The organism is Pedobacter sp. Leaf176 (assembly GCF_001424305.1).
Classification (GTDB): domain Bacteria; phylum Bacteroidota; class Bacteroidia; order Sphingobacteriales; family Sphingobacteriaceae; genus Pedobacter.
Map to the genome: position 1 here is coordinate 403,701 of NZ_LMPD01000001.1, position 115,343 is coordinate 519,043.

The 115,343-nt window shown below is 36.9% G+C and carries 100 protein-coding genes, 1 tRNA gene and 1 pseudogene (2 of these 102 cut by a window edge); 73 read left to right on the forward strand and 29 right to left on the reverse strand.

The features are described from left to right. Positions 1–298: the beginning of a glycosyltransferase gene (locus tag ASF92_RS01820; protein WP_056086964.1), read on the reverse strand. Its footprint begins 974 nt before the window's first position; only the first 298 of its 1,272 coding nucleotides appear in the window; its start codon is at positions 296–298; the stop codon falls past the left edge of the window. Between the two features lie 183 nt (positions 299–481). Between ASF92_RS01820 and ASF92_RS01825 the strand changes: the two genes are divergently transcribed. From ASF92_RS01825 to ASF92_RS01835, 3 genes are all read left to right on the forward strand, one after another. Next, on the forward strand, positions 482–3,667 hold the full coding sequence (locus tag ASF92_RS01825; RefSeq protein WP_056089073.1) for a S41 family peptidase: 3,186 nt from the start codon (positions 482–484) through the stop codon (positions 3,665–3,667). A gap of 253 nt (positions 3,668–3,920) precedes the next feature. Beyond that, positions 3,921–4,667, forward strand: a complete 747-nt coding sequence (locus tag ASF92_RS01830) for a methyltransferase domain-containing protein (protein WP_056086968.1) — start codon at positions 3,921–3,923, stop codon at positions 4,665–4,667. Positions 4,668–4,673: 6 nt separating this feature from the next. After that, on the forward strand, positions 4,674–6,194 hold the full coding sequence (locus ASF92_RS01835; RefSeq protein WP_056086971.1) for a rhomboid family intramembrane serine protease: 1,521 nt from the start codon (positions 4,674–4,676) through the stop codon (positions 6,192–6,194). Here ASF92_RS01835 and ASF92_RS01840 read toward each other — a convergent pair whose 3' ends face one another. The 10 genes from ASF92_RS01840 to ASF92_RS01885 form a co-directional block, all read right to left on the reverse strand. Then, positions 6,195–7,646: an alpha-L-fucosidase gene (locus ASF92_RS01840; RefSeq protein ID WP_056086972.1), complete on the reverse strand. Its 1,452-nt coding sequence runs from the start codon at positions 7,644–7,646 to the stop codon at positions 6,195–6,197. It abuts the gene before it with no gap. A 35-nt stretch (positions 7,647–7,681) separates the two neighbouring features. Beyond that, positions 7,682–8,584, reverse strand: a complete 903-nt coding sequence (locus tag ASF92_RS01845; protein WP_056086976.1) for a glycosyltransferase — start codon at positions 8,582–8,584, stop codon at positions 7,682–7,684. A 1-nt stretch (position 8,585) separates the two neighbouring features. Continuing rightward, a complete protein-coding gene (locus tag ASF92_RS01850; RefSeq protein WP_056086979.1) occupies positions 8,586–9,347 on the reverse strand; it encodes a class I SAM-dependent methyltransferase in 762 nt (253 codons plus the stop codon). A 17-nt stretch (positions 9,348–9,364) separates the two neighbouring features. Next, positions 9,365–10,012, reverse strand: a complete 648-nt coding sequence (locus tag ASF92_RS01855; protein ID WP_056086982.1) for an FkbM family methyltransferase — start codon at positions 10,010–10,012, stop codon at positions 9,365–9,367. Beyond that, positions 10,009–11,334, reverse strand: a complete 1,326-nt coding sequence (locus ASF92_RS01860; RefSeq protein ID WP_056086985.1) for a flippase — start codon at positions 11,332–11,334, stop codon at positions 10,009–10,011. Before ASF92_RS01860 ends, ASF92_RS01855 begins: the two co-directional genes overlap by 4 nt. A gap of 19 nt (positions 11,335–11,353) precedes the next feature. Next, positions 11,354–11,878: a DinB family protein gene (locus ASF92_RS01865; protein WP_056086988.1), complete on the reverse strand. Its 525-nt coding sequence runs from the start codon at positions 11,876–11,878 to the stop codon at positions 11,354–11,356. Positions 11,879–11,898: 20 nt separating this feature from the next. Continuing rightward, positions 11,899–12,594 (reverse strand): YjjG family noncanonical pyrimidine nucleotidase, encoded by a 696-nt coding sequence (locus ASF92_RS01870; protein WP_056086992.1) that lies wholly within the window; start codon positions 12,592–12,594, stop codon positions 11,899–11,901. Positions 12,595–12,730: 136 nt separating this feature from the next. Then, positions 12,731–13,375: a uracil phosphoribosyltransferase gene (gene upp, locus ASF92_RS01875; protein ID WP_056086995.1), complete on the reverse strand. Its 645-nt coding sequence runs from the start codon at positions 13,373–13,375 to the stop codon at positions 12,731–12,733. Positions 13,376–13,384: 9 nt separating this feature from the next. Continuing rightward, entirely contained in the window at positions 13,385–14,644 is a 1,260-nt protein-coding gene (locus tag ASF92_RS01880) for a hypothetical protein (RefSeq protein ID WP_056086998.1), read from the reverse strand. Positions 14,645–14,774: 130 nt separating this feature from the next. Next, positions 14,775–15,287 (reverse strand): DUF6702 family protein, encoded by a 513-nt coding sequence (locus ASF92_RS01885; RefSeq protein ID WP_056087001.1) that lies wholly within the window; start codon positions 15,285–15,287, stop codon positions 14,775–14,777. 90 nt (positions 15,288–15,377) lie between these two features. Here ASF92_RS01885 and ASF92_RS01890 point away from each other — a divergent pair, with 90 nt between their 5' ends. Both ASF92_RS01890 and ASF92_RS01895 read left to right on the forward strand, forming a co-directional pair. Then, on the forward strand, positions 15,378–15,962 hold the full coding sequence (locus ASF92_RS01890; protein WP_056087005.1) for a HupE/UreJ family protein: 585 nt from the start codon (positions 15,378–15,380) through the stop codon (positions 15,960–15,962). Between the two features lie 13 nt (positions 15,963–15,975). Then, a complete protein-coding gene (locus tag ASF92_RS01895; RefSeq protein ID WP_056087011.1) occupies positions 15,976–18,348 on the forward strand; it encodes a M1 family metallopeptidase in 2,373 nt (790 codons plus the stop codon). Positions 18,349–18,397: 49 nt separating this feature from the next. Here ASF92_RS01895 and ASF92_RS01900 read toward each other — a convergent pair whose 3' ends face one another. After that, a complete protein-coding gene (locus ASF92_RS01900; protein ID WP_082489459.1) occupies positions 18,398–19,561 on the reverse strand; it encodes an ATP-binding protein in 1,164 nt (387 codons plus the stop codon). 254 nt (positions 19,562–19,815) lie between these two features. On the opposite strand from ASF92_RS01900, the gene uvrB reads away from it, so the two are divergent. The 3 genes from uvrB to ASF92_RS01915 all read left to right on the forward strand — a co-directional run bounded on the left by uvrB (position 19,816) and on the right by ASF92_RS01915 (position 22,419). Then, the gene (gene uvrB, locus ASF92_RS01905) at positions 19,816–21,858 is read left to right on the forward strand and encodes an excinuclease ABC subunit UvrB (RefSeq protein WP_056087014.1); all 2,043 of its coding nucleotides are present in this window, start codon (positions 19,816–19,818) and stop codon (positions 21,856–21,858) included. A 25-nt stretch (positions 21,859–21,883) separates the two neighbouring features. Next, positions 21,884–22,081, forward strand: a complete 198-nt coding sequence (locus tag ASF92_RS01910; RefSeq protein ID WP_056087016.1) for a YwbE family protein — start codon at positions 21,884–21,886, stop codon at positions 22,079–22,081. 86 nt (positions 22,082–22,167) lie between these two features. After that, positions 22,168–22,419: a DUF4834 family protein gene (locus tag ASF92_RS01915; protein ID WP_056087019.1), complete on the forward strand. Its 252-nt coding sequence runs from the start codon at positions 22,168–22,170 to the stop codon at positions 22,417–22,419. Between the two features lie 296 nt (positions 22,420–22,715). Here the strand turns inward: ASF92_RS01915 and ASF92_RS01920 are convergent, their stop codons facing one another. Together ASF92_RS01920 and ASF92_RS01925 are read right to left on the reverse strand one after the other, a co-directional pair. Continuing rightward, on the reverse strand, positions 22,716–23,222 hold the full coding sequence (locus ASF92_RS01920) for a GbsR/MarR family transcriptional regulator (protein WP_056087022.1): 507 nt from the start codon (positions 23,220–23,222) through the stop codon (positions 22,716–22,718). A gap of 46 nt (positions 23,223–23,268) precedes the next feature. Next, complete coding sequence (locus tag ASF92_RS01925) at positions 23,269–24,351, reverse strand: alginate lyase family protein (RefSeq protein WP_082489422.1); 1,083 nt, start codon at positions 24,349–24,351, stop codon at positions 23,269–23,271. A gap of 131 nt (positions 24,352–24,482) precedes the next feature. On the opposite strand from ASF92_RS01925, the gene ASF92_RS01930 reads away from it, so the two are divergent. The 11 genes from ASF92_RS01930 (at position 24,483) to ASF92_RS01980 (ending at position 37,350) form a co-directional block, all read left to right on the forward strand. After that, entirely contained in the window at positions 24,483–26,981 is a 2,499-nt protein-coding gene (locus tag ASF92_RS01930) for a YfhO family protein (RefSeq protein ID WP_056087027.1), read from the forward strand. A gap of 336 nt (positions 26,982–27,317) precedes the next feature. Continuing rightward, positions 27,318–28,169, forward strand: coding sequence for a UDP-2,3-diacylglucosamine diphosphatase (locus tag ASF92_RS01935; protein ID WP_056087030.1), 852 nt, complete (start codon positions 27,318–27,320; stop codon positions 28,167–28,169). 27 nt (positions 28,170–28,196) lie between these two features. Further along, positions 28,197–29,186, forward strand: a complete 990-nt coding sequence (locus tag ASF92_RS01940) for a glycosyltransferase family protein (RefSeq protein ID WP_056087033.1) — start codon at positions 28,197–28,199, stop codon at positions 29,184–29,186. Between the two features lie 231 nt (positions 29,187–29,417). Next, entirely contained in the window at positions 29,418–30,398 is a 981-nt protein-coding gene (locus tag ASF92_RS01945; RefSeq protein ID WP_056087036.1) for a DUF6427 family protein, read from the forward strand. Between the two features lie 127 nt (positions 30,399–30,525). After that, entirely contained in the window at positions 30,526–31,260 is a 735-nt protein-coding gene (locus ASF92_RS01950; protein ID WP_056087039.1) for a type III pantothenate kinase, read from the forward strand. 1 nt (position 31,261) lies between these two features. Beyond that, positions 31,262–32,551, forward strand: a complete 1,290-nt coding sequence (locus ASF92_RS01955; RefSeq protein WP_056089079.1) for an OmpP1/FadL family transporter — start codon at positions 31,262–31,264, stop codon at positions 32,549–32,551. A 2-nt stretch (positions 32,552–32,553) separates the two neighbouring features. Further along, complete coding sequence (locus ASF92_RS01960; protein WP_082489424.1) at positions 32,554–33,129, forward strand: hypothetical protein; 576 nt, start codon at positions 32,554–32,556, stop codon at positions 33,127–33,129. A 130-nt stretch (positions 33,130–33,259) separates the two neighbouring features. Beyond that, positions 33,260–35,344, forward strand: a complete 2,085-nt coding sequence (locus ASF92_RS01965; RefSeq protein WP_056087045.1) for a peptidylprolyl isomerase — start codon at positions 33,260–33,262, stop codon at positions 35,342–35,344. Between the two features lie 65 nt (positions 35,345–35,409). Further along, positions 35,410–35,925, forward strand: a complete 516-nt coding sequence (locus ASF92_RS01970) for a DUF2480 family protein (RefSeq protein ID WP_056089082.1) — start codon at positions 35,410–35,412, stop codon at positions 35,923–35,925. 85 nt (positions 35,926–36,010) lie between these two features. Continuing rightward, positions 36,011–36,784, forward strand: a complete 774-nt coding sequence (locus tag ASF92_RS01975) for a DUF3108 domain-containing protein (protein ID WP_056087049.1) — start codon at positions 36,011–36,013, stop codon at positions 36,782–36,784. 2 nt (positions 36,785–36,786) lie between these two features. Beyond that, positions 36,787–37,350: a DUF3109 family protein gene (locus tag ASF92_RS01980; protein WP_056089084.1), complete on the forward strand. Its 564-nt coding sequence runs from the start codon at positions 36,787–36,789 to the stop codon at positions 37,348–37,350. Positions 37,351–37,411: 61 nt separating this feature from the next. Here ASF92_RS01980 and ASF92_RS01985 read toward each other — a convergent pair whose 3' ends face one another. Beyond that, entirely contained in the window at positions 37,412–38,059 is a 648-nt protein-coding gene (locus ASF92_RS01985; protein WP_056087052.1) for an XRE family transcriptional regulator, read from the reverse strand. Positions 38,060–38,233: 174 nt separating this feature from the next. Between ASF92_RS01985 and ASF92_RS01990 the strand changes: the two genes are divergently transcribed. From ASF92_RS01990 to ASF92_RS02105, 24 genes are all read left to right on the forward strand, one after another. Beyond that, complete coding sequence (locus tag ASF92_RS01990; RefSeq protein WP_157263680.1) at positions 38,234–39,304, forward strand: hypothetical protein; 1,071 nt, start codon at positions 38,234–38,236, stop codon at positions 39,302–39,304. Positions 39,305–39,518: 214 nt separating this feature from the next. Continuing rightward, positions 39,519–40,571, forward strand: coding sequence for a dTDP-glucose 4,6-dehydratase (gene rfbB, locus ASF92_RS01995; RefSeq protein WP_056087057.1), 1,053 nt, complete (start codon positions 39,519–39,521; stop codon positions 40,569–40,571). Continuing rightward, positions 40,571–41,113, forward strand: coding sequence for a dTDP-4-dehydrorhamnose 3,5-epimerase (gene rfbC / locus ASF92_RS02000; RefSeq protein WP_056087060.1), 543 nt, complete (start codon positions 40,571–40,573; stop codon positions 41,111–41,113). The genes rfbB and rfbC overlap by 1 nt, the downstream gene beginning before the upstream one ends. Before the next feature lies 1 nt (position 41,114). Beyond that, the gene (rfbD, locus tag ASF92_RS02005; protein ID WP_056087062.1) at positions 41,115–41,972 is read left to right on the forward strand and encodes a dTDP-4-dehydrorhamnose reductase; all 858 of its coding nucleotides are present in this window, start codon (positions 41,115–41,117) and stop codon (positions 41,970–41,972) included. Between the two features lie 145 nt (positions 41,973–42,117). Then, the gene (gene rfbA / locus ASF92_RS02010) at positions 42,118–42,978 is read left to right on the forward strand and encodes a glucose-1-phosphate thymidylyltransferase RfbA (protein WP_056087066.1); all 861 of its coding nucleotides are present in this window, start codon (positions 42,118–42,120) and stop codon (positions 42,976–42,978) included. A gap of 636 nt (positions 42,979–43,614) precedes the next feature. Continuing rightward, positions 43,615–44,250: a DUF6266 family protein gene (locus ASF92_RS02015; RefSeq protein WP_056087068.1), complete on the forward strand. Its 636-nt coding sequence runs from the start codon at positions 43,615–43,617 to the stop codon at positions 44,248–44,250. A 67-nt stretch (positions 44,251–44,317) separates the two neighbouring features. Beyond that, positions 44,318–45,586 (forward strand): nucleotide sugar dehydrogenase, encoded by a 1,269-nt coding sequence (locus ASF92_RS02020; protein WP_056087073.1) that lies wholly within the window; start codon positions 44,318–44,320, stop codon positions 45,584–45,586. An 87-nt stretch (positions 45,587–45,673) separates the two neighbouring features. Then, positions 45,674–46,825 (forward strand): GDP-mannose 4,6-dehydratase, encoded by a 1,152-nt coding sequence (gmd, locus tag ASF92_RS02025; protein ID WP_056087077.1) that lies wholly within the window; start codon positions 45,674–45,676, stop codon positions 46,823–46,825. Positions 46,826–47,063: 238 nt separating this feature from the next. Continuing rightward, positions 47,064–47,813, forward strand: a complete 750-nt coding sequence (locus ASF92_RS02030) for a tyrosine-protein phosphatase (protein WP_056087080.1) — start codon at positions 47,064–47,066, stop codon at positions 47,811–47,813. A gap of 182 nt (positions 47,814–47,995) precedes the next feature. Beyond that, positions 47,996–50,530, forward strand: coding sequence for an SLBB domain-containing protein (locus tag ASF92_RS02035; RefSeq protein WP_056087083.1), 2,535 nt, complete (start codon positions 47,996–47,998; stop codon positions 50,528–50,530). Positions 50,531–50,535: 5 nt separating this feature from the next. After that, complete coding sequence (locus ASF92_RS02040) at positions 50,536–51,600, forward strand: hypothetical protein (RefSeq protein WP_056087086.1); 1,065 nt, start codon at positions 50,536–50,538, stop codon at positions 51,598–51,600. Positions 51,601–51,605: 5 nt separating this feature from the next. Next, on the forward strand, positions 51,606–53,054 hold the full coding sequence (locus ASF92_RS02045; protein ID WP_056087088.1) for a flippase: 1,449 nt from the start codon (positions 51,606–51,608) through the stop codon (positions 53,052–53,054). Then, a complete protein-coding gene (locus ASF92_RS02050) occupies positions 53,051–53,878 on the forward strand; it encodes a DUF5672 family protein (RefSeq protein WP_056087091.1) in 828 nt (275 codons plus the stop codon). The genes ASF92_RS02045 and ASF92_RS02050 overlap by 4 nt, the downstream gene beginning before the upstream one ends. Positions 53,879–53,908: 30 nt before the next feature. Next, complete coding sequence (locus ASF92_RS02055; RefSeq protein ID WP_056087094.1) at positions 53,909–54,886, forward strand: glycosyltransferase; 978 nt, start codon at positions 53,909–53,911, stop codon at positions 54,884–54,886. Beyond that, positions 54,883–55,827, forward strand: a complete 945-nt coding sequence (locus ASF92_RS02060; protein WP_056087098.1) for a glycosyltransferase family A protein — start codon at positions 54,883–54,885, stop codon at positions 55,825–55,827. The genes ASF92_RS02055 and ASF92_RS02060 overlap by 4 nt, the downstream gene beginning before the upstream one ends. After that, positions 55,827–57,128, forward strand: coding sequence for an O-antigen polymerase (locus tag ASF92_RS02065; RefSeq protein ID WP_056087101.1), 1,302 nt, complete (start codon positions 55,827–55,829; stop codon positions 57,126–57,128). The genes ASF92_RS02060 and ASF92_RS02065 overlap by 1 nt, the downstream gene beginning before the upstream one ends. A gap of 1 nt (position 57,129) precedes the next feature. Next, positions 57,130–58,116 (forward strand): glycosyltransferase family 2 protein, encoded by a 987-nt coding sequence (locus ASF92_RS02070; protein ID WP_056087104.1) that lies wholly within the window; start codon positions 57,130–57,132, stop codon positions 58,114–58,116. Beyond that, a complete protein-coding gene (locus ASF92_RS02075; RefSeq protein ID WP_056087107.1) occupies positions 58,113–59,153 on the forward strand; it encodes a glycosyltransferase family 1 protein in 1,041 nt (346 codons plus the stop codon). Before ASF92_RS02070 ends, ASF92_RS02075 begins: the two co-directional genes overlap by 4 nt. Further along, positions 59,150–59,896 (forward strand): glycosyltransferase family 2 protein, encoded by a 747-nt coding sequence (locus tag ASF92_RS02080; RefSeq protein ID WP_056087108.1) that lies wholly within the window; start codon positions 59,150–59,152, stop codon positions 59,894–59,896. The genes ASF92_RS02075 and ASF92_RS02080 overlap by 4 nt, the downstream gene beginning before the upstream one ends. Beyond that, a complete protein-coding gene (locus ASF92_RS02085) occupies positions 59,893–60,780 on the forward strand; it encodes an NAD(P)-dependent oxidoreductase (RefSeq protein ID WP_056087111.1) in 888 nt (295 codons plus the stop codon). The genes ASF92_RS02080 and ASF92_RS02085 overlap by 4 nt, the downstream gene beginning before the upstream one ends. After that, on the forward strand, positions 60,777–61,751 hold the full coding sequence (locus ASF92_RS02090) for a glycosyltransferase family 4 protein (RefSeq protein ID WP_056087115.1): 975 nt from the start codon (positions 60,777–60,779) through the stop codon (positions 61,749–61,751). The genes ASF92_RS02085 and ASF92_RS02090 overlap by 4 nt, the downstream gene beginning before the upstream one ends. A 15-nt stretch (positions 61,752–61,766) precedes the next feature. Continuing rightward, positions 61,767–63,710 (forward strand): nucleoside-diphosphate sugar epimerase/dehydratase, encoded by a 1,944-nt coding sequence (locus tag ASF92_RS02095; protein ID WP_056087120.1) that lies wholly within the window; start codon positions 61,767–61,769, stop codon positions 63,708–63,710. Further along, positions 63,676–65,328, forward strand: coding sequence for a gliding motility protein RemB (locus ASF92_RS02100; RefSeq protein WP_231729722.1), 1,653 nt, complete (start codon positions 63,676–63,678; stop codon positions 65,326–65,328). The genes ASF92_RS02095 and ASF92_RS02100 overlap by 35 nt, the downstream gene beginning before the upstream one ends. 43 nt (positions 65,329–65,371) lie before the next feature. Then, a complete protein-coding gene (locus ASF92_RS02105) occupies positions 65,372–65,995 on the forward strand; it encodes a trans-aconitate 2-methyltransferase (protein ID WP_056087124.1) in 624 nt (207 codons plus the stop codon). Here the strand turns inward: ASF92_RS02105 and ASF92_RS02110 are convergent. Further along, on the reverse strand, positions 65,985–66,719 hold the full coding sequence (locus ASF92_RS02110) for a polysaccharide deacetylase family protein (protein ID WP_056087127.1): 735 nt from the start codon (positions 66,717–66,719) through the stop codon (positions 65,985–65,987). The two genes, ASF92_RS02105 and ASF92_RS02110, sit on opposite strands and share 11 nt — an antisense overlap. 266 nt (positions 66,720–66,985) lie before the next feature. On the opposite strand from ASF92_RS02110, the gene ASF92_RS02115 reads away from it, so the two are divergent. From ASF92_RS02115 to ASF92_RS02205, 19 genes and pseudogenes are all read left to right on the forward strand, one after another. After that, positions 66,986–68,710 carry a capsule assembly Wzi family protein gene (locus tag ASF92_RS02115; protein WP_056087130.1) on the forward strand — a complete coding sequence of 575 codons (1,725 nt, stop codon included), beginning with the start codon at positions 66,986–66,988 and terminating at the stop codon, positions 68,708–68,710. A gap of 146 nt (positions 68,711–68,856) precedes the next feature. Continuing rightward, a complete protein-coding gene (locus ASF92_RS02120) occupies positions 68,857–69,663 on the forward strand; it encodes a polysaccharide biosynthesis/export family protein (RefSeq protein WP_056087132.1) in 807 nt (268 codons plus the stop codon). 46 nt (positions 69,664–69,709) lie between these two features. Continuing rightward, entirely contained in the window at positions 69,710–72,043 is a 2,334-nt protein-coding gene (locus tag ASF92_RS02125; protein WP_056087135.1) for a tyrosine-protein kinase, read from the forward strand. A 1-nt stretch (position 72,044) separates the two neighbouring features. Continuing rightward, positions 72,045–73,337: a nucleotide sugar dehydrogenase gene (locus tag ASF92_RS02130; protein ID WP_369817082.1), complete on the forward strand. Its 1,293-nt coding sequence runs from the start codon at positions 72,045–72,047 to the stop codon at positions 73,335–73,337. Between the two features lie 7 nt (positions 73,338–73,344). After that, positions 73,345–74,349 (forward strand): N-acetylneuraminate synthase family protein, encoded by a 1,005-nt coding sequence (locus tag ASF92_RS02135; RefSeq protein WP_056087140.1) that lies wholly within the window; start codon positions 73,345–73,347, stop codon positions 74,347–74,349. Then, positions 74,336–75,493 carry a UDP-N-acetylglucosamine 2-epimerase gene (neuC, locus tag ASF92_RS02140; RefSeq protein WP_197413210.1) on the forward strand — a complete coding sequence of 386 codons (1,158 nt, stop codon included), beginning with the start codon at positions 74,336–74,338 and terminating at the stop codon, positions 75,491–75,493. Before ASF92_RS02135 ends, neuC begins: the two co-directional genes overlap by 14 nt. Continuing rightward, positions 75,493–76,446, forward strand: a complete 954-nt coding sequence (locus ASF92_RS02145) for a D-isomer specific 2-hydroxyacid dehydrogenase family protein (protein WP_056087145.1) — start codon at positions 75,493–75,495, stop codon at positions 76,444–76,446. Before neuC ends, ASF92_RS02145 begins: the two co-directional genes overlap by 1 nt. Then, on the forward strand, positions 76,446–77,129 hold the full coding sequence (locus ASF92_RS02150; protein ID WP_056087148.1) for a cytidylyltransferase domain-containing protein: 684 nt from the start codon (positions 76,446–76,448) through the stop codon (positions 77,127–77,129). Before ASF92_RS02145 ends, ASF92_RS02150 begins: the two co-directional genes overlap by 1 nt. A gap of 1 nt (position 77,130) precedes the next feature. Beyond that, positions 77,131–78,342 carry a hypothetical protein gene (locus tag ASF92_RS02155; RefSeq protein WP_056087149.1) on the forward strand — a complete coding sequence of 404 codons (1,212 nt, stop codon included), beginning with the start codon at positions 77,131–77,133 and terminating at the stop codon, positions 78,340–78,342. Then, positions 78,339–79,148: a glycosyltransferase family 2 protein gene (locus ASF92_RS02160; protein WP_056087152.1), complete on the forward strand. Its 810-nt coding sequence runs from the start codon at positions 78,339–78,341 to the stop codon at positions 79,146–79,148. Before ASF92_RS02155 ends, ASF92_RS02160 begins: the two co-directional genes overlap by 4 nt. A gap of 5 nt (positions 79,149–79,153) precedes the next feature. Next, entirely contained in the window at positions 79,154–80,125 is a 972-nt protein-coding gene (locus ASF92_RS02165) for an acyltransferase (protein WP_056087155.1), read from the forward strand. A gap of 389 nt (positions 80,126–80,514) precedes the next feature. After that, a pseudogene (locus ASF92_RS21325) lies at positions 80,515–80,727 on the forward strand (hypothetical protein); the annotation flags it as partial. Further along, a complete protein-coding gene (locus ASF92_RS02175; RefSeq protein ID WP_056087160.1) occupies positions 80,727–82,094 on the forward strand; it encodes a CDP-glycerol glycerophosphotransferase family protein in 1,368 nt (455 codons plus the stop codon). The pseudogene ASF92_RS21325 and the gene ASF92_RS02175, both read left to right, overlap by 1 nt. Before the next feature lie 5 nt (positions 82,095–82,099). After that, positions 82,100–83,182 (forward strand): glycosyltransferase family 1 protein, encoded by a 1,083-nt coding sequence (locus ASF92_RS02180; RefSeq protein ID WP_255353107.1) that lies wholly within the window; start codon positions 82,100–82,102, stop codon positions 83,180–83,182. A 232-nt stretch (positions 83,183–83,414) separates the two neighbouring features. Continuing rightward, positions 83,415–84,383, forward strand: a complete 969-nt coding sequence (locus ASF92_RS02185) for an O-antigen ligase (RefSeq protein ID WP_157263682.1) — start codon at positions 83,415–83,417, stop codon at positions 84,381–84,383. A gap of 219 nt (positions 84,384–84,602) precedes the next feature. Continuing rightward, on the forward strand, positions 84,603–85,760 hold the full coding sequence (locus tag ASF92_RS02190) for a glycosyltransferase (protein ID WP_056087168.1): 1,158 nt from the start codon (positions 84,603–84,605) through the stop codon (positions 85,758–85,760). A gap of 2 nt (positions 85,761–85,762) precedes the next feature. Beyond that, positions 85,763–86,599, forward strand: coding sequence for a 2OG-Fe(II) oxygenase (locus tag ASF92_RS02195; RefSeq protein WP_197413212.1), 837 nt, complete (start codon positions 85,763–85,765; stop codon positions 86,597–86,599). A 13-nt stretch (positions 86,600–86,612) separates the two neighbouring features. Beyond that, entirely contained in the window at positions 86,613–87,449 is an 837-nt protein-coding gene (locus tag ASF92_RS02200; RefSeq protein WP_056087171.1) for a glycosyltransferase, read from the forward strand. A 188-nt stretch (positions 87,450–87,637) separates the two neighbouring features. After that, a complete protein-coding gene (locus tag ASF92_RS02205; protein ID WP_056087178.1) occupies positions 87,638–89,029 on the forward strand; it encodes an undecaprenyl-phosphate glucose phosphotransferase in 1,392 nt (463 codons plus the stop codon). 536 nt (positions 89,030–89,565) lie between these two features. On the opposite strand, the gene dxs is transcribed toward ASF92_RS02205, so the two are convergent. Next, a complete protein-coding gene (dxs, locus tag ASF92_RS02210) occupies positions 89,566–91,494 on the reverse strand; it encodes a 1-deoxy-D-xylulose-5-phosphate synthase (RefSeq protein ID WP_056087180.1) in 1,929 nt (642 codons plus the stop codon). A gap of 188 nt (positions 91,495–91,682) precedes the next feature. Between dxs and ASF92_RS02215 the strand changes: the two genes are divergently transcribed. Then, a complete protein-coding gene (locus tag ASF92_RS02215) occupies positions 91,683–92,426 on the forward strand; it encodes a ScpA family protein (protein WP_056087183.1) in 744 nt (247 codons plus the stop codon). Positions 92,427–92,488: 62 nt separating this feature from the next. Beyond that, the gene (glyA, locus tag ASF92_RS02220) at positions 92,489–93,760 is read left to right on the forward strand and encodes a serine hydroxymethyltransferase (RefSeq protein ID WP_056087185.1); all 1,272 of its coding nucleotides are present in this window, start codon (positions 92,489–92,491) and stop codon (positions 93,758–93,760) included. 302 nt (positions 93,761–94,062) lie between these two features. Here glyA and ASF92_RS02225 read toward each other — a convergent pair whose 3' ends face one another. The 8 genes from ASF92_RS02225 to ASF92_RS02260 all read right to left on the reverse strand — a co-directional run bounded on the left by ASF92_RS02225 (position 94,063) and on the right by ASF92_RS02260 (position 100,683). Beyond that, positions 94,063–95,433, reverse strand: a complete 1,371-nt coding sequence (locus ASF92_RS02225; protein WP_056087189.1) for a hypothetical protein — start codon at positions 95,431–95,433, stop codon at positions 94,063–94,065. 18 nt (positions 95,434–95,451) lie between these two features. Continuing rightward, positions 95,452–96,171 (reverse strand): ComF family protein, encoded by a 720-nt coding sequence (locus tag ASF92_RS02230; RefSeq protein ID WP_056087191.1) that lies wholly within the window; start codon positions 96,169–96,171, stop codon positions 95,452–95,454. Between the two features lie 113 nt (positions 96,172–96,284). Then, positions 96,285–97,346, reverse strand: coding sequence for a 23S rRNA (adenine(2503)-C(2))-methyltransferase RlmN (gene rlmN / locus ASF92_RS02235; RefSeq protein ID WP_056087194.1), 1,062 nt, complete (start codon positions 97,344–97,346; stop codon positions 96,285–96,287). A gap of 1 nt (position 97,347) precedes the next feature. After that, on the reverse strand, positions 97,348–97,629 hold the full coding sequence (locus tag ASF92_RS02240; RefSeq protein WP_056087197.1) for a Txe/YoeB family addiction module toxin: 282 nt from the start codon (positions 97,627–97,629) through the stop codon (positions 97,348–97,350). Further along, positions 97,605–97,808 (reverse strand): DUF2683 family protein, encoded by a 204-nt coding sequence (locus ASF92_RS02245; RefSeq protein WP_056087199.1) that lies wholly within the window; start codon positions 97,806–97,808, stop codon positions 97,605–97,607. The genes ASF92_RS02240 and ASF92_RS02245 overlap by 25 nt, the downstream gene beginning before the upstream one ends. A gap of 114 nt (positions 97,809–97,922) precedes the next feature. Continuing rightward, a complete protein-coding gene (gene rluF / locus ASF92_RS02250) occupies positions 97,923–98,897 on the reverse strand; it encodes a 23S rRNA pseudouridine(2604) synthase RluF (RefSeq protein WP_056087202.1) in 975 nt (324 codons plus the stop codon). Between the two features lie 326 nt (positions 98,898–99,223). Then, positions 99,224–99,784, reverse strand: coding sequence for a DinB family protein (locus tag ASF92_RS02255; RefSeq protein WP_082489426.1), 561 nt, complete (start codon positions 99,782–99,784; stop codon positions 99,224–99,226). 209 nt (positions 99,785–99,993) lie between these two features. Continuing rightward, a complete protein-coding gene (locus ASF92_RS02260) occupies positions 99,994–100,683 on the reverse strand; it encodes a YafY family protein (RefSeq protein ID WP_056087205.1) in 690 nt (229 codons plus the stop codon). A gap of 247 nt (positions 100,684–100,930) precedes the next feature. On the opposite strand from ASF92_RS02260, the gene ASF92_RS02265 reads away from it, so the two are divergent. Then, positions 100,931–103,402: an ATP-binding protein gene (locus ASF92_RS02265; RefSeq protein ID WP_056087206.1), complete on the forward strand. Its 2,472-nt coding sequence runs from the start codon at positions 100,931–100,933 to the stop codon at positions 103,400–103,402. A 292-nt stretch (positions 103,403–103,694) separates the two neighbouring features. Here the strand turns inward: ASF92_RS02265 and ASF92_RS21555 are convergent, their stop codons facing one another. From ASF92_RS21555 to ASF92_RS02285, 4 genes are all read right to left on the reverse strand, one after another. Next, positions 103,695–104,753 carry an acyltransferase gene (locus ASF92_RS21555; protein ID WP_056087209.1) on the reverse strand — a complete coding sequence of 353 codons (1,059 nt, stop codon included), beginning with the start codon at positions 104,751–104,753 and terminating at the stop codon, positions 103,695–103,697. Positions 104,754–104,825: 72 nt separating this feature from the next. Further along, on the reverse strand, positions 104,826–106,157 hold the full coding sequence (locus ASF92_RS02275; protein ID WP_056087211.1) for a sigma-54 dependent transcriptional regulator: 1,332 nt from the start codon (positions 106,155–106,157) through the stop codon (positions 104,826–104,828). Positions 106,158–106,226: 69 nt separating this feature from the next. Beyond that, a complete protein-coding gene (locus ASF92_RS02280) occupies positions 106,227–106,541 on the reverse strand; it encodes a hypothetical protein (protein ID WP_056087213.1) in 315 nt (104 codons plus the stop codon). Between the two features lie 117 nt (positions 106,542–106,658). After that, positions 106,659–106,973, reverse strand: coding sequence for a hypothetical protein (locus ASF92_RS02285; protein ID WP_056087216.1), 315 nt, complete (start codon positions 106,971–106,973; stop codon positions 106,659–106,661). 912 nt (positions 106,974–107,885) lie between these two features. Between ASF92_RS02285 and ASF92_RS02295 the strand changes: the two genes are divergently transcribed. The 8 genes from ASF92_RS02295 to ASF92_RS02330 all read left to right on the forward strand — a co-directional run. Next, positions 107,886–107,958: transfer RNA gene (locus ASF92_RS02295), tRNA-Thr, on the forward strand. A gap of 136 nt (positions 107,959–108,094) precedes the next feature. Continuing rightward, positions 108,095–109,261 carry an amidohydrolase family protein gene (locus ASF92_RS02300; RefSeq protein WP_056087224.1) on the forward strand — a complete coding sequence of 389 codons (1,167 nt, stop codon included), beginning with the start codon at positions 108,095–108,097 and terminating at the stop codon, positions 109,259–109,261. A 138-nt stretch (positions 109,262–109,399) separates the two neighbouring features. Further along, a complete protein-coding gene (locus tag ASF92_RS02305) occupies positions 109,400–110,167 on the forward strand; it encodes an Abi family protein (RefSeq protein ID WP_197413213.1) in 768 nt (255 codons plus the stop codon). A gap of 127 nt (positions 110,168–110,294) precedes the next feature. Then, positions 110,295–111,257, forward strand: a complete 963-nt coding sequence (locus ASF92_RS02310) for a nitronate monooxygenase family protein (RefSeq protein ID WP_056087227.1) — start codon at positions 110,295–110,297, stop codon at positions 111,255–111,257. A gap of 63 nt (positions 111,258–111,320) precedes the next feature. Further along, positions 111,321–111,635, forward strand: coding sequence for an acylphosphatase (locus tag ASF92_RS02315; RefSeq protein WP_056087230.1), 315 nt, complete (start codon positions 111,321–111,323; stop codon positions 111,633–111,635). A gap of 74 nt (positions 111,636–111,709) precedes the next feature. Continuing rightward, positions 111,710–113,197: an oligosaccharide flippase family protein gene (locus tag ASF92_RS02320; protein ID WP_082489427.1), complete on the forward strand. Its 1,488-nt coding sequence runs from the start codon at positions 111,710–111,712 to the stop codon at positions 113,195–113,197. A 33-nt stretch (positions 113,198–113,230) separates the two neighbouring features. Next, positions 113,231–113,665, forward strand: coding sequence for a dUTP diphosphatase (dut, locus tag ASF92_RS02325; RefSeq protein WP_056087234.1), 435 nt, complete (start codon positions 113,231–113,233; stop codon positions 113,663–113,665). Between the two features lie 67 nt (positions 113,666–113,732). Continuing rightward, on the forward strand, positions 113,733–115,343 hold the 5' portion of the coding sequence (locus tag ASF92_RS02330; RefSeq protein ID WP_056087237.1) for a tetratricopeptide repeat protein. The gene runs 84 nt beyond the window's last position; only the first 1,611 of its 1,695 coding nucleotides appear in the window; the start codon lies at positions 113,733–113,735; its stop codon lies beyond the right edge, outside the window.

Below are 115,343 nucleotides of genomic sequence, written 5' to 3' on the forward strand. Positions count from 1 at the left end.
CATTTTTCACTTCTGGATGGTTTTTTATCGAACGGCCGAACCACTGTAAACTGAAAGGCGTTTTAACTGATTTGCTTAGCCATTTTGAATAATATCTTTCTGATAAAATATTGTAAACAGCTTTTGCTCTGTGAATAAGGGATTTGCTGAATGTGTCGATAGACGTATTTTGTCCGAATTTATAATATACCAATACTTTGGAATCGATGCCGCTGGCTTTTAAAGCATCGCTTAAGCGCAAACAAGCTCTTCCTGCTCCGCCGTTTCCATCATAGGTATTTAAGTGTATAACTTTCAAATCAATTCAAAAATACATTTAATTGTTTACGAATATAAAATCTGTTGTGTAAATTCATCCTAATATTTCATTGCTTTTTAATTGGAGGATGGAACCTTTGATGATTAAGATAAATCATTTAAAAAAATGGATGATTATTTTAATCAAGTTGGGTTTAACTTTCAAAGCCAAACAAACACAATCATGATCAAAACCATACTAAAATCGCTAGCAGCATTAGCATTTTTGTTGCCTTTCAACTCATTTTCTCAAGGCCAAACCTATTTTGCTTCCTATCCGGCACTAACGCCAGATGCACAAACCATTGTATTCAGTTATGATGGCGATATCTGGAAAGTACCGGTAAAAGGAGGGGTTGCGTCGCGGATTACGGCTATGCAGGGAGAAGAAATTAATCCAAAAGTTTCTCCTGATGGGAAGTGGGTGGCTTTTTCATCCAACCAATTTGGTAACCATGATATTTACCTGATGCCCATTAATGGTGGAGACATAAAACAACTCACTTTTAACGACGCCTCTGACGAGGTAGATAATTGGAGCTGGAACTCCAAAACAATTTACTTCACTTCAGGCAGATACAACTCTTTCTCAAGTTACAAAGTAGACATTACTGGTGGAACAGCAATTCGTTTGTTTGATAACTATTTCAATACCACACATCACATTGCCGAATCGCCGAGCGGAGAATTATTTTTTAACGATACCTGGGAAAGCTATCGTTTTAGTAATCGTAAACATTATAAAGGAGCATATAATCCCGATATCCAATCTTACAATCCCAAAACTAAAGCATATAAGCGTTACACCGACTACATCGGTAAAGATTTCTGGACAAGTGTTGACCAGAAAGGTAATGTGTTTTTTGTATCTGATGAGGGCAACGAGGAATACAACCTTTATACGTTTATTGGCGGTAAGAAAACAGGTTTGACCAATTTTGAAACTTCTATTAAGCGTCCATTTATAGCAGCAAATGGGACAAAGGTAGTTTTTGAAAAAGACTATCAATTATTTACTTACGATGTGGCATCGAAAAAGACGGAAAAAGTAAACATCAGCACATCAAGAAATCAGATATTGAGCAAAGAACAAGAATACGATGTTCGGGCCAATATTTCCGCTTTTGATGCTTCAACTGATGGCAAAAAAATGGCGTTTATTTCTAGGGGTGACGTTTTTGTAAGTGATGCTGATGGAAAGTTTATCCGCAAGATTACCAATAGTGGTGAGCGGGCAATGGAATGCAAATGGCTTGCCGATAACAAAACAATCCTTTTTAGTCAAACCTCCAACGGTTTTCAGAACTGGTTTACCATTACTGGCGATGGTAAGGGAACTATCAGGCAACTTACAAAAGATAAAGCCAATAACCGCGACATTACCTTAAATAAAACAAAGACGATGGCAGTTTATTTGAGTGGTAGAAATGAGTTGAAGCTGATGGACTTAAAAACCTTTGATAGCAAAACTCTGGTAACAGACGAGTTTTGGGCATTTCAAAATTCAGCGCCAAGTTTTTCTCCGAATGATGAATATGTTTTATTCACGGTTTATAAAAACTTTGAGCAAGACTTGGTTGTGCATAATATCAAAGGCAATAAAACGATTAATCTAACCAATACAGGCGTAACCGAAGCTGGCCCAGCCTGGTCGCCAGATGGCAAATACATTTTCTTTACAAGTGCCCGTACGAAACCATCTTACCCAACCGGAATGTCGAGTGCGCACATTTACCGCATGGCGCTAAACAATTACGATGAGCCTTACCGTTCTGATAAATTTGATGATTTATTTAAAGAAACCAAACCAGCCGAGGTTAAACCTGTAGTTGTTGAAACCAAAGCTAAAAAGGGAAAAGCCGATACGGCAAAAAAGGCTGAAGTAAAGCCGACGCCTAAACCAGCCGCTGTAATAACCATCAATACGCAGGATATCCTGGATAGAATTGAGTTGGTTGGACCAGCTTTTGGTGGCCAATTTGGAACGGATGTTTTTGCAAAGGGTGATAAAACATATGTTTTTTATTCATCGAACCATGAAGGTGGTGCACCAGGACTTTACCGCACTACGATTGAACCGTTTGAAGCAAACAAAACGGAGAAAGTTGCCGATGGGAGCGATTATTCGATCATCCAATCCGGCGATAAATTCTTTGTGTTATCCCGTGGCGTAATTAGTAAATACAATTTGGAGGGGAACAAGCTTGATAAAATTGATCATGCATATAAATTCACCAGAAACTTAAATGCAGAGTTCAATCAGATGTTTTACGAAACCTGGGTCGGTTTGGATGAAAACTTCTACGATGAAAAATTCCATGGCGTAGATTGGGATAAAATGAGAACGCGATATGCGGCTTATCTTCCCTATGTAAATAACCGCAGTGATCTAAGAATTTTATTAAACGATATGCTCGGAGAACTGAATTCATCGCATATGGGCTTTAATAGTGCTGGTGCAGAGGAAAGGAAAAACCTTACTTATACAACAAACGAAACCGGAATTGTTTTCGACAACGGAAACCCTTTAATGGTAGAGCGCATTGCGGCAAAAAGCAATGCTGCCCGTACCGGAACCAACATTTTGCCCGGCGATATTTTGACAGAAGTAAATGGAGTTAAGGTAGATGAAAAAATTGATCGGGATTATTATTTCAGCAAACCGTCGTTGGATAAGGAAATGACACTCACTTTTGACAGGAAAGGAAAGCAAGTGTTTGTCAATATTCACCCTGAAAGTTCAGGTGCTTTAAGAGGAAATCTATACGATGAATGGATTACCAACAACCGTAAAAATGTAGATAAACTGGGTAATAACCGCATCGCATACTCCTATATGAAAAATATGGGTGGTGGAGAATTAGAAACTTTCCTCTTAGACATGGTGGCTCAAGAAGAAAATAAAGATGCAATAATCTTAGATTTGCGTTACAACACGGGTGGAAATGTTCACGATGAGGTACTGAAATTTTTATCTCAACGACCGTATTTGCAGTGGAAATACCGTGGCGGGAAATTTGCGCCGCAAAGTAATTTCGGTCCTGCGGCTAAGCCTATTGTGCTGCTGATTAATGAGCAGTCATTAAGTGATGCCGAAATGACTGCCGCTGGTTTCAAGGAATTGAAATTAGGTAAAATCATCGGAACCGAAACTTACCGGTGGATTATTTTTACTTCAGCTAAGGGCTTGGTTGATGGCTCTTCATACCGCTTGCCATCATGGGGCTGTTATACGATGGATGGTAAAAACCTCGAAAGCGAAGGGGTTAAGCCTGATATTTTCGTGAAAAATACCTTTGAAGACAGACTTGCCGATAAAGACCCACAACTTGAAAAGGCAGTTGCTGAAATTTTGAAAGATTTAAAGTAAGGTTAGTCGGTTAATTGTTCGAATCGGTTAATCGTAAATGATGCAAAAGATTGTTTTATTTTAGGATTTTTATCTTTTAAACGTCCTGTCGATAGAACAACTTTTGTTTTCCAGCTATTAGCCATGCAATAAATAATTTAACCATCGATGAGCGAAACCTTCGACCTGTAGATCATTTCACAGTTGAACAGTTAACCAATTTAAATAAATAACCATTTTTTTCCGTTTCTTTGACGTTCGAAATTATTTGAAGATGGCAAATTTATTAACCGACAGGGCTTTTTGGGTAAATTATTGGGAAAGTAAAAAAGGGCTTGCAGTTCAGTTACCATCAAACTACTTATTTCATCGTCAGCTGGCTGATGTTATTGATAAAAACAAAGTAGAAACTGCAATTGAATTAGGCGGTTTCCCTGGTTATTATGCCGTTTTTTTAAAGAAGTATTTTAAGCTTGACGTTACACTTTTAGATTATTTCGTTCATCCTCCTGTTGTTAATGAGTTGTTGCAAAAGAATGAGTTAACAAGTAAAGACATCCATATCATTGAAACAGATTTGTTTAATTATGAACCTGAGCAGCAGTATGATTTAGTACTTAGCTGCGGTTTAATTGAGCACTTTAATGATACTGCAGATATCATCAATCGCCATATCGCCTTTGTGAAGCCTGGCGGAACGTTATTTATTACATTACCAAATTTTAAAGCTGTGAATGGCTGGTTTCAGAAAAATTTCGATAAAGAAAACTACGACAAACACAACATCGATAGTATGGATCCTGAATTATTGAAATCCATTTGTCAAAAGGCAGGTCTGAAAGAAGTAAATGTGAGTTATTTTGGAAAATTTAGTATTTGGTTAGAAAACGAATCCCAGAAATCAGTTGGTGTCCGCTTATTTAAAAAGCTGGCGTGGCTAACCGGAAAGGTATTAACAAAAATTATTCCTTTTGAGAGTAAAAATTTATCCCCATACCTTATATTAGTGGCAAAAAGATAGCGCTCTATGTCAGTAAGTTGGGGGTATTCGCCCAAATCCGAGAAATTTATCCCTTTGGGTAATTTTCCTGCAGATAAATATTTAATTGTAGCACAGCAAGCCATTGAGAATCTGGGATGGGAATTAAGTCATATCTCTAAAACAGGTTTAATTGCTTACACGCCTATTTCCCTTCAATCTTACAGTGAAGAAATCTCTATCCGTATACACGGTGGCTTCGCTGTTGTCAAAAGTGAATGCGTAGGAATACAAATGCTATTTAACGACTATGGTAAAAATGAGCTTAATTTTGAAAAGTTTTTTCATGAGTTTGAGTACGTTGAGTTCCATTTACAAGGTATTTGGGATGAACGTTTAGATAGATTCCATCGCCTGATTGCTGAGCAAGATGATACATATTTCGAAAAAGCGCCATTGGCGGTAAAAAACAAGATCAAGAACATTTTATATCTCTTCTTTCCGCAGAAAGGCTACAAAGCGACACCTTTATTGGTTTTAATAAATGTTACTTACTTCTTTTTAATTTGGCTTGTTACTGTTCTATATTTTCGGTACATACTAACAAACCAGGTACATGCTGATGCTGATATTTTCGTTCAAAAAGCGAAAAATTTTAGTTTAAACCTGGGTGTAAATCATCGTAACGCCGTTTTAGATGGTGCTTATTGGCGTTTAATTACCTATCAATTCGTGCATGGTTCTATCTCGCACATTTTTTTTAACATGTATGCGTTTATTTACCTTGGCCTGATGATCGAGAATAAACTAGGGTGGAAAAAATTCTTGTTTATATATATATTCAGCGGGGTTTGTGGTGGCTCGATGAGTTTAATATTCCATCAGGAAACTATCATGATGGGTGCCTCGGGTGCGATAATGGGTTTATACGGCGCTTTCATTGCTTTACTGCTTAACAAGACTTTTGAGCCAAAAGCCACACGCGCCTTGTTGATCAGTACGCTTATTGTATCTGCATTAATACTTATTAATGGAGCTTTCGGCAAAAAAGTAGACAACGCGGCACATATTGGCGGTTTTTTGTGCGGCTTTATACTCTGTTGCACGCTGGTATTTAATTTCAGAAACAAGGTCGAGATTAGACATTGGGTTAGGTATTCGGTATCAACCTTGTTGGTGCTGCTTTTCTCTGGGAGTATAGTGGGCTTTAGCTCAAAATATCAAACAGAAAAATTTAATGAGTTGAGTAAAGAATTCAACAGCAACCTAGAGTATTTAAAAACAATTACTCGTTTGGAAATTGATTTACCAAAAGATATCAAGCTTATATCGATAAAAGAAGATGGAATAAAACCAACGGAAAAAAATCTGAAGATTATTAAGCAAATGCAAGGTTTGAATCTCAATAGTGAAAATGCAAAGGAGCGGGATAGAAAAATCAGGCTTGGAAAAGCGTCTTACCAAGCGGTGATGTTAATGTATCGTGATATAAAAGGCGACAGTACCTTTAAATATAGTAAACAAACATCGAATGCCTTAGGTAAAATGTTCACGATTCTTTATGAATAATTAGTTTGTTTTTTTATAAATTCCAAATTCACTTAAAGTAACGCAAACTGGAGATTTGGTAATATTTAATTTCACTTTAGATGATGTAACTGGCGTTTCCAGTTTAATTAGTCTTTTAGCGCCAATACTTGTTCCATCATAAATTTTTTCCCATTTATTATTTCTATAAACTTCAATGGTATATTCCTCTATTCTTTGTCCCAACGGGATATATTCCTGTAAGCTGATAATGTCGAAAGTTTTTACAGATTTTAAGTCAATTTCCAAACTTGCGGTATGAGCGTTATCCTTAGTTGCCCAGTAGCTTTTCCTATTGCCATCTAAAAGTTTCCCTGGGTTGTAGCTGTTGCCACGAGTGTTGCTGGCGGTAATATTAGCGGCTTTTGCCAAATTGTTTGCAAAAGTATGTTTAACCATGTTGCCGAAGGTTTTCAGTACGGCCACATCGTCATCATGCAATTGTCCGCGGGTGTCGGGTGCCAGGCCTAAATCCAAACCTGCGCCCCGACCAACACTTTTCAGGTAAAGTTCAAAAAGCACTTCAGGTGTTTTCGGTTTTTCAGTTGGATGATAAAACCAGCCCTTTCTCAATGGAACATCGCATTCCGCGGGCATCCAGAACTTACCGTTTCTTACGCCCATCGGGCTTTGCGGATAATTTGCCTGACCAGGAACGGCGACATTTTTCCCCTCCGGAGGAAGCGGCGTGAAGGTTTCCCAGCTGGTTTCTGCAGCATTACCATCTTCGTTGCCAACCCAACGAATATCTAAACCAATATCACTAAAAATATTTGCCATTGGCTGCATCTTTCTGGTAATAGCCCAAGTGTTATTCCAATCATAGTAGGTTGTATTATCAATGGAGCGTTTTTCCTTTGCCCCACCATAATAGCCGTCGCCACCGTTGGCACCATCATGCCAGCTCATAAAAAGCGAGCCATAATTACTGTAAAGCTCTTTAAGTTGCGTCTGGTAGATGGCTAAATATTTGTCCGTTCCGTAGTTAGCATTATTTCTATCCCAAGGCGAACAATAAACTCCGAAACTTAATCCGTTTTTTCTGACTGCTTGCTCAATTTCCTTTACTAAATCTCCTTTTCCATCCCTAAAATTACTTTTAGTAATGTTATATGCCGTTGTTTTTGTAGGCCAAAGCGCGAAACCATCGTGGTGTTTGGCAACCAAAATAATGCCTTTAAGGCCTCCCGCTTTAGCGGCTTTTATAATTTGGTCGGCGTTGAAATCCGTGGGGTTAAAAGATTTCGGGTCGGCATCTCCAAACCCCCATTCTTTGTTTTCGAAAGTGGTTGGTGTGAAATGGATCAAACCATAAATTTCAATATCATGCCATGCAAGCTGCCTCTTGGAAGGCAATGCGCCGTATGGTTTTGGAGCATTTTGTGCATGAGCAAACGTCACAATTGAAAGAAGTAGTATGGTTAGCCATTTCATAATTTGGACTGTGTTAAAAGGATATTAAATTAAGTTTATTTCCTAACTTTCTCGTTGATAAAGCGCTTAATCCTTTCCCAAATGGTTCCTTTACGATTTGCCAGGAATTCTTTTATAGTATGGTAAGCTTTCGGATTTTCTTCCATAACCGATGGAAATTCAGTTACAGGTTTTGGGTTTATGATAACATTGTATATATCGTTTATACCAGAGTGAACGCCGGTTCCGTCGTGCCCGATGTTGTTTACTAAAGACTGCGACGGATTTAAAGTTAAGCCACCCTTTAAAAAAATCGAAGCATACCAGCGAATCGCCCAGCTGTTGTTTTTCCCTTTTTTAAATTCCAGCATCTGTTTCCAAAAGTTCATGCTGTTGTCGATAGCAAATTCTGATTTTTTTTTACCGTCGAATTGATTCAACAAAGTATCAATATTTGGCTCAAAATGTTTCCATGCTCTTCCCCAGGTTGCCCACCCCCAGCTAGTCGCTGCCCTGTAAAAGAATGACTGCGGAAGATTGTCTGCCCTCAAAGGGTACATGTATGCTCCGATATGCATTACTTTTTCTTCATATTGATAACGATTTAAGCCGTCGTTAAAGTAAGTAAGTGTATGTGGAGATGTAATCAGGTCATCCTCGAAAACGATGATTTTGCCATAGTCATTTATCAGTTGCGTAACGCCTGCTATTACTGAATTGGCTAAACCCACATTCGATTTCCGCTCGATAACTTTAACCGATTTAAAACCATCAACATTATTGATGATTGCCCTGACTTCAGCAATTTTTTCATCATCTTGCTGCGTTTTGGCACCATCAGAAAAAATATAAAGTCTGCTTTCTGCAGCAAGTTCGTTTTGTTGTAAAAATTTTAGGGTTCGCGAGGTGTGCTGCGGACGGTTGTAAACAAAGAGTGCTATCGGGGCAAGGTTTTGCATGTTAAAATATATGCAGATTAGAATCTGATTTTTTGGTTAAGACAGTATAAGCATTAGCAAACTGTTCCTGTTTTTTCCTGCCAAGAAAATTACCTAAAGTTTTTTTAATTCTATACTCCAGCTCAATTTTTAAGTTTTTAATGAACGTTTTTGGTGCTTTTCTGTTAATGAATTCATTAAACTTTACGGTTTCCGGCGCCGTCATTGAAACCTTATCTTCTAAAATCTCCAATCCCTCACTTTGCAATAAAAACCTCAAGGAAGTTGGTGTGTACATATTAATGTGGCCATAATCTAAAAAGTGCTTCATACGTGTATCTACACCGAAACGATAGTCTTTTGGCACTTCGACCACAATATATTTCGATACCCTTTTTAACTCTCGAAGTAAAACCCTTTCATGTTCAACGTGTTCTAAAACATGTGCCAGAATCACTAAATCAAATTCATCATCCCCATAAGGGATTTTATACCCATCAAAAGTTTGAGCAGCTTTCAGTAGGGAAAGCTTTCTATCCTGAATAATATCAACACCGCTTTGCGCAATCTCCAGGGCATATAGTTCAGGGGCGAAGTTCCATTCGTTTAGGAAATGAAGAATACTGCCATCACCTGCACCAACTTCAAGCACCTTTTTTGGTTTAATGTTCATGCAAACATCAACAATATTCTGGGCTTTATATTTTGCACCAAGCATGCGCCAGGCAACATCACTATTGGTGTAGAAATTATTGTAGGCCGTTTTTACTTCTTCGCTAATCATAGGTTTAAATCTGAAGATTAAATGCCCAAACAGTTATTGGCTTTATAAAATACGGACGTTGCCTTTTCGTAAAATAATCCTGGCGAAATACCGCTGAAGCTGATTTCTTTGAAACCCTGGGCTTTCAATAACACTCTAGCAGCATTATAAGCTGGGCGTTCACTATCATCTAAAACCAGAATGCCATTTTCCGATAAAGCATCTACACTGTATTTGCAGCAGTTTACGCGGTCGCGTCCGTCAACAATTATAATATCGAATTTTTTATCCAGTAAAGTTGCTTTCTTTGCATATTCGCCATCTCGTTCCAAATGGCAAAAAATCATTTCCGCATTTGCCGGGCTGCTGTTTTTCACATTGTCGAACCAGCCCTTATCATGCTCCACAGAGGTAACCGTACCGGCCCTTTCTGCATAGAAAATAGTCGAACTACCAGAACCATATTCAAAAATATGTTGTGTTTTGTCAATCCTTTCTTTAATGAAATCGATAAAGGAATATGTAACCCATGGAAGCGCTTTCCCTTTTCCGTCTACGGCATGTTTTTTGTCAAAAGCGGTGAACCAGCCAATGCTGTTTAAGTAGCCTTTATGGCCGTATGATAATAATGCCTTAAGCCGGTTTGGCTTCGCAATTAATGTAGCTAGTGCTTTTAGAGTACTCAACGTTTAAATATTTTTTGAAATGCAGTGACCAAAAATAAGGATTTTAACATCATTATACCTTGTTGACGAAGTTTGGGGATAAAAAGGATAAAAAATGCAGAAACAAAATATGCAATAACCGTTGCGATTGCTGTTCCCATCATACCCATTTTAGGAATTAACACAATATTAAGAGCAATATTTACTATAGCTCCTAACCCTGTTCTGATAAATGAAAGGCGGCCAAAATTTTCAGCAATTAAAAACTGGCCACTTGCAACTCCTAGAAATACAAAAGTAGATCCCCAGACATGCACCGATAAAACTGGTGCAGCTGCGATGTATTCCGGCTTATAAAGTTTATAAATTATTGGTGATGCAATTGTGATAAATATTGCGAAACTTAAGCTTAGCCAAACCATTAGATCATATAGGTTTTGAAGTCTTTTTTGATATCGCTCCTTGTCATCTCTTCTTGCGTTTAGTATTGCAGGAAAAAGAGATGAAACGATTGCGATGGGAACAAAATTTAATGCTTCGCTAAACATTACCACTGTGTTATAAGCGCCGGCCTCTGCAATGCCTTTCTCACCCAATATTTGTTTTAGCATAATTTGGTCAACACGCATATAAATGGAAACCATTATTCCTGAGATGATTAATGGCCAAGAAAGAGAAATTAATTTTTTTGCAAGTTTCGATTCATATTTCCAAGAAAAAATACTTCTTCCTTTTCTGTTATATGTAATGATATATCCAATTGATAATAAGATTGTGTCAAATAAATAAGCAAAGAAAAATAATGTAATGGATGAATGCGTGAGAATTAAGATAACCTTTATGGCTGCGGATATAAGGTTGCCGACTATCTGAACCTGCATTATATACTTTGATTTAACTTCCGATTGAAAAAAAGAATCAATTATGGTAAAGGATTGAAAAATCCCCATGAACGACAGTAGAAAGATATAAGCGAATTTGATTCCCTCTAACGGGTAAATTAACCAGGCGATATAAATTAACGGAATACATAGAACCCCGGCAACTGATTTCATAGCAAATGCAGTACCTAAAATACTATCTCTTTTTTCTCGAAATTGATGTAGTTCTTTCACAATAAACTGGTCTAGCCCTAATCCTGCTAGCGCCGCGAAAAGAAACACATAAGATACAGATGTAGTTAGGATCCCATTTCCATAGGAAAGAAGGTAATTCGCAACAGCAATGCTACTAAGCATTTTAATTGCTAAGCTGCCAACTTTACCAATCAAAAGCATTCCAGTGTTTTTGAAATACTTTTTTAGCGCTTCCTCATCAAAACCTTTTATAGCAGGTAATTTCATTGACGCAAAGATGTAAAATTTAAATGCTTTGCTGAAAACTCTTTTCTATCCTCACCAATTGCTTTAAATGATGTTTTAAGTGAATTTCGATAAAACGCAACCATTGTTCGGCATTTAGATAGCCTAGTCTTGGATGTTTGGTTTTGGAGTATTTGCTTGCATCAAAAATTAATGGATAAGCCACATTAAGTGCTCTTTCGAATTCGAGAATAAAATCCATTGCTTCAGTTTTACTGATTATTTTAATCCTTTCAGCTAATCTCTTCGGAACCTTATATTTCTTTGCAGGAGGTAAAGACCCGAAAAATAAAATCATTTGTACTGCAAAATGTGTCGGTTGATTCTCGCCCTTACCTTTAGCTGCATTTTCCAGCGCTATTAATGATAATAAGCTTGAATCGAAAATGTGCGCGAAAACCTCGCTGAAACTCCAGCCTTTAATTGGCGGCATGGTTTGGAAAATGCCGTCAGAGTAAGAGGAAAGTTTTGCTTTGTAGGCATCAACAATATTGTGCAAGGAAGTTTTAACTTTTCTCGTATTCATAAATAAAGTACTGGTTAAGCTTAAAATAAAGTCAGTAATTCTTCCAAATGAATGATTTCTTTTTTAACATCTTCGGGTTTTTGTTTTTGCATAGGATTAAAAAAAATGGCTTCTATCCCGAAATTTAAGGCGCCATAAACATCGGCTTCCAGGCTATCGCCAATCATTATGCTTTCTGTTTTTGCGGCTTTTGCCTTATTTAAAGCATATTCAAAAATTTCAGGGTTAGGCTTGTTAACACCAACATCTTCGGATATAATCACATTATCAAAATATGGATTCAAACCTGATAAATTCATTTTTGTTAAAGTGGTTTCTTTAAATCCATTTGAAATGATATGAAGTGTATATTTTTCTTTTAGATAAGACAAAACATTTTCAGCACCTTCAAACAGATTGGTTTTAGTTGGCGAAATAGTAACGTAATCATCTTCAAACTGATGTGGTACTGAATCAGGATGAATACCCAACTGAATAAATGTTTTACTAAAACGCTCTGCCCTCAAAAAATCTTTGGTGATTTTTCCTAAATGGTAATCAGCCCAAAGCTGGTGGTTGTTTTTTGTATAGATAGCGATAAAATCAGAACATGATTTTAATCCCAACTCATTCAATTTATAGGTGTTATAAAGCTCGTTTAACGTTTCTTCGGCATTGCGGTCAAAATCCCAGATGGTATGATCTAAATCGAAGAAGATGTGTTTTTTGTTTTCCAATTTAATAAATTGTTAATTGCTTAATTGTTTGAAGGCTAGATTGTTAAGTTGTTTGGGTATCGAAGATTTGAAATCTTATAAGCTAGACATATTTGAACGTAGAATCTTGAAAATCCTCAAATCCTGAAAATACGGTTCACATTTTTTCTCCATATGCCAAATCTCCGGCATCTCCTAACCCGGGCACGATGTAAGATTTACTGGTCATCTCTTCATCAATAGCACCCAACCAAAGTTTCGCTTTCGGTAAATTTGCTTTTACATGTGCAACCCCTTCAGTGCTTGCAATTGCCGCTACAATATGCAATTCGGAAACTTTATACCTGTTAATCAATTCTTTGCAACACATAACCATACTTCGTCCGGTTGCCAGCATAGGGTCGGCCATAATCAACACCCGACCTTCTAAATCGGGTGTTGATACGTAGTCCATCTGGATAATGAAATCACCATTCTTTTTAACTTTTCGATAAGCCGAAATAAAACAGCATTCTGATTTATCAAATATGTTAAGCAAACCCTGTTGTATTGGCAAACCGGCGCGCAATATGGTCGCTAAAACAGGTTGTGTTTCCAGGAAATCGCACTGCGAAGTTCCAAGTGGGGTAACAACTTCTCTTGATGTAAACTTTAATGTTTTACTAATCTCATATGCAAAAAACTCACCCAGGCGCTCCAGATTTTTTCGGAAACGCATGGCGTCTTTTTGGATATTCTCATCACGCAGTTCGGCGATGAAAGTGTTGGCAATAGATTTTGTTTTACTTAAGTCGAATGTCATAACTTCTATTTAGCCAGCGTATTTTATCATTTCGTTAAAAACAGCCTTCCATTTTTTAAATTTACTATTTTCCGATAAATTTTTTAGCTTCCAGCTGCTATAAAAATATCCATCTACAAGTTTTACGGCGTCAATAATGTCTTTTATGGTTTTTATTGCATCATCAACAGGCTGGTAATGGATTGCAGTATCGCTAATAGAATAAGATTTTACCTCAATTGGTGTCACTTTATTAAGTTGTAAGTCATACCAGTTGAAAGGCGTACAAGTCCCAGCTCTGAAGCCAACTTTATCTGAATAACCCATCGAATAATCGGATATAATGCCGGCCGAAAGTAAATGCAGGTAGCAGGTTGGTAGTTTAAGTAATTCTAATTGCTGAGTCCTGATATCAATAGCGCTGTCTTGTATCTTTCCAAGCTTCAATAGATCAGCTTTTAACATTGTCGATTGCTCTTTATTTATTGTATAGGGTCTTAGCAAACCGATTTGCTTCTCTTTTAAAAATAAAGCGCTATTTTTAAAATTCAGTCTGTTCTTATCATCCTGTGGGAAATTAATAAAATAAACAGGCTGGTTTTTTGGATTAGTTTCGCTTAACTCGTTTATCGTTCGCTCATGATTAACCGCAATCCCTGTAAACTCATCAAATACCGAGCTTAAAAATTGCTGTCGTTTGTCGAAAACTGAGCTGAAAATAAATTTTGTTTTTGGAAAAAAGCCACTAGGCACATCGGGCTTAAGCGTAAAGTTGATGGTAGATTGATGATGGAATGTTTTCTCTTGAAATTTGAATGATGGATATTTTTTCCTAATCATGTTCTTTAATAGCAACGCCCATTCGTCAATTATTGGCCGCTCTAAAATCTTCCATTTGTACTGCAGGCTATCTTTCGGAGTAAAAATGTCTTCCGATTTATTCTTGTGTAAATATTCCTCATATCGGCTCAAAATGAAAAAAGATGCTGCGAAAACATCAAAAGGAAGTAATGATCCGTCGACTGGGAAAGGCACATGATAATCTCCGAAAGGAACTGTTTTTAACTTAAGCTCTTCAACTTTGTTCGATAAAAGAAGCGCTGTGTTTTTAAAAAATAACTCATCACTTAAAGGTTTATCTGCATAGCTTACTCTTACCTTCTCGCTTTGTGAAAAATAGGTGCTGTTTACCGTAAATTCAACTTCTGCCTTTAAAATAGCGGACAAAATAAAGTTGAAAATATACTTTATTCTCGGTGTAAGAAGTGGCGAAAAGATTATTATTTGCATACTTATTTAACCGGTTTGAAAATTATACTAAAGTAACAAATAATTTGTCGTGCAATTATTCCTTCAACATAATATAAAGAAGGGACATCTTAAATTAAGACATTTTAAGCTGCATTACATAAAAATAAATTTAAAAGCGTGCAGTGAAACTTTTATCAGGATATAATATTTTGGTACTTTTTCTAGCCGAACCTTTTACTACATGAACGATACTCATCTGATCATCAAATAAATCGTATAAGACCGTACTGCTAACCTCAACCGTTTTTGGAGGCGTAACTTTTTCTGCTTCCAGATAAATGTTTGTGGCTTCGTGGTCCATTTCAAAACCAATATAATTTAGCGGAGTAACTTTTCCATTTGCTTTAACCTGCACATGAGTTAACAAATATTTCTTGACTAAAGCATCCATTTGGGTTTTCATTGCGGGGCTGCTCAAATCTGTTTTTTGTTTGTAAAGCTTTAGCAAAACGGCTTCAAAATCATCACTGAAAATCCTGGTACTTATTTCCAGTGTTTTGTCCTTTGCATTTATATTTACTTCTGTTGTACTTACATGAAGTGGGTGTTTCGTTTCTTTAGTCGTGCCACCAAGTGCAAAAACCAATAAGAAAGTAACAAATTTGGTGTTTAAGAAATGCATTTTAATGATTTTCCCGTTTTTATAATTAAAACTTTAATTTTAAGGCTTCAAAAATACTAAAGCTTCGCTCACAAAGCTAATTTATTATAAATGCTGCTACAAGATTTCATCTTTTATTTCAAACTGGGGTGGGAACATATTATAAGTGCCGACGCTTTGGATCATCAATTATTTATTTTAGCGCTTGTTGCCATTTATAGTTACAGGAATTTAAAACAAGTGTTAATTTTGGTAACCGCTTTTACAATCGGGCATTCGCTTACCTTATTTTTAAGTGTAAGCGATGTAATTCGTTTTGAAAGCAAATGGGTAGAGTTTTTGATTCCCTGTACCATAGTATTCACTTCAGTGAGTAATTTATTAAGGAAAAATTTTTCTTTGAAATCAGTTCGGGTAAATTATTACTTAGCCCTAATTTTTGGATTGATACATGGTATGGGCTTTGCAAATTCGATAAGGATTATGTTGGCGAAAGATCAAAACATAGGCTGGGGCCTTTTTGGATTTAATGTCGGCCTGGAAGCCGGGCAAATTTTTATGGTTATTGTTATATTAGCCGTTACCTTTACAGTTTTTAATTATAGTACTATAAAACGCCCGAGTTGGGTGTTGTTTGTATCAGCAGCCGTGTTTAGCCTGGCTTTAAAAATGGCTTTAGAGCGTATCCCTTTTTAACATAATATAAACAATGAATAAACTAATTACTTTAACCGGCCTGTTGCTTTTTTCAGGCAGTTTGGCAATGGCTCAAAATATTCAGAACAATCCTGGTAGCAACCATGGAAACAAGTTTGAACAATTAGGAACAATCTTACCAACGCCAAACGAACAGCGTACAGCAAGTGGTGCACCGGGTGTAAAATACTGGCAGCAGCGTGCAGATTACAACATTAAGTGTACGCTTGATGAAAAAAATCTGCTTTTAACAGGAAGTGAAACGGTAACTTATACCAATAATTCCCCGGATCCTTTGACCTACATCTGGTTGCAGCTCGATGAAAACGAACACAGCACAGACAAAAGCGCAAACTACCAGGATGCAACAAAAATGCCTGCAATTGGTACAATACAAAGCATTGATAATTTAAGTTCAAAAGCGAATAATGGTTTTGGTATCAATGTTTTAAAATTAACAGACGCATCCGGAAAAAAATTAAGCTACACGGTTAATAAAACGATGATGAGGATTGATTTACCTGTAGCATTAAAAACGGGGCAGAAATACATTTTTAACATCGATTGGAATTACAAAATAACCGATAGGATGACGGTTGGTGGTCGCGGTGGTTACGAATTTTTCCCTGCTGATGGGAACTATTTATTCACTATGGCTCAATGGTATCCTCGTTTATGTGTTTATAGCGATTTCCAAGGTTGGCAAAATCACCAGTTTACAGGAAGGGGAGAGTTTGCTTTAACTTTTGGCGATTTCAGAGTACAAATGACAGTTCCTGCAGATCATTTAGTGGGTTCGACAGGTGAGTGCATAAACTATAGTGCGGTTTTGAATCCTACCCAGTTAAGCCGTTATAATGCAGCGAAAACTGCAACTGCTCCTGTTGAAATTCAAACACTTGCAGAAGCTAAAACTGCTGAAGGCAAAAAAGCAGCGGGCAGTAAAACCTGGGTTTTTCAGGCCAATAACGTTCGAGATTTCGCATGGACATCTTCTCGTAAATTTATCTGGGATGCCATGCCGCAGAAAATTGCCGCTAACAACAATACGGTAATGTGCATGAGTTTCTACGGAAAAGAAGCTTACAACTTATACAGCAAGTTCTCTACCCGCGCTGTAGCGCATACCATTAAAACGTATTCTGATTTTACAATTCCTTATCCGTACCCCGTTGCGCAAAGTATCGAGGCTGCAAACGGTATGGAATACCCGATGATTTGTTTCAACTATGGCCGTACTGATGCTGACGGAACTTATAGCGAAAGCACTAAAAATGGGATGTTGGGTGTTATTATCCACGAGGTTGGGCACAACTTTTTCCCAATGATTGTAAACAGCGATGAGCGCCAGTGGACCTGGATGGATGAAGGTTTAAACTCTTTCGTTGAATATTTAACAGAAGAACTGTGGGATAACACCTTCCCAAGTAAAAAAGGGCCTGCTTATACTATTGTTGATTACATGAAGCTGCCTAAAGATGAGTTGGAGCCAATCATGACCAATTCGGAAAACATTACGCGTTTTGGACCTAATGCATATTCAAAACCTGCTACGGGCTTAAATATTCTTCGTGAAACCATTATGGGCAGGGAACTTTTTGATTATGCTTTTAAAGAGTATTCGAGAAGATGGGCTTTTAAACATCCACAACCGGCGGACCTTTTCCGCACGATGGAAGATGCGAGTGGTGAAGATTTAGATTGGTTTTGGAGAGGCTGGTTTTACGGAACTGAACCTTGCGACATTTCTTTAGACACTGTAAAGGTTGCTAAAGCAGATTTTCCAACAACCATTCCTGAAGCGAGAGCTAGAATGGTAAAAGTTGATAAACCGGCTGTAAATGCGTTTCAGGACATCTCTAAAATCAGAAACCGTGAGGATAAAAAAATCAGCTTTTATGTTGATAAAACCCCTGCAGCACAAGATTTCTATTATAAATATGATAGAGGTTTAGTTTCTGTTGATACAGCAACCGCGGTTAAAACTCAAGGAACCTTACCGCTGGAAGTTGTAGCCTCAGGCGATCAGCAGAAATACGAAAACAAGTTTTTCTATGAACTCGATTTCAGTAATAAAGGTGGTTTGGTGATGCCAATTATTGTTGAATTCACTTATAAAGATGGTTCAAAAGAGCTAGATAGAATTCCAGCTCAAATCTGGAGACACAATGAGTTGAAAACGTCAAAATTTTACATTAAAGATAAAGAAGTTTCATCAATTTCAATCGATCCTTTAAGAGAAACAGCGGATATCGATACTTCAAATAACACTTGGGGCGGGAATGCAAGAGAGAGCAAATTTAAAGTTTTCAAAGCGAAGGCTGCCTCATCAGTTCGTGGTCAATCTGTTGGTGTAAATCCAATGCAAAAGGCTGCGGGAAAATAATTCGGTTCAGTTAACGATAAGTAAAGGCTTTGCTAAATTAGCAAGGCCTTTACTGTTGTATTTCAGGCAAAATATTTGTTAGAAAATGTTTTAGGCTGGTTACGGTAATTTCATTTGATGATGGGTATGTTTCACTATTCGGCGTAATGATGTATTTGTATTTAGGTTTCAAATCCTGGGTACAATTTATAAAACCTTTAGAAACTGTAGGTGCGTTTGATAGTTTGATTTCGATACAAGCCATTGGCGTTATCCCTTGTACCAAAACCAAATCGCATTCTGCTCCGGTTTGGGTACGGTAGAAGAAAAGTTCAGTCTGCTTCGTTCTCAGTTGATAAATTTGCTCGATTACATAACCTTCCCAGGATGCACCTATAGCAGGATGGCCAAATAAATCGTTATATGCAGAAATATTTAGCAATCGATGTAGTATTCCGGTATCGCGAATGTAGATTTTGGGGGATTTGACAAGGCGTTTTTTTGCATTAACAAACCAGGGCTGTAGTCTCCTTATTAAATAACCACCTTCCAAGAAATCTAAATATCTGTTAACAGTCGGTGCACTTACACCGAGCGATCGTGCAAAAGATTCTGCATTAAACAAATTGCCATTTGTATGGGCAAGCATACTCCAGAAGTTTCTTAATAATGTTGCAGCTAAATCTACTCCAAACATTTTCGCTAAATCTCTTTCTACATAACTCACAATAAAATCATCGATCCAGTCTTTACTCAAATCATCAGTTTCTGATAAAAGTGATTCAGGAAAACCACCTCGAAACCAATGTTGTTCGTAGCTTATAGTATCAGGAAGTTCTGTTAATCCGATAGGACATAACTCATTGTATGAAATTCTGCCGGCTAATGTTTCAGATACTCCTTTCACCAATTCCGGCGAAGCAGAGCCTAAAAGTATAAATCTCCCCGGAGTTCTTTTTGCATCAATAAGTGGACGTAACAATGAAAATAATTCGGGAAATAATTGTACCTCATCAATAATTACCGTTTGATCTTGAAGATTCTCCAAAAAAGTATAAGCATCTTGTAGTTTGGCAATATCTCTCGGATTTTCCATATCCAAATACACGTAGCCGCTCTCAAGTCCTTTGGCTAAGGTCGTTTTGCCCACTTGTCTGGGTCCTAAAATGGCAATAGCCGGCGATTTTTTTAATCGGTCTTTTAGTTGCCTCGCTAATTTTCTAATAATATTCACAAACAAATATAAGCTTTAACCTAGTAAATCAAAAGTTAAACTTTTGATTTACTAGGTTAGTGTCGTTTTTAAGCCAATGGAAGTATATTTAGTTTTTAAACTCAGCTTAATCAGATTCAGGGAAGCATCAAATTAGCCGAATTTCATTATTGCATTTTATCATTCGATTATTCTCAAATAATCTTATTGAGGATAACATTCCTGACTTTCTACTGTTTAGTTCTTGTACGCAAAACCGTATATTTGATATACAGATGAAATTTAAAATTACCTCAGCATATAAGCCTACAGGGGACCAGCCCGGAGCCATAAAGCAACTTGTAGATGGTGTAAACGCAAATGAACATTACCAAACTTTATTGGGCGTTACCGGTTCTGGAAAAACATTTACGGTTGCAAATGTTATTGAACAAACCCAAAAGCCAACGCTTATTTTAAGTCACAACAAGACATTGGCGGCCCAGCTTTATGGTGAGTTTAAGAATTTCTTTCCCGAAAATTCGGTAAACTATTTTGTTTCCTACTATGATTATTATCAGCCGGAAGCCTTTATCGCCTCCAGCAATACATACATCGAGAAAGATTTAAGCATTAACGAAGAAATTGAAAAACTTCGTTTGCGAACCACCTCGTCTTTAATGAGCGGCCGTCGTGACATTATTGTTGTTTCATCAATATCATGCATTTACGGTATGGGAAATCCCGAGGATTTTTCCAGAATGGTATTCCGCTTTGGTGTTGGTTTAAGGATTTCCAGAAATGCTTTTTTGCATAGTTTAGTTGAAATTCTATATTCAAGAACAACTACAGAATTTAAGCGCGGAACTTTCCGTGTTAAGGGCGATACAGTTGATATATACCCGGCGTATTTGGATCATGCTTACCGGATTTCTTTCTTCGGAGATGATATTGAAGAGCTTTCTGCAATTGACCCGGTTTCAGGTAAAACGCTCGAGAAGCTTGAGGACATGGCAATATATCCTGCAAATCTCTTTGTTACTCCAAAGGATAGGTTTAATCAGTCCATCTGGGGAATCCAGGAAGAACTGGAAATACGAAAGAATCAACTTATCGCCGACAGGCACTTACTGGAAGCAAAGCGATTGGAAGAAAGAACAAACTTCGATATAGAAATGATGAAGGAGCTTGGCTATTGCTCCGGTATTGAAAATTATTCCCGTTTCTTTGATGGACGATCGCCCGGCATGCGTCCTTTCTGTTTATTGGATTATTTTCCTGATGATTATCTAATGGTAATTGATGAAAGTCATGTTACAGTTCCGCAAATCAGGGCAATGTATGGTGGTGACAGATCCCGTAAGCTATCGCTCGTAGAATATGGCTTCCGATTACCTGCTGCTTTAGATAACAGGCCTTTAAACTTTACCGAGTTTGAAGCTTTAGCACCACAAACGATTTATGTAAGTGCAACGCCAGCAGAATATGAATTGGAAAAATCGGAAGGTGTGGTTGTTGAACAGGTAATTCGCCCGACAGGTTTATTGGATCCTATTATCGAAATCAGGCCGGCAATTAACCAGGTTGATGATTTGCTAGATGAAATCGACATTACGATAAAGCAAGGCGGACGAATTCTCGTTACCACTTTAACCAAACGTATGGCCGAAGAGCTTACTAAATACCTGGACAGATTGAACATCAAAACCCGGTATATCCACTCGGAAATCAAGACTTTAGAACGTGTGGAAATATTAAGAGGCTTACGTTTAGGTGAGTTTGATGTTTTGGTTGGTATTAACTTGCTGCGAGAAGGATTAGATTTGCCCGAAGTAACATTAGTTGCCATTTTAGATGCCGATAAAGAAGGTTTCCTCCGTTCGGAAAAATCTTTGATTCAAACCATCGGTCGCGCAGCCAGAAACGACAAAGGCAGGGTAATTATGTATGCTGATGGCATAACAGAAAGTATGGAAAAAACCATTTCTGAAACAAACCGCCGTCGCGATATACAAATTGCCTATAACCTGGAACATGGAATTACGCCGTTAACAGTCGGCAAATCCCGAGAAGCGATTTTGGAGCAGACATCTGTTTTAGATTTCTCTCAGAAAGCAAGTGATAACAAAGCGAGAGCTTATGTGGAAAATGCAGAAATTAGCATTGCAGCTGATCCGATTGTGCAATACATGGGCAAAGCTGAACTGCAAAAAGCCATCGATAATACCCGTAAGGATATGCAGAAAGCGGCCAAAGAAATGGACTTTTTACAAGCGGCCAAGCTTCGGGATGAAATGTTTGCTTTAGAAAAAATGTATAATGAGAAGTTTGCGAAATAGGATTTACTCTTCGCCTTGAAATAGTATGGACGGACAAAATAGAAAAGATATTTACCCAGGTTTAGAGGTTGGGATAATCCTTAAAAAGGATCAACGAAGCGGAAATGTTACTTATGGAATTGTTAAAGATTTATTAACTTCATCTTCATTTCACTCAAGAGGTATAAAAGTTAGGCTTGATGATGGGCAGATTGGAAGGGTTTGTGAGATTGTCGAAGACTAAATTTTGTAATCAAAATGCAATTAATCCAGTTAGAAGTAACAAAATAAAATTAGCTACGTCTATATTTGTAACAAATAGTTAAAAGAATGCCATTAATTAAATTCCTTTTTATTGCAGTATTGGTGCTTTGGGTAATCAGAATTTTGATTCGCCTGATACTACCATTGCTTTTTAACAACCTTGCCAGTAAAATGCAGCAGCAGGCTACTGGGCAACAACCACAGCAACCTAAAAGAAAACCTGATGGAGCTATTTCCATAGATTACATGCCGCCAAAACCCAGTCAGGATAAAACGGATAAGCTCGGCGATTTTGTAGATTACGAAGAAGTTAAATAAATTGAAAATCCTGGAGTTAGTTCAGGACTTTTTTGTTTTAAGAAGTTATCATCATGAGACGAAGCAATCTTATTGCTTGGGGTTTGGAAAGCGACTACATTAGAAGTGCTCTGTGCCTCGCAATGTCGGTTTTAAATTTCTGAATCCTCAAACCTAAAAACTCATAAACCACTGTTATGGTTAAATAATGAAAGTTGTGAATATTTGTATTACTAGCTCGTTTATTAATAACAAAGAGCGTTACATTTGAAAAAATAAAGCCAGTCAGGCTTTTTAATATTTGAAGTTCTTGAAAGCTATTTAAACACCTTCAATATCGAACCCCAAAACCAGCTCTCCTCAGCTTTTAGCATCGCTTCAATAGTCTTATCTGCGTTTTTTGCCAGTTTATTTATATCTGTAACTGATTTCTGAAAGGTTTTGAATTCTATATCATTTTCATCGCCTGTAACTGAGGACAATTCCCCAAGAATTTTTAAAACAGGTTCCAGCTCACGTTTCTTACGTTCTTTAGCAACCTGACGGGCAATATTCCAAACGTCTTTATCGGCAAAAAAATACTCTTTTCTTTCTCCTGCTTTATGTCGTTTTTCGATCAATCCCCAGCCAATTAAATCGCGGAGGGTCATGTTTGCATTGCCTCTTGAAATGCTCAATTGCTCCATAATTTCTTCGGTTGTAAGTGCTTCAGAGGAGATTAGCAAAAGTGCATGAACCTGGGCCATGGTACGATTTATTCCCCATTCAGAACCCAATTTCCCCCAGGCCTCAATAAATTTTAATTTTCCTTCTGGTAATTCCATGAACAAATATAATTATATTTTGAAACTTTCAAAAATTATTGAAACTTTATTCATCTTGCCGTATCTCATCAATTAGCATTTGCCAATCTTTTCGATGTTTATTCAATGTTTTTAGCAAATCTAATTGCGTTGAATCAAAATAAACGGATAACTTTAGAACTGGTAGCGCCAATATTGGTTTAAACATGGTGCCGGGCGCAAAGCCGGGTTCATTGTTTTTTGCCCGATCTTTGTCGAATTTTACGGTTGTGTTTACATATTCCTCGTGCTGTTTTTCTCCTTTGATGTACGGTGTTAACCAATCAACAGATTTTTTTATCGATGAAGCTTTTGGAGATTGGTAAGTGTAAAAATTTTCACCCCCGGCTCTCTTAATTAATAAAGCCAGCCTGAGCATTGGCTCTAAATCATAAATATGGTAGTGCATGGCATCTCGTTCTTTAAAATCGAGACTGGTACCATCTTCGTTTAAATTTATCCCGATGTGTTTTTTAAATCTCTCGATTGTCCAGCTTATAAATTCCTGGTCGTTTAAAGCATAACCGATTTCACCGACTACTTTTAAACGATGCGCGTTCCAGTTATTGATCCCTGTTCCCTGGTTTCGGTTCATTCTTTTGCTATTAATTTCTGCCAGCGCAGTACCCTTTAACCAGTTGGCAACTAAATTATTGTCTTTTGGAGAAATTTCGTCCTTAATTAAATCGTAAGCTTCAATGGCTCTATCAAGATTAGTATCATCAATTGGGTCACCATTTGGTTGGTTCACTTTTGCCCAGGCCAATAGGAATTCGTTAGCTTTAGCCAGATATTTTTTATCGCCGGAAATTTTAAATTGAAGTGCAAGGGTATACATTTTATTCATATCGCGAAGTGCAATACTGGTACGTTCCTTTTTAGGGTTTCCTCTTAGTAAACCTTCCGTTCGGATGGTATCGACTGGATTCGGTGTTTGTGCTAGAAAATCTTCTGCCGATTTTTCGAAACTCTGATATAATGCTTTAGCATTAGCCTCCCCTTTAATCTTTCGTTTTAAAACCATTATTTCCGCTGAATTCAGGCTTACAATTTGGCCGTAAGTAGCGCTCATAAATACTGAAAAAAGGAGCATGCACAACGTGATTTTCATCGTAATTAATTTTGGTTAGTAACAGCGTTTGTACAAATCTAAATTTTTAATGTAAAGGCATTCAATTTATTCCTTTAATATACCGTTCAAATTTTTATTTTTGACATTCGTTTAAACTTAAACAAACCTTAATGAATAACTGGTTTAAAAACAATGGCACTCATATAGCCATTATTGCAATTTTCGTAGTCATTTGTTTTGCCTACTTCAGTCCTGTTTTGCAGGGAAAAGCACCTACTCAAAGCGATGTTATATCATCGAAGGCCATGCAAAAAGAAATTATGGAAGTAAAGGAGCAGACTGGTAAATCGCCGCTATGGACAAACCAGATGTTTGGTGGTATGCCTGCTTTTCAGATCTGGGTTCCTTATGCATACAATGGTGCAACCTACGGTATTGCATTAATTACAAAAGCTTTGCCAAACCCTGTTGGAACAGTTTTATTGCTGTTAATCGGCGCTTATTTCCTCTTTATTGTGTTAAAAGTGAATCCATGGCTTGCTGCTGCGGGTGCAATTGCATTTACTTTTACAACCTATAATTTTGTCCTCATTTCCAGCGGGCACAGCAGTAAAGCCTTGGCAATAGGCTTTTTTGCGCCTATAATTGCCGGAATAATTTTAACCATGCGGGGAAGGTATTGGTATGGTGCAAGTTTAACGGCGCTGTTTCTGGCACTTGAGATAAGAACGAATCACGTGCAGATGACTTATTATTTGATGCTTTCTATCCTGATTTTTGTAGGTGTCGAATTGTATAAAGCCATAAAGACAAAATCACTACCAATATTAGCGAAATCGTTAGGCTTTTTGGCTTTATCAGTAATACTTGCTGTTATGATAAATGCTGGATTATTATGGTCTACGGCAGAATATGCGAAAGAAACCAATCGTGGCAAGTCTAATTTAACCGTTACTGCTGCTGCGGGTAAAGATACCGGAATGACCAAAGAATATGCGTATCAATGGAGCCAGGGCGTAGGCGAAAGCTTTACGTTTTTAATCCCCGATTTATACGGCGGCGCAACAGGTGTAGATGAATTGGTTAAACCGGAAAGCAATATGTACAAGGCTGCCGCTGAAGTTACGGGGGGTGATCCGGCTCAAACAGATAACCTCATACGTTATGTCGGTCAAAACTTTAATATGCAGGAATATTGGGGTGATAAGCCTTTTACTCAAGGTGGTTATTACTTTGGCGCAATTATTTGTTTCTTGTTTGTTTTTGGTTTGTTTATCGTTAAGAGTCAGCTTAAATGGTGGATTTTAATTACCACAATCCTCTTTATGCTCCTTTCTTTCGGAAGGCACCTTCCTTTTGTAAGTGATTTGTTTTTCGATTACTTCCCGCTTTATAACAAGTTCAGAGCTGTTGAGTCTATCCTTGCAGTAGTTGGTTTAGTTGTTCCGATTTTAGCCATTCTTGCAGTAAAAGAAATTCAGGAAGGAAAAATCGACCAGAAAATTTTAGTAAAAAAGCTAACCTGGTCTGCTGGTATCGTTGGTGGTATTTCACTTATTATCGCTATTATGCCGACCTTGTTCTTCAGCTTTAAAACAACGAACCATGCTGATGCAGTTCAGGCTCTTACTCAGGCCTTGCAGAATAATGCAGCTATTGCACAGAAAATTGCTAATGGTTTGGTGGAAGACAGGATTGCGATTGGCCGTGCAGATGCATTTCGTTCATTTATTTTTGTAGCCATTGGCTTCGGAATTATTTGGGCTTTTATTACCAGGAAAATGAGTATGCAACTAGCTTTTGGTTTACTAACCTTTGCGGTTTTAATCGATATGTGGCAGGTAGATAAAAGATACCTCAACAATAAAAATTTCGAGGCAAAGAGAGACCTTTCAGATTACTTTCAGCCTCGTGATGTAGATACGTTTATCGCAGCGGATAAAGATCCAAACTTTAGGGTATTCGATTTATCGATTCCTACATTTTCTGATGCAAGCACATCTGCTTTTCACAAAACAATTGGTGGTTACCATGCAGCTAAGCTGAAACGTTTTGATGAATTGATTCAAAATCAGTTTTCTAAAAGCATCAATCAGGATGTCTTAGATATGTTGAACACAAAGTACATCATCACTCAGGATCAAAAAACAGGCTCTTACAAAATGCAACGCAACCCAACTGCTGCCGGAAACGCATGGTTTGTGGAAAGCGTTCAATATGTAAAAAATGCCGATGAGGAAATGAAGGCCATAAGCAGTTTCGACGCAAAGAAAGAAGCTATTGTCGACCAAATGTACAAAGGCGATATGAACAGCAAACTTTTGGGTACGGGACAGGAAGGTTTCATTAAATTAACTAATTATAATCCTGATCACCTCACATACGAATATTCGACAGCGAAGGATGTGATTGCAGTTTTCTCAGAGATCTACTACAATAAAGGATGGAAAATGTACATTGATGGTGTAGAGAAGCCTTATTTCAGAGCAGATTACGTTTTGCGTGCTGCACAATTAGAAGCTGGTAATCACAAACTTGAATTTATTTTTCATCCCAACTCTTACTATACCGGCGAGAAAATTTCGTTAGCAGGTTCCATCTTATTAGTACTTGGTTTAGGCTTCGGCTTTTATTTAGAAAACAAAAATAGGAAAGTCGTTAAGGCTTAGTTAGGCCGGATCTCAGACCGATTTTTTTTAAATACCTTCAGGTAATCTCCTGAAGGTATTTTTTTTGCTTGTCATTTCAGTATAATGATTAATCAAGTGATTAAATTTAACAATGTCGTAACATTTGTTTGATATACAGAGTCTTATCTTTGTTTGTAAATCAGATGATATGTTAGAATCATTCTTTGCGATTTGTCTTTTAATCGTTGTAATTTATTTCTTCAGTCCTTTTGAGGTAAAACTCGATGAGGAAGAAGAATGGTAAAATAGCTTTCTTAATGTTAAACTGCTTTTCAGAAGCGGTGATAAAATTCCTAGCCCCTAAAATTCTCATTTATGGATAAAAGAAAAGTCGATGTAGTCGTGATATCCGATGTACACCTCGGCACCTATGGTTGCCACGCAAAAGAACTTTTAAAATATCTAAAAAGCATCAAACCTAAAACGCTTATCCTTAATGGCGATATCATCGATATCTGGCAATTTAGCAAAAGCTACTGGCCCGAATCGCATATGAAAGTCATTCGCAAGCTGATGAAATTTGTATCTGAAGGGGTTGAAGTTCATTACCTCACCGGGAATCATGATGAAATGTTGCGAAAGTTTGATGGCATGGAAATGGGTACCTTTCATTTGGCCAATAAACTTATTATGGAGTTAGACGGGAAAAAGGCCTGGTTTTTTCATGGTGATGTTTTCGATGTAACCATGCAACACTCCAAATGGCTCGCAAAGATGGGTGCAGTGGGTTACGATACTTTAATTCTGATAAACAGTTTTGTAAACTGGGTACTCAATGCTTTCGGGAGGGAGAAAATGAGTTTTTCGAAGAAAATAAAAGCCAAATTTAAAGATGCAGTTAAATTCATTAATAGCTTTGAGCAGGTGGCGGCCGAGCTGGCTGTAGAAAAAGGTTACGATTACGTAGTTTGTGGTCATATTCACCAGCCGGAAAAGCGGGAAATAACGGTCGATGATGGAAAAGTTATGTATTTAAACAGCGGTGATTGGGTAGAAAGCCTAACGGCGCTGGAGTATAAGGAGCAATCCTGGTCCATTTTTAAATATGAGCACAGAGATTTTATTAAGGATGAAATGGATGATGGTATCCTGTCAGATGCCGAAGATTTAAAGAGTAAGCTTGATATAAATATCCTTTTACAAAATATTAAATATGAAATTGCCTGATAATTTTAGATATTCGGCCTTTAGTATATGAAAATACTTTACGCAATACAAGGCACAGGGAACGGGCACATCAGCAGGGCGAGGGAAATTATTCCGCTGCTTCAAAAATATGGAGAACTTGATATTTTAGTTAGCGGTACACAGGCTGATGTAAAATTGAGTCAGCCGGTGAAATACCAGTTGCATGGGTTTAGTTTTATATTCGGGAAAAAGGGTGGGGTAGATCATTTTAAGACCTGGCTAAGCATGAATCTTTTTCGTTTCAGGAAAGACATGAAACAACTTAAGCTCAGTGATTATAACCTTATTGTTAATGATTTTGAACCGGTAAGTGCCTGGGCCTGCAAGTTGCAGGGTATCGAATGTGTTTCTTTAAGTCACCAGGCGGCCTTTAAATCTAAAAAAGTGCCACGTCCAAGAACCATAGATTGGGGAAAGGTAATTCTAAGCCATTACGCCCCAACTAAACACCATATAGGTTTCCACTTCGACAGGTATGATGATTTCATTTATACACCGGTTATTCGCTCCGAAATCAGGCAGATGGAAAGTAGAAACCTGGGTCACTACACCGTTTATTTGCCCGCGATAGACGACAGGAGGCTGGTGAAATTACTAATTCAGATTCCAGGCGTAAAATGGAAGGTTTTCTCAAAGCATACCAAAGAAAGCTATCAGGAACAAAATGTTTTTGTTGAACCCGTTAACAATGAAAGATTTAACACAAGCCTGGCAACTTGTGAGGGGCTTTTTACCGGCGGCGGATTTGAAGGTCCTGCTGAAGCATTATATTTAGGAAAAAAGTTGCTGGTTGCGCCTATGCGTTTTCAGTTCGAGCAACAATGCAATGCTTATGCGCTAAAGCAATTCGGTTTACCTGTCATTTGGGGCAGCACCAGGAACTGGTTGCCAATTGTTAAACAATGGGTGGAAAACCCTCAGGAACATCAATTTAATTTTCCTGATGAAACGGCGAAAATCATTGATAATATGGTTAAAAAGTACGCAAGAGTGTAGTTTTTGCATTCTTCATTATCTACAGGAACACCAGAAACTAATTCTTTGTTAATCTGTGTTTCTGCGGAAAAAAATTAGTATTGATCTTTGCCGATGAATAAAAGGTAAGATTTAAAAATTACTTCCACGGAAACAGAAAAAGTCGTGGAACAAAGAGACGATACTTGCTCTTTATTCTTTGTTCCTTAATCCTTGAATTAATTTCTTTACTTTGCCAATTCTATCGAAGGCATGATTAATCAGTTCAGAAAGTTAAATCCGGTTAACCTTATTTTGCTGTTGGCATACACATTTTTCATGCGTATTGTTATCTTTTATGAGCTTCCAGCCCAATTGAATTTTGATTTCCTGGAACCGTTTGCGAGGTTACTAATCAACATTAATCTGGAAAATGCCTTTTCTCCCTCTGCTAATATTTTTTTCGCTACTGTTTTAGTATTTATCCAGGCATTAATTTTTAACAGGGTAATCAATAACCATAACCTATTGGCTAAACCCAGTTTCCTGCCGGCTTTAATGTACATTACCGGTGCAAGTCTGTTTCTGCCGTTTATGGTGTTAAGTCCTGCACTTATTTGTAATTTCCTATTAATCTGGTTAATAGATAAGTTTTTGAAACTCAACAAGAGTTTGAATTCCATAACAAACGTATTCGATATCGGAATGATAATCGCCATAGGAACTTTAATTTATTTCCCGTTTATGGCCATGTTGTTGATGATTTTTTTATCGTTACTCCTTTTCCGTTCTTTCAACTGGCGCGAGTGGATTGCGGGCCTGGTTGGTTTTTTAACCGTGTTTTTCTTCCTCGCCGTATTTTATTTTTGGAAAGATAACCTCAGCTCTTTTTACCAGATTTGGAAACCGTTAGGCAACAAATTTCCATCGGTATTTAAAATAAATTACAACGATTACCTTGTACTTATCCCGGTCGCGGTGATAATCATTCTGGCCTCTTTACAATTGAGGGAGAATTTTTTCAGGAGCTTTATCAGCACCAGAAAAGGATTTCAGATGTTGTTCTTTATGTTTTTGGTCGCAGTTGCAAGTTTTTACCTTAAGCCCGATTTCAGGACCTGGCATTTTTTACTTTGTGTGCCACCAGGAGCTGTGCTTTTAGCCTATTATTTCAGCAATGCCAAGAAACGATGGTTTTACGAAACGCTCTTCCTTTTATTTGTACTTTCTGTTCAGTACTTTCTCTTTGTTTAACCTTTTTTAACAAAATGATTCCTCAAAACTTGTTAAAGATTAATAGCTTTGTGGCACGATTAAAGAGTTTCACAACTTTTTAACCGTGGGATTGTAAATATAAGGTGATTGATTCTTTTTTGGATAAATGCATAATTTAAGTATTGATATAGGGAATACTTTAACCAAGGTTGCAGTTTTTGCAGGTGAGGGCATTATATATTATCAACGTTTCAACGCCTTAACTGTAAACGATTTGATGTCGTTAATTGAAAAATTTCAAATCGGAAAATCTATAATCAGTACTGTTGATGAAGAGGTTGAAGAACTTGAACTTTTTTTAAATGCCAGAACAAAATACATTCGTTTTTCTGCTATGCTTACAAATGGTGTGCAGAACAAATATCAAAGCCCTTCAACATTGGGTTTAGATAGATGGGCCGCTGTTTTAGGTGCCAACGCAATATTTCCGGATAATTCAAGTTTGGTAATTGATGCAGGAACTTGCATCACCTACGACTTGCTGAATCGGGAGAAAGACTATTTTGGCGGAGCAATCAGCCCCGGAATCCTTATGCGTTTTAAAGCTATGCATGAATTTACAGGGAGGTTACCGTTGGTAGATTGGGATTCAAAGATGCCGGTTCCCGAAGGAAAAAATACCGAAGCAGCCATGAAAAATGGTGTTTTACAGGGTGTAATTAATGAAATTTCAGGGTTTATAGAACTCAATAACGTAAAAGAAAGTGCTTTAAAAGTTATTTTAACAGGTGGTGATGCTGATTTTTTGTTTAACCAATTACAAAACAGCATCTTTGCGCCACAGATAATTAAAGATCCCTATTTGGTTTTGAAAGGATTAAATGAAGCTATTGCAAATTAAAATGTACAAAAGAATAAATTATATTACAGCCATACTCGTTTTAGTTTGTGGTTTGGGTGTTCAGGCACAAGTTACCACGTCGTCACCATATTCGAGATATGGTTTTGGCAATGTTAAAGGATCATTATTGCCGCAATTAAGGGCCATGGGCGGCATCTCCACCGCCGTAAGTGCAATTAATGGGTTTAATTACATTAACATGCAAAATCCGGCATCCTATTCAAGTGTAAATTTAACTACAGCTGATATCGGAATGACTGCTAGCATCACCAACCTTTCTAGAAATAATTTAAGTGAATCCAGTTTCAATTCAACTTTCAGCCACATCGCATTTGCAATACCGGTAAGTAGAAAATCGGCATTGAGTTTTGGTATATTGCCTTACTCAGATTTAGGATATAGTTATAAGAACTCTATTAAAGTGGATACCCTTTCAGTAGACCAGCTTTATGAAGGAGAAGGCGGCCTGTCTAAAGCTTATTTAGGTTATGGTTATAAGTTTGGCGATCACTTAAGCATTGGAGGTAATGTCGAATATATTTTTGGCAATTTATTAACCACCCGAGCTACAGAATACGCAGTAGCGGGTGCAGTAAATGCGAAACTTCAGAATAAAAATAGTGTAGGCGGTTTAAATTATTCGTATGGTGTCCAATACAATTTTAATGTTTCCCCAAAAACAATAATGACATTAGGCTATTCGGGAAGCAGTTCCGGTAAGGTAAATTCGAGGCAGTCTTTTTATGCAACGCAATATACCAGAAATGTTAATGGAGATGAAAATCCTGCAATTGATACCTTAAGCGCAGCTACAAATACAAAATCGAACTTAACCCTTCCGCTAACACATAACTTTGGTATTGCCATACAACAAACGGATAAATGGCTAATTGGTGCTGATTTTAGAATGAGCAAATGGTCTGCTGTTAGTGTTAATAATGTTAGCCAGGGCTTACAAGATAGCTGGGGCGCCTCATTGGGTACGCAATTTACACCCGACGTTACTTCATACAACAGCTATTTTAAACGTGTCGATTACCGTTTCGGGCTAAACTATGATAAAACATACATTAAAATCGGAAATCAGGATATTAAACAGATGGGCGCATCTTTAGGCTTCGGTTTTCCTTTGCCATCTGCTAATGGTTTAACTTTCTATAAAATCAATTTTACAACAGAGGTTGGCCAGCGGGGTACCTTAACGAATAACCTGGTTAAAGAGCAATACATAAATTTCCACCTGGGCTTTACGCTCAACGATAAATGGTTCCGTAAGTATAAAGTGGACTAATCATGCGCAAGGCGTTTTCATATGGCCTGATGCTTATGTTGCCGGTTTTGCTGGTTTCCTGTGGGGATGATGATCTTAAGAAAGCCAGTCCGATTAGCAGTCAGAAAGTAATCTTGAACCGAGATAGAACTATTGGTGTAGAGATTATTTACAGCGATTCTGCGCGGGTTAAAGCTAAGGGCAATGCCCCCATCATGGATAAAGTTACCACAGAAAACAACACGACTTACCAGGAAATGATAAAGGGGGTCAAAATTGATTTCTTTAACATTAATCAGCCGGGTGTAGTTGACGGCACATTAATTTGCGATTACGCCATCAGAAAAGAGCAGGAACAAAAAACCTTTTTCAGGAAAAACGTAATTGTTAAAAACGCAAAAGGTGATACGTTTTCATCTGAAGAATTGATATGGGATGAAGCCAAAAAAATATTTTATTCTACGCAGAATGTTACTATTAAAACCGTGGATGGAAATATTTTAAATGGTGTCGATTTCAAAGCACCTCAGGATTTCAGTACTTACGAAATTAATACGGCTACGGGACAAGGCGTTTTAAAGGACGCAATAGTGCCTTAAAAACATATTTTTTTTGATCTCTATTTGCTTAAAAATTAAACACTTGATAAATAAAATTTTGTATTTTCTTTTTTGAGGCAAATTTGTATCTTGCGCCCTCTTAAAAAAAACTAAATAATATAAGTACAATATGGGATTAATGACATTTTTGCGTAACCGCGCAGGCTATATACTGGTCTTTGCTATTGGTTTTGCAATTGTTGCATTTTTAGTAGGCGATGCAATTAACGTGGGTAAGCCTTTTTGGGCCGCAAACCAGAAAACAGTGGGTTCGGTTGACGGGAACGACATCAGTATCGATGATTTTGGTCCGAAAGTGGAGCAGAATTTAAATCAATTCAAACAACAATACGGCGGTAGTGCAAATGCACAAATGCAGGCAATGGCTGTGGACCAGGCATGGAACGCGGAATTGGCAAATGTATTATTGAATAAAGAATATGAACGCTTAGGTTTAACGGTTTCTGAAGATGAACTGGTTGATTTATTAGTTGGTCAGAATCCAAGCCCATTAATCAAACAATATTTTACCAATCCTCAAACCGGTCAGTTAGACCGTATGCAATTGAATAGTTTCTTAAAGTCTAAAGACCCGCAGGCCCAAAATCAGTCGGCATTGTTACAAACAGAAGTTAAGAATCAAACCTTACAGCAGAAATATTCCAACTTAATCCGTAATTCGGTTTATGTAACTTCATTAGAAGCAACAGATGAGTATACGAATCGCAACAAACTGGCTAACTTTAAATATGTAAGTCTTGATTACGCGTCAATTCCTGATGCTTCGGTAAAATTGACTGATGCAGATTACTCAGAATATTACGATGCAAACAAAGCACGTTTCAACAATCCTCAGGAAACACGTACTTTTGAGTATGTTACTTTTAGCATCAAGCCTACTAAAGCAGATTCGCTAGCCGTAAAAACGCAGATTGATAAAATTGCTGCTGATTTCAAAGTAGCTAAAAATGATTCTCTTTTTGCAGCCATTAATTCTGACGTAAAGATTCCGTTTACGTACATCACTAAAGGTAAATTAGATCCTGCTGTAGATTCAGCCGTATTTTCATTGCCGGCAGGTAGCTTCTATGGCCCGGCATTGTCAGGCAATTCTTATAAAGTTATAAAGGTTGTATCTACCCGCACATCTCCTGACTCGGTAAAGGTAAGCCACATTCTTATCGATCCGGCAAAAGTTGGTGGAGAAGATAAGGCGATCAAAATGGCCGATTCGTTGAAAGGGTTAATCAGTAAAGGTGGAAACTTCGCTGAATTAGCTAAGAATTACAGTGTAGATGGCTCTAAAGACCAGGGTGGTTCTATGCCGGCATTTGCAAGAGGCCAGATGGTTCCTGAATTTGAGAATGCAGCATTTGATGGTTCTATCGGCGATTTGAAAGTTGTTAAATCCCAGTTCGGTTACCACATTATGAAAATCGAGAAACAAATCGGTTCATCTAAAGTAGCGAAACTGGCTTACGTAGAAAAAACATTAGCAGCAAGTAGCAAAACGCAAGCTTCTGCTTATAAAGCAGCAAGTAAATTCCTTGCCGATGTTAAAGAAAATGACTTCGCTAAATTAGCGGAAAAAGATAAATTGAAAGTTGCCGTTGCAGATAAGATTGCGGCCACTCAAGGTTTCGCACCTGGATTGGATAATCCTCGTAAATTAATTCAGGATGCTTACGCGGCTGATAAAGGAGATGTTTTACCTGAAATTTATACCATGGGTGATGCCTATGTTGTAGCGCGATTAACAGATGTTAAACCGAAAGGAACTTTATCTTTAGATGCGGTTAAGAAAGAAATTCAGCCAATGGTGCTTAACGCGGCAAAAGCTAAATTGTTAAAATCTAAATTTGATGGTGCAGGAAAAGCTGGTTTAGATCAGATTGCATCTAAAGTTGGGCGTACCGTAATGCCGGTTCAAAACATTGTTTTTGCAAACCCGATTATTCCGGGTGTTGCGCAGGAAAATAAGCTGGTGGGTTCGGTATTTGGTACTCAACCAGGTAAGGTTTCTGCTCCTGTAGAGGGCGACCGTGGTGTTTACGTATTTTCAGTTGATGGATTTACAAACCCTGCACCCATTGCAAATATGTTTAAGCAAAAAGAATCCATGTTATTAACCCTGGGTCAGCGCTCATTAGGAGCTGCGTTCCAGGCTCTACAAGATAATGCGAAGATAAAAGACAATCGCGTGAAATTCTATTAATTAGAAATTGCGTAATTTTGTAACCGTTCCAAATCACATTGGAACGGTTTTTTTATTTACAGGTTATGGAAATTCAGGAAAACTTTGTTAATAAGGTTGCAAACAGCGGTTTAATTACTTTGAATCTGGAAGATTATTATCATTCTGGCGAAAGAGTTGTTTATGATATTAAGGAGAATCTTTTCCGCGGATTAATGCTACGGGAAAAGGATTTCAGGGAGTTTATTAAAACGCACGACTGGTCTCAATATCAGGATAAGAATGTTGCAATCATTTGCTCCGCAGATGCGATTGTTCCAACCTGGGCTTATATGCTTTTGGCAAACAGATTGAAGCCATTCGCTAAGGAGGTTGTTTTTGGAGGTTTAGATACATTAGAAGCGGTGATGTTTGCGAAAGCGCTGGGTAAAATCAATCCGCAGGATTATGCAAACGAACGTGTCGTGGTAAAGGGTTGTGGCGAAATTGATATCCCAGTGTCGGCTTATGTGGAAATTACAAATTTGCTTACCCCTGTAGTTAAAAGCATTATGTTCGGAGAACCTTGTTCTACCGTTCCGGTATTTAAAAGAAAAGATTAATTTGGTTTGCTTTTTGCATACCTTGTAAGGTAGCTGCAAATTAATCGTTTAATGCTTTGCAGCATAATTGAAACCCAACAAGCAAATGAAAAGTTTATTCGTCTTTTTGACCTGTATCACATATGCATTCCTCACCTCTGCACAGGAATTGCCTTTGAAAAAAGCGGCTGTTTTTCAGGAGGGAGAAGTTTTGAACTATAAACTCAGGTACGGCTTTATCACTGCGGCAGAGGCCACCATAAAAGTTCAGAACTCAGATTTGAAATTCGATAACAAGCCAACCTGGAAGCTGACTGTGGATGCGCAAACATCGGGTACCTTTGATGTTTTTTATAAAATCAGGGATCATTATGATTCTTATATCGACAAAACGGATTTACTGCCTTATTTCTATCAGGAAAATATCAGGGAAGGTAGCTATAAGCGACAAGACAAAGCCCGTTTTACACAAGATGCGAAAAAGGTTGTTTCAAACAGAGGTACTTTTACAACACCAACAACGCAAACTTTTGATTTAGTTTCTGCCTATTATTTTGCAAGGAGTCTGGATATTTCGAAACTTAAAATTGGGGATAAGTTTAAATTGAATTATTTCCTCGGCGATGAGATTTCGGCTTTGGAAATTGAATATGTTGGTAAGGAAACGGTTAAAAACAAACTGGGAAATATCCGCTGTTTGAAATTTAGTCCATCCATTAAACCTGGTAGAATATTTAAAAAGGATAGCCGTTTGTATCTTTGGGTTACCGACGATGGGAATCGTGTTCCGGTAAAGGCGCAGGTAGAGATACTTGTAGGCGCCGTTACGATGGAATTAAAATCTGCGCAGGGTTTAAAATATGCTTTAGCAAAAGAATAATGATGATAGAAGTTGAACAGGTGCTCGTGCACGAAGACGTTTTAAAAGAAAACTTTGTTTGCAACCTGAGCAAGTGCAAAGGCATTTGTTGTGTGGAAGGCGATTCCGGTGCGCCGCTTGATAATGAGGAGAAGGCAGTTTTGGAAGAGATCTATCCTAAAATAAAGCACCTTCTGAATGAAAAAGGGATAAAAGCAATTGAAGAGCAAGGCGTATATGTTGTGGATGAGGACGGTGATTTAACGACGCCTTGCGTGGATAAAAACAAGGAATGCGCCTATGTACTTTTTGAAAATGGGATAACGAAGTGTGCCATCGAAAAAGCCTATGAGCAAGGTCTGGTAGATTGGCAGAAGCCCATTTCCTGTCATCTATATCCTATTCGAATCACAAAGTACCCTGAGTTTGAAGTCCTGAATTATGATAGGTGGCACATTTGCCACGATGCATGTACATTTGGGCGCGAGCTGAAAGTTCCTGTTTATAGCTTTCTTAAAGGACCGCTTATCCGCAAATATGGTGCAGACTGGTATAATGAACTTGAAGCTTCAGTTGCAGCAATATAACGTTTAGTAATACCGGTTTTTAGCCTGGGTTACAGTAAAAGCATTATTTCGTATGGATCGATTAAATTAAGTTCCTGGTAATTTTTCCTTTGATTATATATAACCCGATAATGCTCGCTTTATCTATAATGGTGTCACCTTTAAAGTTAGGATTAGAAGACCTTAAAATAAGTTTGTCTTTATTGCTGTGTTCAAAAACGAGTTTTATGCTGCGAAGGTGGTTGGATTTTTCATTGGCCATTACGACATAAGCTTCGCCCCACTGCAGAACTTCAAGGTTGGTAACTTCCCTCACTGCTATAATTTCGCCTGAAGCATATTTTGGGTACATGCTATCTCCATATACCGGCAGGTAAGCAGTACAATCATTAAATGGCTTGTAGTTCACGAAATAATCTGCTTTCTCCTCCTCCAGCAGCAAGGTGTCCATATCCGAAATACTGATGTCAAAATAGGGTACGCCTGCTTTCGTTTCAGAAACAACGGGCCCCTTTTTTAAAATGGGTTCGCCCGTGCCTTTTTCCAGCCATTCCAGGTTAACATTAAATTTTAAAAATAAACGGTCTCTAACTGCATTTGATATGCCAATACGGCCACGCAAAATATCAGATAGTGAGCCTTCCTGGATGTTAAGGCCGGCGGCAAAATTTTTTTGTGTCTTAAAATTCAGCCGTTCCATAATAATTTTCAACCTTTCAATCTCAGTCATTAAAAATGTTAATAAGTTAAACTAATTTATATTCGTATTGCTAATTTTATTAGTATATTCGTGTAATGAATAGGCAAGATAATAAAATGTTAATTAATGTAAATATTTATGACTAATGATGGTATAAACATTCCGCAAGAATCACCCTTCGTTTTTTACAAAAAGTTTTTTGAAATGCGAACAACAGAGCATCACCTGGTGCTGCTTGATGAATTAATATGGGCGATTACGAATCCCCAGCATTTCATAAAAAAAAGGATTCAGGCAGATGTATTTATCATTTACCAGCTTTATGCAGAACTTCTCGATCAATGCTTCCAATTCAAACATGACGTTAATGGTGCTCCATCTTTTGCCGCTTTTAATGCAAATTTTATTGAAAATACCAAACCTCATTTTACTTATCATTTTAAACACCTAAATGAGGAGGAATTGGCCAATCCAATATTGGCACTCGAATTTCTGCGGGAGGATACTTTGCATGTCTATAAAAATGTGCTGTACGGATGGTTGGCTCAATTTCTTAAGCATGATAGAATAGTTAACAATGGAAACATCTTTTTTCCGCTGTACCATCAGCTGCGGAAGTTAATCGAATTAAGCTGGCTTATCTATAACAATTTTTTAGAAAATACAGCAGTTAACCAATCCCAGGCGCTTATTGGGAGATTTGAAGATACCTGCCCTTTGTTGCTGGCATCCGAACACCAACAGGATCCATACCTTGAAATAGAATCGTTTTTTAATGGCGCAAGCCTCGGCTATTATAAATATGAGCTGAGGTCTTGGTTTAAAACGGCAATTACGGAAGGTATGGAAGTGGATAACCACGGCAATCTGATCTATTTCCATAATCAGCTGATTCAATTGCTCCATGCCGGTTATTTAATTGTTACGAATCGATATGAATACATAAGCAAAACGGTTTATTCTTCAACCGCTAAAACATTTAAAGATTGGGTAAATGAGGTAAAAAAGGAAAAGATTGATGAAGGTAATGGAATCCCCGGCAGTTATGAGGTTTATTTGCTGTCGGAAGCTGAGATTGCTAATCCAATATTTTATCTGAAAGAAATGTTAAGCCGAAAACGCATTGCCGAAATCAGGTATGGCTTACAGGAATGGATTTATTGTGCGTTCAATAAAAACAATAGCATTGCCACGATGGAGGCCGATTACGTAATTAATTTGTACCAGGAACTGGAAAAATTTTTAGAATTGCTTTTTCTTTTAGTCGCCGGTTAAACGCAATGTCTTGAAATACGGATTTTGTAAAGCTCGAAATCGATAAGTAACTGCAAAAGTTTAATGCCATTTTTTAAAGCTAAAATTGCTTCCAGTGTAGCTGGTGAAGTTAATGTGCTTCAATATGTTAGTGTTTCATAAATAAAACATTGGTTTTTAACTAGAACTGTCTTATTTTAGCCGATTGAAAATTATTTATCCTTAATAAGTAAAAGTGAAAAAAATCCTGATTACCGGTGGTGCCGGCTTCATTGGCTCTCATGTAGTACGCCGTTTTGTAAATAACTATCCTCAATACGAAATTGTTAATCTTGATAAATTGACCTATGCAGGTAACCTGGCTAATTTAACTGATATCGAGAACAAACCTAATTACAAGTTTGTAAAAGAAGATATTACAAATGCAACAGCAATGTTTGAGTTGTTTAAAGCGGAAAACTTTGACGCTGTTATTCACCTTGCAGCAGAAAGCCACGTAGACCGATCAATCAGCGACCCTACTGCTTTTGTAATCACAAATGTAATTGGAACAGTTAATTTATTAAATGCTGCCCGCGAATACTGGAAAGGCGATTACGATAAAAAACGTTTCTATCATGTAAGTACCGATGAAGTTTACGGTGCTTTGGGCGAAGAAGGTATGTTTACAGAAACGACCGCTTATGACCCCCATAGTCCTTATTCTGCATCGAAGGCCAGCTCTGACCATTTCGTAAGGGCTTACCATGATACCTACGGCATGGATTGTGTCATTTCTAATTGCTCCAACAATTACGGATCCCATCACTTTCCGGAAAAATTGATTCCACTTGCTATTAATAACATTAAAAATAATAAGCCTGTTCCTGTTTATGGTAAAGGTGAAAATGTGCGCGACTGGCTGTGGGTTGAAGACCATGCGAGGGCAATCGATGTAATTTTCCATAATTCAAAAACCGGCGATACCTATAACATTGGTGGGCACAACGAGTGGAAAAATATCGACCTGATTAACCTCTTGTGCAACATCATGGATGAGAAATTAGGCCGAGAAAAAGGGGAGTCGGCAAAACTGATTACTTATGTCACCGACAGAGCCGGTCATGATTTGCGTTATGCAATCGACTCAAGTAAACTGCAAAATCAATTAGACTGGGTGCCGAGTTTACAATTTGAAGAAGGCTTAGCCAAAACAGTAGATTGGTACCTTCAAAATGAAGACTGGTTAAACAACGTGACATCAGGTAACTATCAATCCTACTACGATAAACAATACAGTAATAAATAATGGAAATTCAGGAAACTGGCTTAAAGGATTGTTTAATTATTAAACCAAGGGTTTTTGAAGATCCAAGAGGCTATTTCTTCGAAAGTTTTAATAAAAAAACCTTTGAAGAAAAAACAGGTTTATCAGGAAATTTTGTCCAGGACAATCAATCATTCTCTTCATACGGTGTAATAAGGGGTTTGCATGCCCAATCCGGAGAATTCGCGCAGGCAAAACTGGTTCGTGTATTAAAAGGAGAGGTTCTGGATGTCGCAGTTGATGCCCGTCCTGGCTCGCCAACTTACGGAAAACACATATCCGTAAAATTAAGTGCCGAAAATCACCTGCAACTTTATGTTCCAAGGGGATTTCTTCATGGTTTTTCAGTTTTAAGTGAAACAGCCGAATTTTTTTATAAATGCGATAATTTTTATAATAAGGCCTCAGAACTGGGTGTGATTTATAATGATAAAGATTTGGCAATCGACTGGATGATTCCTGCGGATAAAGCCGCTGTATCTGATAAAGATTTACTTCTGAATAATTTTTCTTCTCTAAAATAATATGAGTAAAATACTGGTTATTGGTGCCGGCGGGCAACTTGGGCAATGCCTTAAAACGGTTGCTGAAAGAAGGGGTGTCAGTGATGTAATTTTTCCGGCAGAAAAGGAAGCGAATATCCTTAATGCTGAAGGATTAAATACATTGCTTCAAAATGAAAAACCCGACTTCGTAATTAATTGTGCGGCTTACACAGCCGTTGATAAAGCAGAGGACGAAGTAGAGTTATCAACAGCCATTAATGAAACTGGTGCAGGTTACCTGGCTACGGCTTGCAAAGCCAATAACGCAACTTTAATCCACGTTTCTACTGACTTTGTTTTTGAAGGAAACGAAGTGAAGCTTTTGAAGGAAGAAGATGTTGCAGAACCAATAAACATATACGGGGTTACCAAATTAGGTGGGGAAAAGGCGGTTGAGTCAAACCTCGATGAACACTTCATTATTCGTACCAGCTGGCTGTACTCAGAATATGCAAATAATTTCGTTAAAACCATGCTTAAGCTAGGCGCTGAGCGTGATGAACTGAACATTATAGCCGATCAGGTAGGCACACCTACCTACGCCATCGATTTGGCGAATTCAATTTTCGATATCATTGCTTCAAGAAGCACGAGTTATGGTATCTACCATTACAGTAATGAGGGTGTTACTTCATGGTTTGATTTCGCCAAAGCAATATTCGACATAAGCGGAACGCAGGTTAAGGCAAATCCAATACCGGGTTCCAAATATCCTACAAAAGCAAAAAGGCCACCTTTTTCTGTAATGGATAAAACTAAAATTAAGGAAACTTTTCAATTAAACATTCCATACTGGAGAGACAGCCTGGTAGAGTGTATAGATAAATTGAAAGGTTAATTGCTCAATCTTGTAGACTGGTAAGTTTTTAAACTGGTTTTTAAGGCAGAAATATTTTATATAGTAATAAATATATTAACGGGTTAATGTTGATTAAGGTTATCAATTTAACCAATTCTACAATTAACCATTTAAACAAAAGAGAATGAAAGGTATAATCCTAGCCGGCGGAAGCGGAACACGCTTACACCCTTTAACTTTAGCTTGCAGCAAACAAATGATGCCGGTTTACGATAAACCGATGATATATTATCCATTGTCTACATTAATGCTTGCGGGTATTAAAGAGATTTTGATCATTTCCACACCTCACGACTTACCAAATTTCGAGAAATTACTAGGTGATGGAAGTTCTTTGGGCTGTAAATTCAGCTATGCCGTTCAGGCAGAACCAAATGGCCTGGCGCAGGCTTTTGTAATTGGCGAAGAATTTATTGGAAAAGATAAGGTTGCATTAGTTTTAGGCGACAACATCTTTCACGGCGATGGTATGGCTAAACTGTTACAGGCCAGCTCTGATCCTGAGGGTGGAGTGGTATTTGCTTACCAGGTTGCCGATCCGGAACGTTATGGGGTTGTCGAATTTGATGCCACTAAAAACGCAATTTCTATCGAGGAAAAACCAGAAAATCCTAAATCGGATTATGCCGTACCGGGATTGTATTTCTATGATAATGAAGTTGTAGAGATTGCTAAAAATATTAAACCATCTCCAAGAGGAGAGTATGAAATTACCGATATAAACAAAGTTTATTTAGAGAGAGGGACTTTAAAAGTTGGCGTTTTAAGTCGCGGAACAGCCTGGCTGGATACCGGAACTTTTACTTCGTTGATGCAGGCCGGACAATTCGTACAAATTATCGAAGAACGCCAGGGCTTAAAGATTGGCTGTATTGAGGAGATCGCTTATCGAATGGGCTTTATTGATGCAGAACAGCTAAGGGCAATCGCAACCCCACTCGTAAAAAGCGGATACGGGAGTTATTTACTGAAGCAGATTAAATAGTTTAACAAGGCTGTGTCAAATTAAAATCTAACTTTAAGGCAAGAATTTTATTTCATGCCCGTCATTCTTGCGCATGTTGAAATCTTAAAGCATTCTGTGATAGCATTAGGATTCTCAATTACCCGAGCTATCGGATGGAGCGATCAAAAAGTCGTCATCTCGACGGAGCATAGCGGAATGGAGAGACCTTTATACATAACTCTATCAAGTGTTAAGTTTAAAAGATTTTGCTTCGCAGAGACTTCGTGTTCTCCACTGCCATCGAAATGACGACGTATCAAAATATAGTTTGATTAGTGGACCAGCGTAAATCTTTGTAGACAGCCTTTTTTTTATTATGGGATTACCAATATTGCAAATCAAAAATGTAGCCTCTCCTGCAGCCTTAACTATAAGTAAAAATCCAACGTCTTCTTTACAAATAGCAGGTATCTGAGCGCATCAGGTTTTTCAAAATCAACATAACTGTTGCGCCACACTTTCGACAGGGTTGGGTCAGGGTTCGGTCGGACTTGTGACAATTGGGCGTGACGCAACCCTGCCCAAAATTCGAATGATAAGTGGTTGACCCCTTGTTTATTAGTAAAACTTTGTTTAGCTTGGTACTAATCATCTCATAATTTAATCTTAAAAATTATGGCTATATTAAATGAAGGAATTAACGGAGGCTTTACCGGGAAGGTGGGCAGCGTTATAGGCTACCGGCTCAATGGCAAGTGGGTAGTAAGGGGGTTGCCCAAAAAAAGTAAACAAAATAAAATCGGCAGTGCCGAACAAAAACGCAGTCGGGCAAAATTCGCGGTAATGCAGCAATTTTTATCCGTCATGCTGCCTTACGTTAGGATTGGTTTTAATCTCGAAGCTAAACTCCAAAACCTCTCTGCACACAATGCGGCAAAATCCTATAACTTAATACATGCCTTTACAGAGCACGGTGAGCTCGACTATGCCAACATATTGCTAACCAAAGGCAAGCTGCCTGGAGCAGAAGCACCACTTGTAAAAACGGTAGAAAACGGCTTGGTGTTCAGCTGGGCAATTTCCAAACCGGCAAATCCCATGTTAGCAGACGACCAGGTAATGCTCATGGCTTACCAGGCAGAGCGCAACCAAATGGTGTGTATGTACAGCGGGGCAAGAAGAAAAAGCGGTATTGAGGTTTTAGAGATGGGAGATCCCACCGGCCAGGCTTACCACACCTGGATTTCCTTTGTGTCTGACGATCGTATGGCGATTTCGACCAGCCAATACTTGGGTACCTGTGTTTTCTAATCTTCATATTCCTGTACGCATCCTATTCGGGTGATTTTTTTATCTTTACCCGCTGCACTTTAAATTCATGGATAGGAAAAAACACATTGCAATAATAGGATTAGGTTACGTGGGCTTGCCCTTAGCTATAGAATTTGCTAAAAAATACCAGGTAACCGGATTTGATACCGATGCCAAAAGGGTTACAGAATTAAATGCAGGTTTAGATGGCACAAAAGAAGCCGATTTATCCGGATTGCAATTAGCAAAAGCGAATGGACTTATATTGACCGAAAACCTGGAGGATATCCGGTCATGCAATATATTTATCGTAACCGTTCCGACGCCAATCGATCATTTGAAAAGGCCTGATTTGCAGCCACTCCTTAATGCCTCTGAAATGTTGGGCACTGTGCTGAAAGCCGGTGATATCGTGATTTACGAGTCGACGGTTTACCCGGGCTGTACGGAAGAAGATTGCGTTCCTGTGCTGGAAAAAGTTTCGGGGTTGAAATTTAACCTGGATTTCTTCTGCGGTTATTCACCCGAAAGGATTAATCCAGGCGATAAGATCAATACGCTCACTAAAATTAAAAAGGTCACATCGGGCTCAACACCCGAAATTGCCAGCGAAATTAACGCGCTCTATGCCAGCATCATTACCGCTGGTACACATTTAGCACCGAGCATCCGGGTTGCAGAGGCCTCAAAAGCCATCGAAAATGCGCAACGCGATGTTAACATCTCTTTCGTAAATGAACTGGCTTTGATATTTGATAAAATGAACCTCGATACAACCGATGTACTTGAAGCAGCAGGAACCAAATGGAATTTCCTGAAATTCAAACCAGGTCTGGTTGGCGGGCATTGCATCGGCGTGGATCCTTACTACCTGGCTCATAAATCGGAAGCTTTGGGCTATAAACCTGAAGTGATACTATCCGGCCGGCGGGTGAATGATAATATGGGGATGTTCGTTGCTAATAAGGTGATTAAAATGATGGTAGCGCAAGATAAAACCATAAAGAACGCGAAAGTATTGATATTGGGATTTGCGTTTAAAGAGAACTGCCCCGATGTAAGAAATACCCGCGTAATCGACATTTACAAGGAACTTAAATCATTTTCCATAGCGGTTGATGTTTATGACCCATGGGCAGATTCGTTAGTTGTACAAGCGGAATACAATATCCCGTTATTAGATAACGTTCCTTCAAAGGATTATGATGCTGTGATTTTAGCTGTGGCACATCAAACATTTCTTGAATTAGATTTTTCTGCGTTTAAATCAAATGGCGCTATAATATTCGATACAAAATCTTTTGTCGATCGTAGGGTAGTTGATGCGAGATTATAGGAAAATACAGGTGGCGTGTAAAGAGAATCATTTTATTACGCAAAAATTATTCAGTATGTTTGCAGGCTTAAAATCTATGAATAACTTATGAAAGTTGCTCTTATTACCGGTGTAACGGGACAAGATGGTGCCTATTTGGCAGAATTTTTACTAAAAAAAGGGTACTTTGTTCACGGTATCAAAAGAAGGAGCTCGCTTTTTAATACCGATCGAATCGATCACTTATACCAGGACCAGCATGAAAATAATGTTCATTTTAAATTACATTACGGCGATTTAACAGACTCAACCAACTTAATCAGAATTATTCAGGAAACCCAGCCCGATGAAATTTACAATTTGGGCGCAATGAGCCACGTGATGGTGTCCTTTGATTCTCCTGAATATGTAGCAAATGTAGACGGAATAGGTACATTACGAATTTTAGAAGCTGTACGAATTTTAGGATTGGATAAAAAAACCAGAATTTATCAGGCTTCCACTTCCGAGTTATATGGCGGAATGCCTGAAAATAAAAACGAAAAGGGTTTCTATGATGAAAACTCTCCTTTTTACCCACGTTCACCATATGGGGTAGCTAAAATATATGGCTTCTGGATTACCAAAAATTACCGTGAGGCATATGATATGTTTGCTTGCAACGGTATTCTATTCAACCATGAAAGCCCTTTAAGAGGCGAAACTTTTGTAACGAGAAAAATTACAAGAGCCACTGCTAAAATTGCTTTAGGACTTCAGGGATGTTTGTATCTGGGTAATTTATCTGCTCAACGAGATTGGGGACATGCCAAGGATTATATCGAGGCGATGTGGTTAATTCTTCAGCAAGAAAAGGCAGAGGATTTTGTAATCGCAACAGGTGTTACCACAACGGTTAGAGACTTTGTAAGAATGAGTTTTGCGGAATTGGGTATAGAAGTTGAGTTTTCTGGTAAAGATGAGAACGAAAAGGGCGTTATCATCGATGTTGATGAAGAAAGGGCAATAAGTCTTGGCCTGAACCTTGACGCGCTTAAGCCGGGGTTAACTGTTATAAGGGTGGATCCGAAATATTTTAGGCCTACCGAAGTTGATTTGCTTCTAGGTGATCCAACTAAATCGAAAACTCAGTTGGGTTGGGTGCCAAAGTATGATTTACCAGCATTAGTTAAAGATATGGTGCAATCTGATTTGGTGCTAATGAAAAAAGATGAATATTTAAGTAAAAGTGGCTTTAATACCCTTAATTATTTTGAGTAGGAAATAAAAATCATTTTTGTTGCTTATTTTTTATGATTCTATTTTTTGTTTTTGTTTTGTAAAATGAATCAATTGGAGTATTTTAGGCATATAATTAGTTCTTTTTAAATAACGCATACATCTCAACTTATAAAAATAGTTTTAAACAGCAAATTGAACGATATTTGTTATTGATGTTTAAATAATTTTATATAGTTTACTATTAAGTTATCGCCCCCACGATAAATCCTTTAATCATATGTTGAGTTTTTTTAACAAGAAAAAGAAAGTTACAGATATCTCCTGGTTGGGAATAGATATGCATTCACACATATTGCCAGGTATTGATGATGGTTCTCCTGATGTTCAAACTTCTTTACGATTCGTTAAAGCATTTGAAGAATTGGGCTTTGACCGGATTATCTGTACTCCTCATATTTATAAAGAACTTTATCCAAATGATAAAGAAACTATCGGGACAGCAAAAGACTTGCTGCTTGCTGAGATGAAAAAAAACAGTGTTTCTTTAAAATTAGATGCAGGTGCCGAGTATATGGTTAACCAGGATTTCGATATTTCTGCTCCACTTTGCTCATTAAGCGATAAACATTTATTAATTGAGATGTCTTATTTAACAGAGAGTCCAAGTATCAGCCAGACTATTTTCGATTTAGAGATAAAGGGTTTTCAGCCTGTTCTGGCTCATCCCGAGCGATATACTTTTTATTTCAAAGATAAAAGCAGGTTAAAGAGATTTAAAGAAAAAGGGTGCTTACTTCAGTTAAATTTACTTTCCGTTTTGGGCTATTATGGGAAAGATGTTAAGCATCTTGCCGAAGTATTGCTTGCAGAAAAATTATACGATGTGGCTGGTACCGATCTTCATCACGATAAGCACCTTAGCACTTTAACCGAATCCGTTCAATCTGGAAGGCTGTACGACATAATAGGTAATTACGAGTTTAAGAACAAAGAACTTTTTAGTCAAAGTCTTAACATCTCAATTTAAAACCCTTCGTTTTTGTTGTCTATCTTAAATTTAGGTTTAATTTCTACTGCTTGATATGCCTTTTCATATCAAATGAAATAATTTTGTACTTTTACGAACAATAATTTGGAGCATATAATGAAATGAAATTTTTGATTTGATAATTTGTTATTCAGATCAAATAATTCATAACCTACCTAAACATGAATTTTAAAAAATTACTCACCGCATTGTTGTTTTTCTGTGCAATAATCATTTCTCAGCAATCATTTTCTCAAACCAATTATGCAGATGTAAAAGTAGATGAACTATCGGATGCAAAAATAAGAGAGTTAATGCAACGTGCAGAATCGATTGGTTATACTGATGCACAGTTAGAACAGCTGGCAGCAGCGCAAGGCATGCCTGCTACTGAGATTGAGAAATTAAGAACCAGGGTAGAAAAAATTAGAAAGGCCGATGGCGTAAGTAGTGCAACCAGTGGCACAGATGGTAATTCGAAAACGGCCTCAGATATGAATAGAAGTCGTACTTCTACTCAAAAAACATTATTGGATAGTCTAAAGAAAGTATCCAACCAGGATGGTAATTCACTTCTAAACCAGGAAAGACAAAAACTAAAGGAATCTTTTGGTGGCGGCAGTACAAAAATTTTTGGCTCTGATTTATTTTTTAATGTAAACCAAACCTTCGAACCAAACCTAAGAATGGCTACACCTAAAAACTATGTTATTGGCCCTGATGACGAGCTATTAATTGATATAACAGGCGACAATGAAGCTAATTATAAACTTAAAGTTAGCCCGGATGGTACAATTCGAATTCAGTATGCGGGCTTAGTGGCAGTGGGCGGACTAACAATTGAACAGGCTATTTCTAAAATACGCACCAGGCTGGCAGGTACATATCCAGGGATAAAAAGTGGTAGAACAAGCGTTGCTGTAAATCTGGGTAATATCCGAAGTATACAGGTTACCGTAACCGGCGAGGCTGTGAAATCGGGAACTTATACTGTTTCATCTTTATCTCCGGTTTTTAATGTGCTTTACCAATCTGGCGGACCAAACATTAATGGTTCCTTCAGAAATATTCAGGTTATCAGAAACAATAAAGTTATCTCAAAAATTGATGTTTATGATTTACTGATAAATGGCATCCAACGGGGTAATATCAGGCTTCAGGATCAGGACGTAATTAATGTGCCAGTTTATGATACGAGGGTAGAAATGTCTGGTGAGGTCAAAAGACCGGCCTCTTATGAAATGTTACCTGGTGAAACCCTGGCCGATGCAATACGTTTTGCAGGTGGTTTCTCAAATAAAGCCTATACAGCACAAATTAAAGTGCTTCAAAATACCAGCAGGGAAAGAAAGATTATTGATGTTTCAGAATCTGAATTTAGCGCATATAAACCTAAAAACGGAGATACTTATCTTGTCGAGACAATTTTAGACAGGTTTGAGAATCGAGTTGAAATTATTGGCGCGGTTTTCCGTCCAGGCCAATACGAACTCGAAAATGGCTTAACGTTAAAGTCTTTAATCAAAAAGGCTGATGGGGTTAAAGAAGATGCCTTTTTAAATCGTGCTTATATCTCCAGGCTAAATGCAGATAACAGCCAAAGTTTGCTTTCGTTTGATGTCGCAAAACTTTTAGATGGTTCAGTAAATGACATCAGGTTACAAAGAGAGGATAAGGTAACCATCAATTCTATTTTTGATTTGCGTGAAGAATATAAAGTAACAATACAAGGCGAGGTAAGACAACCGGGCACATTCGCTTATGCAGATAATATGAATTTGGAGTCGTTGATACAACTATCTGGAGGTTTTAAAGAGGGCGCTACACCAAACCGTATTGAAATTTCGAGGCGGATTAAAAATAGTGATGCAACTTCAGCGTCGGCGCAAACGGCAGAGGTTTTTACGGTAAATGTAGATCCTGATTTAAAGATACAGGATCAGGGATTTACTTTGAAGCCCTTTGACATCGTATCTATTCGTAATTCGGAGAGTTATCATGTTCAACGCCAGATAAAATTAGAAGGCGAAGTTCTATATCCCGGGGTTTATACAATTACAAAGAAAGATGAAAGAGTTTCTGATGTAATTAAACGGGCCGGAGGATTAAGCCCGCTTGCTTATGTGGAAGGGGCATCTTTAAGAAGAAAAGGTGGACTTGATTCCAGAAATATCGATGCCATAGAGATGCAAAGAGAAGAAAGGGAAAAATTGTTAAACCTTCAGCGATTAAAGCAATCGGGCGCCAGAGATACGACAAGTCTTGATAAAGATTTGCAAATTTTAAGAAGCGATTTGGTAGGGATAGATTTAAAGAGAATCATGGATAAACCATTATCAAGATTTGATTTAATTGTTGAGGATGGCGATGTTATCCGTGTTCCTAAAGAATTACAAACCGTTAGGGTAACAGGCGAAGTTTTGAAACCAAACAGTATTGTTTATACTAAAGGCAAAAGTTTTCAAGGCTATATCAGTGGTTCAGGCGGCTTCAGTTATAATGCCTACAAAAAGGGAGCCTACGTGGTTTATTCAAATGGTTCAGTAGCGGCAAACAGGAAGTTCTTGTTTTTTAACAATTTTCCGCAGATTAAACCGGGCTCTGAGATTTTCGTGCCTAAGCGCGCCGACCGGGAGAAAATAGGAATTGCAGGCCTGGTTGGGATTTCTACAGCAGTCGCATCAATTGCTGCAATTATTGTTTCTTTATTACGATAAATAATATGTCCGAAAATAATAGCCGTGAGATTACCGTAAGAGAGCTTGTACTTAAAATACACGATTGGTATAAATATTTACTATCTAAATGGATATTGCTGGTTTTAGCCTGTATTTGTGGTATTGCTTTAGGTTATTTATATTCAAGTTATAAAAAGCCAGCTTACGTGGCGGTGAGTACATTTGCGTTAGAAGATGCAAATGGGGGTGGCGCTTTAGGCCAATATGCCGGACTCGCATCAATGATAGGCGTAGACATCGGCGGGGGAGGAAATAGTGGCATTTTCCAGGGTGACAACCTGATTGAGCTTTACAAATCAAGGAAAATGATTCAGGAAGCATTACTTACCGAAAAAGTTTTCGACGGCAAAAAGCAATTACTGATAGACAGATATGTTGATTTTAATAATTTAAGGCCCAATTGGTCAGCACACCCGGTTTTAAAAAGCCTGAATTTTAAGCCCACAGACGATCCTAAACTTTTGCGTGCTCAGGATAGCGTGCTGGGAGAGGTTGTTAAGGAAATAGGAAAGAGCAACCTGGTTGTAAGCAAGCCAGACAAAAAGCTAAGCATTATTAAAGTGCAGGTTACCTCAAAAGATGAGCTGTTTTCCAAAGCATTTAACGACCAGATCGTGAAAAACGTTAACGAGTTTTATGTGAATACAAAGACAAAAAAATCGACTCAGAACGTTTCCATTTTGCAACATCAAACGGATTCAGTGAAAAGAGAATTGAATGGGGCTTTATCAGGCGTTGCAGCACTTACTGATGTTAATCCAAATCCAAATCCGGCAAGACAAATATTGCGCGTTCCATCTCAGCGAAGGCAGGTAGATGCACAAGCAAATACCGCAATTTTAACTGAACTGGTTAAAAATTTAGAAATGTCTAAGGTATCTCAACGGAAGGAAATGCCATTGATACAAATGATAGATGCTCCGATATTACCTTTGCAAAAAGTGGTTACGACTAAAACTAAAGGAATGGTAATTGGTGGTTTTGTTTTCGTGTTTTTAATGGCCGGATTTTTACTCACCCGAAGAGGTTTTAAGTCTATCGTTAGCTAAAGCCTATGTCGGTTTTAAAAAGGAATATCGCATTTAATACCTTATTGTCGATTTCCCAAATCCTTTTTCCACTGGTTACTTTTCCATATGCCTCGAGGGTTTTAGGTCCGCAGGCTATGGGCGCTGTAAGTTTTGCAGATAATTTTACCACTTACTTTTTAATTTTTTCTGCCCTGGGAATTCCTTTGTATGGCATAAGGGAAGTCGCTAAGGTGAAAAACAATCCTGAAGCGCTGGGAAAGGTATTTTCAGAATTAATTTTTATTCATTTTTTAACGTCAGTTATTTCGGTAGTTATCTTATTTGTAATTAGTTACTTCACGCATAGACTGAGAACAAACTTTGCGCTATATCAAATCGGTATGGCTGTTCTTATGGGCAATGTTTTTATCGCTGAATGGTTTTTTCAGGGAATAGAGAAGTTTAAATATATCGCGCTACGAACTGTGTTTCTCAGAATGCTAACCGTTGCTTTGCTGTTTTTACTGGTTCATACTATTGAAGATAGAAATACTTATTATGCTTTAAATCTGCTTGCGACAATTTTAGCTGCTGTTACAAATATGTACGCCGTAAACAAAATCGTAAAGATCTCATTTAAGCAGCTTTCCTTAAAAAAACATTTGAAACCTTTATTTATTATATTTTCAAACAGTGTTGTAACAACAATCTATTTGGTTTTCGATTCGATTATTTTAGGTTTTCTAACCAAAGATGTAAATGTTGGATATTACTCAGCAGCTATGAGGATCAGTAAATTGTCATTAGCTATCATTGGCGTGCTTTCTGCAGTTTTGTTACCGCGCTTAACAATTGCTTTTCAAAATGAAAACTTATCCGAGGCTAAATCTTTACTAGCAAAATCGATGAACTTTGTCATTTTTTTGAGTGTGCCGATTGCACTGGGAACCTATTGTTTATCAGACGAGATCATTTTGCTGTTTGCTGGGAAAAGTTATTTGCCTGCCGTTAGTTCATTGCAGATATTGTGTTTCATTGTAATCTTTGTCGGTATTGCGCAAATTTTTAGCCACCAGATTTTGCTTCCTCTTCATCAGGAAAGAAAGATCCTGTATGCATCTCTTTTCGGTGTAGTTGTTAGCCTAAGCTTAAATTTCATTTTAATTCCATATTTGAAACAGGATGGAGCCGCAATAAGTTCGCTTATAACCGAGCTTTGCGTTACTGTCGCCTTATTCTTTTACGCATTTAAACTTTTAAACTTTAAGTTTCCGGTTTTGCAGGTCATTCAATCGACGCTGACCTGCGCCGCGTTTTTTATATTTAAGTATCTGGTTTTAAAGCTAACATTAATACCGGTTCTGGTTATTTTATATACATTTATACTTTCCGGAACCTTTTATATTGTAGCACAACTATTCATCTGGAAAAATAGAAATGTGTTGGATATATTGTCTGGTTTCGGCCCGCTAAAATTTCTGCAGAAGATATGATGGATAAGAAAGCATGTATTATAATACCAATGTATCGAATAAATATCAGCGATTATGAGCAGATATCAATGCAACAATGTTTCCGGATATTAGGCAGTCATCCAATATATTTTGTGATTCCGAAACGTCTGGAAGCACCTATTCAAAGTCTTGAATATATTAGAGATGGCAAAGCCCGGTACAAAGTCTTTGATGATGCCTTTTTTGATGATATTATGGCTTATAACCGGTTGTTGAAATTCCCTGGATTTTATAAGTCTTTTTGGGAATACGAGTTTATGCTGATTTATCAACTCGATGCTTTTGTATTTAAAGATGAGCTTAATTATTGGTGTAGCCAGGGAAACGATACCATCGGCGCTCCGCTATTTGAAGGACTTATTTCTGCGAAACCGGATAGTTCTATAATCGGGCAGGGGAACGGGGGTTTCTGTTTGCGAAACATCCGTAATTGCTATAAAATTGTAACACAGTTCAGGAAATTAAAGTTCACCCGAACGTTTGAAGATGCTAATCGTCCATTTTACATTAACTTTTACCGGTATATAAAACATCAGCTAATCTATATTTATTCCGGTTACCCTTTTCAACCTATTATTAACGAAGACTTGTTCTGGGCTGAGGTAATTCCCGATAATTTTCCGGATTTTAAAGTCCCAAGTCCGACTGAGGCTATGAAATTCAGTTTTGAGGTTAATCCAGATGTCCTGTTTAAAATGAATCAGAACGAACTACCATTCGGATGTCACGCGTGGTGGAAATACAATCTTGAATTCTGGACTTCGCATATAAATAAATTCGGTTACAACATTAAGGTTAACTAAATTTTATAAAAATTTGCACATTTGTAATCTATGGGAATAAAAATGCGATTGCTGCAATCCAACGATGATGAATATTTTCTTGATTGTATTGATGAGCTATACCGTACAATTGAACAAGATTCTGCAGGCTTTAATGCCCAACGCATTCTGGTTAAATTTTCCCGTTTTAAAACATTTCTAGTTCAGAAACTGATTCTTTTTCCAAAGCTTTTTAAGTTGCAGCCAAAGATTTATGATCGGCAGGTAGTAAATTTTGCATCCATGATTAGTGGCGATTTTAGGTTGTTAATTCCTTCTGCGTTTTCATCATCAAATAATTTTATTTACATGTATGATGTATGGCCAAGATTTCATTCCTGGATATTTCCTCTGCTTGATTTTTTTAGAGTGAAATACGTATTTTTTTCTTCAAAACAGGTGTTGGAGATATTTAATGAAAAGTATGGTCATATCAAATGTAAAGCAATGTGGATTCCTGAGGCGCTTGTTGCCGGAGATTATTTTTATAAAAATTATCTTGACCGCAAAATAGACGTGCTTGAGTTTGGCCGAATGTACGATGAATATCACGAGTTAATAAAGGACACATTAGCTTTGAATAAAAAGAATCATGTGTACAGAACGCCTGATAAGTATTTTCTTTTTGCTGATAAACCAGCGTTTACAGATGCGTTGGCATCTTCTAAAATAGTAATTTGTGTTCCCTCAAATATTACCAATCCGGAGCGATCTGAATTTATTTCTTCAATGACGCTAAGGTATTTGCAAGCCATGGCCTCTAAATGTTTAGTAGTGGGTTCTTTGCCGTCAGATATGGAAGAGATATTCGGATACAATCCGGTTGTGGAAATCGATATGGAAAATGCTTCATCTCAAATCATTGAGATTCTGGACAACTATGAAAGCTACCTGCCTATAATTGAAAGAAACTATAAAGAAGTTTTAGCTAAACATCAGTGGCAAAACAGATGGTCAGTTATGAAAGCTAAAATTGAGGAGGTTTTATGAGTAAACCATTAGTCAGCATCATTATTCCTACCTACAATTACGCTAAGCTTATAACCGAAACCCTTGAAAGTGTTTTACGTCAAAGTTACGATAGCTGGGAGTGTATAATTGTTGATGATGGTTCGACGGATAATACGGAAGATATAGTTAATGATTTTATTAACTGCCATTCCACATATTCATTTACCTACATCAAAAAAGTTAACGAAGGTACATCTGCTGCCAAAAATACAGGAGTTAATATTGCTGCAGGAAAGTATATTCAGTTTTTAGATGCCGACGATTTGATAAGCGTAGATAAATTATCGGTTCAGGTTTCACTTCTTGAATCAGCTATTGCAGATTTAGTTTTTTCAAAGTCGGTGTTCTTTATTGATGATAAATCAGAAAGGAAGTTAATAAATAGGTACCCCAGTGGTTTTTTAGCTGAAGAAACACTTTATGGTTCTGATCTTCTGAAGCGAATTGTTAAAAATAATATTGTAACCATAGGTAGCCCGCTGGTAAAAAAGGACATTCTTCTTGAAGCCGGTCTGTTTGATGCTGAACTGAAAAATAATGAAGATTGGTTACTTTGGTTTAAAGTTGGTTTAATCTGTAGAAAGTTTGTTTACGACGACAATATTAAGTCATATACAAGCATCAGGGTTCATCGTGCAAGTGCGATGAACAATCATTCAAAAATGTTCGAAGGTGAGGTTATTGTGCGTGGACAGATTGAAACAGCATTGAAAAGTTTTGAAGCAAATACGGAATTAAGACAATTGAGAAAGTTAAACTTAGATTTACATGCCTTACATCAGGTTCGTTCTCTTAGTATCGCTAATGGCATGAAATATATTTTAAGTAGTTTTGCTGAAAATCCCGTTGGTGAGTTCAGTTTATTAACAAGAGCACTATTTAAATTAGGTGTAAGGATTTATAAAAGTGCAATATCTTAATGGAAAACAAGTCTTATGTACTCATACTTATAATCTGTGCGCTTTTAATAGTCGATGTATTATTGATAAGCAGGTATGCATCCTGGGGTTGTACTTTGGAAGAATTAATTCCTTATGGTATTTTTTTAGTTCTTGCTGAGTCTGTATCTGTTTTTTCTGTTGTGAAGTTTAAGCAGTTCATTAACCCCTTTACCATATATAGTTTTTTCATTTATATAGCCGGGTTTTCATTTTTAATCATTTCTGACAGGCAAGTAGGCTATGATTTAAATTTTATTTTGATAATTACGCTTAGTATTGCTTCATTTATCATAGGGGGTTTGGTGGCTATGAAAACTTTTGCATTTAGTCTTCAAAATATTATCCCCCCGCTGAGTCAAAGAATCAGCCTGTTTTTCTTACTCTTTTTATTCGTTGCGGGAATTGGCGTATTTGTATTGGAAGTAGGCCAGTTAGGTTATTTGCCTGTTTTCAATCTTGCCAATGCGGCTGTTTATGAAGATCTTAATGAGAATGAAGTAACACCATTACATAATTTTATAGTTTTGAATTCCGTTTTACCGGCTATGTTTTTCATAACGTATAAAAAGGGTACGATACGTTTCTGGCAATTTTTATTACTCACCTGCGTTTGTGGATTTATCATTTTAAACTTTTTCAGCAGGCAAATCATCGTTTTGTTTTTCTTTTCGTTATTAATGGCTTACAGTTATTATAAACGTATTCCATTTTTAAGGTTGTTTTCTATAGGTGCGGTTTGCGTGGTTTTGTTTATCGTTTTAGGACAATTAAGAAGCAGTTCTGATCAAAATGCCAACTCCATTTCAGTAAACGATTTCCTAAGAGATTACGGAGATATAACTAAGCCTACCAATATTCTCGAAACCTATCTTTCACTATATGGTGGTGTTAACTTCTCAGCAGGTGATGCCATTGTTCATGATGCCATTCGCGATGGTTATGTAAGTTATGGAGCTTATACCGCAAGACCTGTAATGACACTCTTACCAGTAGACAAAAATGCTTTATACCCATTATTGTACAGCTCTTATACCAAAATTGCCACCTATATTGTCGACCCTTACCTGGATTTCAGATGGTTTGGTGTAATCGGTTTAAACTTTTTGTATGGTTTATTTTCAATGAATTCTTTCAAAAATTACCTGGCGAAAAATGGAGAATATTACATCGTTGAGTGGTCTCTGTTTATGTTTTGTATTTTTATGTGCGCTTTCACCAATTTCTTTCACATGTTCTTTGTGGCTTTTTTCTTCATTATAAATCGAATTGCAATAAAATAACATGAATGAGCTACCATTGTTAACAATATTAATGGCCACATATAATGGCGATAAATATCTGACTGCTCAACTGGAAAGTATATTAGCTCAAACTTATCAAAATTGGGAGTTGATAATAAGAGATGATGATTCTACGGATTTAACTCAAACCATAATTGCAGACTATGCTGAAAAGGATGCAAGGATAACACAATTAGAGTTTGGCAACTTACATGGTACCGCATGCAGAAATTTTTCACAGCTGTTTGATTGGGCATATCAGGAAAACAAGCAATATATGCTCTTTGCCGACCAGGATGATATATGGTTGCCAGATAAGATTGAACTTTCTTTAAAGGAGATTAAGGAAGATGAAAAAGCTTATGGTTTTAACACTCCGTTGGTAAAATACAGTGGTTTTAAATTTATTGATGAAGAAGATAGTCCGATTGACAAGCTATTAAAATTACCAGCTGATCTGAATCTGAAGGTTTTACTTAACGAAAATTATGCATGGGGCTGCACTATGATTTTAAATTGGGCAGCAGTAGACTTGATAAAGCACATTCCACCAGAATCTGTAAATCATGATTATTACATTGCTTTGGTTGTTAGCGCTTTTGGTCGCGTTTCTTTAATAAATAAAGATTTGGTCCTATACCGACAGCATCAAAATAATGTTAGTGGAAATGTAAAAAACATGGGTTTATCTAGTCGTTACAAGCGCTATTTTAAAAACCCATCTGTCATGGTTAAACCGCTAACTCAAAATTATGCGCTTATTAAGTCATTTTATGAACGTTATTCTGAAGGGCTGTCTCCGGAAAATAAAAGGATGGTTGCTGGTTTTTTAAGTTCTTATCAGGCCGGTTTTTTTAAATTGCTCAAAACGCTTCTTAAATTTGGGATATTTAAAGTTGGCCTTGGAAAGAACCTGGTTTATATTTATACATTATTTCTTTACCGTAAAGAGGTTATTAATAATATTTATAATTCTTCTGAAGAATGAAAATACATTATGATAATCTGATATACAGTCTGCAACGTGCAGGTGGAATTTCCACTTATTGGTCAGAATTAACTTCGAGGATGCTACGAGACAAGGAAGATATTTCTTTTACTGAATCTATAAATCATAATGTAGCGAGAAAAGCCCTGTCTATTCCGCAGGATAAAATTTTCCGGTACAAAAGCAAACAGACACTTATCAGCCGTTTTCAACGTATTCCGTTGCCTTTTGAAACTGAGTTTGTTTTTCACTCCAGCTATAATCGGGTAACGAGTAACCCAAAAGCAAAGCAGGTGGTGACCATTCATGATTTTGTGCACGAAAAATTTTACGGAGGCATCAGGCGATACCTTCACTTGCATCAGAAAAATAAATCTATAAATGCTGCGGCTAAAATTATAACTGTTTCAGAAAATACGAAACGCGATTTGCTTGAATTTCATCCAGGGCTATCTTCAGAAAATATAGATGTTATCTACAATGGTGTTTCAGAAGATTTTTTTCCTTTAAAAAATAAAGCCAGTAGCCAGAAACCATATTTACTATTTATAGGTTCAAGAGCTTATTATAAAAATTTCAGCTTTACAATTGATGTGGTTAAGCAACAGAGCGATTTTGATTTGTTTATTGTTGGTTCTATACTGAATAAAAAAGAGACGGATGAATTAAACAATAAGTTGAAAGGAAAATGGAAGCTCTTTTCGGGTATTGATAATCAATCGCTTAATGAATTGTACAACAATGCTTTTTCTGTAATTTATCCATCGGCGTATGAAGGATTTGGCATTCCATTGTTGGAAGCTATGAAAGCCGGCGTGCCTTTTATTGCATTGAATACCTCATCAATTCCTGAAGTAGCTGGTGATGCCGGAATACTGGTTAACGATTTAGATCTTCAACAGTTTGCTCAAGCCATTAATACTGTTGATGCTCAGCGACAGGAAATTGTTGATAAAGGATTTTTACAGGCTCAGAAGTTTTCCTGGGAAAAAAGTTATGCTGAAACAAAAGCAGTTTATCAAAGTTTAGGTTTATGAAAATATCCATTATAACAGTTGTTTTTAATAACGAGGTGACAATTTCTACGGCAATTGAATCTGTATTAAATCAGACTTATAAGGATGTAGAATATATTATTATTGATGGAAAATCGACGGACAACACCCTCGAAATCATTAACAAATATGCCTTATCTATCAGTAGAATTGTATCAGAGCCTGATGGGGGAATATACGATGCAATGAATAAAGGCATCGCTTTAGCAACGGGAGAGGTAATAGGCATATTAAATTCTGATGATGTGTATGCAGATAATAATGTATTGAACAATATCATGCAGGAGTTTAATGAGCCAACAATTGATTTGGTTTACGGAAACCTGGTTTATGTGAAAAATGATGATTTAAATCAGGTTGTCCGGAAGTGGCAATCCGAAAGTTACTACCCAAATTTTTTTGAGGATGGCCACGTCCCTCCGCATCCATCTTTATTTCTAAGGAAAGAAGTTTATGCTGTGGTAGGCACCTTTAATCAAAAGATGAGGTTGGCGGCAGATTATGAATTTATGCTACGCCTGTTTAAATTACATAATTTCAACAGTAAATATGTTGACAAGTTATTTGTGAAAATGCGATTGGGCGGTGCGACTAATGGCAGCGTGAAAAATATTATCGATGGTAACAAAGAAATTCTTATAGCATGGAAAGTTAATCATTTGAAAGTGCCGTTCTTACTTATGCCTAAAAGGATACTTAAACGATTAATTCAATTTATAAAATGAGAATTCTTTTAACCGGCGCTACAGGTTTTTTGGGATTAGCTATTCAACGTCATTTTGCGGGTAATGAGGTAATCACCATCGGTAGAAGTAATTGTGAGGTAATTGCGCATCTCGAAAAAGATATTCCTGTTTTGCCTGAGGCCGGTTTAGTTATTCACGCAGCCGGGAAAGCGCATTCCGTACCGAAAACCAAAGCACAGGAAAAGGAATTTTTTGATGTTAATGTTAAGGGCACTGGGAATTTGCTAATGGCCCTGGAACGTTCTGCCGGTTTACCAAAGTCATTTGTTTTTATAAGCTCAATTGCTGTTTATGGTGCTGAGGAAGGCATTCTCATAGATGAAAGTTTTCCATTGTCTGCCAACGATGCTTATGGTAAAAGTAAAATTGAAGCGGAAAAGCTCATCATCGACTGGTGTAAATTAAATAGAGTTAACTGTACAATTTTGCGTTTACCGCTTTTGGCCGGCTCAAATCCTCCGGGAAATCTTCGCTCAATGATAAAGGGAATTCAGAAGGGGTATTATGTAAATATCGCCGGAGGAAAAGCAAAAAAAAGCATGGTCATGCGGGAAGATGTTGCCTCAATAATTTTAAAGGCTTCACAAAAAGGTGGTATTTATAATCTCACTGATGGTCATCACCCTTCTTTTGCAGAACTTTCTGAAGTTATAGCAAAGCAGTTAAATAGGCCTAAACCTTTCGACATCCCGCTTTGGTTTGCAAACCTGATGGCCTTAGGTGGCGATTTGATGGGCAGTAAAGCACCAATTAACAGCAAAAAACTCAGTAAAATCACTAAAGATCTTACCTTTGCAGATGATAAAGCAAGAACAGCGTTAGGATGGAATCCGGAACCGGTAATTGTACAATTTAAAATATGAATTATACCATCTTCTTGATTTTTCTTGCGGTGCTCTTTCTTCTTATGCTGGTCTATATTAAAACAGCAGAGAAATTTAAAATAATTGATAAGCCGAACAAAAGGAGCTCCCATGCAGATCACATCATAAGGGGTGGTGGAATTATCTTTCCAATTGCCATTTTAATTCAATTTCCATTTTTTGGATTTCAAAATTTCTGGTTTTTAGCGGGTTTGATTTTAATAAGCCTCATTAGTTTTATCGATGATGTCAAACCAGTAGCGAATCGAACCCGGCTGCTTTTTCACTTAGTTGCCGTTGCATTACTCTTTTATCAATTACAGGTTTTTGAATTGCAATGGTATTTTATCTCTATGGCTTTCTTCTTTGTGATTGGTACAATAAACGCTGTCAATTTTATGGACGGCATCAATGGAATAACGGGGGGATATGGTTTGATAACGCTCGTTTCGCTTTTATATATTAATCAGACAGCGAAGTTTACCGATTCGAACCTAATTCTTTGTGCAATAATGGCGGTTCTTGTCTTCAATTTTTTCAATTTTCGTAAAAAAGCTAAATGTTTTGCCGGCGACGTTGGTAGCGTAAGCCTTGCATTTATATTAGTTTTTTTTCTGCTGCAATTAATAATAAGAACTCAAAACATCGCTTACATTATGCTACTTTTAGTTTATGGTTTGGATGTTGTTAGTACCATAATGTTTAGATTAATCCGAAAAGAAAATATTTTCGAGGCACACCGCACACATTTTTATCAGTTTCTAGTAAATGAGAAAAAAATGCCTCATTTAGCGGTCGCCATCTTATACAGTTTGCTGCAATCAGGAGTTAACTTTAGTTTAATTCGCTTTCCATTCAGCTCTTTAACCTATCTTGTTGTAACTTTATTGATATTGGGCATGTTTATTGTTATATTGCGTTTTGTTTTCGAAGGTTATCGTAGATTAACAAAGAATGCTGATATAGACTAATAACTAAGAAATACTTTGTTTAGCAAAATCAATATCGTACCCCGCTGGCTTATATTTATCATTGATTTGATTATATGCCTGATCTCTTTCGGAATAGCCTATTTTATCAAATATAATTTTGATTTTTCCGGCCTTGAATTAACATCTTTCGGTCGTAATGTGCTCATTACGATCTTAATAAATATAGGCGTCTTTTTGAACGTTAAATCTTATTCAGGGATTATCCGCTACACAAGTGCGCAGGACACTTTTAGAATTCTTTTTGCTGTTTTCACAAGTAATTTCATCCTTTTTGGCGTAAATCTACTTACAAGTTTTTTTATAAATCAACAATTCATATCTAATATTATAATTGTTGTAAATGGTCTTGTCAGCTTCGTAATGCTCATTACGTATAGGATTTTAGCTAAATACTTTTTCATTTATATTAAAAACCTGCACCTCGATAAACTCCGGGTAATTATTTATGGTGCAGGCGAGGCCGGCGTGGCTACGAAACGTACTTTCGATCACGATAACCGTGTTAATAAAAATATTATTGCCTTTGTTGATGACGATGAACGTAAGGTTGGAAAAACAATCGATGGTATTCGTATTCTGGAGGGTAAAAACTTAGAGAAGATCATAGCTGAGCACCAGGTTGATGAAGTTATTTTTGCGGCATACAGTATTCCCGTTGATAGGAAGAATGAAATTGTCGACGCCTGTTTGGAGCATGATGTAACGGTTTTAAACATTCCGCCATCTAGTGTTTTGATTGACGGCAAGCTGCAAACTTCTCAAATACAAAATATTAATATCGAAGACCTTTTGAATCGAAAAACTATCGAAATTGATATTGAAGGCATCAGAAATCAGTTAAGAAATAAAAGGGTTTTAATTACAGGAGCAGCTGGTTCTATCGGAAGCGAAATTGTAAGGCAGCTGCTAAAGTTTGAACCCAGCTTGATCATACTAAACGACCAGTCTGAAACCGCCTTACATGAGCTTTACCTGGAGCTTGAAGAAAATAACCACAGCTATAATTTTCACGCATTCGTAGGTGATGTGAGAGACCATAAAAGAATGGAGCACCTTTTTAAAACCTACAAGCCCCAATATGTTTATCATGCCGCCGCTTATAAGCATGTGCCTTTGATGGAAGACAATCCAAGTGAAGCCATAAAAACAAATGTGGCCGGAACTAAAATTGTTGCAGATTTATCAATTAAGTATGGCGTACGTAAGTTTGTAATGATTTCGACAGATAAAGCCGTAAACCCAACAAATGTTATGGGTGCGTCTAAACGTATTGCAGAAATTTATGTGCAATCCTTAAATAATACCCTTAGTGATCACAATCATATTTTTAGTAATGGTTTAAGTTATATCAATGAAATTGAAGTGAAACCAATTACTAAGTTTATTACTACTCGCTTCGGAAATGTTTTGGGTTCAAGCGGTTCAGTTATTCCAAGGTTTAAGCAACAAATCGAAAAGGGAGGGCCCGTAACAGTTACGCATCCCGAAATAACCCGGTATTTCATGACCATTCCCGAAGCCTGTCGATTGGTGTTGGAAGCGGGTAATATGGGCTCGGGAGGTGAGATATTTATCTTTGATATGGGTAAATCGGTTAAGATTGTAGAATTAGCCAAAAAAATGATCAGATTGGCCGGTTTGATTCCAAATCAGGATATCAAAATTCAATATACCGGATTAAGACCAGGAGAAAAATTATTTGAAGAACTTTTGAATGATAATGAAAATACAATGCCTACCCACCACCATAAAATTATGATCGGTAAGGTACGGGAATATGTATTCAATGATGTCGAAAAACACATTTACAAATTAATTGACTGTGCCAAATTAAATGAAAACCGACAAGTGGTCGTAATGATGAAAGAACTGGTACAGGAATATAAAAGCAACAATTCTATTTATGAAGAACTCGACCATGCCGATGAAACAAACTAAAACCATTTTTAGATTTGTTTTTTCCCTGGCCATTTTGTTTGTTTTGAACCTTCAGTTCGCACAGGCACAAACTCCAAATCAAAATATCCCTTATTCTTTTCAGTTTTACCAAAAAATAAATAAATCTGTTTACGATGTGAACTCCCGTTTTCACAGTTCGATTAAAGGTTATTACAGTGACGATAGTACGCTAAACAACCAGTTTAAAAGCTTAATGCGATTAGGTGTTGATACCCTGAATAAAAGAAGCTGGGTTAGAAGAAAACTTACTGAAGAACATCTTATAAATTTTACCGGCGATGACTTTGTCGTTTATGCAGATTTTTTACCTGATTTTCAAATCGGACGCGAGTTTAATGAAAGTAAAACGACATGGAAAAATACAAGAGGTTTCCAGATAGGCGGGAACGTTGGCGAAAAGTTCTCGTTTTATGCAAATGCATACGAGAATCAAGGTGTTTTTGCAAATTACATTACCGATTTCATCAATACAAATCAGGTCGTGCCAAGTGAAATGACCGGCAAACTCGATGGGAAAACAAAAGATTGGTCGTATGCAACGGCCCTCCTTTCCTATACGGCAAATAAACACATAAACATTGCATTGGGCTATGATAAAAACTTTATTGGTGATGGTTATCGGTCTATGTTATTGTCGGACGTTGCTGCAAATTATTCTTTTTTAAGGCTAAGAGCCACGTTGGGTAACGTTCAATACCAAACCATTTTTGCCTATATGTTGGATCCTGGTGCTGAAAAATTAACTACCGACAGACGTTTAGGCGATCGGGGCAAATGGATGGCTGCGCACTATTTAGATTGGAACATCACAAGACGATTTTCAGCGGGTTTTTTTCAGGCGGTTACCTGGGCAGATGCTGAAGTAGAAGGGAAAAGGGGTTTTGATTTCAATTACGTTCACCCGTTTATATTTCTGCGTTCCGTTGAAGGCGCAAACACAAACTCACCTGATAAGATGCGCTTAGGTATCAACTTAAAATACGAGGCACTTGATAAAACCACGCTTTATAGCCAGTTTATGTTCGATGAATTTACCGCAAAAGAAGTGTTTGCCGGTAACGGTTACTGGGCTAATAAATGGGCCATGCAGATCGGTTTTAGGGGCTCTGATTTGTTTAAGGTGAAAAATTTAAATTACCTTGCTGAATTTAACACCGCCCGCCCATATACTTATGCCCATTTCGACCGGGTTTCTAATTATGCTGCCATGAACCAGCCATTGGCACACCCTTTTGGTGCAAACTTCAGGGAATTTTTGGGCATAATGAACTATAGTTATAAACGTTTCGACCTGCAAGGCCAATTGAGTTATGCCAATTATGGTCTTGATCCGGCAGGATTGAACTATGGAAAGAATATTTTTCTTCCATATGGAACCAGGGTTCAGGATTATGGAAATACAATAAGCCAGGGCATTAAAACTAACCTCTTTTTTGGAGAGGCAAAAGTATCTTACCTGTTAAATCCAAAATACAATTTAAGAGCCGAACTGGGTGGTGTGCTAAGAAGGGAATCTTCGGAAGTACGCATTCAAAACACTTCTCTCATTACCTTTGGCTTGCGTAGTACATTTAGAAATCTTTATCAGGATTTTTAGATTCGTAAATATAAATTCCTTTTACAGATTAAATTAGAAACATATGATTACCGCAGAGAAAGTTTATTACTATTTCAGACAAAAGTTCATTAGGAAGTTTTTATATCGTTTTGGAATCGGAAGTCCGGTTGGTAAAAATGTATGGGAAGAGCAGTTTAAAAATGGTGCCTGGGATTATCTTTACTCAGAAACGGAATCTCTTCACTATAAATCAATCGTTAAATTTTATAAGCAATACGGAGCAGGCAGTGTACTCGATGCGGGTTGTGGGCAAGGGGTCTTGTTTCATTACCTTAAGTCAGATATTAAAAACCCTGACAATTACCTGGGTTTTGATATTTCAGAAAATGCTGTTGAACAAGCTAGAAAAGCTTTCCCCCCTTATCGTTTTGAGCAAATGGATTTCAATAAGTCTACCCCGGCTGAAAGATTTGATTTTGTTATTTTCAACGAATGTGTTTACTATTTTAAAAAGCCTGTTGAACAACTGCAATCCTATCTTGATAAAACTTTAAATCCGGGTGGATATGTAATCATCTCCATGTTCTATTATGCTGAACATGCGCAGCTTTGGAAAAGATTTTCTGAAAAGTACACGTTTTTAGACTGGGAAGAAGTGACGAATGAAAACGGGCAAAAATGGAGGATTTGTATTTTTAAGCCTTAAAGAAGCTATTCTTTAGTAAAAAAATAGGGTCGTAAAAGAAACGCATGAGTCTGTATTTTCCACTTAACTTCAAATCTATGGCCTCTTTACCATCTTTCTCATTTATAGCGAATCTGCGTAAAGCGTAATTTGTTTCAAAAGCGGTGTAAATAGATAAGCCATATTGATAACCGGCTTTTCTCAACATTTTCTTATGGTTTGCCGGCATTTTACCATATGGAAAAGCGAAAGAATATATTTTAGTGTCCAGTAATTTCTCCAAAGTTTTTTTAGAGTTTAGCATATCATCGAATGCTAATTGCTCATTTACTGAATCTAATCTAAGGTGTTTCTCGCCATGGCTCCCAACCTCCATTCCAAGCACAACTAATTGCTGTAGCTGAGTCTCGTTCATTAAACTTACGCTTTCCATAGCATGCTCTTCGATGTCCCAGATGTTTAAATCGCCGATATGTGCTGATGGCATGTAAAAAACTGCTTTAAACTTTCTTTTTAACAGTTCCGGAATGGCAAAGTCGAATAGAGCCGCAGAACAATCATCGAAACTAATTATAACCTTATCTTTCAAGCCAGATTCATTGAGGTTTAATTCAACGATTTCCCGAAAGGTTGTTGGTACCAACCCTTTTTGCTCAATCTGGTCTAAAAGTTCAAGAAATTTATTATGACTAATGCACCATTTTTTCAAGCTTGAATGCGGTTGATCTGCGACATGGTGCAGCATTATAATAGGTATTGTCAATTTCTCCGGAGTCAATCTAAGCTAAAATCTTATCAGGCCCAAATAAACGGAATATATCGTTGAAAACCTCGTAATCGTTAGATTTTTTATTGCTATGGTTGATGTGTCATGATATCGTGGGTGGAATTTAGCAAAATCAATACTATAAAGGTTATGCCTATGATGGTCAAAAGAAAAAAAAATCGTTTTAGTGTTAACAAACTTTCTATACCTTAGCGGACATTTTAACGTTATACACTCAAAAACCTATGAATAAACCATTACTTTACCTGTTTTTGGTATTTCTTGTAAGCCATAGTAATGTTATTGCACAAACTTTACCGGTTGGAATTCTTGAAAACGTTGAGGATGCATACAGAAGGCAGCAACTGTTGGGGAAAGATTCCTCTAATAGCTCTTACATGATTCGGCCAATGTTTATGTCGGCTAAACATAACCTACAGCTGGATTCTGCTTTTTCGGTAAATAGCTTTAGAAAATTATTGTATGCTAATCCAAAATTCAAGACAGAAGTTTATGCCTTGCCTGTGGCCTGGCAGCAACAATTTAATTCGCATCACCCATATGGGATGAACGATGGTTCTATGGTTCAGGCAAAAGGGTATCAAACTCAGATTTCTGCCGGAATTTATGCGAAGGTTGGGCCACTAAGTATTCAATTCAGACCAGAATACGTATATGCTGAAAATAAAGGTTTTCAGCGCTTAGCGGATGCACCAAATGGTGTGTACTGGAATACACCTGTAACTATTTATTATAATAATATTGACCTCCCGGATCGTCCCAACGATGGAAGCTATAGCAAATTTAGTTTAGGACAAAGCAGCGTCAGGCTGACATTTGGCCCAGTATCTGCAGGATTTTCTAACGAAAATTTGTGGTGGGGCCCTGGTGTTCGTAACTCATTATTAATGAGTAATAATGCATCAGGGTTCAGACATTTAACCTTGAATACGATAAGGCCTGTTAAAACGTATATTGGCTCATTTGAAGCGCAAATCGTAGGAGGGCGGTTAGAACAATCTGGTGTCAATTTACTAGATCAAGCGGGATTACCACAAGCAATTATAAATGAATCAAAAACCCGCCCATATGATTGGCGTTATTTTTCAGGAATTGTCTTGACATATCAACCTAAGTGGATACCTGGATTATTTCTGGGATTTGACCGGTCTTTTATTGTCAACCACTCTAATATGGGTAACGGTTTTTCAGATTATTTTCCAATCTTCGGAGCTGTTGAAAAACAAAGTTATGGGGAAAATGAAAGTGGACAAAATTTAGATGAGTTAGCAGCAAGAGATCAGTATATATCATTTTTTGCACGTTATGTTATGCCTGAAAGTAAAGCAGAAGTTTACGTTCAGTTTGGTAGAAATGACCACGCTCAAGATACCCGAGATGCTTTTGTTGAACCGGAGCATACGAGGGCTTACATCGTGGGTTTTCGAAAATTAGTTCCTTTAATGAGGCCTGATGAAAGCGTACAAATTGGCCTGGAGTTTACGCAAATGCAAAAAGCAACCACAAAAGATACTCGTGCAACTCTCGGTTGGTACAGCCATCCTTTAGTTCCGGATGGATATACAAATAAAGGTCAGGTTATTGGCGCGGGAATTGGACCGGGAAGTAATATGCAATCATTAAATGTTAGCTGGGTAAAAGGACTAAAGAGAATTGGTCTGCAGCTTGAACGGTTAGTAAACAATAATGACTTGTTTTATGATTTTGCATCCTCTTCCGCAGATAAAAGTCAGTATATCAACAGGCATTGGGTAGATCTTTCTTTCGGTGGTAATTTTTCATGGAACTTCAAACAATTCGTGGCCAACGCACAGTTAACTTACATAAGGTCTTTGAATTACCAATATCAATGGCAAGATAGTACACCTCCAGGGAATTATTGGAATTGGAATAAGCAAGATGTAAATAATCTACATTTTAAATTAGGATTAGTTTATTTAATAAATTAAGCTACCGGTTTCCAATCCACAGATAAATCAAATGTAGCTAACTCATCCCTCACAATTACAATTAAATGATTAACTTTGCGGCATTTAATGTATAAAATTGAGTGATTAGTTTAAAACTATTACCAGTCAATTAATTCACCTTACCTATGAATAACAATCTACCAGCCAAAGATAGAGGTATTTACTATTTATTATTGGTTTTGTTTACTATCCTTACATCATGTGTGAGCAACAAAAAAATAGCATATTTTCAAGACATTCAAACTGTTGATCAGGCTCAACTAGAAAATGCTACAAAATTTGTAGAACCAACTATTCAACCCGATGATATATTAAGTGTCAATATTTTTACTTTAAATCCTCAAAGTGGAGTTGTTGTTAATCAGGCAGCGAATACTCCAGCGCTTGGAGGTAATACGAACAATAGTCTTTCAACTCAAAATACTGGTTTTTTAGTAGATAAGGATGGGGATATCGAAATATCTTTAGTAGGTAAAGTTAAGGTTTCTGGGTTAACCACTTATCAAGCCCGGGAATTAATACGCGAAAAAGTTAGTGTATATTATAAAGAGCCGAATGTACAGTTAAGATTTTCAAACTTTAAGGTTAGTGTATTGGGCGAGGTTAATGCACCGTCTGCGTATACGCTTCCTAATGAGAAGGTTAGTATTTTAGATGCATTGAGTTTAGCTGGAGATTTGACAATTTATGGCCGGAGGGATAATATTCTTGTAGTTCGGGATAGTAATGGAAAAAAAGAGTTCGCCAGACTGAACTTAAATTCTTCAAAAGTGTTTAGTAGCCCTTTCTATTATCTGCAACAAAACGATGTAATATATGTAGAGCCTAATAAAGCCAGAGTTTCTGCTAATAATGCTGCGCAGATTCAGACAATTGGTGTTATTACTTCAATTATATCAGTATTGGTTGTTGCAATTTCAGTTTTTAAATAATTGTATATTTTCTTAGATGAACAATAATTCTAGTTACCCATCAAACATGGACGCTTCTGCTGAAGAAACAATTAACATTAAAAGTTTGATATCAAAATTAACAGATAAATGGCCCTGGTTTATCATTAGCGTGCTTTTCTGTTTATCAATAGCCTATATCTATATTAAGTATACTGCCCCAGTATATCAAATTAATGCAAAATTACTTGTAAATGATAACGACAAGGGAGGGAGTTTAAGCGCAAAAGCGAGTCCGTTGATGGATTTTGGAGGGCTTATTGGAGGTAAAAGTTCTGTCGACAATGAAGTAGAGATTTTGAAAACCAGGTTTCTTATGGAACAGGTTGTTAGGCAGATGGAACTGAATATTGTTTATTATGAAAAAAGTAAATTGATTCTTCGGGAAATCAATGAGGCCCCATTTAAAATTAAGCTCATAAAAGGGGTTGATACTATAAAAACGATTACACTAAATGTAGATAAAGCAACAGATAATGGTTTAGAAATCTCGGGGGTTGATTTAGATAAGCATGTAAACTGGAACGAAATATTTGATATTAATGGTGTCGGAAAATTACAGATCATCCGTACTAATAATAAAACCATACCTGATAAAAGATTTTCAGCAACAATTTTTTCAATTGACCAGCGGGTGGCAGCGCTTATGGCCTCGCTTTCTGCTTCGGTTTCGAATAAACAAGTCAGTATTATTGAGTTAGGATTGCAATATTCGCTACCAAAAAAGGGTGAAGATATTTTGAATGCATTAATCACCCGTTATAATGAATCGAATATTGAAGATAAAAATACCATCGCGGATTCAACAACTAAGTTTATACAAAATAGACTTGCCGTAATTGCCCGTGAGTTGGGAGATGTTGAAAATAAGCAACAATCATTTAAGCAATCCAATGAACTTACTGACTTATCTGAACAAAGTAAGATGTTGGTGCAAACAACCAGTGCTTTAAGGAATGAGTTGGCAAAAGCTGAGGTTCAAGTTGAAGTAGTGAATGACCTGGAAAAGTATTTGAAAGATGAAAATAAAAATAAACGGGTTTTTCCGACATCTCTTCTTCCATCTGACATGGTTTTCTCTGGCCTAATGAATCAATATAATGCACTACTGGTTGAGCGTGACAAGCAACTATTGAGTGTTACTGAAGAAAGTCCCTTTATAATTAATATAGATAATCAAATACGCAGTTTAAGAAATGGTATTTTAGGGAATGTTCAAAGCACTAAAAATACTTTAGTAGTTACAAGGAATAAATTGGTCGCTCAACTAGGTCAAATCGAAAATAGGGTAGGTGAGGTTCCTCAAATTGAAAAAAACTATTTAATTCTTGCTAGAAATCAACAGATTAAACAGGAATTATATATTTTTCTGATGCAGAAAGCGGAAGAAACCTTGATTTCTAAGACTTCTAACATTTCAATTGCGAAGACTATTGATCCTCCAAAGGCTGAATTTCAATCCGTAGCCCCTAAGAAAGACGTTATAATGATAATTGGATTGGTTTTCGGGATTGCTATCCCAATCTTATTAATCCTGAGTATAGCTCAATTTAGTACTACTATCACTGGTAAAGAAGATATAACAAGCCGTACAAATGTTCCTGTTATCGGGGAGATCAGCCATAATGAAGATATTAATAATCTGGTAGTTGCAAATAAAGGAAGATCTGCAATATCAGAACAGTACCGGGCGTTGCGAACAAATCTTTCTTTTTATCTTAAAAATGAAAATGAAAAGATAATTCTCCTAACTTCCAGTGTTTCCGGAGAAGGTAAATCCTTTACCGCTATAAACTTAGGAAATATTTTCGCTCTAACCGGAAAAAAAGTTTTGCTGATGGAACTGGATTTGCGTAAACCTGGTTTATCAGGAAAACTAGGAGTTTCTAATAAGGTTGGATTTAGTAATTACACAATCGATCGATCAGTTAAGATTGAAGATATTGTTAAGCCATTATCTATAAATAGCAATATGTTTATAATTTCTTCTGGTCCATTGCCACCAAATCCGGCAGAAACATTGATGAGCGAATACACCAAGGAGTTAATTGATGCATTGAAAAAAGAATTTGATTACATAATTATGGACGCACCACCTGTAGGTATTATAACTGATGCACAACTTTTAGCAGATTATGCTGATGTTACATTATATTTGGTACGCCAAAGGGTAACTAAAAAAGATCATTTAGCTATAGCAGACGATTTGTATACTTCAGGGAAAATGAAAAACATGGGAATTGTCGTAAATGATATTAATAGTAAATCTTACGGTTATGGTTATGGCTACGGTAATTATGGCGTTGAGACAAAGTTACCTTGGTACAATAGAATTTTGAAATATTTAAAGTTGGGAAATTAGGATTATAAAATTGGAAAAACCTTATAAAATTGCAATTATCGGCTTAGGGTATGTAGGATTACCTTTAGCATTAGAATTTGGAAAAAAGTTTAATGTTATTGGATTTGATATTAACGCCAACCGAATTAATGAATTAAAATCAGGAAATGATTCAACTAAAGAAGCAGACCTGACGATATTACACGATTTATTAAATAGTAGTTCTACATCTAATGGATTAGAATTTTCTTATGAAACTAGTTCGCTTGCTGATTGTAACATATACATTGTTACAGTTCCCACTCCTATAAATCAATTTAAGGCTCCCGATTTAGCTCCTTTGATAAATGCGTCAACGATGTTGGGGAAAGTTTTAAGTGAGGGTGATATCGTAATATACGAGTCAACTGTATATCCTGGTTGTACAGAGGAAGAGTGCGTTCCAATCCTTGAAAAATTTTCTGGGCTCAAGTACAATTCAGGCTTTTTTTGCGGGTATTCTCCAGAGCGCATAAACCCAGGTGATAAAGTTAATACTTTAACAAAAATTATGAAAGTTACCTCAGGCTCTACACCTGAAGTAGCTGATATTGTAGATGAGCTTTATTCTAGCATAATTGTTGCAGGCACCTATAAAGCTGCCAGTATAAAGGTTGCTGAAGCCAGTAAAGCAATTGAAAATGCACAACGTGATGTCAATATTTCATTCGTTAACGAACTTGCTCTAATTTTTGACAGAATTGGTATTGATACACAGGATGTTATTGAAGCTGCCGGAACAAAGTGGAACTTCTTAAAGTATAAGCCAGGTCTTGTTGGAGGTCATTGCATCGGAGTTGATCCTTATTATTTAGCCCATAAGGCTGAATCTTTAGGATATCACCCTCAAGTTATTTTATCGGGAAGAAGAGTCAATGATAATATGGGGATGTTTGTAGCAAACAAAGCCATTAAACTCATGATTAATAAAGGACATAGAATAAATGGTGCAAAGGCGCTTATACTAGGGATGACATTTAAAGAAGATTGTCCAGATATACGCAATTCCAGGGTTATTGATATTTTTAATGAATTAAATCAATTTGGATTAAATGTCTCAGTTTATGACCCTCATGCTGACAAGATTCAGGTCAAGGAAGAGTATAATATAAATTTGATTGATCGCATCAGTACTGACTATGATTTAATAGTATTAGCGGTAAGTCATAAAGAATTCAAGGATATTAATTATCCGGGGATTAAAGCGAGTGAAACGAGTATTATTTTTGATATTAAATCATTTCTCGATCGTTCATTAGTTGACGGTCGCTTGTAATTTTAGTATGAATAATAAATTTTTAATTATTGCTGAGATAGGGCAGGCACACGATGGTAGCTTAGGAATTCTACACTCTTATATAGATGCATTAGCCGATACTGGCGTTAATGCAATCAAATTTCAGACTCATATAGCAGATGCAGAAAGCAGCATGCACGAGCCATTTCGTGTTCCTTTCAGTTATGTCGATAAAACGAGATATGACTATTGGAAAAGAATGGAATTTACAGCCGACCAGTGGTTAGGAATAAAGCAGCACTGCGATGATAAAGGTGTAGAATTTATTTCATCACCGTTTTCTATTGAGGCTGTGAATTTACTTGAAAATCTCAACGTTAAGAGGTATAAAATTGCTTCTGGAGAAATATCTAATAAGCTGATGCTTAATAAAATAAGGTCAATTGGTAAGCCAGTTATCTTATCATCAGGATTAAGCGATTTTGAAAATCTGGCGGCGGCTATAAATTATTTATCAGAAGGTATAACCGACATATCTTTATTGCAATGCACAACAATGTACCCTACTCCCCCAGAACATGTTGGATTGAATGTGGTACCGGAATATGGAAGACAATTTAATTTGCCATATGGCATTTCGGATCATTCTGGAACTATTTACCCTTGTTTAGCAGCAGCAGCTTTGGGTGCCACAATTTTTGAATTCCATGCTGTTTTTGATAAAAAAATGTTTGGACCAGATAGTATTGCATCTCTTGATATTGGATCGATCAAACAGTTAGTAGAAGGATTAAAATTTTTAGAGATTGCAGTTTCGAATCCTGTAACTAAAGATAGCGCTAAACTTCAAACATTGAGGAACATGTTTGGTAAATCTATAGCTATAAATAAAGATTTGCATGCAGGTCATATATTGACTATCGACGACCTGGAGTCAAAAAAACCTGCCGGGTTTGGCGTCGACGCTATTGAATTTGAAAAAATTATAGGTAAAACACTATCAAGAGAGATGAATAGGAACGATTTTTTAAACTTTGATGATGTTAACTAAAAGAAAGATTTGTGTCGTAATCACAGCTAGGCCAAGCTATAGCCGAATAAAAACAGCGTTAATAGCACTACAGAAACATCCTAATATTGAATTGCAGATTGTATTGGCTGCATCTGCATTGCTTGAACGTTATGGATCAGCTCATCTGATTATAGAACAGGATGGTTTTGATATTAATGCCAAAGTTTTCAATATCATAGAAGGCGAAAACTTAACTTCGGCTGCAAGAACTACTGGTATTGGTATTGTTGAACTTGCGCCGGTTTTTGAGCGTTTAAAACCTGATGCAGTCGTTACAATTGCAGATCGATTTGAAACAATCGCTACAGCAATTGCTGCTTCATATATGAATATTCCACTGATCCATATTCAAGGAGGAGAAGTAACCGGAAATATTGATGAAAAAGTTAGACATGCGATTACAAAATTAGCTGATCTTCATCTCGTTGCATCACCAAAAGCGAAAGAAAGAGTGATTAAAATGGGAGAGCATGAGACATCTGTATATTTAACAGGATGCCCTTCGATAGATATTGCCAAAGAACTCGATTCGGAATTCACAAATGAATTGTTAGAAAAATACCAGGGCGTAGGAAATAAAATAGACATAAACAAACCATTTTTAGTTGTACTCCAACACCCGGTAACTACGGAGTATGAAAGCTCCAGAAACCAAATAGAAGTTACGTTAAATGCAGTTCACGAATCAGGAATTCCAACCATGTGGTTTTGGCCAAATGTTGATGCTGGTTCTGATGGTACATCAAAAGGAATTAGGATTTTTAGAGAAAAACATACCACATCAAATATTTTCTTTCTAAAGAATATGGAACCTCAAGATTTTTTGATGCTATTGAAAAAGTCGGCATGTTTAATTGGTAATTCTAGTGTGGGAATTAGAGAAAGTGCTTATTTGGGGGTTCCCGTAATTAACATAGGCTCAAGACAAAGTGGAAGAGAAAGAGGAGATAATGTGAAAGATGTGGCGCATGATGAGGCAGAATTAAAAGCAGCTATCCAATTACAAATTAACCATGGTAAATATGAAAGTTCATTTATTTATGGCGATGGGCAGGCAGGAGAGAAAATAGCTCAGGTGATTGCTGAAGCGCCTTTAAACTTTCATAAACAATTATCATACTAATGAAAACCGTACTTATTTTTGAGCCCCTGGATTTTTCAGCTAAAGTTATTGCAACCTTAACTGAACATGGTTTTGAGGTTTCACTAAATAAGGACAATATATCAATCAGGGAAGCTTTAGAAAAATACAGTCTTATTTACATGAGATTGGGCGTGAAGATTGACGCTAAATTGCTCGATGAATGTAATTCTATTAAATGTAGATTTATCTTAATTCCTGCAACAGGGATAGATCACGTTGATGAACAAGCATGTTATAAACATCAGATTCAAATTATTTCTTTTAAAAACAAGAAAGAACTGTTAAAAGACATTCGTGCAACCGCCGAACTCACTATGGCACTAACCTTAACTTTGTTAAGGAATATTATTCCGGCTATTGAAAGCACTAAAAGTGGAATATGGAATAGAGACCTATTTAGAGGGAGGGATATATTTGGAAAAAAAGTAGGTATAATTGGATATGGTAGGTTGGGAAGTATTGTTTCAAACTATTTCCATACTTTTGGCGCAATCGTGCAGGTATATGAAAAAAATGCTGTCGAATTACCTTCTCATTTTGAAAGAGCTTCGAGTATAAACGACATCTTTTTAAACAATGAGATCATAACGTTACATGTCGATTATCAGGAAAGCAATATTCAGCTGATCAATAGCAGTAATTTAATGTTGGCTACAAAACAACCTGTTTTCATTAATACTTCAAGGGGACAATTAGTGAATGAAGCAGATTTGCTCGTTGCACTTGAAAATAAAGTTATTGGCGGTGCTGCCATTGATGTGGTTAATGAGGAATTGGGATTTAATCCTAAAAATCCACTTGTAGCCTACGCAAATCACCATAGTAATTTAATCATTACCCCACATATTGGCGGTTGTACCATAGATTCTAGTCACAAAACTGAAGAGATTATTACCAATGAATTGTTGGATCTAATTAAAAATGAAGTGTAATGAAAAAGATTTTAACGATTATTCCCGCTCGTAAGAACTCTAAACGGTTGCCAGGTAAAAATGTTAAACTTTTTAATGGACTTCCACTAATAGAACATACAATTAAATTGGCTAACAATTTGCCTAATGAATATGATGTTGTGGTGAGTACAGATGATTCGACTATTCAGCAAATTGCAGAAAAATATGAAAGAGTAAGTTTTTTTTTACGTCCAGATGAACTTGCCGCGGATGAATCTCCTGCAATTGACTATGTAAATTATACTTTATCGCTGTTAAAGGATGAATATGAAGCCGTTTTAATCTTACAACCAACATCTCCATTTACTTTGATGGAAGATATTTCAGCGTGCGTCAAATTATTCAAAGAGAAAAAACCAGCAACAGTGGTGAGTGTTGTGAAAGTTAATCACATGTATCATCCTGACAAGTTCAAATTATTAGTCGATGACGGGATTTTGAAAGATTATTTTGGTGAAGAGAAGGCAACAGCATATCAATTTATGGCTGAGGTTCATGTAAGAAACTGTTCAATTTACCTTAGTCATATAGATACCATAAAAAAGCTCAATAAAATTATAGCAGAACCTTGTTTAGGGTATGAAATGCCAGCAGAAAGGTCTATAGATATCAATGATCAACTCGATTTTGATTTCGCTGAATTTCTTTTAACCAGGTATTAAAATGGTTAAAAAACTAGCAAAATATTTATTCAGTAATTACCTTTCGGTTGTGTTGAATGTATTTCGATCATTTGCATTGGCAAAGATTTTATTGCCTCAAAGCTTAGGTGCGTGGTCGCTGGTTTCTACATTTTTGGGCTATTTCCGGTATTATAATCTTGGTTTTAATTCTCTTGCATATTACCGGGCAGGTAAAACGGGAAGTGTAGAACTTTATAGTTCGCTTCTGATCCGTACAAACGTGATGTTAACCATTGTATTTGGGTTAATTTATACCGTAATTTTCGGCTTTACACAAATTGATCAGTTTTCTACATTGGGCTATTTTCCCATTATAGTAGCCTTTTTTGTAAGTTCTATTTTCATTACCCAATTTTCTGAAACTTATGTCGCAATTAATAAAATCGGAGCAAGTTTTAATACAATAGCCACTTATACTAATATTTTAGCAATTACGGGATTTGTTTTTGTAATTGTTGGTGCAATGTATGGAAACTTAAATGGGATGCTGATTGGTAATTTGGTTTCCTCATTTATCGGTTTAGTTTATCTTCGAAAGAAAACTTTCATTACCAAATTTAGACCTAAGCTTTATTACCAAAGACTAAAGGTTTTTTTCATCAGAAGCTCAAAAATGATTGTGCCGTCGTTACTTTCAATTGCCTATACGTCATCTGATATCTGGATGATCAATTATCGATTTTCATTAGAAGAAAATGGCTATTTTTCACTCATCCAAACCTTCATTACTGTTTTACTGATTTTACCATCTTCAGTTGCTGTATTTTACTATTCCAGCAATGCGAAAAACATGATTAAAAATGAAAAGCAGGTGTATAAACTTACAGGAATTAACTTTGTACTAACCGGCGTTCTTGTGGGTGCTTCTTATATCATCATGAGTCTTTTTGTACAATATTTTGCCCCTGAATATCATAAATCAATAGCTATTTTTGCCGTCCTTGCCTTTTCCATTCCATTTCTTTCTATCAGAAATGTAATGGTTGATGTGCTCATTGTAAAGAATAAACTTTTGCCGTTAAATGTCGCCGTTGTTTTACTTATACTATTGAAAATCACTATACTTGCGCTTGTAAATATTGATCGCTTTTACCTGGGCATCGCTGGTTTAAATGTGTGTTACGGATTGGTAGTGTTAACGGTTTTTACATTCATACATTACATCAAACCAATAAAAACAAAAATTAAATGAAATTAATAGCTTGCATTCCTTTAAAAAACGAAGCTTGGGTAATTAAATATACATTATCTGCGCTCTCTGAGTTTGTCGATGAAATTATCGCATTAGATGATGGGTCATCAGATGATAGCATTAAAATTTTAGAAAGTTACCCGAAGGTTACGCAGATAATTAAAAATAAACCAAGATCGGATAAGTTCCGTAATGAACCATTAAACTGGAATAGATTAACTAAAGCGGCGATCGAAAGAGGGGCAGACTGGATTTTTTATACAGATGCAGATGAAATGGTAGAACCCCGAATTAAAGATGAGATCAGGGTGATGATGGAAGCTAAAGACGTGGATGTTTACCAATTCAAAAAGATATCTCCTTGGAGAGGTTATGATTTTTATCGTTCAGAAAGCGATAAATGGGTTTCGCCGGCAAAAAATGTATTGAATCCAATTCTAATCAGGGCAACTGAGCGTTTAACCTGGCCAAATCCAAAAGGTGATTTTAAAAAGAGAATTGCTAAGTTGATTTTGAGAGGTGAGCCACTCAGACCAACAATTGGACGTAATTTCCCATTGGGATTGAAAGGGAAAGTAGTAGAAAGAAATGATCTCATGTCCGTTCATTTTAATAATATAAGTTATGACTCTTTAATTAAAAAACAGATTAATTATGCGATTAACGAAAAAATAGAAAAACCATATAAAACAAATCAACAGATCATTGATTGGGTATTTTTTAGATTAGATGAAGCAGGTATGGAACTTACACCGGTAAACCAAGACTGGTATTGGAAAGATTATTTAAAACAAATTGAGCTTTAAGCAAAATGAATCATCTCAAAGTAATAGATTGCCTTAGAGGAATTGCAGCACTTTCTGTTTGCATCTTTCACTTTGTTTTAGGTCATGGCGATTACCTGAATGCTTACCCAACGCTAAAATCTGTTAGCGGTTTTGGCTGGTTGGGCGTTGAGATGTTTTTTGTGATTTCAGGATTTGTGATCCCTTATTCAATGGCGAAATACGATTATAATTTCGGTAAATTCTGGTTCTTTTTGAAGAAAAGAATTTTCAGAATAGAGCCTCCCTATTTAATTTCAGTATTGGTGGCATTTTTGCTTTTATGGTTTTCAAGTATTTTTCTAAATAAGCAAGATTCTGATTTTAGCTTTACCCAACTTGTCTTACACGTAGGCTATTTAAATCCATTTTTCGGCTATCGTTGGATTGAGGAATTTTATTGGACACTCGGCGTTGAATTTCAGTTTTATTTATTTATGGGATTATTTTATACCCTGATGTTTAGGAATAAAAAAAGTTTTTTTTTGTTCTTATTGCTTATCTGCATTTTCCCACTTATTAAAGATAATTACAAAACGTTTTTGTCCTACTCAACTTTCTTTTGTTTCGGCTTTATCGCCAAAGCCTACTTTCTAAAGAATATAAACAAGGTTGAGGCAGGTTTATGTACTTTAGTAGTTTTCTCCGCCTGCTTATACTTTTTTAAGGTTGAACAAGCAATAGCAGGCTTAGGTACATTGGCCACAATACTCTTTCTTACAAATGTGGCAAGCAAACCACTATTATTTTTAGGTAATGTATCATTTTCTTTATATTTGACGCATGATATTTTTGGAGGAAGAGTAATCAATTACTTAAATAAATCCAGCCATCAAATCAATCCAATATTTATATTATGTGTTGGTATATTATTTTCTATTGGAGTAGCATATGTGTTTTATAGATTGGTAGAACTTCCATCTATTAAATTAGCTAAAAATGTAAAAGTCACATCATGATGAAGTTTGTAGAATCACCATCAAATCCTGCAAATGGTTTCTTTGACTTTTTATATAAAAGTGTGATTTCTATTTTAAGAGGGCTGAAATTTTATCTGTTGAATCATGTCATTCTTCACCTTCCATCAAATAGTTTAAGAAACTTATTTTATAGGAAGGTATATAAATTTAAAATTAATCCCCGTTCCGCAGTTCATATCAATGTGAAGTTTTTTGGAAAATCGATTGCAATAGGTAAAAATACAGTCGTGAATTCCGAATCTTTAATTGATGGAAGAGGAGGCTGCATAATCGGAGAAAATGTATCTGTTTCCAGAAAAACGACTATCCTAACCATGGGGCATGATTATAATGATAAATCTTTCAAATTAAAAGGCGGTATGGTTACCATTATGGACGACGTATGGATTGGTTACGATGCACTTATCTTACCAGGGGTGACCATTGGTAAAGGTGCTGTAGTTGCTGCTAAGGCTGTAGTAACGAAGGATGTGCCAGATTATACAGTTGTAGGTGGCAATCCAGCAAAAGTAATTACGACAAGAAAAGAACAAGCCTATGAATCGGTTTATTATAGGCCGTTTTTCGGAGGACAATCTTAATGAAAAAGAAAATTTTAATCACCATTGCAGATGGTTTCCACTACAGATATTTAATAGATACTGCTATCGTTAAAAGGATAGCAACGCAGTATGATGTTGCTATTGTAACTATTCCTACGTTGGTTGAAGATCTACAAAATTACGCGAAACAAAATCAGTTAACCTATACTGTTCTAGCATATGGAGTTCAGGTTAATAAACCTAAAATGCTATTTAGGAGTCTTTACAAAAAGGTTTTGGTTAGTACAGCTAAAAAATTAACGGAGACATTAAATATAAAAAACGAAATCAACGCCAGTAGAAAGAAATCGCCGGTTGATTTGGCCATTAAATTACTTGAGAAAAGTCAATCAGCACTTCAGCTCCTTTTAAAAAAACTAGAACTTAGCTTTGCAGATACTTTAGTTGATGATATCTTTAAAAAGGAAAAAATAGATTTTTTAATTACGTCAACACCAGGACAGAAAGAGTTCGATTTGCCGTTTCTTTTTTATGCAAAAAAAAACCGTATTAAATCTGTTTCGCCTGTTTATAGTTGGGATAACCTAACTGCAAAAGGTCCGTTTTATTTTAATCCAGATTACCTCATCGTATGGAACGAGATAATGAAACAGGAAGGAATTTATTTCCACGATTATAATGAGGATACGATCTTTGCTTGCGGTGTTCCGGTTTTTGATCCATATCCCGCAATCATCGCTGCCGCTGATGAAAGAATTGCTTTCAAAAAGTCTTTAGGTTTTGACAGTGACCTTCCAGTAATTACCCTTACAACAATTCCGCAGGTTTATTATGGGGCATCACATTTGACATTAGCTACGTTATTGTTGAAAGAAAGAAATGTTTCACTTCCAGGTTTTCTGTTGCTTATTCGTCCACATCCTATGGACGAAACAGATTATTCCAGCTTGAAAACTGAAATAGGCGTAGTTGTTGATGAATATGGAAGTAAGCCAGATAAATCGTTAAAGAATTGGAAGCCCACTAATGACAATGTCACCCACTTGGGTAAGACTATGAAATATAGTGACGTGGTGTTAAATATCGCATCTACAATTACAATTGATGCCGCATGTTTCGATACGCCGATAATCAATATTGGTTTTGACATAAAGTCGAATGAAAATGAATATGAAGGAAGTATTGCCAGATACTATAAATACACACATTATAAGCATATTGTTGATGGTAAAGCCTGTTTTATAGCTGAAAGTTTTCCATTGCTAGTTGAGCAGATCAATTTATACTTGTCTAATCCAACGATTCATCAAGCTGAAAGAAAGGCCTTGGTGAAAAAGCAGGTGATGGAATTGGATGGGAATGCGGGAGAAAGAATTTTTGACCAGATTGTAGCGTTAATAGGATAAATATGATGAAGGTAGGAATCAACCTTTTTCCACTTGAAAGAGACAAATGGTCGGGTATAGAAATTTATACATACGAATTGATTAAATTTTTAAATCGTGTAAATCTAGATTTAGAAACCTATTCTTTGAGTAAAATTCCAGCGAATCCTGAAATTGAGAAAACGAATTATAAAAGTCTAAACAAGGCTGAAGCAGGATCCTTAACCAAGCTGTTTTATAACCTATATGGCATCACAAAACAAGCCGTAAATCCTGATGTTTTCCATTCTACGAGTTTTAGCCTCCCTTATTTTCTAAAAGCAAAAAAGAAAGTCATTACGATACATGATTTTGCTTTTTATAAACATCCCGAACTTTTTGATTACAAAACGAAGTTATATTACAAACTGATTCTCGAACATTCTATCAAAGCTGCAGATCGGATTATCTGCATTTCTAAAAGCTGTTTGGCGGATTTTGAAGAATATTTTCCTCAGCCGAGTTTGAGAGAAAAAACGAGGTTGGTTTATAATGGCTTCAGTAATTTCTCAAAAACTGAAGTTCCTTTAAATTCAAATCCCTACCAAGATTACCTCTTCTGTGTTGGCGCTTCTCATTCAAGGAAAAACTTAGAAAGAACATTGAAAGCCTATTCAATTTTAGCTCAAAAATATAATCAGCTTAAAATTGTAATTACAGGTTCAATCGATCCAACTCTTATCATTGAGTTTTTAAATAAAAATCAAACACTTGAGAATAAAGTGATCCATTTAAATTACGTTTCACAGGATGATCTGATCAATTTGTACAGGCATGCAAAAGTATTGATGTTTCCTTCTCTTTATGAGGGTTTTGGATTTCCAATTTTAGAAGCGATGAGTTGTGGTGTACCAGTACTTACCTCTTATTCTTCTTCTTGTGGAGAAATAGCGGGATATGATTCGAAGTTTTTAGTTGATCCCTATAATATAGAAGATATTGTAGCTAAAACTGAATTAATTTTACAATCAGAAAACTATAGGATGCTTGTAGAAAGTGGGAAACAAAGAGTCACTCATTTTTCTTGGGAAAAAATGGGTAGCGAAACGTTAAATGTTTATAGAGATTGATATGGTAATTAGCAAAATAAAAATAAATAAGTTTTTCCTTTATCTTTTTCTATTTACAAGTCCATTTATAAATTTTTCTTTTATTCCGCATTCCAATTTGCCTATGAGCTATTTGGTTATGTTTACCTACTGTTTAGCTTGTATCTTAATCCCTTTTAATTGGAACAGATACCAGCTCAGGAGTTATGATTACCTATTTATCTGTTTTCTGATTTTAATGATCTTCTCTGTGATGATTAATACCATCAATGGATTTCATTTAGTGAGCGTTACACAGATGATCAATTTTATATTTATTTATCTAATCTTTAAAACGACTCAGAATTCGTATGCTTTAAGTAACGAAGACCTGGATAAAACGCTCACAAATTGGTTTAAATTCAATTCCTATTTGTGTGTATCATCATTGATTTTCTTTTGTATCGGTTTGGTTTACGAGCCATTCGTAAGAGCTATATTTGACTTTTTTAATAATTCAGGTAACTTTTCCAAAGGAGGTTTAACGGCATCATTTAGTGAGACCAACGGTGCTCGGTTAAATTCCTTATCGCCAGAACCCTCATTTTGGGGTTTTTTTACTGCATTTAACTTTGCTTTAGGCCTTTCGTTAAAGCGTAAAAACTATTTGTTGCTAGGAGTTACGTTTCTGAATTTAATTCTTAGCTTATCTAGAACCGGTTATCTAATGTTTGTTGTGTTAATCTTTGTATTGATTTGGAAGAAATTGAATATGTTCTTTAAAATTCTTGCAATTATAGCCGTAGTTTTGATTTTTACTACTTATTTATCAGGCCTTAATGTCCATGATCTTTTAGAAGTAGATGATTCATTTAAACAGAGATTTGGCTCTTTATTTACCGCATATAAACTTACCATGGAAAATCCGATTATAGGCATTGGAATTGGCAATTTTCAATTTTACGCAAAAGCAATGGGCCTAGATTATGGAGATGTATTTAGCTTATTTTTTTATATCCTAGTTTCAGGTGGAGTTACATCCTTAATTTTCTTTATTTGGTTTTGCACTTCAATTCATAAAAATCTTAAACCCGCTCACAAGGTAATATGGATTGTTGCTTTGGTAGGATGGGGAACTGTTGCGGCATATAATCTTCCCTATATTTGGGTATTTTTAGGGATTGTTGTAGCTGCTTTTAAGCGAAAACAAAATAATATAGGCAGTTCGGTTACAAACTTATAATATTTTAAATTCCCAATAACAGACACTTAAATGTATCAATATACCTTTAATAAGTAAATAAATGGGATTATAAAAATATTTCCAAACTTTAGCTGAGCTAAAATTATTTAGTTAATTTCGCGGTACACTATTTAATACGGTTTGTTATCCATATAGTTTAAAGAAATAGAATGAATACATGTTTTTCTACCGGATGTTTCCAAAAAATAATAAGAAATAATGAATAGTGTAAAGGAAAAGAGGGTAATTATATCAGGTGTTAACCTAACAGAAGGAGGGATTCTCAGTATTCTGCAAGATTGTTTATTCTCTCTTAGTAAACTAAATCAATCTTATAAACTTAAGATCATCTTACTTGTACATAAAAAGGAGCTTGTGCAAGAATATCTTGATTCATTTACTGTATATGAGTATCCAAAAGTAAAATCATCATGGTTTCGGAGATTATATTTTGAATTTATCTATTCAAAGAAAATCTCTAATCAGCTTAAACCAGATTTATGGATTTCCCTTCATGATATTACACCAAATGTAAATTGTAAATTTCAGGTTGTTTATTGCCATAATTCTTCTTCGTTTTATAAACTTCCTTTAAAAGAAGGTTGGCTAAATTTTAAGGAGATTTTGTTTAATTTTTTTTATAAACATCTCTTCCGTATCAATATTAAGAAGAATAAATTTGTGATTGTTCAGCAAAATTGGTTGAGAGAAGAGTTTGAAAAAAGGTATGGTGTCAAAACCATAGTTGCCTATCCGGAACTTAACGTTAACGATCAAGTAAATAATACCGTCATAAACGATAATGTTGCTAAAAAGAAATATACTTTCTTTTACCCGTCATTTCCACGTGTGTTTAAAAATTTTGAAGTGCTATTTAATGCCATCAATCAGATTTCGGCAAAAAGAGATGATTTTGAATTGCTCGTAACAATAAGTGGTAACGAAAACCGATATAGCAGATATATTTTTAATAAGTTTAAAGGCATTGAAAATGTTAAGTTTTTAGGGAAGATTAATAGAGAGGAGGTGCAAGATTACTATGTGAAGTGTGATAGTTTGTTGTTTCCGTCTAAATTAGAATCTTGGGGATTGCCTTTAAGTGAGTTTAAGCCGTTGGGGAAACCTATTATTGTTGCAGATTTGCCCTATGCACATGAAACAGTAGGTGATTACCCTTTTGTAAAATACTTTGACGCAAATAGTGTTGATGATTTGACACGGTGTATAGACGCAGCAATAACAGGTAACTTGAAATTTACCAAAAGTAAAATAATCCAACCTAAGCAACCTTTTTTTAATAATTGGGATGATTTGCTTCAATTCTTAATAGTAGAATCAAACGTAAATATTCTTAAATTAGATAATTATCAAATATAATTATGGAAACAATAAGCAGAGTAACGTTAGCTGATTTAATATTTCAAAGGCTTTTAGATGTAGAGCAAACGCTTAAACATCAGTATGAATCATCTAAAGAAGAGATCGGGTATTTCTACATTGATGATCTTCTACCTCAGGAAATCGCAACAGAAATTTATAACGCTTTTCCAAAACCAGAGGATGTTAAGTTGAAGCGTAGCTTAAGAGAGTATAAGTATATCGCGGCTCAAATGGATAAATATAATCCTCTTTTAGAGGAGATAATTTATGCGTTTCAGGATGAGAGAATTGTAGGCTTAATTAGTAGGATATGTAATTTGCCTGAAATATACCCGGATGAAAATTTATATGCCGGAGGTATTTCTATGATGGGCTATCAGAATTATTTAAATCCGCATTTGGATAATTCACATGATAAAGATAGAAACCATTGGCGGGTGTTAAATTTGTTGTATTATGTTACACCACAATGGGAACAAGATTTTGGCGGCAATCTAGAAATCTGGCCAGATGGAATAAAGAAGGAACAAATTGTAATACACAGTAAATTCAATAGATTAGCTGTGATGGCAACGCACCAAAGATCTTGGCATTCAGTTAGTCCGGTTACCCACGAAGGCGTTAGGTGTTGCGTTTCAAACTATTATTTTTCTCCAACACCTTTATTAGAAAGTGATACTTTTCATATTACATCGTTTAGAGGGAGACCAGAGCAGAAATTGAGAGATATTGTACTTGAAGGGGATAATATTTTAAGATCTGGGTTAAGAAAAATCTTCAAAAAAGGCGTTCGGGAAAACCCTCATGTTTATAAGAAAAACAACGATCAACAGTAATAAATAACAACAATTGGGAATAGAGAAAGAATTTGATCTTACCGCATCGATCGTACTTTACCATAGTAATCCTAAAGAAATTGAACAGGTAATCGCCTGCTTTTTTTTAACTACGTTGTCTGTAAAATTGTATCTTATCGACAATTCTTTAACCAACGAACTTAAAAAGCTGGCGATTGATGATCGGATTGAGTATGTATATCTGGGAAAAAATGTTGGTTATGGTGCGGCGCACAATGTCGCACTACAATATTCAAAGCTTGTTTCACCTTACCATATCATACTAAATCCTGATATTAGTTTTGACGCTCGGGTATTGCCAACAGCATTGAAATACATGGAATTGCATGAAGATGTTGGCTTGCTTAGCCCATCTATTTTCTATCCGGACGGCAGTGCTCAGTTAATGTGCAGAATGCTTCCAACTCCGTTTGATCTTATAATTAGAAGGTTTTTACCTGGTGTATTTAAACCTGTTTTTCAAAAAAGCATGGATCAATATCTAATGAAAGATTTGGATTACACCCGCACTCACAATATCCCTAATTTGCCAGGCAGTTTTATGTTCCTGAGAAACCGGGCTATTGAAGAGGTTGGTGGTTTCGACGAAAATTTCTTCATGTATCTAGAGGATGTAGATTTGACGCGAAGAATCCATCAAAAATATAAGACTCTCTATTTTCCTGAAATTCAAATCGTTCACGCTTTAGAACAGGGCTCTTATAAATCAAAAAAATTGCTACAGTATCACATCCAAAGTGCATTTTACTATTTTAGAAAATGGGGTTGGTTTTTTGATCAGGAAAGGAGCCTGATTAACCGTATATTAAAAAAGTCAGTACAGCAGTAAATACTATTGGTTTTTTTAATTGAAAAAATATCATCTGCTTAAAACAATAATTAGTTCGGTATATCCGCTACTAAATACACTAATTGCAGTTATATCGATGTAATCGTAATCTTCGGCATCTAATTTGTTAACGTAATTTATTATTATGCAAAAACAATGATATTTTTGCATGATTTTTTGGATCACCTATGCAAACACGTTACTTATATCTTTTAAAATATATTTTGCCTATTACCGACCTGCTAATGGTCAATATTGTGTATTTTCTTTCTTATGAGCTTACTAAGTTGTTAGGGAAAGAAGTTGCTTCCGAATTACAGTGGCATTATGTTGTTGTTTGTAATTTAATCTGGATAATTAGCACTACTACTTTTGGCCTATATACTGAACACGGCGCACGACGGCTAGAAAGAATATACAGAGGGACATGGCGAAGTGTTGCACTACACGTAATTCTATTCTCTATTTATCTGTTCTTTTCCAGACAGAATGATTTCTCAAGAGTTTTTTTAGTTGTATTTTATGCGATGTTGGGTGTTGTATTTCTACTCAACAGGTTTATTGGCACCTCGTTTCAATTTCTTTTGTTTAATCATTTGAGAGGTGTAAAATCTGTTGCTATAATGGGTAATAATGCAACTGGCATACAATTAGCTTCCTATTTCGAAAAAGAACGACACATTGAGTTTCATGGTTTCCTAGAGGACGGAAACAAAGATTATTTAGATAGAAATGGTCACTTATCTGATGCAGTTGGTATGCAATTTCAGCAAGCTGTAGAAAAAGGCATAAAAGATATTTATGTTACAATAGCGCCGGAGCGGATGGCAGACATGCCTTTACTTACGGCCGAAGCAGAGCGTCAGTGCGTACGCTTAAAATTTATCCCTGATATCAGTGGCGCTTTATTATCACCATATACTGTTAGTTATCTTGGAAATGAGTTTCCTGTAATATCGCTGCGTTCTGAACCTTTAGAAGCGATACATAATAGGTTTAAGAAGCGATTAATTGATGTGGTTTTTAGTGGATTTGTGATACTCTTCGTATTGAGTTGGTTATATCCAATATTAGCGATTCTGATTAAGCTTCAGAGCAAAGGACCTGTATTATTCAAACAGTTAAGAAGTGGTCGTGATGATGAACCTTTCTGGTGCTTTAAATTCAGAAGCATGAGCATAAATAACGACAGTGATTTAAAGCAGGCCTCAAAAGATGATAGTAGAATCACACCAATAGGCCGGTTTCTCCGCAAATCGAGTTTAGATGAACTTCCTCAATTTTTTAATGTATTCATGGGACATATGAGTGTTGTTGGACCAAGACCGCATATGCTAAGCCATACTGAACGATATAAAGGAATTGTTGATCAATTTATGGTTCGTCATTTTCTGAAGCCAGGTATAACTGGCTGGGCCCAGGTAAACGGCTATAGAGGTGAAACGAAAGAGGATTATAAAATGGTAAAAAGGGTGGAACACGATATCTGGTATCTGGAACACTGGTCGGCAATGCTTGATGTCAAAATCATTTTTATGACGGTGATAAATATGGTAAAAGGCGAAGATAATGCTTTTTAAGATATAATTGCTAAGAATTAAAAGGGGGTAGATGTTGGATTAAACATTTACCCCTTTTTATGGAGAATAATTATTAATGTCGGATAAGTAACACCCCGCCCTGCAGACACCCCTCTGAAAGAGGGGAATGAAAGTTGCGGAGTTTGAGCTTATTTAATGAGTTAGATATAACAACTCTTAGCAGGCTACCATTGACGTTGTTCTGTAAATCATTATCAATCAGTATTTTAATTGCTTTCGCATTTCCATCCAGCTTGGCCAGAACACGGTATCCCCGTTCTACTTAAATCCGGCCTAACAAATTTTTCGGGCTGCACTGTTCTGGACTCACAACTGGCTTCAAAAGAAAAATTTTCAGCCGGCAGTTTTTGTTTCTTTTTGATGCCAAAAAGAAAGAGCCCTTCGGCGGCGGCGAGCCGAGGCCAGACAGTGCCTTATGACAAGAGAAGACAATTCTACGTCACTAATATTGACTTTTATACAATAAATTATCCCTCAAGCTGACAGCCTGCATTTCCAGAAGCGGAGATATTTTGTTACCCCACCATCGTATTTGTTGTACGTTTCACGCCAACTTTTCTAACGGCTTCAATTATCGATGCTTTATCGTAACCACATTCGGCCCAAAGTTCTGGCTGTTCTCCATGATCTATGAACTGATCCGGAATACCTAAACGAATTACATTGGCATTGTAACCGTTATCGGCCATAAATTCCAAAATTGCAGAACCTACGCCGCCTTGAAGTGTTCCATCTTCAACCGTAATGATGTGTTTATATTTTGAAAAAACCTCGTGAAGCATTTCTTCATCTAAAGGTTTAACAAAGCGTAAATCGTAATGTGCTGGATAAAGGCCTTCACTGTTTAATTCACCCCTTGCTTCAACAGCGAAATTTCCAACATGACCAATGGTAAGCAATGCGACTTCTTCGCCATCACAAATTTTACGACCTTTTCCAATTTCCAGGACTTTAAACGATCTTTTCCAATCCGGCATCACACCATTTCCGCGGGGATAACGAATTACAAAAGGACCTGCATTTTCTTGCTGTGCAGTAAACATTAAGTTTCTCAATTCCTCCTCATTCATTGGTGATGATACCACTAAATTTGGAATACAACGCATGAAAGCGATATCGTAAGCACCGTGGTGCGTTGCGCCGTCGGCACCTGCTAAACCAGCCCTGTCTAAACAGAACACAACATTTAACTTCTGTATGGCAACATCGTGGATAACCTGGTCGTATGCTCTTTGCATAAAGCTTGAGTAAATGTTACAAAAAGGAACTAATCCTTGTGCGGCTAATCCGGCTGAAAAGGTAACGGCATGTTGTTCTGCAATACCTACGTCGAAAGCACGTGTCGGCATGGCCTTCATCATAATGTTTAATGATGATCCGGAAGGCATGGCAGGCGTAATTCCCACAATCTTATCATTCGCTTCCGCAAGTTCGACCATGGTGTGGCCAAAAACATCCTGGTATTTTGGTGGCTGTGGTTTATCAGGAACACTTTTCTTGATTTCACCCGTAATTTTATCAAATAAACCTGGCGCATGCCATTTGGTCTGGTCTTTTTCTGCTAATGCAAATCCTTTACCTTTTACCGTAACGCAATGTAGCAGCTTAGGACCAGGAATATCCTTTAGATCCTTTATAATAGCGGCTAAACGTTTAACATCATGGCCGTCAACCGGTCCAAAATACCTGAAGTTCAGCGATTCAAATAAATTACTTTGCTTAAGTAAAGTTCCTTTTATACTTTTCTCAATCTTTTTAACGTATTTATGTGCATTAGGCCCCAATTTAGAAAGGCCTGTTAATACATTAGATATGTCATCGCGAAAGCGATTGTAAGATTTTGAAGTGGTAATGCTGGTTAGGTATTCTTTTAATGCACCAACATTCGGATCGATGGACATGCAGTTATCATTCAGGATAACTAACACATTACTATTCTCAATACCCGCGTGGTTTAAACCTTCAAAAGCCAATCCTGCTGTCATTGCGCCATCACCAATTACGGCAACGTGTTGTCTGTCTGTTTCGCCCTTAATCTGTGAGGCTACCGCCATTCCTAAGGCCGCAGAAATAGAAGTGGAAGAGTGCCCAACACCAAAAGTATCGTATTCGCTTTCGCTGATTTTTGGAAAACCACTAATGCCTTTATAAATCCGGTTGGTATGGAAAAGTTCGCGACGGCCGGTTAGTATTTTATGGCCGTAAGCCTGGTGACCTACATCCCAAACCAGCTTATCATAAGGCGTATTAAGTGCATAATGCAATGCGACAGTTAATTCAACCACCCCTAAGCTTGCACCAAAGTGGCCTCCGTTTACGCTCACCACATCAATAATGTATTGACGTAATTCCTGGCTTATCTGCTCTAAGTCAGCCTCGCTGTATTGCTTTAAATCAGCGGGATAGTTAATTTTAGATAATAGGGGGCCAGCTTTTACTTGCATTCGGTTTTGGATGATAAACAAGATACAAAGAAACGTATTTTTGTTCTAATATTTAATAAAAAAATACCGAATAACACGATCGGCTATAGTTGGTGAAAATCATCATTTTAATTAAATGTGTTGAACGCCATGTATTTTAGCGTATTCGCAAAATCGCATTTAATAATTTATTATGTTTGTTTTTACAGATGCAAGAAGAAAATTTTGAGATCAAGCTTCCGGTTTTCGAAGGTCCTTTCGATTTATTGCTGTTTTTTATAGAAAGGGATGAGCTCAACATCCAGGACATTGAAATTGCCAAAATCACGAACGACTTCCTCGCCTACATTCATCAGCTTCTGGCGCTAAACGTAGAAGTTGCAAGCGAATTTATATTAGTTGCAGCGACGCTGATGCGCATTAAATCTAAAATGCTCTTGCCAAGGACAGAGCTTGACGAATCGGGAAATGAACTCGATCCGGAACAGGATTTGATCGCAAGGCTTATTGCGTACAAACAATTCAAATCAGCTGCAGAAGAATTAAGGCTTTTGGAAGAGGGAAGAATGCAGCAGGAGCGGAGGGGTAACATTGATTACGATTTAACTTTAGCAGCCGAATCTTCGTCGCATCAGGACGAATTGCTTTCGCTGGATTTATATAAATTATTGATGGTTTATCACAAAACCATTCAGAAATATGAAATCCGTAGCCAGGAAGTGAAACATACTGTTGTACAATATCCTTACACCATCGAGCAACAAAAACATTTTATTGCAAATCTTTTGGCTATTAATGAGCAAATTGATTTTAATATGGTACGAATAAATTCAGAAAATAGAGTCCATTTTGTTTATAATTTCCTGGCCATTCTGGAAATGTTGCAGCAACAAATCGTTGAGATAAGCATTGGCAGCGGTTTTAATAACTTTAATGTAAAAGCAACCGCTTAACACCAGCTTAATTAATTTCTAATTTCTTACTTTTGCAAGAAAAATCACAAACCCTATTAAGGATGAAACGCGACAGCCAAATTTTTGAACTTATTGATAAGGAATTAAACCGCCAGGAGCATGGTTTAGAGCTTATTGCATCGGAAAACTTTGTAAGCAAGCAGGTTATGGAAGCTGCAGGCTCTGTACTTACCAATAAGTATGCAGAAGGATTACCTAGAAAACGCTATTATGGTGGTTGCCAGGTTGTAGATGTTGTTGAGCAAATTGCGATCGACAGGGCTAAAGAACTGTTTGGTGCCGCATGGGTTAACGTCCAGCCACATTCTGGTGCTCAGGCTAACGCTGCAGTCATGTTGGCTGTTATTCAGCCTGGCGATAAAATTTTAGGTTTCGATCTTTCGCATGGCGGTCACCTAACCCATGGTTCTCCGGTCAATTTCTCAGGAAAACTATATCAGCCATTTTTTTATGGTGTAGATAAAGAAACAGGCCTAATTGATTATAAGAAACTGGAAGAGGTTGCGCTTGCAGAAAAGCCGAAATTGATCATCTGTGGTGCTTCTGCTTATTCAAGAGAATGGGATTATGCTTTTATCCGCTCTGTTGCTGATAAAGTTGGTGCATTGGTGCTGGCTGATATTTCTCACCCTGCAGGCTTAATTGCCAAAGGTTTATTGGCAAACCCACTTCCTCATTGCCATATCGTAACGACGACAACACATAAAACTTTACGTGGTCCTCGCGGTGGTATGATTATGATGGGACAGGATTTTGAAAATCCATGGGGTTTAAAAACACCAAAAGGCGAACCACGCATGATGAGCAATTTGCTCGACATGGCAGTTTTCCCTGGAACACAAGGCGGTCCGTTAGAACATATTATTGCAGCTAAAGCGATTGCTTTCGGTGAAGCTTTAAGTGATGAGTATGGTACATACATTAAACAGGTTGCTGCAAATGCACAAGCGATGGCAAAAGCGTTTGTGGCTAAAGGTTACGGCATTATTTCAGGCGGAACGGACAACCATTTAATGTTAATCGATCTTCGCAATAAAAATATAACCGGTAAAGTTGCCGAAAATGCATTGGAGAAAGCAGAAATTACTGTAAATAAGAACATGGTTCCATTTGATGATAAATCGCCATTCGTAACTTCAGGTATCCGTGTGGGTACGGCAGCAATTACAACCCGTGGTTTGAAAGAAGCTGAAATGGAAAAAATCGTTGATTTAATTGATCAGGTTTTAACAAATCCTGAAGACGAGGCAAATCTTGATGCAGTAAAAGCAGAAGTTATCAAACTGGTGAGTGCTTTTCCACTTTATAAATAATTACTAATCTTTATGGTTAAAGAAGAGCTTTACATTAATTTGTAAGGCTTTTTTTGTATTCAATAGCTTTGACAAATCCCTTGGTTATTGTCCTTTAAAAGATTTTTCGAACTTCAATCTTGAAAATCCTTAAATCCTGTAATTTTGGTCCAGTTTTGGAAGTCCTTCAATCCTAGAACCCTGGTCCAAAGTAAAGGGCCGATATCCTTTTGAAGAAATATCGACCCTTACCATCTAAATTAACGCTCTCGAATATATAAACGCGGTGAAATATAAAATGTTTTAAATAATCGAAAAAAAATTTAATACTCATAACAACCCAAGGATGAGGGGAAGGTCCTCTGGTTATTTTTTAAATCTTTTTTCAGGTAGGTGTTAAAATATTGGTCATTGATCAAGTCCGTCCCTTTTTTTTTTGCCGGACTGTTATTGGCAAGTGTAAAATCTCCACGGCTTGCTGAAACAAACAGCGGATCGGTATTAATTATATTTCCAGAATTATAATTTGTATTGGTTGTTTTAATCAAATTACCGTTTAAATTGTATTGCGGGGAAGCTGTTGATTTATCCTGTATAGCTAATTCGTTTGCCAAAGTTCCCCATATAATATTATTAGTTAAATCGATTTTTAGCTTGTTGTAAGATTTAGCGTTCAAATAATCAGAAAAAGTTAAAGCAGCTGCTTTGCGCGGAAAAGTAGGATTAAGTCCTGCAAAGGTATTTTGCTTAAAGGTATAATTCCCGCCACCAATTGCATAAACCAGGTAGTTTCCACAATTATAAAATAGGTTATTGAATGCGATGAGTTCCGAATGGTAGCCCATGTATCCGGCAACCTGCATGTTTTTAATAATCGTATTCGTTAAAATTAATTTAGGATTGGCATTAGGCGATAGTGAATCAGAAGTTATTGCAGCTGAGGCATTTTTAATGATTGCATTGTTTATAGTGCCCGTCCCGGAAGGTTTGATATAAATGCCTTTCCACTGGCCGGGTTCGTTATCATATTGGGCTTCCAACCTGTCGCTGCAAAATACTACAGGTTCATTGTAGGTACCATTTGCAGACAAAACACCTTCTATGTTTATCATTGCATCCTTATGAAAGTAAATTCTTGAGCCTTGTTGAATAGATAAAGTGGACCCATTTGTTATGTCGAGCGAGCCGCTTATTACATAAGGTAAGCTCTTTGTCCATACAGTATTGATATTTATTTTTGCGTTATTAACAAAAATTGCATTGCGGCCGTAAGCCAAAAGCGGGATAGATTGTTTATTACCGTTTGAGGTGATTAGTATGGAATCCTGTACCAAAAAGGTGCTACTGCTGGCATCAGGATTAATGGTTACTTTAATAAAAACAGTTAATGAATCGTTTCCATTTAATATTAGATTATCTCTCGAATATATTAGCTGACCGTTGATGTTAATACTGAATGGAGAACTGCTGCCCCCGGATAGTTTAATTTGCGAAATATTTAACGCCTTGCCATTTTTATTTAATAGCTTAACTTTTTGTATTGTAGAGCCAATAGAGGTAAAAATTGTATCAAACAGCACGCTGTCTCGGGATAATGTTAGTTTTGCGTTAGCATCCGTTGTTATGTATTCATTTTTGCGGCAAGCCGAGAGGAACATAATTAAAACAATAAAGCTCAATAACGAATACCGCATGAATCAAATATGGTGAAATTATTCGGCGAATGCCAGTGCCGCGATGCTGATTTTAGAAGCGCCATTGTCCATCAACGCGTAGGCACATGCTTCGAGTGTTGCCCCGGTCGTAATTACATCGTCGATAAGTAGAATATGTTTGTCTTTAATAATTTCAGGGTCTGGAACTTCAAAAACACCTCTCATGTTTTCGTAACGACTGTATCGATTTTTTTTGGTTTGGGTATCAGTGGCTTTATTCCGGGTTAAAATAGAATCATTGAAAATGACATCCAATTTTTCAGATGTGCCTGATGCAATAAAGGCACTTTGATTATAGCCTCTTGAACGTATTTTTTTATGGTGTAAAGGGACTGGGATAATCAGATCTATATTTTGGTAAATCGGACTAACTTTCAACCTTTCGCCTAACAGATTGCCCAGCAATATACCCACATCGGTTTTGTTGTTGTATTTTAAATTGTGAATAAGATTTTGAACTTTAGCACCTTTCCTGAAATACAGGAGGGCCATTGCGGCATGGAATGGTGTTCTTCCCCAGAGCTGTTTGGCTACCCGGTTTTCAGCATGAATGTGGTAATCTGTAAATGGTAGATCATACAGGCATTTGGTACAAATTAAATGTTCGCTTCGAAACAAATTTATTCCGCAGGCATTACATAGATTTGGAAATAGTAATCCGATCAAGTCAGAAACCCATCGTCTGAATTGTGATTTACTTGATTGGTGGATTTCCATGATAAAGGCTGCAAATATTGAACTAAAAATTTATCTAAATAAATATAATGCCTTTATCAGGGTTTTCAAAATTAAAGGGTTCTCATATTGATTAAGTTTCAATTTACCAGAAACTAGGCTCCGGCTTCTTCTTTCACAGCTAATTGTCCACAGGCTGCATCGATATCCTTACCACGACTACGGCGGATATTGGTGTTTATTCCCTGGCTTTTCAAATAGTTGGAAAATGCATCGATTTTATCGCCTTCTGCATTTGTAAAATCGGCAAAGGAAATCGGGTTGTATTCGATAAGGTTAACCTTGCATGGAATGTGTTTGCAGAACTTTGCCAAATCCATGGCATCAGAAATTTCATCGTTAAAATGATTGAAAACAATGTATTCGTAGGTTACAGGATTCTTGGTCTTCGCGAAATAATATTTTAAAGCATCGGCTAAAGCCTTTAATGAGTTGGCCTCATTGATGGGCATAATCTCGTTTCGTTTTTTATCATCCGCAGCATGCAGGGAAAGCGCAAGATTGAATTTTGCGCCATCATCGCCAAGTTTTTTAATCATTTTAGCAATTCCTGCTGTTGAAACCGTGATGCGTTTGTAACTCATATTCAAACCATCCGGCGCAGTTATGCGCTCGATTGATTTCATCACATTTGCATAGTTCAAAAGCGGTTCCCCCATACCCATATACACGATATTGGTTAATGGGTTATTGTAATTTTGTTTTGCTTGTTTATCAATTAACACCACCTGGTCGTAAATTTCATCAGCATTTAGATTACGTTTACGGTCCATATAACCAGTTGCACAGAATTTGCAGGTTAAACTGCATCCAACTTGCGAGCTCACACAAGCTGTCATCCGGTCTTCCAGAGGAATTAAAACACCTTCTACGATATTTCCATCCGCAAGGCGGAAGGTATTTTTAATGGTATGGTCGTTACTGAACTGAGAATTGTTAACCTGAACGGCATTAATGGTAAAACTTTCATCTAACGCTTTGCGCAAATCTTTAGAAAGATTGCTCATTTCATCAAAATGAGTTGCCGATTTTTCCCAAAGCCACTGGTAAATTTGCTTTGCCCTAAACGCAGGTTGCTGCATCGCGGTTAAATGCTGTTGCAGCTGAGGCAAATCTAATGAGCGGATATCGGTTTTTTTTGCTGTTTTTTCTAACATTTTATTTATCACTGTAATGACCCATTCCGGAAATGATGAAAACGGTAACGATCTCTTCTTCCACTTTGTAAATCATTCTATCTTTTTGATTTATTTTCCTTGCCCAAAAGCCGGTTAATTCATGTTTAAGCAATTCAGGATTGCCGACGCCACTGTAAGGTGTTTCGGTAAGTTCGATAAGAATTTTTTCTATTTTTTTTATACTGGCTTTGTTTCCAGATTTATAATGCTTTTTGAGATGATTTTGAGCTAATTCTTCTACTTCAAGCCTAAACTTCCCCATATATCATTTGCATCAATTGGTTTGAAATTCCCTCTTTTTTCAGCTGTTTTTATCATTCTGACAAACTCAGGATTGTATGGGCTTTTTGTGGTTTCAACATTAACCTTTAATGCCTTAGCTACAGCTTTTAAAGCAGCTAACTGCTCTTTGGTTTCGGGGTGCATAATTAATGTTTCCATATTAAACTTTATTTCGTGGCAAACGATTAATACAAAGTTACTCAAAAAGCATTTAAGCTGAAAGGCTAAAGCATAAAGCAAGGTTTGGGATTCAGAATTTTACAATTTATTGGCTTATCTTCCTCTTTGTCTGCCGTTTGATTTACTTGTGGGCTTGCCTTTCGCTGGCCTTGCAGTTCTGTTTGATGAAGTATTTTTGCCAATCGGTTTTGCTGATGAGTTTCCTGAAGATTTCTTAGCACCCGATTTATGAGCAGGTTTTGATGATGGTTTGAATGACTTTTTGGGCTGCTCTTGCTTTGGCTCCGGAATTTCTTCCCAGGAATTGGTTTTCTTTTTGGTATTTTTAGGTTTTGAGGCTGCCTCTGATGAAGATTTTTCGACACTCTTCATAATGCCATTCAGCTCCTCTTCAGTAAGTTCCCTGAATTCTCCTGTTGGAATACCTTTCAGGCTTATGTTCATTATTCTCGTGCGTTCCAACTTAGTCACTTCATAGCCAAAATGTTCACACATTCTACGGATTTGCCTGTTTAAGCCCTGAATTAAAGTGATATTGAATACAAAGGGCCCAATCTGGCGCACTTTACATTTTCTGGTATTGACACCTAAAATAGGTACGCCATTACTCATTTCAAAAACGAAATCTTCCGTAACCGGTTTATTAACCGTAACCACATATTCTTTTTCGTGCTTATTGCCGGCTCTTAGAATTTTGTTGACGATATCGCCATTGTTGGTCAGGAAGATTAATCCTGAAGAATCTTTATCCAAACGACCGATTGGAAAGATACGTTCGCTGTGATTAACATAATCTACAATATTATCTTTAACATTTGATTCTGTTGTACTGGTAACTCCAACGGGCTTATTGAATGCCAGGAGGATGAAGTTAGAAGCTTCTTTCGGCTCTATGTTATGGCCGTTTACCATCACCCTGTCGCCTGGCAAAACCTGGTCGCCGATTTTTGCCCGTTTGCCGTTGATGAAAACCGTTCCTTTTTCGATGAATCTATCCGCTTCGCGGCGGGAACACAATCCGCTTTCGCTGATAAATTTATTTAAACGGGTTGCAGCATTGTTGTTCATCCTGCAATTTTACGGAAATAATTACTGAATAAACCATAAGGTACTTAGAGAAATTAACCACAGAGGGCACAAAGTTTTCACAGAGAAACACAGAATCTTATTCGTCTAACGCTGTGTTCCTTTTTGCTTTTCTTTGTGTGCTCTGTGGTTATTAATTAAAATTTTAGTCGTTGGCGTTTGGGATGTAACTTCAAGGTAGCGCTGAATTATTGGAATTACAGAAATTTTACCGCAGCGGGCGCAAGTTTTCACAGTGGAACACAGAATGTTATTCATCTAAACTCTGTGTTCTTTGTGCTTCTCTCTGTGTGCTCTGTGGTTATTAATTAAAAGTTCTGATCGTCGGCACTAGGGCCATAGCTTCCGGGGATTGGTATATTTAACAACCTTAAATATACGCCTAATTGAGCCCTGTGGTGAATTGTCTGACTGAATGCAGTGCGTATTGTTTCATATTTCGTCCAATCACCTAAAGTTTGTTCACCATTGCGTAATGTCCATTGCTTATCAAAATCTTGTACATTCGCTTTTTCTAACGCTGCTTTGCCGCTTTCATAGCTTTCCGTTAAGAGTTTCAACAAATCTTCATTACTTTCCACCTTTTTCTCTTCATAAGGCATCTTTGCAAAATCTAAGCCATCAGTTGTAAGCGCCAAACTTACCCAACCGGGTAGTTCCGCGATATGGCTGGCCAGCGATTTCATTTTCATGCTTTTTTCATGGGGCGCCCAGTCGAATTTATCAACAGGTACCAGCGCCATAAATTTTTTTGTGGTGTTGAATTCAGCTTCGAATTCTTTCAATAATGCTTTAAGGATGTCCATATTTTTCTGTTTTGTTTTTTCCATCGTGGTTAATTCCATTAATAGTAAGTCTGCTATGCTCATGGCTTTTTGGTTTTTGTTATACAAAGGAAACAGGGGTGGGTGACAACCCTATGGCAGCGTGAAAAAATAACCTGAATTTTTTAAATAATCAGAAAACCATCTGATCGCTTTGAATGCCTTTATAGTACAAATAGAAATATTTATCCTTCGATGAAGTCAAGACGATAGTAGCCTTCAATTACGGTAGACGAGGTTTGATGTGCTGACCATCAAAAATTAACTGGCAACATGCTCATGTAATCACTTAATGGCATGTGTTCTGTTTTTATGAATGATTTATCAAGCGTTTTTAAGCAAATAATTCTCGTTAAATTAAAATCGCGGTATTGATTTCTGAAATGACACCAGGCAATTAAATGCCAGCTAAAAGCATAGAATATTAAACCGATTGGCTCTACTTCACGTTTGCTCGATTCATCTTTGGCATTTTTATAGTCCAGCTCAACCATTTTTTTGTCAGAAATCGCTTGCTGTAAAAGCGATAGATATCCGTAATTGAAATTTAAGCGCTCAGGAATCTGCAGCTTGATGTGTTGGTTCATGGTTTCCAACTTCTCTTTCTGACTGGTTTTTAAAACCGATTTAACCTTTGTAAGCGCCGCAGAGTAGTGAGAACGAATGGAATTATCGGCAAAACCGTTGACCAAACTTTCTACTAGTAGTAAGGCATTGGCCTCATCCATATTAAATGAAACAGGTGGTAAAAAGTAGCCTTGAACCAAAAAATAACCTTTTGGCTGTTCGAAACCAACAGGAATTCCTTGTTCCTGTAAAGCCTTAATATCGCGGTAAACCGTACGAACACTGATGCTAAACCTTTCAGAAATTTTATCCGCAGTAATGTATTTTCTTGATTGAAGTAGTGTTAAAATCCCGAAAAGGCGGTCGATGCGGTTCATAATTTTAGGCTTGGTTAAAATTAGAGAAAATTGCCACGGAAACACGGAATTCACGGAAATTTATTCTGTTTAAATTGGTGTTTCCGGGCGAATAATATTTCTTGCGAAGAGTATAGGTATTAAATTATCCCGTTTTCGCAACCCCGATAAAAAAATAAAACTTCCTTGGTATGTTATTTGTACCTGTTAGTTAAATATGTCTTTTCCGAAAAATATTCGTTCTATATAAAAGCACAATTCACATTTAATGGCAGTTGAAATCCAGAAACGTTTCTTCAGGGCAGTAAAAAGTAAAGTAATTATCGGATTTTTATTCGCTTGTTTTGCTTTGCTTATGGCTTGGGGCATCAGCAAATTTGCTTTTACGCGTATGCTGAATACTGTTGAAGAGATTTCAGCGCCGAATGACAGGTTGAGAATTGTTAACGATTTATCGCACAAAATTGCCAGATTGGACCAGTTACAGCGTGATGAGGCTTTTAACAAACAGGGCAATTCAAGTTTTTTAATGGAATCGAGGAAGTTAAGGTCGAGTTTGGATACGCTTCGCAAACTGTATAAAGACGATTCCCTGCAACTCGCAAGAATCAGGTCGATACGCAACTTACTGGTGGAACGTGATAAGCAGTTTATCTCTTACCTGCAGGTTCGGGAGACTTTGGTAAACACCAAATCTTTTTCAAATGAAGTTCAAAAGCTGAATAAACTTGTGGCTACCCGTGCACGTCAGACAGACAGCGCTGTACTAACGACTGAAACCACGACATCAACCACAACCGTTGCGCCGGAGGAAGAAGAAAAATCGAGAGGCTTTTTGAGCAAGCTTTTTGGTAAAAAGAAGGCCGATGTATACAAAATCATTAACGAGGAATTTAAGGTAAAACGCGACACATTAAACGCCAGGGCCGAAGACAGCATTATGAAAAGCATGACTGGATCCCTGAAAAATATTGAGTTGGAACAACGTCAGAAAAGCCAGAAGTTTTTAAAACGTGAGGCCGAGTTATCTAACGCAAGTAATGCTTTGACAAACCAGATTTTGCAGATTCTACGCGAAGTTGAAGGTCAGGCTGTTGCCCAGGTTGACCTTAATGGCGTGCAAGCAAAGAAAGTGGTTAACGATGGAATTACCCAAATCACAGCGATTATTATTGCATTCTTTCTGCTTACAGTAATCCTGCTGTATTTAATTTTAACAGATATTACGAAGAGTAATAAATATCGGAAAGAATTAGAACAAGCCAAAGATGAGGCTGAATATCACGGCAAAGCAAAACAGCGGTTCTTATCTAACATGAGTCACGAAATCAGAACACCGCTGCAATCTATCTTAGGATATGCAGAATTGATTTCTCAGAATGATAATCCTAAGAAAAAAGACGTTGATGCAATTTACCAATCGTCCATCCACTTACTTCAAATTGTGAATGAAGTTCTTGATTATAATCGAATAATTTCAGGCGAGTTCAGTTTTAATAACCAGGCGTTTGATGTAAGGAAAATTCTAAATGAAGTGATTTCAGTGGTTCGTCCGCTGGCGGAGCAGAAATCGCTAAACTTAGTTGCTGATTTGGATTTAGGCAATGTTGAATTTGTTAAAGGTGATGCTTTCCGATTAAAGCAAATCTTATTTAACCTCTTGGGTAATGCAGTTAAATTTACCCTAAAAGGAGAGATTAATCTCCGGGTTTCCTGCAAAAAACAACTCGATAATCTGCATTTTCATTTTACCATTAAGGATACAGGTATTGGTTTCGAGGAAAAAGACGTGACAAGGATTTTTAATGAATTTGAGCAGATTGAATCTCCGGATAGATATGTGTTGAATCAAACCGGCACTGGTTTAGGTCTACCAATTGTGAAATCGCTAATTGAGGCCCAAGGCGGGAGGATTCATGTAAAAAGTAAGGTTGGCATTGGCACTACTTTTAATATTTATTTAACTTATCAGGAAACTAAGGAACGCATAATTGACACTATGGATTTGGAGCATTATGCAATAATCAACCCTGGAACGGTTTGGATTATCGACGATGATAGGTTAATCCTTGATTTATGTGAGATAATTTTTGAGAAAAATAAAATCCCTTTTAAAGGTTTTAGTCAGGTTGCTGATATTTTGCATGAAGTGGTTGATATCAACCTGAAATATGTGCTGGTTGATATGCGCTTACCCGAGATGACAGGCTTAGAATTGCGTCACATTTTGAAGAAAAAATTGCCAGCTAATGTCAAGTTTTATGCCATTACCGCACAGGTTTTGCCGGAGGAACGTGAAATGGTTTTAAGTGAAGGATTTGATGGTTTGATAATGAAACCATTCAGAGCTGTTGATTTACTTGCTATTTTCGATAAAACTGAAATATTGACGGACGAACCGGAATTAGATTTCTCTTCGATCGAAAAAATGACTTTCGGCGACCAGCAGATGCTTGAAAAAATCCTCAATCGGTTTAAACAGGATTGTATTGATGATGCCACAGCATTGAGAACCTATATCCGGGAAAACAATAAGGATAAGAGCAGACTTATTACGCATCGTCTTGCCGGAAGAACAGCACAAATGGGTTCAAAAACTTTAGCTGGTTCTTTCAGGGTATTAGAGACTAAAATTGCTGAAAAGGGTTTAGAAAGCAGTATTAAAACAGATGTTTTTTTTCAATTGAAGAAATTAGATGCTTTAATAAGGGCAATGGAAGAGATGGATTACTCATTTTAATCATTCAAACAGCTTAACTGAATTCTGAAAAAACTAATAACTATCTATTACAATCTTCAAGTGAAATTTTGGCGTACATCCTATCACATTCTTCAGGTAAATTAATAAGAGTACTTCGATCTTTTTTATGCAACCGGCGTTTGCTTAAATCCCGGCTCATTTATCTTGCACCCTTACACAATCATAAAACTTTGAGATATAATTTTTTAAATAGTCCTATTTTTTATCGACAATAATATACAAATTACGCAATATGAAACTGATCAAATCAGATACGAAAAATTATTTTGTCTCATTTGTTGTCAGTCCGTTTCAAATAGAAAGCAGATTCAAAATACTTGTAAGAGAGATGGGCACACAAAAGGCTAAAAAAAAGTACAATTATATTTAATCCTATTACAAATATAGCAGTATTAATTCCTGTATAAATTTTTGTTTTGCTTACAATAAATAATATACCGGTTATTATTACCATGTGATACATATAAATACCATAGGATATCTTTCCTAAATAATCAATCATTTTATTTTTAATTTCAAATATCGGATAGTCTGCTATTATGGAGACAAGGATGGAACTAACTGATAAGTTAAACAGATGGAACACAAATAAATTTTTGAAGGCAAAAATATTTGTTATGAATGATAGAACAAATAGCGTATAAATGAAGAAATGTAAAAATCTCGATTTAAAAAAGGCCAATGGTCTGTTCGCTGATAGTATAGATAGTATTCCCGCGCAAATGAAATAGAAATAAAAGTTGCTATATATGTAAAAATCTGGGAAAACCTTTAAAATAATAAGGAATACTATCAAAAGAATACTCAGGGATAGAAGAATGTTTTTTCTTGTTGCAAACATCCACATTGGTATAAAGAGATAGAATTGCTCTTCAATTCCTATGCTCCATAATACAATAAGTATGCTTCCGACCTCAGGATGATAGAATTTGAAAACATTAGGAACGATGAAAATATAACTAATAATCAAGTCCTGAAGTTTATAATCTATCTCGAATGGAATTCCTAGTATGGGCAAGATAACATGATATAAGGCAATTCCAATGATCAGGATTAAATAGTAAACTGGATATAGCCTTGTAACCCGGCGCAAATAGAAACGTTTGAAATTGAATTTTCCAGTTTTAATCAATTCATCGTTTATTATTCTTAAAATCAAAAAGCCCGAAAGACTAAAAAAATAATATACGGCTAACTCCCCTTTATGGAATAAGGGGGAATTACTGTAATTGGGGATTTCCAGTCCATTTGATATCATAGGTAAATGGTAAATTACTACGACAATGGATAAGATTAGTCTGAGTGGATATAGATTGGGAAGATCGTTCATGTAGCGAACTGATTATAATAAGTTATGTTTTTCAAAAGTAGTCTTTTCTAAATAAAGAGTGTCGTCAATTATTTATTCAATCCCATACTTTTCCATTTTCGCATAAAGCGTTTTTCGGTCTATATTCAGCATTTTCGCTGTTTTAGATTTATTATGTTTGGCTTTAATCAAAGTTTCGGCGATTAAAGATTTTTCGTTTTGTTCGTTTACAGCTTTTAAATCTGAAGAACTTCCTGGCAAAGTTTGCTGATTCACCGAGATCATCATTTCATCTGGCAGGGCATTTACTTGAGCAACTTCGCCCGGTGTTAGTAAAACCATGCGCTTAATCACATTGCTTAGCTCACGTAAGTTACCGGGCCAGTCGTAGTTTAATAACAATGATTTTGCCTCTGCCGAAATGCTTTTCACGTTTCTATCTAAATTGCGGTTTGCCAAGCCTACAAAATGGTTAATGAACAATTCCAAATCGCCGTCTCTATCTCTCAAAGCAGGTAGCTGAATTTTAAATTCATTTAAACGATGGTATAAATCCTCTCTGAATTCACCGACAGAAATACTGTTTAGCAAATCGTCGTTTGTTGCTGTAATAATCCGGACATCAACCGCAATTTGTTTTGTACTGCCCAAAGGCTGAATTATCTTTTCCTGCAAAGCACGGAGTAACTTTATTTGTACTTCATAGCTCAGATTTCCTACCTCATCCAGAAACAAAGTTCCACTGTTGGCGGCCTCAAATTGCCCTTTTTTGTCACTTAAAGCGCCTGTGAAAGCACCCTTTACATGTCCAAACAATTCGCTTGCAGCCAAATCTTTCGATAGAGCACCGCAGTCAATCGCCACAAAAGGTTTATCGGCACGCTTGCTTTGTTGGTGTAAAGTTCTCGCGGCAAACTCCTTTCCCGTTCCGCTTTCGCCCTGAATAATAACCGACATATCCGTTGGCGCAACCAGGGCAATGTGTTCATAAAGTCTATCCGCGGTAGCGCTTTTACCTCTTATAAAGTCCGTAGCTGTAGCCTCCATTTTAACCTCTTTCGAATCCTTTTTAGTTAAAGAATTTTTAATCACCATTAAAAGCTCATCAGGGTTAACAGGCTTTGTAATGTAATCGAAAGCGCCCATTTGCATGGATTTTACAGCCGTTCGAACGTCGTTGAAGCTGGTCATTATAATAATCGGAGTAGAAAGGCCCAGGTTTCTCGAATGTGTAATCACTTCGAAACCAATCCCGTCAGGCAGGCGATAATCAATTAAGAACAAATCAAAGGCCTGATTTTCGATTAATTTAAAAGATTGCTTAATGTGGGTTACGAGGGTAACTTCATGGTTATTTTTAGTTAAAAAAACTTCCAATAATTGGGCAAATGTTGTATCGTCTTCTAAAATCAGGATGCTCGCCATACAACAAAAATAAGAAAAGCCAGACAAAGTCTGGCCTTTCTTGTACTAGGTAGATGTAATATTTGGGATTTATTGAACTGGTTTACCGTCTTTGTCAATTTTCACAGAACCTGTTTCTGCTTCTTTTTTAACATTAATCAGGTAGTATTCTTTTGTGCCTTCCTTAACGGACCATGCTTCGGCTGCGGTCCAGCCTTTATAAGCATCAGATTTCAATGCCGTTGTTACTGGTTCTGGAAGTTCTTCTAATTTAACTGGAGTTTTTACTGCACTATCCTGAACTGCAACAACAGCAGCATGGTTTATTGTATTTATTTCACTCGCTTGTACTGCTGAGAATCCTGCAAATGCCAGGAACGCAGCTGATAAAATTAATTTTTTCATCTTTTTTGTTTTTATTTTAAAAGTGATGAAACTGCCGAAACAATTCCGTGGTTCTGGTTTAATTGAGAGCGCAGCCCTTAGACTACGCTATATGTTGATTATGCCTTAAGAGCATTATTATTGAACTGGTTTACCGTCTTTATCGATTTTCACGGAACCAGTCTCTGCTTCTTTTTTAACGTTGATTAAATAATACTCTTTTGCACCTTCTTTAACGGACCATGCTTCAGTTGCTGTCCAGCCTTTGTAAGCGTCGGATTTTAGAGCGGTTGTTACTGGCTCAGGTAATTCTTCCAATTTAACCGGAGTTTTTACTGCACTATCTTGAACTGCCACAATTGCAGTGTTTTTGATTGAGTTTACTTCACTTGCCTGTACTGCTGAGAATCCTGCGAACGCTAAAAATGTAGCTGATAAAATGAACTTTTTCATAGTATGATTTTTAAAATTTAATGTTTGTAACAATACTTGCTATTGTTTCATAATAGTGCCAAACGGGTAAGTAGATATAAATGACTTATTTTCAGAACATTAATGTTTTGCCGAAAAGTAGTTACTGTGGAGTTTCTCCACACTTTGGGGGGATTGACTACAGATTCGATAGTTGATTATAGATATTATAACCAAACGAAGCTGATTTTTGATTTGGAAAGCATGGACAGATGGCAATTTTAAAGCTTCTTCCCGCTAATGCTTCAAGCACCGAAGAAGATTCGGTGGCTTTTAGCGTATATCGGGTTTATTGAACTTCTGCTTGTGCAAAAATTTAGAGTTTGAACCACCCCGACCCCTACTTATTTCAAGGAAGGGGGCTCCCCTCATAATTACTCAAAAATTCCATGCACCCTGCTACCGGCATAGGAAATGATGGAGGGAAAAAACGTTAAAGCTTTTGCAAATGTTTTCAATATACTACTACCCAAGGCAGCGCGTCCTCCACGATTCTTCATCGGGGGCTTGTGCTGCCGAAAACGAAGCTTTGACGGATTTATCCGACATCAGGTCCAAGCCTTGGGTTTTTTTACTTTTGGGCCAAGCCAAAAGTAAAAGCCCTTCGGCGGCTAGCGAAGCGAGAACGTGTGTATAGGAAAAATAATAAGAATTTATCTATGCATTAAGATTCCCCCCTGCGCGGGAAAGACGACTTATAAAAGAACTTATAGAAAATGTAGCTTTTCTGCACCCTACTACCGGCATCTTTGAATAGTTAAGCATACGAAAAAGATTTCATTATTCCGCTGCACTCGAAAGGAAGGCTGGTAGAATACATCAATTATAAATCAAAAAAATAAAGTTATTTTTTATGAAAAGAATATTTTTTTCTATACTTGCAGCCCGATAAAAGCCTCCTTAGCTCAGCTGGTAGAGCAACTGACTTGTAATCAGTAGGTCATTGGTTCGATTCCGATAGGAGGCTCTTTTTAATCTACGATTCTACATTTACGGATTAGATTTGTTCAAAACAAAATTCCCAAAAAATTTACTGCTCCCTAGATTACAAATCGTAGTTTGTAATTCGATAACTATCGACTCAAAAATCTTAAATTAGCTGCATGTTAAGATATTTTTCAGCCGATTGGGTTTTTCCGGTAAGCACTCCGCCCATAAGAAACGGGGTAATTGCAGTGAATCAGGATGGGGAAATAAAAGAAATATTGACCGCAGATGCTTCCGAAAGCCGCAACTTGAACGTAGAGCAATACATAGGCGCAATTGTTCCCGGCTTCATCAATACACATTGTCATTTAGAACTTTCGCACATGTTGGGCCAAATTCCGGAGCGTACAGACTTAGTCGAATTTGTGCAAACTATCATTAAAAGCAGGCAAGCCGATCATGAACAAATTAGTGCATCGATGCAAAAGGCAGATGTAGAAATGTTCGAAAACGGTATCGTTGCCGTTGGCGATATTTCCAATCAGACTGCGTCAAAGGAAATTAAGCAAAACAGTAAAATCTACTACTACACTTTTGTTGAGGCCATGGGATTTAACCCGGAAAGCGCAAACCAGATTATGGATTATGCCACGGGAATAAAAAATGAGTTTTCGCCACTGCCTGCATCGGTTGTTCCCCATGCGCCATATTCAGTTTCTACATCACTTTTTAGTCTGATTAACGAGGCGGCTGAAAAGGAGAATGCTTTGATAAGCATCCATAACCAGGAAACCTCCAACGAAAATTCATTCTTTCAAAATAAAACAGGTGGTTTTTTAGACCTTTATAGATTCCTTGGACTTGATACTGCTTTTTTTGAACCCACGGGAAAGACTTCCTTACAATCCTGGTTACCTTACATTAAAAAGGCTAAAACACTTTTAGTTCATAATACCGTTTCAAGTAAAGCAGATATAGAGTTTGCGAAACAAAGCCATCCGGATTTATATTGGTGTCTTTGTCCACAGGCTAATTTATACATCGAAAATGAATTGCCCGACGTTAATTTACTCCTTTCAGAAAATGTTAAAATCACTTTGGGAACCGATAGCCTGGCAAGTAACAATCAATTAAATATTCTATCTGAAATGAAAACCTTGCAGCAGCATAAAAATGTTGCTTTTGAAAATCTTTTACTTTGGGCCACGTATAATGGTGCTGAGTTTTTAGGTTTAAATAACCAATTCGGGAGCATCGAAGTTGGCAAAAAACCAGGTTTAAACCTTATTCAGTTATCAGAGGATTTTGTAATTGAAAGTGATAAGGTGGTTAAATTGGTTTAACGACTTTCTAATTAACAAATAAAAATGTAAGTTTATTAAATGAATTTATTTAAATTTGTATCAACAGTACACGCCACGCTACCCTTAAGAACAGCGTCCCAGGGCGTGTCTTTTGCTTTATAAGCTTTTTGTTTTTATATGTATAATAAGCAGCCACTTACTGTAGATGAACAAATCGCTCAATTAATAGAAAGAGGGCTATCAATTTCTGACTCTAATTTAGCTTTTCATTTTCTATCTCATATTAGTTATTATCGCTTGGCAGGTTATTGGTGGCCAATGCAATCGGAGCCTAAAGAAGGCCATGTCTTCAAGCCTGGAAGTAGGTTCGAAGATGTAATTTCATTATACAATTTTGATAGAGAATTTCGAATTATCGTTTTTGATGCTATTGAAAAAATAGAAATCAGCTTACGAACAAAATTAATTTATCATTTGTCTCATGAATTTGGCCCATGGTGGTTTCAAAAATTAGAGATATTTCAAAACGTACCTGAAGCAGTAAAAACTTTAGCCGTCATTGAGGAGGAATTAACTCGTTCTAAAGATATCTTTATTAAATCTCATAAAACAAAACACAAAGATGATTTACGCTTTCCTCCATCCTGGAAAACATTAGAACTCACTAGTTTTGGGGCGCTTTCAAAAATTTATGGAAATCTTAAAAATGATGTGGTGTCTAAAGATACCATTGCTAAAGAACTTGGTTTAGTTAATCATACCTATCTGCCTAGTTGGCTACAATCTTTAGCTCAAATAAGAAATTATTGTGCGCATCATAGCCGTTTATGGAATAAAAATCTTCCAGGCAGACCTAAGCTTTGTCAAGCCCGCCTTGTAGTTGGATTGCTGAATTACCAGAAGAAAAGGAGTTGCACATGCTTTACATCCACTTGTGTTGCATAAAATATTTGCTAAATATTATTCAACCCCAAAATAACCTAAAACTTCAACTAATCGGTTTATTGGAAAAATATCCAAGTGTAGACCCAAATGCCTTAGGCCTGAAACCTAATTGGGCAAACGAACCATTATGGAAATAAGAAATACAATCTGCAAACTTTTCAATATAAAATATCCAATTATCCAGGCTGGAATGGTTTGGTGTAGCGGCTGGAAACTGGCATCAGCAGTTTCGAATGCAGGTGGATTGGGCATTATCGGTGCGGGTTCCATGTATCCGGAAGTTTTGCAAATGCACATCCGAAAATGTAGAGTTGCAACCGAAAAACCTTTTGGCGTAAACATCCCATTGTTGTATCCGAATATTCAAGAGATTATTGACGTTGTAATTGAAGAAGATGTAAAAATCGTTTTCTCTTCAGCCGGGAATCCGGCCACCTGGACCGGCATTTTAAAAGAAACGGGAATAACGGTTGTTCATGTAATTGCAAATACCAAATTCGCGTTGAAAGCCCAGGAAGCGGGAGTAGATGCCATAGTTGCTGAGGGTTTTGAAGCCGGTGGACATAACGGTCGCGAGGAGACTACCACTATGTGTTTAATACCAATAGTTAAAGCCGCGGTAAATATTCCTATTATTGCCGCAGGAGGAATTGCGAGTGGAAAATCGATGCTGGCCGCTTTTGCCCTTGGAGCCGATGCTGTTCAAATCGGTTCTGCCTTTGCAGTTGCTGAGGAATCATCTGCTCATCCGGCATTCAAAAATAAAATTATTTCATCAGCTGAAGGCGATACAAAATTGGCTATGAAAAAACTTGTTCCAGTCAGGCTTTTAAAAAATGAATTTGCCGATGCCGTTGCGCAAGCGGAGGCTGAAGGTGCCGACCGAACCCAATTAATAGCGTTGTTGGGAAAGGCAAGAGCAAAACTTGGTATGTTTGAGGGCGACTTGGAAAACGGCGAACTTGAAATCGGGCAGGTTTCTGCTATGCTACAAGAAATAAAGCCGGCTAAACAGATTTTAGAAGAAATTTGGCAGGACTATCGAACAGGTTTAAAAAGATTTAGGGATTTACATGATGAAACCAAATAATATGCGTACGGATAGATTCTGGTTTACTAACTTTGCGCCTCTAAATGATAATTTCATAAACGTATGAATGGGAGAAATTCAAAGTCCCCTTTAGGGGATTTAGGGCTTAAACACTTAAATATCACCATCACTGGCAAAGTTCAGGGCGTAGGTTTTAGGGAAACAACTAAAATTGTAGCGAACCAAATGATGGTTAATGGTTTCGTTAGAAATGAAAAAGACGGTTCGGTATTTATTGAAGCAGAGGGAGAAGACATTTTTCTAGAGGAGTTTGTAAACTGGTGCCATGAGGGACCAGACCGCTCCCGTGTAGAAAATGTCTCAGTTAGTGAGGGCGAAGTGAAAAACTATCGTAATTTTGAAGTTTTAAGAAAGTAGCGAGTATTTAGTATCAAGTAGCAAGACAGTCTCTATGCTAGTCTCGATACATGATACTTTAATCTAGATACTAAATGTCTGTATATAAAAAGTTCCTTGGGCAAACAATGGTTTATGGTATCAGTACCATTGCCTCGCGGTTACTTAATTTCATTTTAACCCCAATATTTACCAGAAGTTACGGTGCGAGTGCATTGGGTGTTTTTACTAAAATGTACGCTTATGCCTCTATGACAAATGCCATATTGGCTTTTGGTATGGAAACTACTTTTTTCAGGTATCTCAATAAACACGAAGACAAAAAGCAACAGGTTTATAACAATTCTTTTCTGATTGTTGCTTTTATATCCATTCTCTTTTTAATTACTGGACTTGTTTTTACCGAACCGATAACCCAGTGGTTGTTAAATAATAATATGTCGCATTATCAGGATCAAAAAAGATATGTGCAATATTTTCTTTGGCTCTTATTTTCGGATGCCATTTGTGTAATCCCCTTTGCAAGGATTAGGGCTGATGGAAAGCCTTTTAGATATAGTATCATTAAATTTGTAAACATCCTAAGTTATGTGCTCTTAAGTCTGTTTTTCATTTATGGTATCCCATTGATTATTAAACACGATTTGCCCGGCTCAGCGTTCTTTCAAAGTTGGTTCCGGGATAAATGGGTTGGATATGTATTTATTGCCAATCTCGTAGCGAGTGCCCTTACCTTTTTGCTTTTAGTGCCTGAATTTTTAAAGGTGCAGTATAAGTTTGATCGCGATCTTTTTAAAAAAATGCTTTCTTACAGCTGGCCTGTCCTGATTGCGAATTTATCCTTTATTGTTAATGAGAACCTGGATAAAATACTTTTGGACAGATATACAACCGAGGCAGAGGTAGGTATTTATGGCGCTGTTTGTAAGCTGGCTATATTTTTAAGTATTTTCAATATGGCCTTCAGACTGGGTGCTGAGCCGTTTTTCTTCAGCTATGCTAAAAATGAAAATGCAAAGGTTACTTATGCAAAAATTCTGGAATATTTTGTGATTGCACTTTCCATTCTTTTTGTGGCGCTCACTGCAAATATTGAAATCCTAAAATACTTTATCAGCCGGGATGCAAAACACCTGGCAGAGTATTGGGTAGGTTTACCCGCAGTTCCCTTTTTATTGGTAGGATACGTGTGCTTAGGTATTTATATGAATCTTTCCATTTGGTATAGATTATCTGATCAAACAAGATTTGGATTATATATTTCGCTTGTTGGCGCGTTTATAACAATTGTCTTCAATATAATATTAATTCCAAAGTTTAGTTACATGGGTTCGGCCTGGGTTTCAATGGCAACTTATGCTACAATGATGATTATTTCCTACATCCTTGGACAGAAATATTACCCCATTCCTTACAACCTAAAAAAGATTTTAGCTTACCTGATCATTTCCATCATATTGGTATTCTCTTCGTTTTTCGTATTCAATAGAAATATTTATATTGGTAATGCCATGCTCATTGCTTTTGTTGCGGGTATTGCCTATTTCGAAAAGAAAGATTTGTTGAAAATTTTGAAACGATAGCATTCATTTTAATCTAATTCACTCATTCCTGACATGAACATAAAAATCATAAATAAATCAGCACATCCGTTGCCGCAATACGAAACTGCCCATGCCGCAGGGATGGATTTAAGGGCTTCAATCGAAGGAGAAATTATATTAAAACCTTTACAACGCCAACTCATTCCGACAGGGTTGTTTATTGAATTGCCGGTTGGTTACGAGGCCCAGATCAGGCCAAGAAGTGGCCTCGCTTATAAGCATGGTGTCAGTATTGTAAATGCACCCGGCACAATCGACGCGGATTACCGGGGAGAGCTGAAAGTTTTATTGGTAAATTTATCAGATACTGATTTCAAAATCGTTAATGGTGATAGAATTGCACAAATGGTTGTCGCTAAACACGAAACTGTAGTTTGGCAATCTGTTGATGTCCTGGGTGAAACAGCCAGAGGTGAGGGCGGTTATGGCCATACGGGAAAAAGTTAATGATATGTTAGAAAATGATTGATTGAGAAAATTATTTTAAATATTCACTCATTCAAAATTCAGATTTATGATTAAAGGGTACGTTTTTCTTTTTGCGTTTGTCATTAGCTTTAAAACCAATGCACAAATAAATCCTGTATTTGCTTCAAGCCATGATAGTAACATGGTAAAGCAGTTGTTTTTTGCAGGTTTAAAAGAAAAAATGGCGGATAACTATGTTGGTGCAACAATGAACTTTAGTAAAGTTTTAAGCCTGGATCCCGCCAATCATGCCGCCTATTTCGAATTGGCAAATGCAAACCTTCGCCAGGATAAACTGGCTGAGGCTGAACTTAACATAAAACAGGCTGTTAAATTCGGTCCGGATAATAAGTGGTATTTAAGATTGCAGGGCGACGTTTACAAACGCACCAATAAAATACCTGAATTGATTGCTGTTTTTAATCAATTGATCCGTATTGACCCAGATAATGATGCATATTATTTTGATAAAGCCAATGCCGAATTTATTTCTAATCAGCCTGAAGAAGCGAAAAAAACCTATGATGTTATTGAGAAGAAATTTGGCGAGTCGAGAGCGTTAGCAAATGCAAAAAGGCGCTTTCAACAAAACGGAAATGCAAGCGACAGCGATATCGTTAAGTTATTGGAAGGCAACCAGGCGGATGTTAAAAATTATTTATATGCCGCAGGCTTATTGCTTCAAAAAAATAATGATGCTGAAGCTTTAAAAGTTTTGCAGAAGGCTCAAAGTTTAGAACCTGATAACTTCGAGGTGAACCTGGGACTGGCAGACATTTATCGTAAGCAGAAAAATGATGAAGCTGCTTTTGCCGCATTGAGGTTAGCCTTTGAAAGCGATGAGATGCCACTTATTGAAAAGGAAAAAATTATTGTGGGTCTGTTACCAAAATTAAATCAGCCGGTTGTAGCAAAAAATGTGACCGATTTAAGCCGGATTATTGCTGAAAAAAATTCAACAGATCCTAAGGCAATCGCACTTTATGGGGATGTTTTGTATCAACAAAATAAGTTGAAAGAGTCTTTGGTCCAATATCAGTCGGCCTTAAAGTTAAATGAACAAGTGTATGCCGTTTGGGAGCAAATTATCAATATTCAGACTTTGTTAGGTCATTATGCTGATGCGATTAAAGTAGGCGATGAAGCATTAACCATTTATCCAAATCAGGCTGGTTTGTATTATTATACGGCTTATGCCTTATATAAAACCGATAAATATGAGCCTGCGCTATCAAATTTAAAAAATGCACTCCAGTTGGATGTCGATAATAAAAGTTTACAGGCACAGGTTTACGCGTTACAAGGCGATATATACATCAATCAAAATAATTTTACCCTGGCTAAATCAGCTTTTGAAAAGGCAATTTTAACGGAGCCCGACAACTACCTGATCATGAACAATTATGCTTATTACCTGGCGTTGAAAAATGATGATTTGGTTAAAGCAGCTAAGTATGCCGAAACGGCAGCCACTGCAATGCCCGATAATCCATCAGTTGCAGACACTTATGCCTTTATTTTGTTGAAGCAGCAAAAGTACGATTTAGCTAAAATCTGGATTGAAAAAGCCCTGCAAAACAATAGCTATAAGAATGGTGTTTACTTGGAGCGTTACGGCGATATCCTTTTCTTAAAAGGCGACAAAGAAGCTGCGGTA

Excerpts from the sequence above, each read along its gene's own strand:
- ASF92_RS01825 (WP_056089073.1), top strand. The coding sequence starts at position 482 with ATGATCAAAACCATACTAAAATCGCTAGCAGCATTAGCATTTTTGTTG.
- ASF92_RS01830 (WP_056086968.1), top strand. The coding sequence starts at position 3,921 with ATGGCAAATTTATTAACCGACAGGGCTTTTTGGGTAAATTATTGGGAA.
- ASF92_RS01835 (WP_056086971.1), top strand. The coding sequence starts at position 4,674 with ATGTCAGTAAGTTGGGGGTATTCGCCCAAATCCGAGAAATTTATCCCT.
- ASF92_RS01840 (WP_056086972.1), bottom strand. The coding sequence starts at position 7,646 with ATGAAATGGCTAACCATACTACTTCTTTCAATTGTGACGTTTGCTCAT.
- ASF92_RS01845 (WP_056086976.1), bottom strand. The coding sequence starts at position 8,584 with ATGCAAAACCTTGCCCCGATAGCACTCTTTGTTTACAACCGTCCGCAG.
- ASF92_RS01850 (WP_056086979.1), bottom strand. The coding sequence starts at position 9,347 with ATGATTAGCGAAGAAGTAAAAACGGCCTACAATAATTTCTACACCAAT.
- ASF92_RS01860 (WP_056086985.1), bottom strand. The coding sequence starts at position 11,334 with ATGAAATTACCTGCTATAAAAGGTTTTGATGAGGAAGCGCTAAAAAAG.
- ASF92_RS01865 (WP_056086988.1), bottom strand. The coding sequence starts at position 11,878 with ATGAATACGAGAAAAGTTAAAACTTCCTTGCACAATATTGTTGATGCC.
- upp (WP_056086995.1), bottom strand. The coding sequence starts at position 13,375 with ATGACATTCGACTTAAGTAAAACAAAATCTATTGCCAACACTTTCATC.
- ASF92_RS01880 (WP_056086998.1), bottom strand. The coding sequence starts at position 14,644 with ATGCAAATAATAATCTTTTCGCCACTTCTTACACCGAGAATAAAGTAT.
- ASF92_RS01885 (WP_056087001.1), bottom strand. The coding sequence starts at position 15,287 with ATGCATTTCTTAAACACCAAATTTGTTACTTTCTTATTGGTTTTTGCA.
- ASF92_RS01890 (WP_056087005.1), top strand. The coding sequence starts at position 15,378 with ATGCTGCTACAAGATTTCATCTTTTATTTCAAACTGGGGTGGGAACAT.
- ASF92_RS01895 (WP_056087011.1), top strand. The coding sequence starts at position 15,976 with ATGAATAAACTAATTACTTTAACCGGCCTGTTGCTTTTTTCAGGCAGT.
- uvrB (WP_056087014.1), top strand. The coding sequence starts at position 19,816 with ATGAAATTTAAAATTACCTCAGCATATAAGCCTACAGGGGACCAGCCC.
- ASF92_RS01910 (WP_056087016.1), top strand. The coding sequence starts at position 21,884 with ATGGACGGACAAAATAGAAAAGATATTTACCCAGGTTTAGAGGTTGGG.
- ASF92_RS01915 (WP_056087019.1), top strand. The coding sequence starts at position 22,168 with ATGCCATTAATTAAATTCCTTTTTATTGCAGTATTGGTGCTTTGGGTA.
- ASF92_RS01920 (WP_056087022.1), bottom strand. The coding sequence starts at position 23,222 with ATGGAATTACCAGAAGGAAAATTAAAATTTATTGAGGCCTGGGGGAAA.
- ASF92_RS01925 (WP_082489422.1), bottom strand. The coding sequence starts at position 24,351 with ATGAAAATCACGTTGTGCATGCTCCTTTTTTCAGTATTTATGAGCGCT.
- ASF92_RS01930 (WP_056087027.1), top strand. The coding sequence starts at position 24,483 with ATGAATAACTGGTTTAAAAACAATGGCACTCATATAGCCATTATTGCA.
- ASF92_RS01935 (WP_056087030.1), top strand. The coding sequence starts at position 27,318 with ATGGATAAAAGAAAAGTCGATGTAGTCGTGATATCCGATGTACACCTC.
- ASF92_RS01940 (WP_056087033.1), top strand. The coding sequence starts at position 28,197 with ATGAAAATACTTTACGCAATACAAGGCACAGGGAACGGGCACATCAGC.
- ASF92_RS01945 (WP_056087036.1), top strand. The coding sequence starts at position 29,418 with ATGATTAATCAGTTCAGAAAGTTAAATCCGGTTAACCTTATTTTGCTG.
- ASF92_RS01950 (WP_056087039.1), top strand. The coding sequence starts at position 30,526 with ATGCATAATTTAAGTATTGATATAGGGAATACTTTAACCAAGGTTGCA.
- ASF92_RS01955 (WP_056089079.1), top strand. The coding sequence starts at position 31,262 with ATGTACAAAAGAATAAATTATATTACAGCCATACTCGTTTTAGTTTGT.
- ASF92_RS01960 (WP_082489424.1), top strand. The coding sequence starts at position 32,554 with ATGCGCAAGGCGTTTTCATATGGCCTGATGCTTATGTTGCCGGTTTTG.
- ASF92_RS01965 (WP_056087045.1), top strand. The coding sequence starts at position 33,260 with ATGGGATTAATGACATTTTTGCGTAACCGCGCAGGCTATATACTGGTC.
- ASF92_RS01970 (WP_056089082.1), top strand. The coding sequence starts at position 35,410 with ATGGAAATTCAGGAAAACTTTGTTAATAAGGTTGCAAACAGCGGTTTA.
- ASF92_RS01975 (WP_056087049.1), top strand. The coding sequence starts at position 36,011 with ATGAAAAGTTTATTCGTCTTTTTGACCTGTATCACATATGCATTCCTC.
- ASF92_RS01980 (WP_056089084.1), top strand. The coding sequence starts at position 36,787 with ATGATAGAAGTTGAACAGGTGCTCGTGCACGAAGACGTTTTAAAAGAA.
- ASF92_RS01985 (WP_056087052.1), bottom strand. The coding sequence starts at position 38,059 with ATGACTGAGATTGAAAGGTTGAAAATTATTATGGAACGGCTGAATTTT.
- ASF92_RS01990 (WP_157263680.1), top strand. The coding sequence starts at position 38,234 with ATGCGAACAACAGAGCATCACCTGGTGCTGCTTGATGAATTAATATGG.
- rfbC (WP_056087060.1), top strand. The coding sequence starts at position 40,571 with ATGGAAATTCAGGAAACTGGCTTAAAGGATTGTTTAATTATTAAACCA.
- rfbD (WP_056087062.1), top strand. The coding sequence starts at position 41,115 with ATGAGTAAAATACTGGTTATTGGTGCCGGCGGGCAACTTGGGCAATGC.
- rfbA (WP_056087066.1), top strand. The coding sequence starts at position 42,118 with ATGAAAGGTATAATCCTAGCCGGCGGAAGCGGAACACGCTTACACCCT.
- ASF92_RS02015 (WP_056087068.1), top strand. The coding sequence starts at position 43,615 with ATGGCTATATTAAATGAAGGAATTAACGGAGGCTTTACCGGGAAGGTG.
- ASF92_RS02020 (WP_056087073.1), top strand. The coding sequence starts at position 44,318 with ATGGATAGGAAAAAACACATTGCAATAATAGGATTAGGTTACGTGGGC.
- gmd (WP_056087077.1), top strand. The coding sequence starts at position 45,674 with ATGAAAGTTGCTCTTATTACCGGTGTAACGGGACAAGATGGTGCCTAT.
- ASF92_RS02030 (WP_056087080.1), top strand. The coding sequence starts at position 47,064 with ATGTTGAGTTTTTTTAACAAGAAAAAGAAAGTTACAGATATCTCCTGG.
- ASF92_RS02035 (WP_056087083.1), top strand. The coding sequence starts at position 47,996 with ATGAATTTTAAAAAATTACTCACCGCATTGTTGTTTTTCTGTGCAATA.
- ASF92_RS02040 (WP_056087086.1), top strand. The coding sequence starts at position 50,536 with ATGTCCGAAAATAATAGCCGTGAGATTACCGTAAGAGAGCTTGTACTT.
- ASF92_RS02045 (WP_056087088.1), top strand. The coding sequence starts at position 51,606 with ATGTCGGTTTTAAAAAGGAATATCGCATTTAATACCTTATTGTCGATT.
- ASF92_RS02050 (WP_056087091.1), top strand. The coding sequence starts at position 53,051 with ATGATGGATAAGAAAGCATGTATTATAATACCAATGTATCGAATAAAT.
- ASF92_RS02055 (WP_056087094.1), top strand. The coding sequence starts at position 53,909 with ATGGGAATAAAAATGCGATTGCTGCAATCCAACGATGATGAATATTTT.
- ASF92_RS02060 (WP_056087098.1), top strand. The coding sequence starts at position 54,883 with ATGAGTAAACCATTAGTCAGCATCATTATTCCTACCTACAATTACGCT.
- ASF92_RS02065 (WP_056087101.1), top strand. The coding sequence starts at position 55,827 with ATGGAAAACAAGTCTTATGTACTCATACTTATAATCTGTGCGCTTTTA.
- ASF92_RS02070 (WP_056087104.1), top strand. The coding sequence starts at position 57,130 with ATGAATGAGCTACCATTGTTAACAATATTAATGGCCACATATAATGGC.
- ASF92_RS02075 (WP_056087107.1), top strand. The coding sequence starts at position 58,113 with ATGAAAATACATTATGATAATCTGATATACAGTCTGCAACGTGCAGGT.
- ASF92_RS02080 (WP_056087108.1), top strand. The coding sequence starts at position 59,150 with ATGAAAATATCCATTATAACAGTTGTTTTTAATAACGAGGTGACAATT.
- ASF92_RS02085 (WP_056087111.1), top strand. The coding sequence starts at position 59,893 with ATGAGAATTCTTTTAACCGGCGCTACAGGTTTTTTGGGATTAGCTATT.
- ASF92_RS02090 (WP_056087115.1), top strand. The coding sequence starts at position 60,777 with ATGAATTATACCATCTTCTTGATTTTTCTTGCGGTGCTCTTTCTTCTT.
- ASF92_RS02100 (WP_231729722.1), top strand. The coding sequence starts at position 63,676 with ATGAAGAACTCGACCATGCCGATGAAACAAACTAAAACCATTTTTAGA.
- ASF92_RS02105 (WP_056087124.1), top strand. The coding sequence starts at position 65,372 with ATGATTACCGCAGAGAAAGTTTATTACTATTTCAGACAAAAGTTCATT.
- ASF92_RS02110 (WP_056087127.1), bottom strand. The coding sequence starts at position 66,719 with ATGCTGCACCATGTCGCAGATCAACCGCATTCAAGCTTGAAAAAATGG.
- ASF92_RS02115 (WP_056087130.1), top strand. The coding sequence starts at position 66,986 with ATGAATAAACCATTACTTTACCTGTTTTTGGTATTTCTTGTAAGCCAT.
- ASF92_RS02120 (WP_056087132.1), top strand. The coding sequence starts at position 68,857 with ATGAATAACAATCTACCAGCCAAAGATAGAGGTATTTACTATTTATTA.
- ASF92_RS02125 (WP_056087135.1), top strand. The coding sequence starts at position 69,710 with ATGGACGCTTCTGCTGAAGAAACAATTAACATTAAAAGTTTGATATCA.
- ASF92_RS02135 (WP_056087140.1), top strand. The coding sequence starts at position 73,345 with ATGAATAATAAATTTTTAATTATTGCTGAGATAGGGCAGGCACACGAT.
- neuC (WP_197413210.1), top strand. The coding sequence starts at position 74,336 with ATGATGTTAACTAAAAGAAAGATTTGTGTCGTAATCACAGCTAGGCCA.
- ASF92_RS02145 (WP_056087145.1), top strand. The coding sequence starts at position 75,493 with ATGAAAACCGTACTTATTTTTGAGCCCCTGGATTTTTCAGCTAAAGTT.
- ASF92_RS02150 (WP_056087148.1), top strand. The coding sequence starts at position 76,446 with ATGAAAAAGATTTTAACGATTATTCCCGCTCGTAAGAACTCTAAACGG.
- ASF92_RS02155 (WP_056087149.1), top strand. The coding sequence starts at position 77,131 with ATGGTTAAAAAACTAGCAAAATATTTATTCAGTAATTACCTTTCGGTT.
- ASF92_RS02160 (WP_056087152.1), top strand. The coding sequence starts at position 78,339 with ATGAAATTAATAGCTTGCATTCCTTTAAAAAACGAAGCTTGGGTAATT.
- ASF92_RS02165 (WP_056087155.1), top strand. The coding sequence starts at position 79,154 with ATGAATCATCTCAAAGTAATAGATTGCCTTAGAGGAATTGCAGCACTT.
- ASF92_RS02175 (WP_056087160.1), top strand. The coding sequence starts at position 80,727 with ATGAAAAAGAAAATTTTAATCACCATTGCAGATGGTTTCCACTACAGA.
- ASF92_RS02180 (WP_255353107.1), top strand. The coding sequence starts at position 82,100 with ATGAAGGTAGGAATCAACCTTTTTCCACTTGAAAGAGACAAATGGTCG.
- ASF92_RS02185 (WP_157263682.1), top strand. The coding sequence starts at position 83,415 with ATGATTAATACCATCAATGGATTTCATTTAGTGAGCGTTACACAGATG.
- ASF92_RS02190 (WP_056087168.1), top strand. The coding sequence starts at position 84,603 with ATGAATAGTGTAAAGGAAAAGAGGGTAATTATATCAGGTGTTAACCTA.
- ASF92_RS02195 (WP_197413212.1), top strand. The coding sequence starts at position 85,763 with ATGGAAACAATAAGCAGAGTAACGTTAGCTGATTTAATATTTCAAAGG.
- ASF92_RS02205 (WP_056087178.1), top strand. The coding sequence starts at position 87,638 with ATGCAAACACGTTACTTATATCTTTTAAAATATATTTTGCCTATTACC.
- dxs (WP_056087180.1), bottom strand. The coding sequence starts at position 91,494 with ATGCAAGTAAAAGCTGGCCCCCTATTATCTAAAATTAACTATCCCGCT.
- ASF92_RS02215 (WP_056087183.1), top strand. The coding sequence starts at position 91,683 with ATGCAAGAAGAAAATTTTGAGATCAAGCTTCCGGTTTTCGAAGGTCCT.
- glyA (WP_056087185.1), top strand. The coding sequence starts at position 92,489 with ATGAAACGCGACAGCCAAATTTTTGAACTTATTGATAAGGAATTAAAC.
- ASF92_RS02225 (WP_056087189.1), bottom strand. The coding sequence starts at position 95,433 with ATGCGGTATTCGTTATTGAGCTTTATTGTTTTAATTATGTTCCTCTCG.
- ASF92_RS02230 (WP_056087191.1), bottom strand. The coding sequence starts at position 96,171 with ATGGAAATCCACCAATCAAGTAAATCACAATTCAGACGATGGGTTTCT.
- rlmN (WP_056087194.1), bottom strand. The coding sequence starts at position 97,346 with ATGTTAGAAAAAACAGCAAAAAAAACCGATATCCGCTCATTAGATTTG.
- ASF92_RS02240 (WP_056087197.1), bottom strand. The coding sequence starts at position 97,629 with ATGGGGAAGTTTAGGCTTGAAGTAGAAGAATTAGCTCAAAATCATCTC.
- ASF92_RS02245 (WP_056087199.1), bottom strand. The coding sequence starts at position 97,808 with ATGGAAACATTAATTATGCACCCCGAAACCAAAGAGCAGTTAGCTGCT.
- rluF (WP_056087202.1), bottom strand. The coding sequence starts at position 98,897 with ATGAACAACAATGCTGCAACCCGTTTAAATAAATTTATCAGCGAAAGC.
- ASF92_RS02255 (WP_082489426.1), bottom strand. The coding sequence starts at position 99,784 with ATGAGCATAGCAGACTTACTATTAATGGAATTAACCACGATGGAAAAA.
- ASF92_RS02260 (WP_056087205.1), bottom strand. The coding sequence starts at position 100,683 with ATGAACCGCATCGACCGCCTTTTCGGGATTTTAACACTACTTCAATCA.
- ASF92_RS02265 (WP_056087206.1), top strand. The coding sequence starts at position 100,931 with ATGGCAGTTGAAATCCAGAAACGTTTCTTCAGGGCAGTAAAAAGTAAA.
- ASF92_RS21555 (WP_056087209.1), bottom strand. The coding sequence starts at position 104,753 with ATGAACGATCTTCCCAATCTATATCCACTCAGACTAATCTTATCCATT.
- ASF92_RS02275 (WP_056087211.1), bottom strand. The coding sequence starts at position 106,157 with ATGGCGAGCATCCTGATTTTAGAAGACGATACAACATTTGCCCAATTA.
- ASF92_RS02280 (WP_056087213.1), bottom strand. The coding sequence starts at position 106,541 with ATGAAAAAATTAATTTTATCAGCTGCGTTCCTGGCATTTGCAGGATTC.
- ASF92_RS02285 (WP_056087216.1), bottom strand. The coding sequence starts at position 106,973 with ATGAAAAAGTTCATTTTATCAGCTACATTTTTAGCGTTCGCAGGATTC.
- ASF92_RS02300 (WP_056087224.1), top strand. The coding sequence starts at position 108,095 with ATGTTAAGATATTTTTCAGCCGATTGGGTTTTTCCGGTAAGCACTCCG.
- ASF92_RS02305 (WP_197413213.1), top strand. The coding sequence starts at position 109,400 with ATGTATAATAAGCAGCCACTTACTGTAGATGAACAAATCGCTCAATTA.
- ASF92_RS02310 (WP_056087227.1), top strand. The coding sequence starts at position 110,295 with ATGGAAATAAGAAATACAATCTGCAAACTTTTCAATATAAAATATCCA.
- ASF92_RS02315 (WP_056087230.1), top strand. The coding sequence starts at position 111,321 with ATGAATGGGAGAAATTCAAAGTCCCCTTTAGGGGATTTAGGGCTTAAA.
- ASF92_RS02320 (WP_082489427.1), top strand. The coding sequence starts at position 111,710 with ATGTCTGTATATAAAAAGTTCCTTGGGCAAACAATGGTTTATGGTATC.
- dut (WP_056087234.1), top strand. The coding sequence starts at position 113,231 with ATGAACATAAAAATCATAAATAAATCAGCACATCCGTTGCCGCAATAC.